Below are 115,342 nucleotides of genomic sequence, written 5' to 3'. Positions count from 1 at the left end.
AGTCCGTCGTAGCGGACTTTAGAGGAGATATCGTGTGGTGGGCCGTCAGGGGGTCGAACCCTGGACCTTGGGATTAAGAGTCCCCTGCTCTACCAACTGAGCTAACGACCCGATATCAACACGAAGCAAGAACTGGGGTGGGTAAAGGGACTCGAACCCTCGACCTACGGGACCACAACCCGTCGCTCTAGCCAACTGAGCTACACCCACCGTGTCCTGTGCGCTTCGCACTCGACTATTATTGCAAGGAACGCCACGCGATGCAAGCCCCAATTTTCAAGAATTTTGAAAAGAGTTTTTCGAGACCATTTCGAGCATTTCCCACCGGTTTCATAGGAGTAAACTTGCCCCACTGCAAATGCTCGAAAGGACCGGCATGAAAGAACTCTCCAACCGCACGGCAACGTTTACCGATTCCGTCATCCGTCGCATGACGCGCATCTCCAACAAGTATGGCGCCGTCAACCTGTCACAGGGCTTCCCCGACTTTGATCCCCCGGCGCAGCTGCTCGATAGCCTCAGCACCATCGCCACCGATCCCAAGCCGCTCTACCACCAGTACTCCATCACCTGGGGCTCTCAGGCCATGCGCGAGGCGCTTGCCGCCAAGCAGGAGCACTTTATGGGCATGCCGATCAACCCCAACGAGAATATTGTAGTCACCTGCGGCTCCACCGAGGCCATGATGGCCGCCATGATGACGGTCACGAACCCCGGCGACAAGGTCGTCATTTTCTCGCCGTTCTACGAGAACTACGGCGCTGACACCATTCTCTCGGGCGCCGAGCCCATCTATGTGCCGCTCAACCCGCCCACCTTTGACTTCGACCGTGAGGTCCTCGAGGCGGCCTTCCGCGACAACGATCCCAAGGCGATCGTCCTATGCAACCCGTCCAACCCCTGTGGCAAGGTCTTTACGCGCGAGGAGCTCACTTTTATTGCCGGCCTGTGCAAGAAGTACGACGCCTACTGCATCACCGACGAGGTGTACGAGCACATCGTCTACGCTCCCCACGAGCACGTCTATATGGCCACGCTGCCCGGCATGTTCGAGCGAACCATCAGCTGCAGCTCGCTGTCTAAGACGTACTCCATCACCGGCTGGCGCCTGGGCTACACCATTGCCCCAGCCCAGATCACCGAGCGTATCAAAAAGGTCCACGACTTCCTCACCGTCGGCGCCGCCGCGCCCCTGCAGGAAGCCGTCGTCACTGCCCTCAATTTCGACGACAGTTATTACCAGGAGGTCCTCGACCTCTACACCGCCAAGCGCGACCTATTCTGTCAGGGACTCGACAGCATCGGCCTCACGCACAACGTGCCGCAGGGCGCGTACTACGTGATGATGGACATCTCTGAGTTTGCCTATGACAGCGACCTCGACTTCTGCGAGGATCTGGCCTCCAAGGTGGGCGTGGGCTCCGTTCCGGGCTCCAGCTTCTTCCGCGAGCCCGTCAACCACCTCATCCGCTTCCACTTTGCCAAGCGAGACGAGACGCTCAACGCAGCACTGGAGAACCTCAAGTTCCTGCGTGATAAAATCAAACCGCGCGGGTAAGGACGGCCCGGCACTAAATGCACCCCGAGGCCGGCCACATCCTGGTCACGCGCGACCCGCGCGACACCATCGGCGAGCACAGCGGCTGCCCCTTCCACGACAACTGCCTCGAGGGCCTCATCGCCGGCCCCGGCGTTAAAAGGCGCTGGGATGGCAAGAGCGCCGGAGACATGGCCGATGACCCGGAGGCCATGGATCTGCTCGCCGGCTATCTGGCGCAGGCGCTCATGACCTTCATCCTGTGCTATGCGCCGCAGAAGATCGTCATCGGCGGCGGCGTGGTCGACCACACCCCCATCGTGCCGCTCGCGCGCAAGAAGTGCGCCGAGATGCTCAACGGCTATATCGTCACGCCCGAGGTCAACGACATCGATACCTACATCGTCAACAACAGCCTCGAGGGCAAGCAGGGCATCATGGGCTGCCTGGCCCTAGGCGCACAGGCGCTTCAGTAACAGACGCACCCACAGGGCGTGGCGCACCCGGCAAATCCGACCTATGGAACGACGCCGCCACACCTCATATAAGCCCTCCAATAAAAAAGGCCGCCTAGGACCAAACAATGCGTCCTTAGGCGGCCTTTTTGGCGCACATCAGCGACCGTAAGAGATATCGGAGCACAACGCCCGTTGCCGCTCCACAGCAGTCGATCATCACATCAGTGATCATGCCGGCGCGTCCCGGCACAAAGAGCTGAATCGTCTCGTCGATCGAGGGAATCAGCAGCAGGAACACTGCCGTGGGCAGCAGCACGTCAAAGGTGCGTCGGCCCTCAAAATCAAAGGCGTGCGTTGCCAGGATGCCGAGCACCAAATACTCGGTAAAATGCGCGCACTTACGAACAACAAAGTTGGTCACCCATTCATATGGAAGTCCCACGCCGTGCAGGAAACCGCGGATAGCTTCCATGACCGTTAGGCTCAGTGAGCCCGACCCCGAGCCGGGAACCAGCGAATTGCCCCAGATCAAGAGCGCCATCAGGCAGGTTACGACCGCCCATTTTCGATTGATCTTAACCATGCAGAAGTTATGCCTCCGCACGGAGCGGCGCGAAGCTGGCGGTACCGCCCTCGATAACGCTCAGATAAGCACGGCCCGTACGCTTGGCGGTAGAGGACTGAAGACGCTCGATCTCTTCCTCGAGGATCTGATTGACGCGCTCGTGACGACGATTTTCCATAATGCCGGCGGCAATAGCCTCGGCCCGCTCGATGCTCTCACGCGAGATACGGGCAGTATCCTCGGGGAACACAGCGCTGTGACGGCCGACATAGGCGGGGGCAGCAGGCTGAGGGGCAGCGACGGGAGCGGGGGCTGAAACAGGAGCAGGCTCGTCAATCTCATCCAGAATCGCGGTGGCGGCGGCCCACATACCCTCGTGGCCCGAGTAATCGGCCATGGGGACATCAACCTCGAGCGAGGCGTCCGGAAGGTCGCCGGTGTCGATGCGATCTTGGGCATCAATCGATGCGGTGATGGCTGCAGGCTCATCGAGGTCATCGAGATCGATGCCCGCGGCACCGGAGATGATAGGCATGCTGGCGAGGTTTGCATTGTACGGCGCAGCCTCAGCCGCCTGCTGCTGGGCAGGAGCGCCCCAAAGCGAGCTTTCGGCGGCACGGCGGGCGGCAACAGCCTCCTCGTCCGCGGTCATGGCTTCATCAACGTACGAATTATCGGCAGAAGCGTTCGCGTCCGCCGAGGTAGCGCTGTAGGCGTTATTGACCGCCGCATTGGCAACGAGTGCCACGAAAGCCGCCGTGCTGCCCGCAGGGGCGGCCTGGGAGCCCGACACGGCGCGTGCCGCGGCGGCGATATCATCGCGATTGAAGGAGCCGGTCTGCCCGCCGTTGGTGAGCTCGTCGATGGCGACTTGATAGACGTCGCGCGAGCGTGCAGGGTCGCAGCTCACCGGCGAATCGTCGTCGAGCATGCTGTCGATCATGGACCAAGCCTCGGCCTCGTCCATAGCATCTGCGGCTCGAGCGATGGTAGGGACACCATCATCGGCATGACGGCGCTGGAACGCACCAGTCAGGCCGGAAAGGAATGCCGAGGTAGACTGCTCCGACTGAGCCTGAGAAGCAGAAGCCGCAGCGTACGGAATCGCATCCTGCTGCTGAGCTGGAATCGAGGCGGTCTTGAACTCGCTTTGATGCTGATTGAGATTGGCGGCACCGCCCATGGCATCGGGCTGGAACAGACGCTCTTCACGCTGCGCACGATACTCGGAGATACCCAGCGAGGCGGCATAGATACCCACGCCCGCCACCGCGCCCACGGCGAAGGGAACTGCACCCGCCACGACCGTCTCGTTCACCGACGAAAACGGCAGCGTCGCGGCATACATAACCACGGGAGCGGCAAGGCCGATCCCGCACGAAAGTCCGGCAAGGACTGCTCGTTGTGTTGCATCAGAAGAAGCCATGAGCTCTCCCCATCTTCCAGCACCCAAATCGCATCATTCAGTTGGCTGCGCGAGAGAAGATGAAGCGGGGCTATGCCCCAAAGCAACGGTATATGGTTCGTTTCATCTGCGTTTTCCGTCGCGAAGCTTAAAAGTTATTATGCGAAACCGTCCTGTCGATTGCAAGTGACGATGTCGGATTGAAACGGGAAACCTGCTGCTCGTCGGTCTTACGGTCAAAAATAAGCGCGGAGCGGCGCTATAGAAAAGGGCCGAGGCTCAAAGCCCCGACCCTTTATCGCATTGATGACTATCGCTGCGCGTGGATGACAACCTAGAACGTCTGCTCGTAGTCGCTGTGTTTTTTGGCCGAACGCACCAGGAACTCCTGGTTGGTGTTGGTGCCCTTAAGACCCTTGATAAACGATGCGGCTGCGCGCTCGGTGTTGTTCATGCCGGCAAGAATGCGACGCAGACCAAAGACAAACGGACGCATCTGCTCGTCGACCAACAGGTCCTCGTTACGCGTACCGGAGGCAACGGGGTCGATAGCCGGGAAGATGCGGCGGTCGGCCAGGTCGCGGTCGAGCTTAAGCTCCATGTTGCCGGTGCCCTTGAACTCCTCAAAGATGACCTCGTCCATCTTGGAACCGGTGTCGATGAGGGCAGAGGCCAGGATGGTAAGCGAGCCACCGTTCTCGATATTGCGGGCTGCGCCCAGGAAGCGCTTGGGAGGATACAGTGCCGCCGAATCGACGCCGCCCGAAAGGATGCGGCCTGAGGCGGGCGCCGCCAAGTTGTAGGCGCGGGCAAGACGCGTGATGGAGTCGAGCACCACCACAACATCGCCGCCCAGCTCCACGATGCGCTTGGCGCGCTCGATAACGAGCTCTGCCACGCGAGTGTGGTTGTCGGCGGGCATATCGAAGGTCGACGCCACAACCTCGCCCTTGATGGAACGCTGCATATCGGTGACCTCTTCGGGGCGCTCGTCGACGAGCAGGCAGATGAGGTGCACCTCGGGGTTGTTAATCGAGATGGACTGGCAGATCTTCTTGAGGATCGTGGTCTTGCCGGCCTTGGGCGGGGACACGATCAGGCCACGCTGGCCCTTGCCGATCGGCGACACGATGTCGATGGCGCGACCGGTAATGGAGTCCTTGCCGTGCTCCATGCGCAGCGGCTCGTTGGGATAGACCGGGGTGAGGTCGCCGAACTTGGGGCGGTTGCGAATCTGCTCGGGGTCCAGACCGTTGACGGTCGTGATTTTGGCGAGGCCGGCGCGCTTGTCGCCGCCGCGCGAAGGACGCAGCGAGCCCTCGATGACGTCGCCCGTGCGCAGGCGCGCGGAGCGGATGAGGTAGGCGGGCACGAAGGCGTCGTCGTTGGACTTCATGTAGCCATGGGCGTGGATGATGCCGGAGCTATCCGGGCGAATCTGCAGAATGCCCTTGATGTCGCGGAAGCCCTCGGCCTTCGCGGCGGTGACGTAGATCTCCTCGACGAGCTCGGCTTTCTTCTTGCCGGTCGTCTCGATCTCGAACTCCTTGGCCTTCTCGCGCAGTTCGGCGACCTTCATGGCAGAGAGCTCCTCACGCGAAAGCGTGGGCTCGGTGGGGGCGGCGTTACGCTCCTTGTTGCGCTGTTTGCGATCGCGCTGGCGGTTGCGACGGTCGTTGTTGCGCTCGTCCTTGCGCTCGTTGCGCTCCTCGTTGCGCTTGTGCTGGCGACGGTTGGGGCGAGCGTTGTCATCGGCCTCAGCGGGCGCGGCGCCATCGGTTGCGGCGGCGTCGGCATTGGCCGCAGCGGCGTCATTGGCCTCGGCGCCGGAATCAATCTGCGCTTCGACATCAGCCTGCTGCTCGGCGGCCTTGGCCTTAGCGGACTTCTTACGACCGCGCTTGGGCTTCTCGGATGCAGGCTGTTCGACGTCCTGGGGCTCGGCGGCATCAGTCGATACATCGGCGGTCGCCTCGGTGGAATCCTCGGACGCGCCCTTCTTGGAGGCCTTAGCCTTGGACGTGCGCTTAGCAGCGGTGCGACGGCTGCGACCGGGACGGACGTCGGCGGGCTCGGCATCGGCGGGAGCGGCCTCGGAAGTCGTAGCATCCTGGACGGGTGCATCGGCAGCGGTTGCAGACTCGGCGGTCGCCGCAGCATCCCGAGCGGCGGCGGCTGCGGCTGCGGCCTTCTCTGCCTCGACGAAGGCCTTGGGCTTGCGACCGCGACGGTGCGGGCGCAAAGCCGGATCGACAACGGGAACTTCGCTGGCCTCGACAGGCACAGCGGGCTCAGCAGGCGATGCGCCCTCCCCTGCCGCGGAACGGACCGAAGCCTCAGTGAGCTCGGGGGCTACCTGTTCCGCAACCTGCTCGGCCTTAGCAGCCGTGCGGCGGCGTGTGCGCGGTGCCGGCTTCTCGGTCGGCAGGTCGGCGGCAGGGGTCTCGGGCACAGACGGAGCTGCAAGCTCGGTCAGAGCCGCGGCCTCGCGCTCGGCAGCACGACGGCGGGCGCGCACCACCTGAGCCTCGCTAATCTGCGCCAACGCACGTGCCTGCGCGACCTCATCGGAAATCGGCGCCGAGGAGTCAGCTGCAACGGTGCGCTTGGCGCGCGTCGTGCGCGTGGTACGGCGCTTGGGCTTGGTGACCTCCTCGCCGTCAGTGGCAGGCTTGGCCGTGTGGCGCGTGAGCTTGGGCTTTGCCGGAGCAGCCTCCTCACCAGTTGCAGGCACGGCCTTCTCAGCCGCCACAGGCATAGGCGTCGAAGCAGCCTTAGGCGTCTCAGGAGCCGAGGCTTGCGCAGGCGCCGCGACCTGGTCCGACGCAACCGGTGCAGCGGGAGCGGCCTGCGTCGTCGTTATTTCGTTTTCTTGCTGTTGATCAGACACAGTGTTTGCTCAACTTTCTTTTCAAGCCCTGTAATCACATGCTCCCTGCATAAACCTTCAGGGCGGCTAAACAGTCTAGTTCCGTTCAAAACGACGGATATCATTGATCTGTATCGAGATGATTGCGTCATATACGCAGCGTTAGTGTAACACAACCGCAACCACCTGCAACTTAGTCATTGGACGTTCTTAAACGCCCAGTCATCAGGGACACTCCTCCTCAAAAGCGCCTTGAAATGTCGCGCCAGAGGAGTGAAGCCGTGGCACCCGGAATAGCCGCGCCACGAATCGCGCCCATCTACTACGTTTGCACCCGAGCCCCTGACCATACCCTTGTTTTTTCATAAACAACGAGTCTGCTACCTGCGGTTTTAATATCGTACTTTTCGGCATGGTTCGGGATATGCGTCCAAACGTAGGAGATGAGCACGATTCGCGGCGGACGGTATCCCGCCACCCCTCCGCGAGACAAAAATGATCCATTTTCCTCCGTCCCCAAGGGACAATTTTCAAAACTACGCCGGATTACGGGGCCAGAATGCTGCAAGCAACCATACCCTGCATTTTCAAGAAACAATAAACCGTCTAGCTGCGGTTTTATTTTCACTGCTGTCGCTATGGTCGCCAGGCAGCGATTCAGCCCCGTAAACCGGTATAGTTGCGATTTGGTAGCATTTTCCAACACGCCTAAAAGCCCCGCCAAACGAAAAAAGCCCGACCTCCGCATGGAGATCGGGCTTATAGGGTTCAGCAAAGCCGAACCTACACGGTCAAATGACCCGCAGATTACATCTGCTCGGGCGCGGAAACGCCAACGAGGGTAAGCACCAGGGCGAGCGTCACGCGGACGGCGTCGCAGGCGGCCAGACGGGCGCGCGAGAGCTCGGGGTCGACGGGACGGCCCTCGCTCGGCAGAACCTGGCAGGCGGCGTAGAAGCTGTGGAAGTCGCCGGCGAGCTCCTCGGCAAAGTGCGTCAGGCGGAACGGGGCGCGATCGCGAGCGCAGCTGGCAATCAGGTCGGTGAGCTCGTTGAGCTTACGCGACAGGGCGAGCTCGGTCGGGTCGGTCAGCAGCGAGTAATCGACGTTCTCACCGATGGCCTTGGCGGCGACGGCCTTCATGCCCATCTCGGCGGCCTGCTCGGCGGTAACGTCGGCGGCACGGCGCAGGATGGAGCACACGCGGGCGTGAGCATACTGCACGTAATAGACCGGGTTGGAGTTGTCGCGCTTCTTAACGGCCTCAATGTCGAAGTCGACCATCTGGTTGGAGCTCTTGGAGATGAGCGTGTAGCGAGCGGCATCGGAGCCGACCTCGTCGACGAGCTCCTGCAGGGTCACCATGGTGCCCTTGCGCTTGGACATACGGACGGGCTTGCCGTTACGCAGCAGGTTGACGAGCTGGCCCAGTAGAACCTCGAACTTGCCGGGGTAACCCAGAGCGTCGCAGACGCAGCGGACGCGCTCGATGTAACCGTGGTGGTCGGCGCCCCAGATGTCGATGACGTGATCGACGCGCTGGAACTTATCCCAGTGATAGGCGACGTCGGAGGCGAAGTAGGTGTACTCGCCGTCGGACTTGATCAGGACGCGGTCCTTGTCGTCGCCCAGATCGGTGGAGCGGAACCACAGGGCGCCGTCCTTGGTGTAGAGGTAGCCCATCTTGTCGAGCTTCTCAAAAGCGCGGTCGACGGCGGAGGTGCCGGCGGTCTCGCCCTCGGTGTCCTTCACATACAGCGAGCGCTCGGAGTACCAACGATCGAAGTCGCAGTTGACGGCGTGGCAGAGGTCGCGCATGTTGTCGACCATCTTCACGTAGCCGCGCTCACGGAAGCTCTCCATACGCTCCTGCGGATCGGCGTCGACCCACTTGTCGCCGTCGGTGCGCCAGAACTCGGCGGCCTCGTCGATGATGTAGTCGCCGCCGTAAGAGTCCTTGCCCAAGGTCTCGGCAAAGTTGTCCTGATACGGATGGGTCTCGGGGTGCTCGTCGTTCTCGTCGGCAACAAAGGCGTCACGGTCGGCGATCAGCAGCTTGTGAGCCTCGTCGATATCAACGCCCTGCTTGGCGATGATGTCGGCAAGCTGCATATAGCGCGTGCTGATGGAGTTGCCGAAGGTGTTCATCTGAGAGCCGTGGTCATTGATGTAGAACTCACGCTGGATGTCGTAACCGGCGTGGTCCATGACGCGGCAAAGGGAGTCGCCCAGAGCGGCCCAGCGGCCGTGGCCGATGTGCATGGGGCCGACGGGGTTGGCGGAAACGAACTCAACCTGGGTCTTCAGGCCACCACCGACGTTGGACTTAGCGAAGTCCATGCCCTTCTCGCGAGCCTCGCCAAAGATGGCATTCTTGACGGCAACGGAGAGGTAGAAGTTGATGAAACCGGGGCCTGCGATCTCAACCTTCTCGATCGCGGGATCCTCGGGCATATGGGCAACGATGGCCTCGGCGATCTTGCGCGGGGCGCAGTGGGCCAGCTTGGCGGACTTCAGGGCCATGGTAGAGGTCCACTCGCCATGAGAAGTGTCAGCCGGTCGCTCGATAGCGCAATCGTCAAGTTCAAATGCGGAAAGGTCGCCGGCCTCCTGGGCCGCAGCAAGCGCAGCGCGTACCAGCTCTTCAATCTTCTCGGGCATAGATCCTCCTTGTGTTAAAGCCCCCGAGCTCTTGGTCACTCGTAGGGCAAAAGCCAGAGTTTGTAGCACTCTATCACAAGCGAGGGGCACTGTCGCAGGGTAAAGCCAATCGAAATTGCATATGCACAAAATTGACTACAGCTTGTATGGAGTCACTCAAAGATGCCGGTCTGCCTGCAGATTATGCACGCGTTGAAAATGCATAAAGGTGTGAATGAGCTGTGTCTTTTATCGAATACTCTTACCTATCAGAGTTGTGTGCTTTTCCTGCATAAAGCGAGGATTTGCGCACGTCAGCGTGTTATTCTAGACATACGTAAATTCGTATAAGTTGGAGGTAGCATGTTCTCAATCGGTCAACACGTCATTCATCCGGGTCAGGGAGTCTGCACCGTCGTCGGTTTTAGGGACGACACGCCGCAGCCCATGTTGTTGCTCGAGGCCAAGCAGGGGCATGCGCAGACGATCCTTATGTACCCCGTGGCGCAGGCCGACCGTCTGCATGCCGCCATCTCTCAGCAAGATGCCGAGCATCTGCTGAGCCACTATGACGAGCTGGAGTGCGACACCTTTACCGAGCGCAACAGCTCGCTTGAAGAGACACACTTTAAGCAGCAGCTCAAGCTGGGCGCGCCCGAGACGGTCCGCGTGGCAAAGACCATGATGCACCGCATTCGCCAGGCCGAGGAAGCCGATAAAAAGCCCAGCTCTTACTATATGCGTGTACTCAAGGAAGCCAAGCGCCGCTCCATCGAGGAGTTCGCCGTGGCATTGGGCGTCACCGAGGAGGCCGCCGAAGCCCGCCTAGCCCAAGCCGCCCTCAACTAACCTGCCAAAAAGGGACAGGTTTATTTTGGCAGGTTCTATCTGGCCAAACATCAACAAACAATCAGTAAATGGTCGGGTGCTCCGTTTTGTTTAAGAGCGCCCGACCATTTTTCTATCGCCGCAAAAATGCGTGAAGCCCATTTGCGATGACATCACGCGAGGGCCGTCCAGATCGACGTAACCAACGCCCGCATCCACAACAAGCGCGCCCGTCTTACTCAATTACCATTAAAAAGCATCAATTTGAAAACGCAATTATATTTCGGCAGGTAGCAGCTATAGTCGGTGAACTGAATCTCGACAACCGAAGCCCCCGAATGAGGTATCTTCAGCCCATCCAAGCTAAAGGAGGGGCCATGCCGAGAAAACCTCGTTCAAAGTCACCAACCGGTTATTTCCACATCACGTTGCGTGGAAACGGAGGGCAATTGCTGTTTGACGATGCCGAGGACCGAATCGCCATGCTTCAGATCCTCGATGCGATCCTCCCCAAACACAATATCGAGCTTATCGCTTGGTGCCTTATGGGAAACCACATTCATCTGCTCATCGACGATCCGGACGACCGCAAGAGCGACGCGATGCATGCGATAGCCGTATCGTATGCGGGCAGGTACAATGCGCGGACGGGGCATATCGGCCACGTGTTTCAGGAGCGGTTTTGGGATTCGCCCATTAAGTCAGAAGTATATTTACTCGAGGCAATTCGATACATTCATTTGAATCCACAAAAAGCGGGACTGGCAGCATACGACGAATATCCCTGGAGCAGCCATCGCGAGTATCTCATGAGTGCCAGGTCACGGCCGCATGTTACCGGCAGCGTTGTCGGTGTTATATTCCCAACACCTCGCTCATACCTTCGGCTCATGGAAAGTACGCCGTCGCTTCCCTATCGCCCCAGCGCAACAGCCAAGGTTCGCGAGGAAGATCTATGCGAATTTGGCACGGCAATCGTGCAGAGTGTCGCAGGATGTGCTCCGACGGAACTCAAATCCGCCTCCAAGCCACTTCGCAATGAGGCGATTCTCGCGCTTCGAAAACAAGGGCTAACGATTAAGCAGGTTCAGCTGCTGACCGGACTGGGAACATGGATTATCAAGAACGCGTCGTAGCGTCGCGTTTGCCGAGTTACGGATACGGCGAAGCGCAGCTGTCTGCCGCGAGGCGCCGCCATTCGCCAGCTTCACCATGTCAAACAGAAAACGCTTCCGCTGAATAACATCCAACGGAAGCGTTTTCCCAGATAAAACCTACCAAAATAAACCTGTCCCTTTTTGGCAGGTTAGGCCTGGAAGGTGTCGCGGTCGGGCGCGAAGGACTGCATGGCCGCGATGGTGCGGTCAAAGAGCTCGGGGAGCTCCCAGCCGAGCATCAGGGCGCCCTGCGAAATCACGTCGCGCGAGCAGCCGGCGGCAAAGCGCTTGTCCTTGAACTTCTTCTTGAGCGACTTGGTCGTAAAGTCCATAACGCTCTTGCTCGGGCGCATGATGACGGCGGCGCCGATCAGGCCGGTGAGCTCATCGCAGGCAAACAGGATCTTTTCCATCTGCAGCTCGGGTTTGGGCAGCGAGGTGTTGAAGTCCGACGTGTGCGTCTGGATGGCGCGAATGAGCTCGGGAGACGCACCTTCACCCTTAAGAATCTCGGCAGTATAGATGGTGTGGTTCATGGGGTCGTCCTCATGCTCCTCCCAATCCAAGTCGTGCAGCAGGCCGACGATGCCCCAAAACTCCTCGTTCTCGGGGTCGAACTCGCGCGCAAAGTAGCGCATGGTGCCCTCAACCGTCTCGCCATGGGTAATGTGAAACGGGTCCTTGTTGTGCTCGTTGAGCAGTTCGAATGCGCGGTCGCGGGTGATTCCGGCGGTGAGCGTCTGGGACATGGCAATACCTCCAGGTGAGTCGATGTTAGGACACGGTGTCACTATCGTATATCGCCGCGGCTCAAGCCGAAAGGCAAAAAAGTTATGCGGAGAAAAAAGCCGGGCGAACGTGTCGCCCGGCAAAACCGCAGATAAAACCTGCCAAAATAAACCTGTCCCTTTTTGGTAGGTTTAGGGGCGGACCTGGCCGGTGCCGCGGAGCTTGTATTTGTAGGTGGTGAGGGCCTCGGCGGCAAAGGGGCCGCGGGCGTGGAGCTTTTGGGTCGAGATGCCAATCTCGGCGCCCAGGCCAAACTCGCCGCCGTCGGTAAAGCGCGTGCTGGCGTTGGCATACACGGCCGAGGCATCGACCTCGTCCAGGAAGCGCTCGCAAGCATCCGTGTCCTCTGCAACGATGGCCTCGGAGTGCATCGTGCCGTAGCGGTTGATGTGCGCGATGGCCTCGTCCTCGTTCGCCACGACCTTCACGCTCATCTCGAGCGCCAGATACTCGCGACCCCAGTCCTCCTCAGTCGCGGCAACGTAGTCATCGCCCTCGGCAAGCCCGGTGTCGGCGCATGCGGCGCACGTGGCCTCGTCGCCGTGAATGAGCACGCCGTGGTCATGCAGCACGGCCACGACCGCAGGCAAAAACGCATCGGCCACGGCACGGTCGACCAGCAGCGACTCGGCGGCATTGCACACGCCCACGCGCTGCGTCTTAGCGTTGACGATAATATTGAGCGCTTTATCGAAGTCGGCGGATTCATGCACGTAGATGTGGCAGTTACCCGTGCCCGTCTCGATCACCGGAACGAGCGACTCGCGCACGCAGCGCTGGATCAGGCCTGCACCGCCGCGCGGAATGAGTACGTCGACAACACCGCGGAGCTTCATGAGCTCGCCAGTGGCCTCGCGGTCGGTGGACTCGATCATCGACACGGCCTCGCGCGGGAAGCCCTTGGCCTCGAGCGCATCGGCCAGCAGCTCAGAAATCATGGCACACGAGTGATAGGCCAGCGAGCCGCCGCGCAGAATGCAGGCGTTGCCGGTACGGATGCAGATGCCCGCGGCGTCGGCCGTCACGTTGGGACGCGCCTCGTAAACCATGGCGACCAGGCCCAGCGGCACACTCACACGGGTCAGGTCCACGCCGCTTGCAAGCACGCGGTGGTCGAGCACGCGGCCCACGGGATCGGGCAGCTCGGCGAGCTTTTCCAGGCCGGCGGCCATGCCCTCGACGCGCTCGGGCGTCAGCAGCAGACGATCGAGCAGTCCGGCCGAGGTACCCGCATCGCGCGCAGCGGACATATCGAGCTCGTTGGCGGCGACGATGGAGTCGACGCCGTCGCGCAGCGCCGCGGCCATGGCGCGCACGGCCTCCTGGCGCTGTTCATCGCTCGCCGTGGCAAGCGAGGCCGACGCTGCCTTGGCGGCAACGGCAAGATCGTGGACATACGTGGCTATATCGACCGACATGGGCGGCCCTTTCTCCTAGAAGTTTGCAACCATGGTAGCCGATTTGCGCATGGCCTCGCCCGCGGCGGTAGAATTGGTCAACCCGAAACACCGCAACGAACGGAAGACTCACATGGCCCTCATCACTTCGTACCACGTCCCCGGCCTGTATGTCGAGGACCACAGCATCGACGTCCCCCTCGACTGGCGCGGCCTGGAGCCGATGCTCCTGGCCGTCGGCAGCACCATGCGCCGCGGCGCTATACCGACACCCATCGCCGGTGCGCCCGAGAGCATCAAGCTCTTCTACCGCGTGGTTTGCGCACCCGACCGCATCAACGACGACCTGCCGCTCCTTCTCTTTTTGCAGGGTGGCCCCGGTGGCGAGAGCCCGCGTCCGCTGTCGCCCACAAGCGATGGCTGGATCGAAGAGGCCGTCAAGCATTTCCGCGTCGTGCTGCCCGACCAGCGCGGCACCGGACGCAGTAGCTGTGTAGACGGGCGCACGATTGCCGCACTGGGCGAGCGCGCCGAGGCGGCAGGCTCCGATGCGGCCCGCTCGCAGGCGGACTTCCTCAAGCGTCACCTCGCCAGCTCCATCGTGCGCGATTTTGAGTACCTGCGCCTGGTGGGCTTTGGCGGCAAGCCCTGGGTCACACTGGGGCAGAGCTACGGCGGCTTTTTGACGTTGAGCTATCTGTCGCTCTTCCCCGAGGGCGTGGCGGCAAGCTTTACCTGCGGCGGCATTCCGCACGTGCCGGCGAGCGCCAGCGAGGTCTACGCGCACACCTTCCCGCGCATGGCCGCCAAGACGCAGCAGTATTACGACCGTTACCCCGCCGATGTCGAGCGCGTGGCAGCCCTGGCCGATGCGCTCGAGGCTCAGAAGCCCGTGCTGCCCGACGGCTCGCCAATGACGGTCGAGCGCCTACAACTCATGGGCAGCGACTTTGGCATGAAGCCGAGCTTTGAGAGCATGCATTGGATTATCGATCACGCGTTTGTTACAGGCGACGGTACGCTGAGCTGCGGCTCCTCGGTATCCGACAGCTTTTTGATGCGCGCCTTCGAGCGCACCAACACGCGCACGAATCCGCTGTACTGGACGCTGCAGGAGTTCATATACGCCGACGGTGACACTATGCCCATTGGCTGGGCCGCAGCTGAAGAGAAGGCACACCACGCCGAGTTCGACACCCTCGCGCGCCCGCTCATGTTTACCGGCGAGGCCATGTTCCCGTGGATGTTCGAGCAGATGCCCGAGCTCAAGCCCTTCAAGCCCGCCATGGACCTGCTGATGGAAGACACCAGCTGGGACAAGATCTATGACCCGCAGCGCCTGGCGTGCAACGAGGTGCCCCTGCAGGCCGCGGTGTACTTCGATGACATGTACGTGGACTCGGGCATGCAGCTCGATACGCTCAGCCGCGTGGGCAACTCGCATGCCTGGGTGACCAACGAGTTCGAGCACGACGGCTTGCACGGCAGCGTGGTGTTCAAGCACCTCTTCGACGAAGCCCTCAACCGCGGAGACCTGCGCCAGATCTTCTAGCAAAGGAGTGTCCCAAAGTGCCGGCACATAAGGAACGTCCCCAAGTGCCGGAAAAGGAGAGGCAGCACTGCTGGCAAAACGAGCCGCAGCGCTGCCTCTCTTTATGCAAACACTATCAAGTTGTCCCTATGGATCGCGGGCTTCTCGGCCAGGTCTGCGAGCAGGCGGTTGCTGGCAATCTGGTCCTGGCGGCGGCCGGCGGCAAGCTCCAGCACGTCCGAATCGGCCTCGGCGATACCACGGGCGACAACCATGCCGCTCGGGTCGCACACGTCGAGCACATCGCCCTCGGCAAACTGGCCATCGACCTCGCGAATACCCACCGCGAGCAGCGACGATCCGCGGCTGACCAGCGCCTTCGCGGCGCCGTCATCGACCGTCACCGAGCCGTGCGCCTTGTCGCCCAGTGCAATCCACAACTTGCGCGGCGCAATGTCCAGGCGCTCCGCCGGCGGATCGAACAGCGTACCCACGCTCTCGCCGCGGGCCAGACGCACGAGCGCATCGGGCTCCTCGCCCGAGCAAATCACGCTTTGAATGCCCGCCGTCATGAGAATGCGGCTCGCGCGAATCTTGGTGATCATGCCGCCCGTACCCACCGATGTGGAAGAATCGCCCGCCGAGGCGATAATCTTGGCATCGATCTTATGCACGACCGGGATAAACTCGGCCGTCGGATCCTCATGCGGATTGGCGGTGTAGAGGCCATCGATGTCCGAGAGCGTCACGCACAGATCGGCAGAAACCAGGCAGCTCACAAGCGCCGCCAGCGTGTCGTTGTCGCCAAACTTGATCTCATCGACGGTGACGGTATCGTTCTCGTTGACGACCGGCACCACGCCGAGCTCCACCAGGCGAAGCAGGGCGTCGCGCGCGTGCAGGTAGGACGTGCGGCGCGCCGTGTCGTGACGCGTGAGCAACACGAGCGAGGTGAGCAGGTCGCGCGCATGGAACTCCTCGTCGTAGGCCGACGAGATGATGCACTGACCGGCCGAGGCGCAGGCCTGCAGGCTCGGCAGGTCGCCGACCGGCTTACGGTCGAAGCCCAGCACGGGATAGCCGCAGGCAATGGCGCCCGAGCTCACCACGATCAGGCGCCAGCCAAGCTCGCGCAGCGCTGCGGCCTGGTCGGCAAGCCCGCCGATAAAGGCGCGGTTGACCTTGCCGTCGGCGCCCACCACCGTGGACGAACCGATCTTTACCACCATCGTTTTATAAGAAGTCGTCATACGTCAAACCAATCAACTGTTCAGCGAACGGCCGAGCTGGCGGCCAAGGAAGCGTGACTCGCCCCTACCGCCCAAGGAATTAGTGAGCCCAGGGAAAGGCAGAAGCCGCGGCCATGTTCTTGCGCACAAGCTCGTCGCGCACCTGTGCCAAGCCCTGCTCCATGCCCACCACATAAGTCTGCGGGTACAGGAAGCGCTTGTAGACCGGATCCAGATGGTCCAGTGCCCAGGTGCAACGCTCGCGTGCGTCCTCAATGCTCTCGCGCGGGGCAACGGCGCTGCCATCGCGCACGATCGGCGCCAGCAGCTCGCGATACTCGAGCTCGGACACATCGGTCACCAGCGCAGCATCGTTCACGGCCACGAGGGTATTACCGCGCGCGGCGCCCTCCCCAGACAGATGATCCTCGTCATAGATCATGTCGCAGATCGGGCCGCCAAAGCCGTCGTAATAACGGCGCACGCGCTGCACACCCGGGATCGTGCGCTTGTAGGGCTGCTCGGAGAGCTTAACCACCGGCGTCCACGGATCCGTCTCGCTCGCACGGCGGGCGGAAAGCTTATACACACCGCCAAGCGCCGGCTGGTCGTAGCAGGTCGCGAGCTTGGTACCCACACCAAAGCTATCGATGGGCGCACCCTGATCGAGCAGCGACTGAATCGTGTACTCGTCCAGATCGTTGGAAACCGAGATCCCTACATAGGGCAGGCCCTCGGCATCAAAACGGCCACGCACATATTTGGAGAGCTTGGCGAGGTCGCCCGAGTCGATGCGAATAGCCGACAGGCGCTCGCCCACCGCCTCCATCTCCTTGGCAACCGTAATGGCATGCTCGCAGCCCTCGCGCACATCGTAGGTGTCGATGAGCAGCGTACAGTTCTTGGGGCTCGACTTGGCAAAGGCACGGAAGGCCTCGAGCTCGGAATCGAAGCTCATCACCCAGCTGTGCGCATGCGTGCCAAAGACGGGAATACCGTAGCGGCGGCCGGCGAGCACATTGGACGTAGAGGAACAGCCGGCAACGTAGCTCGCGCGCGCGACGGCCAGGCCGCCATCGGGACCCTGGGCGCGGCGCAGGCCAAACTCGGCCACGGGACGGCCGTCCGCCGCCAGCACCACGCGCGCCGTCTTGGTGGCGACAAGCGTCTGGAAGCCGACGATGTTGAGCAGCGCCGTCTCGAGCAGCTGGCACTCCAGCGCGGGGCCGGTAACGCGCACCATGGGCTCACGCGGAAAGACGAGCTCGCCCTCGGGGACGGCGTCGATGTTTACATGCGCACGAAAATCGCGCAGGTAGTCGAGGAATTCAGGCTTGAACATCGCGCCGCCGGCCGGGGCCTGGAGCGAGGCGAGGTAGTCGATGTCCTCGGGCGTAAAGCGCAGGTTCTCGACCAGCTCGGGCAGCTCGGCGGTACCGCACATGACGGCATAGGCGCTACCAAAGGGATGGTCGCGGTAAAACGCGGTAAAACAACCCTGCTCATTGGCCTTGCCGCTCTCCCACAGGCCCTGGGCCATAGTGAGCTCGTACAGATCGGTAAGCATTGCGATGTCGGTGGGATGAGAGATATCGGTCAAAGCCATGGGGCGACCTTTCGGATGCGTTGTGCAGAGGTTGAGGGTTGGACAAGGGCAGAGTGTTCGGACATGACGCCCGATGTAAATCGGTTAGAGCAGGCCCATGCTGGTCAGGATCGTGTAGCCCATAAAGATGACAAACGCGATGAGGGCAAGGACAATGATGATTTTTTGAGCCGGCGCCATGCCAGGGATCTCGTTCTCGCCCGTAGGCTCCTTGGAGGTAACCATGCGCTGGGCAAAGGTCATCTCGTCACGGCTCGGCTTGGGCTCGACGGACTTGGAACGAGCGGCCTTTTTAGGCTGAGGTTTGGGCGCGGCAGGTGCAGGCTTCGCGGCAGCGGGCTTGGGCGCGGGCGCCGGTGCGGGTGCGGCGTTCGCGGCGACCTCCTCGGCCTTCGCACGCTCGGCACGCAGGGCAGCCAGCTCCTCACGCTCGCGACGGGCCTCTTCCCGAGCCTCGCGGCGTGCCTTCTCAGCGCGGAGCTCTTCCAACTCAGCGCGCTCCTCGTCGGACAATGGTTGGGACTCAAGCTCGGCCATGGTACAGCCCTTTCTTTTAAAAAAAGCCGCCGACACAATGTCAGCGGCTTATCAAATCCAAGGGTGGAGACGAAGGGAGTCGAACCCTCGGCCTCTGCCATGCGACGGCAGCGCTCTCCCAACTGAGCTACGTCCCCAGGACAAGTCGATATTTTACCTACGGCTCGCCAACTGTCAACGCCCAATAACCAGTCTTTTTGGGGCGGGGCTATTTTAGCTACTTTCAGATGCCGGCTCGACCCCTGCCGAGAGTAGTCTTTTTGGGACGGGGCTTTTTAGCTGCCCCTGCCGTTAATCGGCCAAAACGTGTGCGCTCTCTGCTGGGGCTAAAAAAGCCCCGTCCCAAAAAGACTACTCAGCAGAGCTACTTTGCGCTGGTAAGAACACCGGTGGTGTCAAACGCCGGGGTAAAGCTCTCGTCTACCGCGCCGCCCTCTTGCCAAAACATCGTCGTAAAGCCCAGGTCGTCGGCATGGTCGAGCACCTGCTCGTACTCCTCGCGCGTTACGGCACGGGCCAACTCGCCGCCCTGCTCGCGCATGAGTGCATTGGGCGTGTACTGGTTCATAACCGAAATCGGCACGTCGCCCACCGTCTGCCACACCAGGTCCAGCACGCGGCACGAATCGTCCGCATGCCCCGGCAGCACCAGGTGGCGCACGATGATACCGCGCTTCATGAGCCCGTCCTCGTCCACCAGCTCTCCCCCGCGGCGCTCGATCTCGCACGCCATCTGTGCCAGGCCCGACACGGCCACGCGCGGGTAATCCTTAATATGAGAAAGCGACTGCGCAAGCCCGGCATCGGCATATTTAAAGTCGGTGAGCCACACATCGACCAGGTCACCCAGGGCAGCTACGGCACTCGCCCGCTCATAGCCGCTCGTGTTGTAAACGATCGGGATGTCCAGCCCGCGCTCCCTCGCTGCGGCAATCGCGGCCGGCAGCAGGTGAGCATAATGCGTCGCAGTCACCAGGTTGATGTTGTTGGCTCCCTGGTCCTGCAGTTCCAGCATAATCTCGACCAGACGCTCAGGCGAAATCTCAAGGCCATAATTGCCGGTCGAGATCTCGTGGTTCTGGCAGTAGATACATTTAAGCGAGCAGCCGCTAAAGAAGATCGTGCCCGAACCGGCCTCGCCCGAGATAGGCGGCTCCTCCCACATATGAAGCGCCGCGCGGGCCACCCTGAGCGTGTCGTTAGCACCGCATACGCCGCGCACGCCCTCATCGCGCGCCGCACCGCAACGGCGGGGACACAAATGGCAGGCGGGCGAAAAAAGTTCGGTCAACGACGTCGGCATAAAAACATGCTCCAAAACAACGATTCAGCAGCTCAAACGTAAAGGGCCAGGCCGCGTAGACGGCTCGAGCCCCAAGGCGCCGTAATCGTCCGACACGATTTTTGTAATGTCAAGACTGGAATCGATAAAGTGCCGCTTTATGATGTAGGTATTCCGCCCCCCGCGGAGCAACTGGGTGAACCGTCGCGTTTATTTAGGGAGCCCACACAGTCGTACCTAGTACAGGTATCCTTCGTTGTTAAGGACGCTGGAACAGTCGATGAGGGCACCCACCTGTTTTAGGTGGGTTCATTTTCGTAACGTGGGGGGTGGTTTTCTTTTGCCGAAAATCACCATCACGGTTCATATGGATCCCCGTCGGCATCCCGACAAGCCATCGACAACATCCCAATATCTGGTAAGCGCGTGATTATCGCTGCGTGCAATTACATGCACCCCCCTTGGTCGAGTATTATGGTTCGGCTATGCCCTTTGCGCATGGCGTTCTTCTGACCTTTTCCTTCGACGCTTGGCGGTTTTTAGATTCATGGCTTCATCCCCGAGCTACATACCGTACCTATGCGTGGCAGCGGCGGCCTTTATCACGACCTTCCTCGCGGTGCCCCTGGTCAAGCGCTTGGCAATTAAGCTCGATGCCGTCGACTATCCTTCTAAGCGCCGCATCAACACAAAGCCCATCCCGCGTTTGGGCGGAACGGCGGTGTTTTTGGGCCTGGTCGTTGCCTGCATTGTGCAAATCCTAGGCACCTGGCACCTAGGCTGGCCACCCGTCCTGGTGCCGCACCCGCGCCTTCACATTAGCTATCCCATGCTGGCGCTCTCCTTTACCGTCATCTTTGCGACCGGCGCTATCGATGACGTCTTCCAACTCAAGCCCAAGCAAAAGCTGGCCGGGCAGGTCCTCGCCGCGCTCATCGCCTGTATCGGCGGCCTGCGGATCGGCGTCATCGTCAACCCGTTTGCCCCCGGCGAAATCATGCTCGGGTGGCTCGCCTACCCCATCACCGTAATCTATCTGGTGGCATTCACCAACATCATTAACCTCATCGACGGCCTCGACGGCTTGGCCACGGGCATCTGCGGCATCGCCTCGTTCACCATGTTTTCGATGGCCGTTCTCTCGGGCCGCATCGACGCCGCCGCGCTCTCCATTGCGCTCTTTGGCGCCTGCCTGGCCTTTTTGCGCTACAACTTCAACCCCGCAAGCATCTTCTTGGGCGACTCGGGGTCGCTGCTTCTGGGCTTTGCACTGGGCTCCATCTCGCTGCTCAACGTGAGCCGCACCGCCGTGCTCACCTCGCTTATCATCCCGCTCATCGTTGCCGGCGTGCCCATCATCGACACGTTTAGCGCCATCGTGCGCCGCAGGCGCGCCCACATTAGCATTGGGCAGGCCGACAAGGGCCACATCCACCACCGCCTAATCCAAGAAGGCTACAACCAAAAACAGGCCGTGCTGCTCATCTATGCCTGGTGCATCATGCTTTCGGCCGGCGCCGCCGCGATTAACCAGGTCGAAGTGCCCATGCGTGTGCTCATCTTTACCGTGCTCGCCATTGGCTCGGCGGCCTTCGCCAAGCACCTGCACCTGTTTGAACCCGTGCTACGCCACCATTACAACAAGCGCACGCACGAGGACGAGCTCGTCACCCCCGACGACCCCGCCTTTAAGCAGGAGGAGCAGGCAGCCGAGGAGCGCAAAGAAGAGCGCCACCACAAGCTCTAGGGCAAGCTGCCGAGGATGTGCCAAGGCACCGTTGGCCAAGCGCGGCCGCGCCGCGCCCATCGCACAAGCCGCACCACGCGCGTCCCTCTCCCGCCCTCGCCTACTTACGCACCGCCCCTCCAATAAACGCGTTATCATCTTGACCCATGAACATACGTTAGGAGCAATCATGCCAAACGAGAACAGCTACGAAGTCGCGCTGCAAAAGAGCAACGCCATTCGCGAGGGCCTGACCAAAACGCCCGAGAAGTTCACCATGCTCACCGGCGACCGCCCCACCGGCCGTCTGCACCTGGGCCACTACTTCGGTACCCTCAAGGGCCGTGTTGAGCTGCAGAACATGGGCGCCAAGACCAACGTGCTCATCGCCGACTACCAGGTCATCACTGACCGCGACACGACCGAGCACATCCAGGACAACGTGTACAACATGGTCATGGACTACCTTGCCTGCGGCATCGATCCCGACAAGACCATGATCTACGCGCACTCCGCCGTGCCCGCCGCCAACCAGCTCATGCTGCCGTTCCTGTCGCTGGTCTCCGAGGCCGAGCTGGCGCGCAACCCCACCGTCAAGGCCGAGATGGAGGCCTCGGGCCACGAGCTCACCGGCCTTCTGCTCACCTACCCGGTGCATCAGGCCTGCGACATCCTGTTCTGCAAGGGCAACGTCGTGCCCGTCGGCCGCGACCAGCTGCCGCACATCGAGCTCACCCGCACCATCGCCCGCCGCTTTAACAACCGCTACGGCAAGGTGTTCCCCGAGGTCGACGCGCTGCTGTCCGAGACCCCGCTGCTGCCGGGCCTGGACGGTCGCAAGATGAGCAAGAGCTACGGCAACGCCATCAACATCTCGATGACCGCCGAGGAAACGGCCAAACGCATCAAGAAGAGCCAGACCGACTCCGAGCGCATGATCACGTTCGATCCCGAGAACCGCCCCGGCGTGTCTGGCCTGCTTTCAACAGCCGCCATCTGCACCGGCCGTTCCGAAGTCGAGATTGCCGAGGAGATTGGCATGGGCGGCTCCGGCCAGCTCAAGAAGTACGTGACCGAGGCCGTCAACGAGTACTTCGCACCTATCCGCGAGCGTCGCCAGCGCTACGAGAACGATCTGGACTATGTGAAGGACGTCCTGCATGAGGGCAACCGTCGCGCCAATGAGATCGCCGAGCAGACCCTGGCCGAGGTTCAGGACGCCATGGGCATGGTGTACTAGACCGATTTGCTGGCTTGAGCTTTCGATTGCTTTAGGGCGGGCGCTACGGCGTCCGCCTTTTTTGGAGCCGGACCGCTTCAGCTCCATCCATCACACTCTCCCGACAAACAGGAACAGGCCCGCCGGCAGTTAGCTGCCAGCGGGCCTGTTCCCGAAGTACACCGTTGAATCGCACAGAGGGGAGGGATGCGAATCAAACTCAACAGGGCAGGCTTTTTCATCGCCTATTGCCTGCTCCGTTGCTGAAACCAATATAGTTCACCGTGGCTTACTTTCTAGCGTCAAACTACCCCAACATACCTTCTCCATAAGTTAGCCCAGGTAAACCTGCAACGGAAAGCCACCACAAAGGGGACAGGCACCTTTGTGGTGGCTTTGACCACGGCAGAGCTGTTAGAGTCCAGCAGGCCAACGACAGGCGGCCAGATCAACATGCATGGGATCGGCAAACGTCACGCCCTCCCCCATTAAGAGCTCGCGCTGAGCATCGGGGCCGCCAAAGGCAAAGCCCTCACAGATACGGCCGTCGGCAAACACCACGCGATGACAGGGAATTTGGCCAGGGCGCGGATTACTATGAAGGGCATACCCCACGTACCGCGCACTTCGTGGACGACCGGCAAGCAGTGCCACCTGACCATACGTGGCGACCATCCCCTCGGGGATCTGCTCGACCACCCCGTACACCCGATCAAAAAAGCCCTCAGACGCCATTGCTCGCTCCCTTCCACCCGGAAAAGCATAAACCATCACAAAGGGGACAGGCACCTTTGTGATGGTTTATGGCAGGTCGGTTAGTTGGCGGGCTGGAAGAAGGCTACTGCCACGGCGCCGGGGCCAACGTGGGTTCCGATGGTGGCGCCGATGGTGTGAACGGGCAGTTCGCCCTCGGTGTGACCAGCCCACAGTGCCGCGCTGTCCTCGATATACTTCTTGAGCACCGCATCCGAAAGGCCCGTATAGCCGAGCGCCAGCGGCATGGAAAAGTCGATGCCGCCCGCCTTTTCGACCTTTTGGTTCAGCAGGTTGCGGCCGTTCTTGGAACCGCGCGCCTTGCCCAGCTGCACGATCAGACCGTCCTCGACAGCCACCACGGGCTTCACGTTGAGCAGCGTGCCCACGGCGCCGGCCGCAGCAGACAGACGACCGCCGCGCACCAGGTACTCCAGCGTCTCGAGCAGGCCGATAACCACCACACGGTCGCGCACGGCCTCGACAGCCGCCGCGATCTGAGATGCACTGCGGCCCTCGTCCACCAAGCGCAGCGCATACTCGACCAGGACGCGCTCGCCCAGGGTGACGTTGTTGCTGTCTACCACGAACACGTCGCCACCTGGCGCCTCGGCAAGTGCGGTACGGGCACTCTGATTGGTGCCTGATAGCTTAGCGCCCACGGTAATAATCACTGCCTCGTCGCCGGCCTCACGTGCTTCGGCAATCGCCTGCGAAAACGCGTACGGGTTGACCTGGCCGGTCTTGGGCAGCTCGTCGCGCTCCACAAGCATCTCGTAAAAGCGCTGGTGATCGATGTCGACGCCATCCATATACACATCGGTGCCAAAGGTGACGGACAGCGGCAGAACACGCAGAGCGGGGTGCTCCGCCGGCGACATATCGCTGGCGGAATCGGTAATAATGCGGACGGACATAGCGAATCCTTTCTTGCGCAGGTCTCGCGCAGGGAATTTTGACAGCAATGTCCCGGCACGGCGTACGCGCTCAAACGGGACGATGCAGTTCTTGGCTGAAAGCTAGCTCCAGCGCGGCTCTAGATCTCGCGCAAGGTGTTGAGAATCGTGCGCAGCGACGCATACATCTGCTCGCGCTGCTCCACACCCATAGCCTTACCGGTGGTATCGAGCACCTCGCGAATGATGCGGTCCGCCTCGCTCATGCTCTCGCCGCCTAGAGCGGTCAGGCGCACCGGAGCACGATACTTAACGGCGGCATCGCCCGAATCATCGACCTCAACGTAACCGCCCTCCTCCAGATGCGCGAGCGTGCGCGAAACGGCGGCACGGGTCACGCCTGCCATGCGAGCCAGGTCAGCACCAGTCAGGCCGTCCTTGCTGCGCTCAAGATAGTACAGGCACATAACGTCGGAGCCCTTGAGGCCCAGCCTTGCGCCCTCGGATGTCTTAATGCGCTGGATCTCCTTGTAGAGCCCGCTGATCAGTCCGACAAAGTCCTCGAAACGTGTCTCGTCGTTCTGCTGCATGGGAGACGACCGCCTTTCGCTTGCATAATGCTAACGGGTAAACATCTTAGCCGTATCCAGCGACCGCCGGCCCTGCGTGCCTCATTTGTTGACCCATCAACATAAAAATCACCACAAAGGACAGGCGCCTTTGTGGTGATTTTGGGCATCAATAGGTTCTAGGCGCCGCTACAGCTCCACACAGGGATTGTCGCGGGTCACAAGCGTCTTAACGACAACCGTCGCTCCCAGATAGCGCTCGAGCAAATCGGCAAGACGGTCGATGGCGGCCTGGCAGTCCTCCATTCGCTCGGGCTCCACGCACTCAATCGCCAGGAACGCGTCGGCCGAATCGTCGGACAGGGCCGTTCGAACGCCGTCGCGCCAGTTCCAGCAGCGGCACACGGCGCCCGCATCATCGATGTAGGCGAGCTCGCCGGGCAGCGTCGGGTCATCCGCTTCCTCGCCAAGAGGCAAGAACGCATCGCCACCGTCGGTCACCTTCAAGCGAAGGTCTCCCTCGATCGCATGCAGATCCTCGCCTCCCACGGGCAGCGCGTAGGTCAGCGACACCGTGTTGTAGATGTCCACCGCGGGCGTAATGTGGCCCACAGGCTTGTCCTTAAGCACGCGCTTGAGCAAGTTCTCGATCGAGCAGCGGGCGCCTTTCTTGGTCTTGAACAGACGATAGGCCTCGCGCCATGCCTTGACCGGTGCGTTCTCGCTGATAGTGTCGCTGGTCAGATGACGCTCCACATCGATATTGGCGCGGTCGAGCAACGCCGCAATCGCATCCACGTCCTCTTGAGGAATCTGAGCCGTGGGCTTCATGCCCTCCACGACCACAACACCGACCGCTGCCTGCGGAAACAGCTCCCAGAATGAATCCTCGGCAATAAAGCCTTTCATACGTGCTCCCTTCATCGTGCGCGCCCGAGTGAGGGCGCCTAAACAAAAAGCGCCCTTACAACGGCCACCTTCAAAGTCCTACGGTGCCGTCACAAGAACGCTTGCGCTGTCCCCATCCGGAGAAGGGGACGATATGTCAGGCGCATTGTAACCCGAGTCATCCACGCGAGCAAAACCACCACAAAGGTGCCTGTCCCCTTTGTGGTGGATATGGACTCACGGCGAAGCTAGTGGCGAAGTCCCAGCAGCCCGCGGCCGCGATGACGGGCGTCGGCGTGTACTTGAACGTGCGGGCCTGCGGCTTTGACGGACTCGGGCAGGTGCGAGTACTTCTTCTCGAAGTTCTCCTCGAACATCACCGCCAGGTTGCGCGCGGCCTCGTCGAAGCGCGCGGTGCTCTGCCAGTACTGGCGCGGCACCAGGATGCCGTCGGGCACACCGTGGCACGTAGTGGGAATGTCGACATTAAAGATGTCGTCGTGCACGAACTCGCTGTCCTCGATGGTGCCGTCGAGGGCGCGGGCCACCAGGGCGCGCGTGTAGGCAAGCTCGATGCGATGACCCACGCCGTAGCCGCCGCCGATCCAGCCGGTGTTGACCAGGTACACACGCGTGCGGCCGTCGGCAATGCGCTCGCCGAGCATCTTGGCGTAAACCATGGGGTCGAGTGGCATAAACGGCTCGCCGAACAGCGAAGAGAACGTGGGCGTAGGCTCGGTGACGCCGACCTCGGTGCCGGGGATCTTGGCCGTAAAGCCCGTCACAAAGTGATACATGGCGGCATCGGCCGTTAGACGCGAGATGGGCGGCAACACGCCAAAGGCATCGCAGGTCAAAAACAGTACGACGCTCGGAGTGGTGCCCATGCCCTTGGTCCACGCGTTGGGGATATGCTCGACGGGGTAGGCCACGCGCGTATTGTGCGTGATCGAGATGTCGTCGTAGCTGGGCTTGCGGTTCTCGTCGAGCACCACGTTTTCGCAGATCGCGCCAAAGCGGACAGCGTTGAAGATTTCGGGCTCGTGGAACGCGTCCAGGCCCTCGCATTTGGCGTAGCAGCCACCCTCGATGTTGAAGATGCCCATGTCGGACCAACCGTGCTCGTCGTCGCCGATCAGCAGGCGCGTGGGGTTGGCCGAAAGCGTGGTCTTGCCGGTGCCGGAGAGGCCAAAGAACACGGCGGTCTCATGCGTGACGGGGTCCATACTGGCCGAGCAATGCATGGGCAGCACGTCGTCCTCGACGGGCAGCAGGTAATTCATGACGCTGAAAATGGACTTTTTGATCTCGCCGGAGTAGCCGGTGCCGGCGACCAGAATCACGCGCTCCTGGAAGTTAATGACCATGGCGGCGCTGGAGTTGAGGCCCTTGATGGCGGGATCGCACTGGTAGCCCGGCGCGGCGAGCACGCAGAAGTCCGGCTCGCCGGTGCGTGCGATTTCACGGGCAAGCGGGCGGGCGAGCATCTGCTTAATAAAGAGCGCCTGGCTGGCACGCTCGCAGGCGACAAGCAGACGACGCGTATGGTTGCGGTCGGCACCGGCCATACCGCGAGTGACGAACACGTCGCGCTCGTTGAGATAGTCGACGATGCCGGCCTTGATGGCCTCGTAGCTCTCGACAGACAGCGGGCGGTTGACCGCGCCCCAGGCGATCTTGTCGTGCACGTCGGGCGTGTCGACGATAAAGCGGTCGTTGGGCGAGCGTCCGGTACGCTCCCCCGTCTCGATCACCAGTGCGCCGTTGGAGGCCATGCGGCCTTCGTTGCGGCGGATGGCGTGCTCGACGAGTTCTGCTGCCGGCAGGTCAACCAGCAGGCGGGGCTGGTTCTCGGCGGGATCTTCGACCAGCGTAATGCCAAAGTTGGACAGAACTTCTGCAGGGGTAACACCTGGCATGGGGCCTCCTTTAAAAACGCGACACGTGGACGCGGCGCGCACTTTACTCACGTAAAGCCCGTTGTACCCGATATGCAAAAACGTTTTTGCGGCAACGGCGAAGCGCCCGCCCAACGGTCAAAAATCGCACGCAAGCGGCCTAGTCATTGGGGACGTTTTTAAACGACTAATCGTTGGGGACACTCTTGAACAGGCAACAACCAAGGAGTGTCCCCGGATGCCGGCACTTAGGGACGTTCCCAAAGTGCCGGCACATAAGGAACGTCCCCAAATGCCGTCTACTGAATGGCGCCGCCGAAATTATCGAACAACCTGTTCAAAAACACGACCGAACACCGTCGCGTCTATACTAGAGTGCAGCAATAGAAAGGACTCCGCTTTGAGCATCACGCCCCTCGATAGCATTCGCCGCGCCATCGCCCGCCGCAATGGCGTCGCCGACCCCACCGTATCGGACGGGGCGCACGGGCAGGGCGGACGCATCGAGAACGGCCTGTTCCCCGCATCGCACACCGCCGAGGAGCTCGCACGAATCCAAGAGCTAAGCCAGCGCAACGCCGGCGGCCCCGACAGCAGCCAGGCCACACGCCGTCGCCGGCGCGAACGCGATCGGGAGCCCGGCCCCGTCCGCCGCATGGTCAACGCTTGGTGGAACCGCCTGCTCGGAGCCGTCTACGGCGGCGGCTTCTCCACACAAGAAGCCGAGTACGAAGATCACGCCACCCGTCGCGACTACCTTTGGAATACCCTGGGCACCGCCGTGTGGGGCATGGCGTTTCCGTTGCTCACCATCGTGTCCACACAGCTCGTGGGCGCCGAGGAGGCTGGCAAATTCTCCATCGCCTTTGTCACCGGCACGCTCATCATGATCGCGTGCAACTACGGCGTGCGCAATTTCCAGGTCTCGGATATCGACGAAAAAACCTCTTTCGCCTCCTACCAGCTCAACCGCTGGCTCTGCGGAGCGCTCGCGCTGGCATGCGGCCTGGTATACAGCAGCGCCCGCGGCTACGATGCGCAGATGGCCACGATCGGCCTGGGCGTCTACCTGTATAAGGTGATCGACGGCGTGGCGGACGTGTACGAGGGCCGCCTGCAGCAGGCCGACAAGCTCTATTTGGCCGGCATGAGCCAAATGCTGCGTTCCGCCGGCGTCATCGCGGTCTTTAGCATGGCGCTGTTCCTTACGCGCAGTATGCCCATCGCGGCCATGGCCATGGGCATCGCCGCGATTGCCTCGCTCGTGCTGGTCACCGCGCCGCTTGCCCTGCTCGAGACCGAAAAATCGCGCCGCGTGAGCCTGCGCGAGGTCGGCCACCTGTTTATCCAGTGCGCCCCGCTCTTTGGTGCGCTGTTCCTGTTCAACCTTATCGAGAGCATGCCCAAGTTCGTGATGGAAGGCACGCTGGCATACAAATATCAGCTGTACTTTAATGCCCTGTTCTTTCCGGCGCAGGCTATTTTGCTGAGCATTGGATTTATCTATAAACCGCAGCTCCTGCGCTTGTCGAGCATTTGGGCTAATCCTCGCAAGCGTCGTCGCTTTGACCTGATTATTGTTGCCGTTATGGCACTGATCGTGGTCATCACCAGCGTGTGCGCCGCATTTATGGCAGGTCCCGGTATTCCCCTCATGAGCTTCATGTACGGCCTCAATTTTGAGCGCTACCGCACGCTGGCACTGCTGATGGTTGTCGCCGGCGGCGTCACCGCGGCCATCGACTTTCTCTACGCCATCATCACGGTGCTGCGCCATGCCGGCGACGTCACCAAAATCTACCTGATCTGCTTCGCCGTAAGCGTAGTGCTGCCGGTGATCCTGATCAACCTGCTGGGTCTGATGGGCGCCGTGGTGAGCTACCTAGCCATCATGGCCCTACTCCTGGTGCTGCTGATTATCGAATACGCCCACATCCGCCAACGCATCGAGCGCGACCGCAACCCGTACGGCGTCTAATTCGAATCAATTTGAAGAAAAGAAACGTCGATGTTTTGGCACCGACAGCGAGCAGTCTCAAAGTGCCCCAGGTTGGCGCGAAAGAGGAGCGACGCGTACTTCCGTACGCGAACGACGGTTTGAGCGACAAGATGGGGTGCTTCGGGGCTGCGCAGCATCAACGTGGCCGCCGTTCGGTAGAACGGCGGAACAAAGTTATTCCCCGGGGCGAATATTCGCGTAGAACTCCGCCCCATCATCGAGCCGCAGGATGCCCACGCGACCGAACTCGGAGCCGGTGGCGGCAGCGCAGTCGATGTCGATGCGATCGGGCACACCGGCGGCATCCTCGCCGCCCAGGCGCACGATCTGCCCGCGGCCCGACTCCTCATCGAGCCCCGCAAGACCACCGACCTCGCAATAACGCCCGAGCGACACCGTTGGCGTGTGACCGCTCACCACGACCGGACCCTTGCCCTCGGCAGAAAGCAGCCCGGTCGGCGCATCCCAATAGCCGTGACGAATCCACAGCAGGTCATCGGCCGACTGCACCGCGAGCATCTGCTGCAGCAGCTCGCGATCGGCACCCACCGCTCCAACGCCATCGGCACAATCGACGCCATGCTCAAGCAAAAACGCGCGCGCCGCCTTCATCTCGATTCCAGCATGTACCAGCAGATACGGGCGCTCCTCGGTCTCGGCCACCGCGTAGAGCGGCAGCGCGGCCATCCATCGCACGAGCTCCTCGTATGCGTCAAATTCCATGTCGTTGAGCTGCTCGCGCGTCGTCCAGCCACCGTTGATATCCCAGGTCTCGGCATCGAGCGGATCCTGGCCAATGATGGCATCGAGCATGATCTGCTCGTGATTGCCCTTGAGCACGCGGGCGTTGGGCAGCGAGCGCACGAGCTTAATAACGCCGACCGGATCGGGCCCGCGATCGATCATGTCGCCCAGCACGTACAGCGTGTCGTCGGACGCCAGCGAAATCTTAGACAGGGCCTCGTCAAGCGCACGCACGTGCCCGTGAGCATCAGATGTCACATAGATCGCCATGGTACGCCTCTCCTTGCATTGCGGCCGAAGCCCGGCGCCGCAACTAAAACTTCAAGTTGAACTTAAACGTTACCCATTGTACTCCGTTGCAATAAAGCTGGAAAGGGTTTCCAAGCAGAGGCAAAGACGGCAGCCGTCTATGACGATATCGCGCACGCCCGCAATCCAACCCCATAAACCCACCATCTTTGGGTACAAATAACCGCAGACAACTGACCGTGCCACGCCAACCACCCAGGAGCGGACACCATCCATGAACCAGATCCTTCTCTTTATCGGCCTCGTTATTATTCTGTGCCTGACCATCAAGCCCGTCGGCAAAAAACTCCCCTTCCCCACCCTGCTCATCTTTATCGCGCTCGGCATGCTGTTGGGCGTCAACGGGCCGGCGCACATCGAATTTAGCGACTACGCGCTCACCGAAACCGTCTGCAGCACGGCGCTGCTGTTCATCATGTTCTACGGCGGCTTTAACACCAATATCGACCGTGCCAAACCCGTTGCCGTGCCCGCGGTATTGCTGAGCACGCTCGGCGTCGTCATCACTGCTGGCATCACCGGCGTGTTCGCCCACTTTGTGCTGGGCTTCGACTGGATCGGCGGCCTGCTGCTGGGATCGGTCGTGGCGTCCACCGACGCGGCCAGCGTCTTTAGCGTGCTGCGCGAGCACAGCCTTTCGCTGAGGGGCGGCACCGACTCGCTGCTCGAGGTCGAATCGGGCTCCAACGACCCCGTCGCCTACATGCTCACCGCCGTGCTCGCCACACTCGCAGCCGGCGGCGACATCAACATTCCCGCACTGCTGGCCAAGCAGATTATCCTGGGCGCGGGCCTGGGCCTTGCCATCGGCTGGGCGGCGGGCCGCCTGATTGAACGAGCGCACGCAACGGCCGAGGGCGCGCAGACCATCTTTTTGTTCGCCGTGGCGATCGTCGCCTACGCATTGCCGAGCTATCTGGGCGGCAACGGCTTTTTGGCCGTGTACCTGGCCGGCATTGTGCTGGGCGCGAGCGACATCACCGGCAAGGTCGAGATGGCGCACTTTTTTGACACCCTCACCGAGATGGCCGAGATGACCATCTTCTTTTTGCTGGGTCTGCTCGTCACGCCCGCGCGCCTGCCGCAGATGCTGCTGCCGGGCCTGGCGCTCATGGCGTTTATGCTCTTTGCGAGCCGCCCCATCGCCGTCGGTCTGCTGCTGGTGCCCTTTAAGACGAACCCTCGCCAGGTTGCACTCGTAAGCTGGGCGGGCTTGCGCGGCGCGGCTTCGGTCGTCTTTAGCCTCTTTGCCGTGGTAGCCGGCGTTCCCGGTGGTCACGACCTGTTTGACCTGGTGTTTGTGATTGCCGTATCGAGCATTGTGGTGCAGGGTTCGCTACTGCCGGCGGTGGCGAAGAAACTCGATATGATCGATGCGGCCGGCGACGTACGCCGCACCTTTAACGACTACCGCGACGAGGACGGCATGTCGTTTGTAAAGCTCAAGGTGAGTGCGGGCCATCCGTTTGTCGGTCGCTCGCTCGCCGATATTGGCAGCGCGACGGACATGCTCGTGGTCCTGGTGCTGCGCGACGGGGCGCATCCGGTACTGCCCAATGGCGACACCGTGATCCAGGAAGGCGATCTGCTGGTGATGGCAGCCCCAACGTTCGAAGAGCGTGCCGAGGTTACGCTGCGCGAGGTCACCGTGACGCCCCACGGTCGCCTGGCCGGTCAGCGCCTGCGCGACGTGCCGCAGGGCAAGCACCCGTTTATCGTGGTGATGCTCAAGCGCGAAGGCCAGACGATCATCCCCGACGGCGACACCCTCATATACGCCGGCGACGAAGCCGTCATCGCCACGCTGGCGTCGTAGTGGCTAGGGGTAGCCGTCCCGAATTGACCATATTTGAGCATAAATCGCCCCGGCTAGGATCTCGTTGCGGACAATTAGCGTCTCTCAAAACTAAGTGAGTAGACTTTTACCGAATCGCCGACCACGTCACCAAAGCACAAGTCTGTGACCTGCGAGTTTGTTAAAGCAAATTTGTCGTGTGCTCAGGATTTCCAATAAAGCCTACTCACTTAGCCAGCAGGCAGTCAAAATAGAACGGTCGCGAGCTCATTAGACTCCATTGCGACGGTTTATCGTTCATCTTCGCGCAGCCGCGGGTGCAGACGCCCCGTCTCAAATTAGCTACCCTAGTCATCGTCGACGGCAAAGTCGCGGAGGTCGAGACCCTCGCGTTCGGCTCGGGCTAGGAGCTCTTGGGGCGACTCGTCCTCGATATCCATCACGTCGAGCATGGCAGCGGGAAAGCCAACGCCTGCCGCACTCCCCGCACGATCGAGCTGACTCTCGCGCAGCTGATCTACATCAACGTCGATCTTCAAGATGAAACCTCCTACCAGACCAGGACCCTACTCACTAGCACCGAGCGCGTCCACGGCAGCAACAAAAGCCGCAACCTGCTTGTCGTCCATCTGCGTGGCCAGGCGCCCCACGGGTTCATCGTAGGCGAACTGCACCTTATCGATAAAGCAATCCCAAGCACGCTCATCTACGCGCACGGCGGCCTCGCAATACTGGCTGAGCTTTTTGAGTCCATACCAAAACGCATTCACATGGCGCGCGGGATCCTCGTCAAACACGCCATCGTAGCAACGTCCGTTAAACTCGCGCATGCGCGCCACGGCAACCTCGAGCGAGTCGCCGCCCTCAGTCGAAGCCTCATCTACCAGCTCGGGAATCGCAACCTCGCGCCGAACAGTATGCCTGGTTGCACCATCGTACTCGCCCACCAGCACGTCCTCATCAAGCCGAGAATCGTAGTCCAAATAGCTCGTGCCACAACAAATGCCGTGCGGGGAGCCCGTGCCAAACGCACAGAACAACCCGCCGTCGGCAACAACACGGCGGTAGGTCACAAACGACTTCTTAACCTGAGCGAGCAACTCGGAAAGCTCCCCGGTATCGCACGCCGTCTCGCACGCAACGCACGCAGACTCGGGCAACGATACCGGCTCCACCGTGCTCCTCGCAATGCGGGCGGCGCGCTCCGCCCGATATGCCTGTGCCGCCAAGCGCGCTCGCTGCGCAGCGCCGCGCACGTTGGTAAGTTCACGCTCCAACGCCACATCACCAGCAACATCACCGGCCACGTCGCCCACAAACCCGTCAGCGCTCTGCGGGCCAGTCGCGCTCAGCTCGGACTCAAACGTCGCTGCGATCATGCCCGCAAGGTCCGTCGCATCGGCGGCACAACGCAACTGCTCCAGCTGCGTACACAGCAGGTCGGCATCCAAAGGAACGGCATCCACAACGCGCACGTCATTCAGGCGCGCCACGGACTGCAGCACCATAGCTCCCGCAGCATCGTACGCTGCACGAACCCTGGCCGCCGTATTGGCCCGTAACTTTACCTCGATAAACGAGAGCGTCTGCTCCAGGCGCGCCAGCAACTCAGCCTTGTCCTCCATGCGCAAAAAGGCAGCATAGCGGCGCTCCATCTGCAGCGGACCCGCAACGCCCGCCTGCTTGCGAGCGCGTGCAAGCGCAGCGCCCTCAACACGGCGAACATACCCGTCAACAGCCCGCACGGCAGAGTCGCGCGCAGCGTGCTCGGCAGCCTCGACGCCCCTAAGTACGCCCAGCAGCTCGCGGGAGCGCGCCTTGCGCACCAACTCTCCGCGATCGTACTGCTCAAGCGACGCCTGGCGCTTGGCCACCGATTCAAAGCCAAACAGCTCGTCGAGCAGCTCACCAACAGAACGCTCGTCCGCCATGGAAAGGCCTCCTCACGCACTACGCACCAACTGTTCGCGGAACGCCCGAGCACCGGACGCCCCGCACGCTCGCACCCCTACAGATCCAGCGCCTTTTTCGCGGCATCGACCGGGTCGCCATCCATGTAGAACACCGGGCTCAGCCCCGAGATAATCTCGGACGAAACGCTCTGCAGACCCGCGATGGCACTCAGCGGCAAAATCACACGCTTGGCGCCGGCGTTTTTGGCCACGCGCATAATGTCCTCGAGCCCACGAATCTCGTCCATGGAGCCCGACATACGTAAGATTCCCGGAATCGCCAGCGCGGGCATCACCGGACGGTTGCACGCCGCAGAGCACAGGCCCACAAACTCGGCGAGCGAAACTTCTTCGGACAGGCCCTTGCTCTGCAGGTCGTTGTAGAACAGCAAATAATCCTTGGAGCCGATGTGCATGCCCGGCGCCACGCGGTTCGCCAGGTTCACAAAGTTGTCGCACGCGGCCTCCAGCGTATCGCGCACCGGCTTGTTAAAGGCCACGCCCTCGTGCTTAAACTTGCACTCGCCGGCAACGGCCTTGTTCTCCAACTTGTACACGGCAACCTCGCCGCCCTGCGACCTGCCCACGCCAAACACGTGACCGGACAGCAGCGGCCCGTCGGGAATCAGCGTATCCTCGGACTGCTCGGGCACGCGCACCACGTGCACGTCCTGCGGATTGTCGGCATCCATATAGCCCAGGTTGACGTCGATAAACTCGACGCCCGCCATAATCTTGAGCTGCTCCTTTACGCGGCGACGGCCCTCGATGGCGTAGTCCAGCAGCCAACGAACGTCGTCCTTGTCCATAGCCTCGTCGGGGAACAGCAGCTTGGCCAGGCCGCTAAAGGACTTGCGCACGGCGATCTCGTCACGCTTGTTAAAGTCGCTGTTAAAGCGGAAGTAGCGGTCGATATGATGCGTAAAGTCCTTGCGACGCATCTCCTTGCAAAACTCCGACAGGCAGTCGGTGATTAAGCCGTAATGCCCGGTCAGCAGGCTCGAGCGCATCTTGGGAATCTCCCAGCCCGGCAGGTAATAGTGGATACGGTCGAAGAAGGCCGAATCGTTGTTAAACTCCGGCGGGAACGGATCAAACAGGTGCGTGGTCTTAAGGACGTTTTGCACGGTGTCGTTGATGTTGCCCTCAAAGACCATGGAGGCGTCGGCGTTAATCTGATCGTGGCCGCGTGCGTAACTGCCACTCGCCATGTAGTCCTTCATGATCTGCACGGCGTTGGTGTCCTTAAACCGCATGCCGGCGACCTCGTCAAACGTCACACAGTCCCAGTGTCCCACCAGGCCCACGCGGTCGGCGCGCATAGAGTTCATACGGCCGAACAGGTTGGCCGTGGTGGTCTGGCCGCCCGAAAGCAAAATGGCGTAGGGCGAGACCTCTTTGTAGATATGGCTCTTACCGGTACCGCGGGGACCCAGCTCGCACAGGTTGTAGTTGCGCTCGATGAGCGGCACCATACGCTCGATAAAGTGCAGGCGCTCTTTCTCAGAAAGCTCGCTGGGCTCATAGCCAGCGGAGCGCAGCAGCATGTTGAGCCACTCGTCGCGCGAGAAATACTGGCGCTCTTCGACCATGGCATCCAGGTCCAGGTTGGGCATCTGAATGGGCGTGAGCGACGCCACGCTAAACGGAGAGTCCTCGGGCCCACGCTTTTTGCGCTTGGCCTTGGAGCGGCGCGGTGCATCATCGCCAAAGACCTCCATGCCAAACTCGTCTTCTTCATCCAAGGGGTGACGATACTCGATGCTCATGATGCACCAAATACCACCCTGCAGAATCTTGGAATAGTCGCGCACGTACTCGGCCGGCATCACAAACGGCTCAATGGTCAGGTTGGCAAACGAGGCCACGTAGATGTCTTTGTACTCGTCGAGCTTGGCCGTGACCTTGTCGATGATGGTAAAACGGCCCAGCTCACGGATCTTGGACTTAATGCGCTCGGACTCGTCGGGACGCACGTAGTTATCAGTGAGGATCCTGCGGATACGATCCAAGCCCTCTGCCACGGCTTCCTCGTCATCGGTCGAGCAGTACATGCCCAGCAGGTACTCCAGCACAAAGGTGGGCACGTTGGCGCCGCGCTTCATAAAGGCCGTCAGGTCCTTGCGCACGATCTTGCCGCCAAAGTGCTCGAGCAGCTTACCGTCCAGCCCGTCCATGTCGTAGCCCTCATCCTCGGGAGCCTCGGCCGCAGCCTGGTCATAGCCATCGGTCGAGGACTCGTCCTCAGCGGGCACAGCAGCCTCGGCGGGCGCCGTGGCCTCCGCCGGCTCCGGGACAGGCGTGGCAGTCTCAGCCTCAGGAAGAGCCACGGCCTCCGGGGCAGGCACGGCCTCCCCTACAGGCACCGCAGCCTGCACCGGCGCATTCACATCAATCGAGGGAACTTCCCACAGATCGTCGTCATGGCTATCAAACATAGGGCACACTCCTAAAAACCAAAGTCAGCAACAGGGGCAAACGAAACAGCGATGGTGTACGTCTCGCGCCAAACAATCTTGCCCGACTGGGCATCGCGGCAAACCAGATAGTACGGGCCCTTGGCTGAGAATCCATCCGCCGCATGCAACGCAAACTTGACATGCACCACGCGCTCCTGTGAGTTAACAGAAGTCCTGTTGGCATGCGCCTTGACCGTATCGCTCACCTCGTTGCCGCTTGCATCGGTAAACACCAGCTCGTACTCGCACGGCAAAACCTTGCCTTGGGCGGGTTCTTCCTGGATCAAGTTGACCGAGAAAAGCGAGTTGGTCACTCGGCGTCCCTCACTAAGTACGCGCAGCGTCGCCGCGCGCGTGTCGACAAAGTCCTTGGAACCCGAGCGTGCACGCCAAAATCCGATAATGGGCACGCAGAGCTCCTGCAGGCTCACGCCGCCGTGCACGTAGTTGTTAGTGCCGCCGGGACGCCTGAAGTGCACGTTCTCGCGCGGGGCAAACCCCTCAAAGCCGGCACCCAAACGTCCCATGTCAACATTAACAAACACCCCGCGTGCCTCGTCGGAAAGCTTGTCCACGGCCTCGTTGGGCACCACCAGATGCCGCTTGCCGTGCATGACGGGAGCATCCAGGACGGGAAGGTCAGGCTTGCCGAGCATCTGGCACTCGTTGAGCTCCAGACGCGTGTAGATAAAGCCATGGTCTGCCGTTATAACAACACGTGCGCCCGGGGCGTCGGTGCACACGCGACGCGCCAACGCAGCAAGTTCCTCCACGGTGTCCGCGCAGGCATCGAAGACGTCATCCTGCGTAGCGGCCTTCTCGCCCGTGGCATCGATCTTATTGTGGAAGAGGTAGACGAGTCTTGAGTCCTTGAGCAGCGCCTTGCGCTCGGTTCCCGCCATGTTGAGGTATGCGTTCGAGCGTAAAGCGCGGGCTGTGGGCTCAACGTGGGCAAGCACGGCCTCGCGCTGCGGAGTCGTCGCAGTGGGCATGCCGTCAGCCAACACAAACGAGCCATCCGCTGCAAGCTCAAGCGCTTGGTGCGGCAGCAGCGCGGGCATGCCCACCTCGGTAATGGAGGGAAAGACCGCCTGCATGCTAGAGACCTTGACGTTGCCGCCGCGCTCGCGCTCGAGCAGAGCCGCAACGTCGCAGGCCACCTCATAGCGCAGTGCGTCGCTCACGATAACGACCGTCGTCTTGGCAGAGCCCACAAAGGTGGGCAGCACATGCCAGTAGAACTCATCCTGCCGTGCAGGGCCATCGATGTAGCCGCAATCGGCCCACTCCCCTTGCGCAGCGGATGCCCAGCAGGCATTGGCATCGGTCAAAAACCAGTTGCTGTAGAGATTCTCCGCCCAGTCCACCACAGCTCGGGCAGGCTCCTCGAGCGCATCGCACTCGACGGAACGCGCCCGCAGATACGCGGTGCACATATGGCGATAGGCAGCGTCCATGGCATACCAGTCGGACGTGTAGGCATCCCACACCTGCTGGGGTTGCGCCAGATGGAACCCGCCCGCGTGCGTCTGCCTAAAAGAGCACATATCGGCCACGGCGGCAAGCAGGTCAAAGTAGCTCTCGACACGACGGTACCAGCTTAGGTCGCAACGGCGCGCCGCAAAGGCGCGTGCGTCCTCAACACGGTCCGCACCCTGGGCAAACGAGCAGAACAGCTGCGAGAGCACAGCCTCATTGACGCACGGGAACACGTCAAGCGAGGCCAGCACATCGATTGGCAGGGTCTCGAACCGTGCAAAGAGCCCACGGGCATCCTCGACCAAACGGCAAATCTCAAATAGGTCCTCGCTCGATGCTTGGGCATCGGCGGCCTGATCCCACGTACGCACCGCTTCAAGGCAATAGGGGCCGTAGGCGGGAGCCGCATAGTTTTTGAGTCCCTTGAGCGCTCCCTCGGGAAGCGCGGTAGATGCCGCCGTGATGAGCACATGGGACGCCAGCTCAAGCAGCGCATCACGCTCATACAGCGGCCCCTCAAACCCATAGCAGCGCAGCAAAAAGGCAGAGAGGACATCGCGCACGCAGTACTTGTCCACCAACTCGGCCAGCGCCTCGGGGCCCTCGTGCAGCAGCGTGGTCATGCAGCCGCGCAGTACAAACGCGGGTCGCGCGTCGCCAAGCTCTTTACCACCAAAAATCACCGTAAGGATACCGAGTTCGATATCGGATGCGCCCGAGGCATGCGGAACGCACGCGGCAAACTTAGCACAGCGGGTCTTGGCATCAAAGAACGCCTTGTGCTCGCGCAGACTCTCGCGCACGGCGTCGATATTCTCGATACCCAACTGATCGGCCAAAAGCGAAAGATAGTCAGCCTGGAACCGAGCGGCATACAGCTCAACATCGGCAAGCCAATCGCCCTCAATCCTGCCGCGCGGGCAACGGCGATACAGCAAGATATCGTTCGCAAGGTCATCGCGGTTGATGAGCTTCTTTGCGGCAAACATGCGGCCCTCGCAGGCCTCAACAAACCGCACCGGGCGCTCAAAGTCACCGTGAGCGGGCATAACGCCGCCATCGGCCCCCGCGCCGTCGAAACCCACGGCAGCCAATCGCTCAAACTCAGGGGCAAACTCGCCGTCCGCATCGTGCCAAACCACCACACGACGCGGCACGCATGAGGGCAACGGCTGCAAAAACCGCAGCTTGAGCTGTTCTTCTACATCGATCTTGGGCATGAATATCCTTACCGTATTTGCAGTTACTTAATCTTTGCCAGCACATCCTGAAACTTGGCGTAGTTGACCTTGACGCCGTCATCCAGGTCGATCTTGATCATCTGGTCTGCCAAGTGGTGCAGTTTCTCTTCATAGACAATGGTCTCTTTGAGCTGGTCGTTGAGCTTTTTGACGCGCTTATCCAAACGCACGCGCTCGCCGCGCTCGGCACTGGCAAGGGCATCGTTGGCATAGCCGATCTGGGCACGGTAGCGCTCCTGCTGCTCATGCACATAGTCGGTGCGGATGCGAGCCAACAGGTCGGGCTGATAGCGATGCATGTAAACAAGGCACTTGAAGCCATTCTTCTTGCCACTGTCGAACAGCCAGTAGATGGGGCGCTTCTTATAGGTCTGACAGTGGTCCTTAAAGAAATCCTTTAGGAAATAGGCACGAATCACCTCGCGCGAGGTACCCTTGCCGCCGAGTGCCTCGGCAATAAAGGCCAGGTTCTGCTCAAGCGTCTCCTCGCCGTACACGGTGCGCACAAAGTCGATAAAGTAGCGCACGATGTCATCGTCAAAGTACTCGTCATCGGTAATGGGCAGCGCGTTGTCGCTATCGGGCATAAAGGTCACGTGCGCGGGATCGGGCATCTTAGCCAGATAGTCGTCGACCGTGGCGCCCTGATCGGCCAGGACCAGCCCGTCCACATCCAGCGAATAGCGGCCAAACATGCAGCCCACGGCATAGCTTATGAGCGAGGTGATCTCGTCGCGCTTGGTGCGCACGTACTTGTTGCCCTTATAGCTCTCGGGAATCTCATCGGCGGTATCGAAGATGCGCGCCACCGAAATGTACTTATCCTCGATCTCGATGGGCGCTTCGCCTTCCATGTTGTAGATCTTGGCAAAGATTCGGTTGAGCTCTTCCTCGTTAGCGCGAAGCTGCTCAAAGCGAGCATTAACCTCGGCCTTACGAGCCTCGTATTTATCTTGAAGTAATGTGGCCATGGTGGGCCGTCCTTTCGATATTGTTGAGATGCCGGCAACGAAGAAATAAAGCGTGAATCAAATCAGGGCCATCACACAACCAAGCCCGCACTCCACGCCCAGCGCGATGAGCAAAACCGAATATCCCGTATGAAGATAACTTTGTGAATCACGGCCCCGAATGCGACACATAGTTATTAGTCGTCTTTCTATTGATTACGCGGCTTACAAGGACATTGCTCCATGCACGATTCAGGGAATATGAACTCGTAGCCGGGTTCGAAGAAAGCCGCCCTAAATTTCGTGCAGGCATCGTAAACGTCGTCCACAACTTTCTTCCCGTTTAAAGCAAGTTCTTTAAAGTCATTATCAAAATGCTCTTCATAGTGCTCAAGGGACAGCAAGTTATGCATTAGTTTGTTACGTAATTTGACCCACAACCTCACTTCAGCGAATAACTCAGCTGAAAAAGAGCTGCGAACACGAGACACATCTGCGTTATATAGTCTTTCAACACACTTGATCTTGGTCCCGATTGCCAATTGGTTGCTTCCCTTACGGCATTTGCCGCCATTAACGCAATATTTGCAGTTCCGCTTATATTTGTCTAACACTCGAAAGAAACGATTCTCGAGACACGAATAGATTAGCCAAGCGGCTTCGAAGTAGAGCCCTCCCTTAATCGATTCATCAATCTTATTTAGGAAAAAATCATGCATCGTTGCCATATCGCAGCGAACGTCAATAGACTCATTTTGCTTCATTTGGTCCATCCTCTACTAAGAGTTTGGAAAGAACGACGGGCATCAATCTCCTGGCGTAATCATCAGCTATCTTCTCAAAAGGAATATTCCTATACGATCTCGCAAATATCTCCTGGCTATTACGTGGGTCTTGTCCCGAAGCAATTGCATTGATCAACTTGTCCTTAGAGAACTCAAGAAGTGACTCGCGCTGTGCAACATGGCCTTGAAACTCCGTTGCGGAAGAGCTGACAAAATAGTCATGATGGCCTATCTCGTGTAGCGTTGAATACACACAATATAAGAAACAGTCAGGCAATAAAATGCCGTTGAACTTCCGCGCGGAGGTTTTCGCACTCATAAGAACCAACTCATATGCTGCCCGAGACGCTATCTGCGCTTTCTCCTTTTCTTCAATTTCAAGCAAAGAAACAGGAGCGATGATTACGACATCTTCATCCGAGTCGTATTCAAAGAAAGTGGCGTTGTTTAACGAGATACGAATTCTAACATCAGAATCTAAAACGCGTTTAATTTTATTGGCAAGCTGAAATGCCGTCTGGTTAAGATCGATACACATACAGGTCTCCTAAACAAGGGGATTGTGACCAAAATCCCATGAGGTTTCGAAGGAGTTGTAATCTGCTTCCGACGCATCAAAGCAACGATGCGCCAGATCTTCGACGATGGAATAGTCTGAAGCAGAGGGTCGAATAACAGGCATGTTATTCACAGTGCCTGCCCCAAAATTCAACGTAGGGTTCAAAAAGCTAAAGGCTGAAGCAGCTACAGAAGAGTTCAGCAGGGCAGAAAGGTAGGAAACTCCAAGCTCCTTAGTTGAGAAAAGGCCATTAGCGCCGGAATCAAAAATAAAACCCTGGCGATATAGACGGCAGTTAAATAGCCCCGAAGTTACGCCCGTCCAAGTAAGTCCAGGCTTAAAGTAAAAGCGCTCGTTGCTTATCTTCCATCCAAGATCATCGCCCAATTCTGGGTATACAGCCTTAGTGTTAGCCTTAATCTCTTCACCATTATTAAACCAGTTAACAACGTAGTCATTGTTTCCGTACCATCTGCGAAAATTGCCTCCTTTATTGTAAGGAACCCATCGAGCACCACTATTGATTTGCTCCTCAGCAGAGCAACATCCGATAACCATGTCGCTCAGACCGACTTCATGCCACAATCTCAAAAATCTTGCATTGTCGCCCGTACGCATGCCTATTCCAGCAAAAGCTTCATCGCGAATGGAATGTCCCCCAAACGCTTCGAGCATAGCGTCGCTGGCCCAGTAGGCTATGGGGGTGCTGGGGATCTGCTTGAAGGCGTCGGCGTTGCGGCGGTAGAACCAGCCGCAGGTGGGGTTTTGGATGGCCTCCTTCAAAGCCGCATCCTTCTCACCGATTTTTTGATTCAACTTAAAATAAGCACCCTTATAACCAGGAATATGATTCGACTGAATGACCCATCCGGTATTGGCGTCAAACACGTCAGGGTGGGCATTCGAGCCGCGAGTATCAATGAGGGCAATTAGGGTGTGTTTATCTACAAGGGTGTTGCGCATACGCTCGAAAGACGAGAGATACATACACGTATCAGAGGTAACCAGAGATACCGTACCCTTAGCGCTCGCAAAATCAATAATTCGCTCGATAAAGCACGTGCAGAGATCGCTCTTCGTGTCGGGGTAGTTCTTCTTGACCCACTTACTCATAAAGGGGTTGAAGCTGCTGCTACCCATGTACGGGGGATTTGCCACGGTGCAAGTGAAGCGACGTGATAGCTTCTCGCAGATTGCGACCGCGCTCTCAAGCTTGTCCTTGGTCGCGGCGGCAAAAAGGTCGCCCGCGCAGTCGGCCGCAGCCGCTTTGAGCTTCTCGATCTCGGCATCTGTCGGATTGAGCAGCGAACCGATCTCGCCCAAATGACTCAGCTCCTCGGCGAGCTTCTTGTTACCCGGCAGCTCGTCCTCCCCTAGCGGGATGCTCGAGAGCACGGTAACGTCGGCGCGAACGCCACGCCTAAAGAAGCGACGGTCGTGCTCGCGGGCGCACATGGCAAGCGCCAGCTCCGCGATCTGTGCCGCGCGGGAATCGATTTCCATACCTGCAAGGTTTTTAGTAAGAATGAGCTCGGGAATCTCGCGCTCACGATAGCCGCGCTCCTCGTACATGGCAAAGAGCAGCTCAAACGCATAAACCAGGATATGGCCCGAGCCGCACGCTGGGTCGCAGAGCGAAATCTCCTCGGGACTCGAGATGCGGATGAAGTCCTCGTGCTCAGCATCGGGCTCGATGTAATACTCCATGCGCTCGCGTAACGAACTCCCCGGATTGTTGAGCATCCACAGACGGCCGAGCGAGTTCTCGACCATATAGCGTACGATCCACTCGGGGGTGAAGAGCTGCGTGGCGGGCGCGATGTCCGCCGCCGCTGCCTTGCGCTTGGACTTGAAGAACTCGTCTTTAACGTCGGCATTGTAGTGCTGATACATCCAGCCCAGAACGGTCACGCCCTCGCGCCAGTCCTCGTCAGCGAGGACGGCATTGAGTTTGCCCACCACGCCGTCAGCCATCATGAGGCCCTGGGGCAACAGCAGCTCCATGGCTCCGCCCACGCGTTCAAAGACGCCCGGCAGGCAATCGGCAAGCTCCTCGCACTGAGCAACAAACAGGTAGCGCCACAACGGTTCATCCAAGCCCGCCATTTTGAGCTCGGCTATGCGATCGGTATCGGCCGTCGTTATCTCCACATCCAGTGCGTTCTCCACGGCCTCGCTGCCATGGCTGCCGTCCGCACGACTCAGCATGCGCATACGGCTGGGAAGCCATCCGCGTGCATCCATGAAGCGAATGGCCACGATGCGGTTGAACCAGGTGTAGGCCGCACGGTCTCGCAGCGCCTCGTGACCCACCTCTGCCTGCATACGCAGCAGTTCGTCGCGTTGCTCAATCTCAGCCGGACTTAGGGGCAGGCCGTTGACGGTCTCGGACCCAACGGGCGCGGGTGCAGGTTCGGTGATGCCGTAGCGCACCATCTGCGCCTCCACGCCTTTGATGAGCTCCGTACGGGCCCAGGTGCAGAAGCTCTTAAGAGCAGAATCGTTCATGGTTGATGAGCCTTTCTAAACGCCATAAGCCACCGGTGCGCGCTTTGGCACCGGTGGCTCCGCGGGTTAGTTGATACGGATCTCGTCGTTTGCAGCGAGCGCCTGCATAAGGCGGGAGCGTAAGTCGTCCACGTAGCGCTCCACGTCCTCTGCGGACAAGAGACGACTCGGCTTGGCCAGATCGGCGCGGCGCACAGCCTTGATCTTGCGCTGGGGCTTGGGCGCGGGCACGGGAGCAGACGATGCGGCACCCTTGTTGGAGACCTTCTTGACCACCTCACCCGTACTCATGACCTCGGTGGTGCGGCGCTCGTTGTCCATACGCACGCGGGCCTCATCCACAGCGTCGTACATCTCGTTGGCCGCCGCACTGAGCCAGTCGCCCCAGTTAGTTGCAACAACGCTCAGTTCGTTGAGACTTTGAGCGCTGTGGGCACGGTTTTTGAACGACTCGTATTTGGTGCCGGCGCTCGCTATGGCATCCTTGGCCTGGTTGACAAAGCCCTTTTGACTCTCGGCCTGCGCCCGCAGGTCTTGCAGGTCGCTCTCGATGCGACACAAAAACTCATTGCGGCGGATACCCAGCAGCTTTTTCATGTCGTCCTCGACGGGATCCATAAGCGGCTGCAGGTCTTTAATACGGCCGTAGGGCTTGGGATCTTTGAGGATCTCACGCACCTTTGCCACGTTCTCCACCGCGCTGGGAATGTCATCGGAGGCATACTCGATACCCTCGGTGCGGTTCAAGAAATCCCTGGCGTGGTCAAACGCTGTTCGTTGATTGGACTCGACGAACTCAACCACCTTGTCAAAGTCTTCCTTAGCATCGAGCAAGCGCTCCTCATGCTTGGTGAACGTGGTCAAGAACGCCTCGGCCTCGTTCTGGTCCTTAAGGACGTCGGCCACCTCCGAGCGCATCTTCTCGCACTCGTCCTCACCGGGATACGGGTAGGCCGGCTTGATGCCCGTGTAGTAGTCGCGTGCTATGGCGAGGCACGCCTCGCGCAAGCCCTCAAGGCGCTCTTTGAGCTCGGCCACGAGCTTATCCTCGTTGGAGGGCACGGTCTTGAGATCAAACAGGTCACACATGAGTTCGCCCGCGGCGCGTAGCAACCGGTCGCTCATGCGCATGCGCAAGCGCACCTGGGCCTTATCGGCATCCTTGCGCAGGAGCGCCACCATGCGGCTGTCGTTAGCTTGAACCGTCTGACCGCCAAACAGCACCTGCGCGCGCTGCTCCACCACAAGCTGCGCCACCACATTTGCGATGTCGACCTCGCGCCAGCCAAAGGGCCTTTGCTGGTACTGGCGCTGGATATCGCCCATAGCGGTATCCAGGTGGCGCTGGTGCTGCACTTTGAGGTAGTCCTCGACCTCCTTGAGCGCACGCGTGTTACCCGCGTCCATGCCAGCGAGCCCCACTTGAACGTTGCCCGCCAGAGTGGAGCGAATATCGGAATCGCTCGTGACCGGCGCACCGATATAGTCGGCCTTATCAAAGACCACATCGCACAGCTGCGCCAGCACTTGCTCAAAAACCTGAACGGGTTTGGCCGCGCGGACCTCAACCATGCGGCCGTTGACCGCGCAACGTGCATGGAGCACGGCCTCGCTCAAAAGGGTATCGGCCTCTTTCTCGTTATAGGCCGCCTCGCGCATCTTGGACTCGACGATCTGGCGCGTACTCGGCTGAAGCTCCTGGAGATTTCGCGTCTTAGCGTACTTGCGGATCTTGGCGGCGTTGACGAGTGGAGCCCAATAATCCACCTCGTCGCTCAAGGCCACGATGGCCTTATCCACGGATTTCAATGCCAACTCGGCATCGTCCGAACGGCCCAGATCGCTGGCCATGGTCACCACGGAAAGTGCCATGCCGCCCATGTTGGATCCATGAATCGAGCCATCCACGTAGCGGTCAAAGGGGAAGTCGTTGGCCCCGCGGTTGAGTTTGCGCGCAGTGTAGATGCTTTCGAACAGGCGCTTCTTGATGTATTCAATCACCTTCGCGTTGTCGATCGGGGTGCGTGCGATCTCCTGCGCTATCTCCTGCTCCTCGTCGGTGAGGAAGCTATAGGTATCGCCCTGGCGTGCCACGTAGTTCTCGCGCTCCAAACGGGCGAGAGATTCCTTGACGCGGTCCTTAAGGGCGCGCTTGTCCACGTCCAGGCTATCAATCATAAGGATGGAGATGTTCTCGACCGTGGCCTTGACGTAGCCGATGTAGCGGATCAAGTACAGGAGCTTAAGCACCCGGACATCGTAGCTCTCAAGACCCTCTGCGTTTTCAGCCGCGCGCTCCGCACAGACGACGACTTGAATGATGCCGTGCTCCAAATCCTTGGAGATTGTGTCGAAGAAGCGCCAGAACGGCACGAGTGCACCAGTCTGGTCATGCTGGATGGCCTGAGCGCTCTCCTGAAACGCGCTCAGCATGGAGCGCTCGCCCGTGGACATGTGCTTGGCCTTAACACCATGCTTGCGTACCTCGGTCATCACGTCGGGCAGGAGCTTAAACTGGTAGCCCACAAACGGGTAGCTGGCCACAAAATCCTTGGAGTTGGCGTAGCCGGCAAGGTCGGAGCGCGAGCCGCCCTCAAAGGTAAAGTTGTTTTTGAGGACGGCGGCGTCTTGCTCGTAGACCTGTGCAAGCATATCGGCCGCCGGCGCGGTCTTCTCGAGCACACGGCGTTGGATGACCTCGTCCACGCTGGAGCTGGAGAGCGAAAGGCGGGTATTGAAACGGCCCTGGATCTTTGAAAAGTCGTTGCCCACGGGCAGGCTCAGGTTGTCGATGGCCTCCTGGCTCGTAACCATTACCCACACGCGGCCACCGCAGGCGGCACCCAGCTCCTCGACGATGGTCTGAAGGCTCAGCATAAGGCTTGGGTCCTGGTCGTTTGTAATAAACTGACCCACCTCGTCGACCATAAAGAGCAAACGGAAGTTGCCACCGTGGGCCGCTGCCTGAGCGTCCACGTAATCCTTGACCTTTTTGGCAAAGACATCGGGGGCCAAAACCTCGTCCTCAGAACCCTCGAGCCAGTTCCATGCGGCCTTTTCGCTCATGCCGAGCACGCTCTGCAGCACCTCGACGACGTCGTCCTCAAAGTAGCTGTAGGTGTCGCGGGCCTGGAGCCAGGACTCGCCGTTGACGCGCTCAAAGGCCTCGCGGAACTCCTGGGTCTTGCCCAGGCAATCGATGTAGTCCTCGAGCTTTGCAAGCTTGAGGTCCTCGCCGTAGAAGCCGCGCGCCTCGTAGAACATGCGCTCAAAGCCGCGAAGCAGCGCCGTGGGAGCCGTATCGCCCTGCTTCCACTGACCCGCCTTGCTATCGATGTTAAAGAGGATGGCCTGCGTGGGCACCGAGCAGGCGCGCTCCATGGCAGCCGCGACCATGGGGTCGACGATCTTGCCGTCAAAGTAGCGGATGGCGCTCTTGCCGCCGATCTGGCGATTCTCGAGCAGGTAGCTCAGCATCTTGAGGAAGTGCGATTTACCGGAACCGAAGAAACCACTGATCCACACGCCGATCTTGTCGGTGCGCGCATCGATGGCATCGCCGTAGGCCTTGAAGAACGTGGCAAAGTGCCTCTGCAACTCGCGCGTCACCACGTACTCGTCAAGCTCCTGGCGGATGGACCCATCTTTTGAATCCTGGACCTTGACCACGCCGTTGATGGAGCGGTTGATGTCTTTTGCAAAGAGGTCGCGAATGATCGTGTTGTCCATGGGTGCTCCTTTGGGTTTGGGAATGTTATGGCAAAGGGTTGTTACCGGCGGCAGGGACTTGCCTGCGGGGAGCCGTGCTTACGAGATATCGATGGCGCGGTAGTAGTTGTCGGCCGGCAGACGGTTAAAGAGCTGGAAAGAAGAGCCGTTGAAACTGCCCGGATAGGCGGCGACCACAGGCACCTCATCAAAATCCGCAAGCATGCAATGGAGAAGCGTGTGCATGCGAAAGAATGGGAAGACCTCGCCCGCGCCGGTGAGGAGAACGACGTCTCCAGGCGCGTGCGGCTCGGTCTGCTCAAGGATGTACGCGGCGACTTTCTCGGGCGAGGCGAACTTGGCCACGTCCTTGAGCACGCGCTGGGTACCGCGGCGCTCCTCTTGGCGTGGGATGGCCTTAAGGACACGGCGCTTTTCGAGAATTGCCAGCACGGCGTCGTAGAGGTTCACGACCTTGAGCGTGCACGGAAGCTTGTCGGCCTCGGCATCGCGTGAAAGGGCGTCAAATAATGCACGCGCTTCAAACTCCAGCGCAGGGTCATAGCAAAAGGTGTGGAAGCCGATCTCATTGCCTATGCCCTTGTTGGCCAAAAAGTCCTCGCTGCACAGGCACTCGCGCAGAAGCTGCGCGCGTCGCTCAAATTCCTGATGGGCGTGCTCGGAGCGGACATGCGCCGCCACGACGCTCTTACGGGAATGGATGCCAATATTGGTGGTGAGATCGGTCGCCGGGGTGATAGCAGGTTCGGCGGCGTTGTTGACGGGGGCCACGCTACATCACCGCCCTGCCGGTAAGGGCCGCGATAAGCGACTGCTCGCCCAGCTGGACCAAGGCTCGCTCGACATCGGAATCGAGGAAGAGTGGTGACAGGCGCTCAGACTCCGGCCCCTGACCCTCGCCGATAAGGGCGGCATGGCGGAGCGTCTGGCGGAGCGAGCCCTTAATGCGCTTGACCGTGGCCTCGGTCCAGCGGGCCGCGTCCGGATACTCCGTGGTAAAGCGCGTCATAAAGGCGTTGAGGTCAACCGCCGTGAAGGCATAATCAAAGTTTTGCAGGCGCTCCCCTACCTCGACGAGCACGAGCTCGCGCACGATGTCGTAGCGGCAGATCATGCTGTAGAAGATGGCCTGGTCCGCCTGCGTGGGGGTGCCAGATGCCATGAGGCTGGTTAGGGATGACGCAGCCTCGACGGCGGTTTTGGGGTCGATGCCGCGCGCGGCGCATGCGGCGTCCGTGGGCACCATGGCGTCGAGGCGGCGAAGGCACACGGTTGCGCGGTTGGCGACCATGCGCTCCGTGGGATATTGAAAGAGGTTCTCGCTCTTTACGCGTACAATGACCTGCTCGTCGCTTGCGCCCTGCATACGAAGGGCAGCGACGATGCGCATCTCATGCGGGAGGAATTGCTCGCGGGTGAGCACCCCCCCCCCCCGAACGCTTTTTGTGGTTATATCCACAGTACACGCTCCAAGGGTGTCAAAGGCTGTCACAAGTGCGCCGCAACCCGGCAGGCAGGTGCGGCGCACATGACAATAATCATACCTGTTGGTAAAAAAGTTACCACGCCCAGAGTGTCAAATGTTGAGCAACAAAATTAAATCCGGTCAACGGTCATTTTCGCAGCTCAGAAGCTTTGACGAGATCGCCCCAAATCACACTTGCCAGACAACCGCGCTTACGAATGCAGGCACGCACACGCCCAACGCCATCCTCCGCTATATTCAATATAGAGTTATACATATGCTTCTATGTAAGGAGTTTCGTATGCCTGTCGTAAAGTCTATTTCTGATCAGACGCGCGCACTAACTACCATTCAGGAACGCGAAGATCACATTCAACGTGCCATCGCTCGTGGCTATGACGACCTCACCAACGGTCGAGTGCGCCCCTGGAAACAAGCGAAGGCCGAGGCGGATCGGATACGAGCCTCGAGATAATCCCTCCCCCATGTAACCATCCTGTAAATCATAGCGGCGCACTCGAGTTTTACCGTGATGCGGTCGCGCCCGGCGCTCCACTGTGCTAAAGTATCCCGAACGTTCAAACGACTCCGAGGGGGACCTAGAAGATGGCACGTGTGCACAACTTCTCAGCAGGCCCGGCCGCACTGCCCACCAGCGTGCTTGCCGAGATCGCCGACGAGATGATGGACTACCGCGGTTGCGGCATGTCCGTGCTCGAAATGAGTCATCGATCTAGTATGTACCAGCAGATTATCGACGACGCCGAGGCAACCCTGCGCCGCCTGCTGAGTATCCCCGACAACTACCGTGTCCTGTTTTTGCAGGGCGGCGCCACGCTGCAGTTTGCGGGCATCCCCATGAACCTCATGCGCCGCGGCCGCGCCGGCTACGTCGTCACCGGCAACTTTGCCAACAAGGCGTACAAGGAGGCCGCCAAATATGGCGAGGCCGTGCTGCTCGCGAGCTCCGAGGACACCAATTTCGACCGCATTCCCACCATGGCCGACGTCAACGCGCGCATTGCCGCCGAGGCCGCGGGCGACGGGCTCGACTACGTCTACATCTGCCAGAACAACACTATCTTTGGCACCATGTACCACGAGCTGCCCAACTGCGGCGATGTGCCGCTGGTCGCCGATGTCTCGAGCTGCTTCCTGTCGCAGCCGCTCGACGTTGAGCGCTACGGGCTCATTTACGCCGGCGCACAGAAAAACGCCGGCGCTGCGGGCGTGACCGTGGTCATCGTGCGCGACGACCTTATCGCAGATGGCCCCGCCTTTGCGCAGACGCCGCAGTACCTGGACCTTAAGACCCAGGCCGCCAAGGGCTCCATGCTCAACACGCCCAACACCTTTGGCATCTACGTATGCGGTAAGGTGTTCCACTGGGTCGAGGAGACCGGCGGACTTGCCGCCATGGCCGAGCGCAACTGGGCCAAGGCCAACCTGCTCTACGACCTGCTCGAGCACAGCGAGCTGTTCCACGGCACCGCTCAGGCCGACAGCCGTTCCATCGCCAACGTCACCTTCCGCACCGGTGACGTCGAGCTCGATGCGGCCTTTGTTGCAGGCGCCGCCGAGCACCAGATTCAAAACGTCAAGGGCCATCGCCTGGTAGGCGGCATGCGCGCCAGCGTCTACAACGCCGTGACAATGGAAGACGTACAGGCACTGGCCACGTACATGAAGGACTTCGAAGCACAGCATAGTTTGAGCCCGCGATCTAACTAGCCCGCAACGCGCGGGCCGACCAGCCACTTCAAACCACTTGTTTTAAACAAACCTGCTAAGGAGTTTTCCATGCGCAAGATCAAGACCATCGACGACATCACCAAAGACGGCAAAGTCGAGTTTGGCGAGGGCTACGAATTTGTGAGCACCGCCGAGGAGGCCGACGCCATCCTGATGCGCTCGACCGACCTGCACGGCTACGAGCTGCCCGAGGGCATTCGCGCCATCGCCCGCTGTGGCGCCGGCGTCAACAACATCCCCGTCGAGGAGTACGCCAAGAAGGGCGTCGTCGTCTTTAACTCGCCCGGCGCCAACAGCAACGCCGTCAAGGAGCTCGTCCTGGGCATGCTGGTGCTTTCGAGCCGTGGCGTGGTGCAGTCGATGAACTGGGTGCGCGACAACGCCGACGACCCCGCGATTCAGGTCGATGCCGAGAAGGCCAAGAAGGCCTTTGTGGGCCGCGAGCTCAAGGGCAAGCGCATCGGCGTCATCGGCCTGGGCAACGTGGGCTCCAAGGTCGCCAACGCCTGCGTCGATTTGGGCATGGACGCCTACGGCTACGATCCGTTCATTTCCGTTGAGCACGCGTGGGTGCTGAGCCGCGAGGTGCAGCGCGTGGGCACACTCGAGGATCTGTGCCGCGGCTGCGACTACCTCACCGTGCACGTGCCCAGCAAGGCAGACACCATCGGCATGATCAGCACCGAGCAGATTAACCTGCTGGCACCCAACGCCGTCCTCATCAACTACGCGCGCGAAACCATCATTGACGAGGACGCCGTCGACGCTGCCCTGCGCGAGGGCAAGCTGAGCTGGTTTAGCTGCGACTTTGCCACGCCCAAGACCGTCAAGATGCCCAACACGTTTGTCACCACGCACTCGGGCGCCGGCACTGGCGAGGCCGAGGCCAACTGCGCCGATATGGCCATTAGCGAGCTCAAGGATTACCTGGAGAACGGCAACATCGCGCACAGCGTCAACTACCCCGCCTGCAGCATGGGCAAGGCGCGCGCCGCAAGCCGCATCGCCTGCCTGCACGCCAACGTGCCCAACATGATTGGCCAGATCACGGCAATCCTTGCTAAGGACAACGCCAACGTGCAGCGCATGACCAACGAGTCCGCCGGCGAGAACGCCTACACCATGTTCGACACCGACGAGCACCTGGACAGCAGCACCATCGAGGCGCTCAAGCAGATTCCGTCGATGTATCGCGTGCGCGTGATTAAGTAGCGCCGGCGCCAAACCTGCCAGACAGACCACGAAGCCCATTCGCCCCCCGTTTTCACGAAACGGGGGGCGATTTTGTTGCTCCGGATGACTTTAAAATGATACCCAGAACAAGTTTTTTCAGATAATCGATAGTGAGGCTCCAGTCGCTAAGCACACCCGCTTTGATAAACAGCTTTATCAGGGACTTTAGTAGGTAAAAATCGGTCTCTATGTGCCGAATGTAAGTTGACTGTCCATTTTCCGAAACAACTTATTCTAGGTAGCATTTTTAAGGCCCGTCCAAGGCAAAATATAAGTATTTTGCGACCAAAACTCTAGTCCGCGCGACCATTTTCCGCCCGCGCGGCTACATTCCCGCCCAATCGATAAAAATCTCCTCACGAAGCCGCCGTTCGAGCTCCTGCTGCCGCGGCGTCTTGTCTTTCAGCGGCACATCGAGATAGGACATGATGAGCTCCATCACCACGCGGAAGGCATCGGAATCGGCCAGCTGACCATAGGTCATCAGAACGACGGGATATCCCATGGCTTGCAAAGCCGTCGTTCGATCGGAGTCCGAGATCTTGGATTCTATGGATCCGTGTATGGCTTTACCTTGGCATTCAACCAGGCACTCTCGGCTGCCGTCCTTATTTGCCAGCAGAATATCGGCATAGCGCCTATCAAGCCCCGAAATCAGGCGGGCACTGCGCGTCAAGCGAATCTCGACGTTATTGGTAAGGCGCAGCCCTTCGCCGCCGCGCAACCTCGTAAGGCCAAACAGCATCGAAGCCTGGACCTCGAGCGGCGATGCCGCCACCCCCGTAATGCATTTCGCGGCACGCGTGAACGATTTAGCGCCGCGGAGCCCCGGGATCTTATCGACGTACTCGGTAAGCTCAGAGAGCTCGATCAAGGGAGGTCGTTTCCACAAGTCCGTTGGATTCCCCGAGACATCCTTTACGTTTTCCCAGCCCGACCGTGCGTCACCCCACCGGCCCCCGTATGCCTGCTCAAGTGCCGACTTTACCTGAGGTGCAATCTTGCACACGGCAAAGGTGCCGCACATCTCATACATGCACATGATTAGACGCTCGTTTGAGACCGAGGAAGCCAGGGTCAGCAGGGTAAAGAGTGGGGACGCAACATCGAGGCCAAACTCCGTCTGCCGCACGGAATCAAACGGCCTCTCCCCGTTCCAAACATGCCTGACAATGCGATCGCCCTTACGTCCGCAGCTGCCCTGCGCCAACACGTGTAACGGGGTGCCCAGGAAATGCGTGACGAGCGGATGCTCACATAGGTGCTCCCTGCGCGGATCGTCCGCAGAATCGGGCAGGTCCGGCATTATTGCCAAGACCTGTGGAGGTATCCGGTGATACCGAAAGGCAGATATGTCGCACAGCATGTCGTCCATGAAGGGTACGTACCCGCTGCGTCGCTTGTGAACCCGCTCGGACGGCAAACGCGCTGGCTCGGCCTGCGAACGGTAAATACTGCCACGCCCACGTCGCGGATCTCTCAGGAGGCTTACAATCGGTTTGGAAAGCAAACTGATTGTGAGGTTGCATATGGTTGATGAGGACTTTGCCTGGCGGCTTACGCAAGGACTCGTGCGGATCGACAGCTCAGACCCGGGCGCGTATGAGGATGAAATTGAGCGCTTCATTAAGAGGCTCATTGAGCAGCAGCTGGCACAACTTGATAGTTCTGCGCTCGATGCCGTGCAGATTGAGGAGCTCGAAGTGCTGCCCGGGCGCCGCAACCTTAAAGTCACCGTGCCGGGCCAAAGCGACGAGCCGCGGCTGGTCTATATCTGCCACATGGATACCGTCACCTTGGGCGATGGCTGGGACGCAGACATCGCACCGCTTGGGGCGGTTGTGCGCGACGATAAACTCTATGGCCGCGGTGCCTGCGATATGAAGGGTGGCCTGGCCTGCGCCATTGCCGCACTGGTCCATACGCTCGAGCGCGTGGCGGCGGATGGCGCGCTGCCACGCCGCGGCTTTTCGCTCATCTGCTCGGTCGACGAGGAAGACTTTATGCGCGGCTCCGAGGCGGCCATCAATGCCGGCTGGGTCGGCTCGCGCGAATGGGTGCTGGACACCGAGCCCACCGACGGGCAGATCCAGGTGGCGCACAAGGGGCGTACGTGGTTCGAGATTGAAATGGCTGGCGTGACGGCGCATGCAAGCCAGCCTTGGAAGGGCGCCGACGCCGTCGCCGCCATAGCCGAGGTCGCGTGCTCGCTTCGTCGCACGTTTGCGACGCTACCTTTACATGAGGAGCTGGGGCCATCGACCATCACGTTTGGACAGATCGAGGGTGGCTACCGTCCCTATGTCGTGCCCGACCACGCTAAGGTCTGGGTCGATATGCGCCTGACCCCGCCGACTGATACGGCCGCCGCGACGCGCATGGTAGAGCAGGCCATCGCCGTCGCCGAAGCCGCCGTTCCCGGTTGCCATGGCAGCTACACCGTGACGGGCGACCGCCCCGCCATCGAGCGCGACCCGAACTCTCCCCTTCTAGCAGCGCTCAAGCGTGCCGCCGATGACGTGACGGACGCGGACACGACCGTCGGCTTCTTTACCGGCTACACCGACACCGCCGTCATTGCCGGCAAGACAGGCAACCGCAATTGTATGAGCTACGGCCCCGGCTCGTTGGCGCTCGCACACAAGCCCGACGAGTATGTGCCCCATGCCGATATCGTTCGCTGCCAAAACGTGCTCATCGTGCTTGCCGATAACACGCTCTGGGACGCAAGCGGCCAAGTTGGGGCATAATAAGCCGCGAACAAACCGACTCGCGCGTTAGGACCGCCCATGAAAGCACTTCCGTTTCCCTGCATCCGCCCGGCTCAGGACCGTGTGCTCGAGGCGCTGCCTGCGATGGGCGGTATCCTGAGCGGCAACGACGCCCTGCGCGGCGCCATTGCTGACGGCCTAATGCTCAAGGACCCGGGTGCGGCGTATTACGTGTACGAATGCTCGGGCGAGCCGGGACGTGCGACGGGCGTCGTGGCGATTTGCCCGGTTAACGTGCTGACGGGCGGCGACGAGACTGCCGCCGAGAGCATCGACGCACTCGCCACCGCGCGCGCGATCGCCGAGCTCAAGGTGCAACCGCGCCCCGTGTCGCTCGCCTACGAGGCGTCGCCCGTCATGGATATCATTTTGAGCGCTGCCAAAGAGGGCGCATCGCTCTACGCCGTCACCGATCCCGCGGGCGTCACACATCGCGTGTGGGAGGTCAAGCGCGAGGACGCCGTTGCCGCCATCCGTGCCATGCTCGATCAGGCGCCCGACCCGGTGTTCGCCGGTGACTCCGCCTATGTCGCCGCACTGGCTGGGGCATCGCAGATTCTGGCCGACGAGGCCCGCGCTGCCGGCGCCTACTCTGGCAAAGAGCCGTTCAACTTTGCTGTAGCCGTGCTGTTCCCCGCCGCGCAGGTCAGCGGCAGCGCGCCGCAGGTTCCGACGGGTCTGCTCACTCACCAGGTCTCACGGTTCTAGCGAACTCAAACGCTAAGCTGGAAAACCCAGCATCCAAACAAACAAGGGGCGGGGATGCAATGCCCGTGCATGCATCCCCGCCCCTTTCGCATCAAACAATTTCGCCGGCAAACCGCGCCGCAACGCCAGCGCTACCCGCGCTGCGGGCCTACTGCCGCTACAAGCGGTTCAAGCCCCAGCTCGCACGCGTAATCCTCCTGCGTAAAGACTTCGACCAACTCAAACGTGTCGGATTCGTCGCCAAACGCAAAGTGCAGCACCGAGCAGTTGCCCGGCACGCGATCGCGCTCGTCGGCCGCCGCACCCTTCACGTGATCCATAAACTCCTTGATAGCCGAGCCATGGCTTACCGCGAGCACACACGTATGGTCCGGACGCTGCATGAGTTCGGTCAGCGTCGTCACCATGCGCTCGCGCACCTGGATCTGGCCCTCGCCGCCAAATTGACGATAGAAATCGCGCCACGGGCGCTCGGGCATAAGCATCACGCGCTCGGCCTCAAAGTCGCCAAAGAACCACTCACGCAGGCCGTCCAGGCGCTCGTACGCCAAGCCCGGCCACAAGTTGGCGATAGTCTGCTCGGTGCGATGAAGCGTGGAGGTGTAGGCATGATCGGGCTCAATGCCGCGCGCACGTAAAAACATGCCGGCGCGCGCCGCCTGGTCGCAACCCAACTGCGTAAGCGGCGAGTCACTCCACCCCTGAATGATACGCTTAAGGTTGAATATCGTCTGTCCATGACGGACCAGATACAGATCTTTATTCATAGGGGTCCTTTCGTTCGTTACCAACCCAAGAGCGAAAACGCCCCGTCGCAATAGCCAAAATGAAGCACGGCACCGTTGTCGGGTAGCTCTCCCCCGCCAGTCACATACTCAAGAAACTCCTGGCAGGCTGAGCCGTGGGAAACCGCCAGCACGCAGTTGTGCTGCGGCCGGGCCATAATACGGGACAGCGCCGCGACCATGCGCGACTGAAGCTGCACTTCCGACTCGCCGCCAAAGGCCACCGGATAATCGCCCCAGGGCTGCGGCGGCATCTCGCGATTTGATGTGCCCTCCAGCGAGCCAAAATGCCACTCACGCAGGTCATCGACCAGCTCAATGGAACGGCCCTCGCCAACGATAAGCTCGGCCGTATGCCGCGCCCGGCCCAACGGCGAGGAATACACATGATCAAAGGCCACGCCACGCGCCGCAAACGCCGTACGCGCCGTCAGCGCCTGCTCGCGCCCGCGCGCCGTAAGCGGCGAATCGTGCCAGCCCTGCAAAATGCTCTGCACATTGAGCTCAGTCTGCCCATGCCGCACCAAATACAGATCTGCCACACGCTCTCCCCTCGTACCACCACAAAGGGGACAGGCACCTTTGTGGTGGTTTACCGTCTGATCACGCCGCGGTGACGCTCAGCTACACCAGCACGTCGGCGAGCGGGCGCTTGGGTACGTGGTGCACCTGCGCATCGTCACGCCAGTAATTAATTGAGCCGTCGGGGTTGGAATCGATCGCATCGATCATCTGCGTCTCGGCCGGCACGCCAAAAGCCATGATCAGCTTGAGCTCATACTTGTCGTTATCGAGCCCCATAGCATCGATCGCGTGGGGCGTAAAGGCCTTGAACATGCAGGCTGCCACCTCGGGCGTGGCGCTGCGAGCGGCGAGCATCATCGTCTGCGCGGCAATGCCCGTGTCGACCTCGGTGATGGGCGCGGCGGGCTTACCCGGAACAGCGCGCTCGGCAAGAATCGCGATGTAGCCGGTCGGACGCTCGCCCTCGGCAGGACCCGACCAATCCTTAAGCGCGCCGGCCCATGCAAGCTCATCAAATACACGCGCGCAATCCTCGGCACCGCTCACCACATGAAAACGCAGACGCTGAGCATTGGCGCCGCAGGGAGCCAGGTGCGCCAGTTCCGCCAGCTCGAGCAAAAACTCGCGCGGCACGCGCATGGACTCGTCAAAACGGCGGCACGTACGGGCGCGGCGGACCAGCGCGTCAAACGTGTCCAGGCCAAGCTTTTCGCAACCCTGCTTTGCCATCGACTCGGCGCTTACCGGCGCCGCGGGAACTGCTTCGTTCATAAGACCCCCAATAAAAGCCAATTGTTCTTAAGAAAATCTAACCTAAAACGTAGGCAATTACACACAGCGGCGCAATGTTCCACACCTGTTGAATATTCCGCATCCAAACGGGAACAAAGGTAACAATTCGGGAAGATGAGGCTCCCATTCGCCCTTCCCGCCCCACGCGACGGCGCCCTTGGGCGATACTGGTTGCAAGAGCTACGGCTTACGCCGCACGGAAAGGAGACATCATGGGCATCTTTAATAACGATGACAAGCAATCGAGCGCGTTTGGATTTGACGAGAAAAGCATGGCAGGCAAGGCCGTCAAGGCCGTGCGCTGGATTTACGCCATCACGGGCGTCTTGGCGCTCGTCGCCGGCATCGCACTGCTGTTTGCGCCCGCCAAATCCCTCGTCTTCCTGACGACCGTCTTGGGCATCTACTTTGTGATCACGGCCGCGATCAGGCTGTTTACCGCTGTTTTCGAGCCGCTGCTGCCCACCGGCTGGCGCGTTACGAGCATCATCTCCAACCTGCTCATCATTCTGGGCGGCGTCATAATCCTGCGCAACCAGGCCTTCTCGACCGCGACGCTCACCACGCTCGTGGTGGTCGTCGCCGGCTTTGGCTGGATCGTCGAGGGCGTCATGTCGATTCTGGAATCCGAGCTTTCCGCCAACCGCGCCCTCGCCATCCTGAGCGGTGCACTCTCCATCATCGCCGGCATGTTCGTGTTTATCTATCCGCTGTGGTCGGCCAAGATGCTTGTCATCTTTAGTGGCGCCGCGCTGCTGGTGTTTGGCGTAACGCTCATTGTTCGCGCCATTCAATTTGGCAAACTGGTGCACTAGATGCCGCGAACGCTCTTTATTGATGCCGACGCCTGCCCGGTCACGCGCGAGTCGATTGACTGCGCGCGGCGGGCGGGCGTCGCCGTTGTTATCGCCGGCAACAGCACGCAAAACCTGGAACGACACATTCGCCGCGACGACCCGCGCGATGCCGAGCACGCGCGACGCGGCTTTTGGGTCACGACGCTCGACGTGAGCGTGGGCGCCGACAGCGCCGACTTTGCCATTGTCGAACGCCTGCAGGCGGGCGACGTGGTCGTGACGCAGGACATTGGCTTGGCGAGCATGGTGCTCGGGCGCGATGCCGCCGCCATCGGTGTGCGCGGGCGCGTGTACGACAAGGCGACTATCGACATGCAGCTGTTTATTCGCCACGAGGAAAAGAAGGTACGCCGCGCCGGCGGACGCACTCGCGGTCCGGCAGCATTTACCAGCGAAGACCGCGCCCGCTTTAAACGCAACCTCACCGAGTTGCTGCACTAACCAAGGTAGATTTTTGAGACATGCCTAAAATCTACCTATTTGTTTTGGCGGCGGGGAATGCCCTGGTCACAGAGGTAGATCGTAAGACATGTCCCAATAATCTACTTAAAGGCCAACGGCGGAGAGGATGAGGCCCCAGCCAGCGCCGATGACGTACATCATGATCAGGAACACGGCATTTTCGCGGGCGCTGCGGTTGGTGCGGAACAGCACCAGATAACCCACGCCGGCGGAAATGAGCGTGCCGGCGAGCATCGGGGCCAGCTGCAGCGCGCCTTCCAGGTACAGTTGCGTGATGACGACGCTAGCCGAGCAGTTGGGGATCAGGCCGACGAGTGCCGAGCCCAGGACCGCAAGCGTCTCGTTGCCGCGCAGGAACCGCTCGATTGCGGACTCGCCGAACGTCTCGAGCACGGCAACCAGAATCAGCGTCACCAGGAAAATGAATACCGATACCTGCACGGTGTGGGAGATGGCGCTGCGGATAATCGACAGGACAGGCGTCCCTTCGTGGGAATGGGAGTGACCGTGACCATCATGGTGTTCATAGTCGCCCTCATGACCGTGATCGTGGCCATGTCCGTGTTCGTGCTCGTCCTCGTCTTCATCACAACCGCAATGGTCGCGCTCGCACAGCTCGTGGATGTGGTCGGCGCTCACGCCTGCCTCGGCCACCTCGTCGATGATGTCACCGCCGCTGTGGTCGTCGTGCGCGCAGTTCACGTGGGCCGGGTTGGCCGCGGTTCCCAGCACGGTACGGCGAATCGCCGCGTGCGCGCGGGCGTTACGGCGCAGGCCGCGAATGGCAGCGTCCACGATAAAACCCGTGACCAGTGCGATCAGCGCTTTCGAAGCCAAAAGCATCGCCATAGTCTGCACGGGAACCTGCTCGGCAAGCAACAGCGGCAGCATCTCATCGGAGGTCGAAAGGAACACCGCCACCAACGTGCCCAAGGTCACGACACGGCCGGCGTACAGCGTTGCTGCCATGGCCGAAAATCCGCACTGCGGCACCATGCCCAGCAGCGAGCCAACCACGGGACCCGCAGCGCCGGCGCGCTTGATAGCGCCGTTGACGCGGTCGCCCGCAACGTGCTCAAGTGTCTCGAGAGCAAGATACGTCACCAACAAAAACGGCAGCAGCGACAGCGTGTCCTTGCCGGCGTCGAGCAGAATATCAATCAGTAAATCCATGACGGATGGAACCTTTCGTGTCTTTCGGCAGCATTGTAAAAGTCCTAGCGGTCAACTAGGGTATTGTAGTTGTCCCGGGCGCGGTGCCAATAGTTGCCTATGGTAAACTATCATCTCGCCATAACTCAGTAACCTCGAGCCGCACAACGCGGCCCGTCCAAGGAGTAGCATATGAACGTATCGCAAGCACTCGAATACGAGCGCCAGCCGTTTATCCCCATGTTTATCTACGGCGACCACGGCGCCATGGAGTCCGAGCGCCAGAAGGGCGAGGAGGCCCTCAAGGTGCTCGAGACCGAGTACTTTACCGCCGAGGGCGACCCCGGCTTCGACTTTGCCACCGTGCGCGACCTGGCCGACCGCAACCGCGACCTGTGCGACCAGATTGGCGAGGCGCGTCTGCGCAACGTGACGCCCGCGACGCTCTCGCGCGGCCTGTCCGATGCCGACACCTGCGCCGCCATCGGCAAGATGCAAAAGCGCACCGCCGCGTCCGTTATGCGCGAAATCCGCGGCGACCGCGACGCGCTCGGCGTGGCCTACGCCCGCAAACCCATCCAGGGCACCGTGCTCGGTATCGACATCGAGACCACCGGCCGTGCACCCGAGCGCGGCTATATCATCAACGTGGGCTGGGAGATCATGGAGCTCACCAGCGACGCCGTCCCGCATGACGCCGAGGCACACTACTGCGGCCTGCCCGACATCTACCGCGGCGAAGATGTGCCGCTGTCGAATATCCACCACATTACCTGGGACGACATCGACGGCAAAACGCCCTTCCGCGAGAACAAGGAGCTGCAAAAGCAGCTGCTCAAGCTTATGAAGAAGTACCCGTACATGGCGCATAACGCCGCCTTTGAGGACAGCTGGTTCAAGATTCACCTGGACGGTTACGCCGAGGCACGCCGCGCGGGTAAGATCATCGTCATCGACTCGCGCCAGATCTGCCGCAGCCTGGACGCCGACGTGCGCTCGCTCCCCCGCGAGTCCGCCCCCGCCGCGCTCGAGAACTGGGCACGCCGTCGCGGCACCCTCGCGCCCGACGCCAACGAGCAGCATCTGGGTCTGGACGACACCGACCTCATGCTCCGCACGGTACAGGCCGAGTTCAACCTCAAGAACCTGTTTGCGAAATAACCGATCCATCTGCGGGAGCGCCTGCCAGGCACAGTGCAATCCGTCTGGACGCACCGGCACGCAGTAAACTAGGGCGCAGTCTTATGGCTGCACCCTAGTTTTAATCAAAACGAGCAAATACGCATGCTTCACATAGTCGGCAGGTTGGCCCACCTACTTTTTTCGAGTTGTTCGGCCAGCTGAACCACTAGTCGAGGCCCCTTGAACCGCAATCGAGCGCTATAGTCGCCCCAATTTCGCAACCAAGCCCTATAAATCTACCTGAATCAATTCGAATAGGACGTTGCGATCGCACCATTCGTATAGGATAAGGCCCAATAACTCAAATTATGTTGGTGAGGCATCTGAGCGGTCGGCAAAAACGCTTAGAAGCTACGAATCCGCAACTAAAGTTCACCAAAATGGGGCAGCCGACAGAAACCTCCCCAGCCGAAGCTGCCCCCCTCAATACGACAGCTCAAAAACCCACCGTTCGCAGAAGATAAGCCGCGCCCCAATACCGTTGCCCGAAGTTTCGAGCGTATATGGCGTCCGCTATGCCATCATGCGCGTATGGGAATCGTTCTGTCACATACCACGGCACGCGCTGTATACCAAACAGTCAGCTCGCTCGCAAGCCACGCGACCGATCCCATACCTATGGAAAAGATCAAGGTGTCTGCGCCGACCACGTCCAACCTGGAAGCGGCGCGAGCATGGCTCAACAGAAAGAATGTCGATTCTGAAAGCATCCATGTGCTGACGTTTTCCAATAATGCCAAAAGGCACCGCAAGGGCTGCATCTGCCACTGCACGCGCTATACGTTTGATGCAGAAAGCTACCTAGAACTCGAGCCGAACGTCTACATCGTCGATATCAAGCTGTGCGCGTTAGAAGCAGCAGCCGACCTCAACCTTTCGGAGCTCGTTGAGTATTGCTTTGAAATCTGCGGCTCCTACGCGCTTGGAACGTCCGACGAAACTCAATATCGCGAGCGCCCAGCCCTAACCAGCGTTGAAGAGCTCAGAGCCTTCTTTTCAGAGGCATCGGGGTATCGTGGATCTAATAAAGCACTTAAGGCACTTTCTTATGTACGCGAAGGCTGTCGCTCCCCACTCGAAACGGCGTTTGTCATGATGCTGACAATGCCCAAGTCAATGGGTGGCTTAGCCATACGCGCTATCAAAACGGACTATCCGATCCCAGTCCCCAAAAGATACGCCGCCCTAACGCGACGGACGGTTTTCTACCTCGACGCGCTGCTCGAAAATTCGATGACCGATATCGAATACAACGGCTTTTACCACGACGAGCCCGAACAGCAATCAATTGACGAGGAACGCCGAAACACGCTGCGAAACATGGGATATGCCGTTATCACAGTTAGTCGTCATTCGTTTTTCAAGCAGTCCGCTTTTAGGCGGGTCATGGAAGCGATTCGCATTCGCGAGAAGATATGGCCCGGTCGACTCCCGGATAACTTCGCCATCCTGCAAGAAACTCTTCGTCAATTTGTCTTGCGGCGCTACTTCGAATACGGTCGCCGCGTCCTGGAGACACTCAAAGAAGAAGAGGCCGCCAAGCGCGAAATTGCAAGCCAATATCCGCAAGCTGATGACCCGAGCATCAACGATGTGCCAGAACCCGACGACATGCAACACGTCGGGGCCCTTGCTGAGGAAATCAATGGGCCTTGGGAATGCGACATGTTCGCAAAAATCGATGAAAACCGCACGGAAGACGACACGATTATTGATCTAATTGAGAATTCGCTCTTCTAAAGGCGATCTCTGCGGATGTCCACCTACATTTTTCGACTTATTCGGCCACCGATGTGCCAGATTGGCTGCAGCAATGCTCAATATAACTTTAGATAAAACTGATTCTGCAGGAACTCCCGTAGAGGAAGAACTGATTCTCGCGGTATTTAACACGATAAAGTACAAATATGAACAGTTCTAATGCTTCTCAAGGTGGCTTTCTTAGCATGCTGGCCGAACATCTCGAAATATGTTGGCGAGCATTGCGTCGATGTCTCCCAACCCGCAGAAAATCGCAGAGGCGGCAAGCAGTCATCGAAATTAACGTAAATTGTATTGACATATGAACATGCGCTCATATAATCGGAAGTAAATTATATGAGCGCATGTTCATATGAAAGGATGTTGCAATGAGCAGCCACGCTGATGAAACAAAGACTGGCATCGAGGCCACCGAGCCGATCGTCCCCACCACCTGCTCGCCCGAGGACCTTCCCGACGAGGAGCTGTTGTACGACCTGGCCGACCTGTTCAAGGTCTTCAGCGACACCACACGCATCAAGATCCTCTATGCCCTCATGGGCCGCGAGCTCTGCGTGGCTGACATCGCCGAAGCGACCGCAACCTCGCAGTCGGCAGTATCGCACCAGCTGCGCACGCTTAAGCAGTCGCACCTGGTCAAGTTCCGCCGCGACGGCCGCAACATTCTCTACTCGCTCGCCGACGATCACGTCTACACCATGCTTAACCAGGGCATGAGCCATATCTGCGAATAGCAATCAACCACGGTATCAGCGCGGCCGGCACCCAGACCGCTAACACAGGGAAAGGAACCCACCATGAAAAAGCAGTTCAAGCTCGACGAGATCGATTGCGCCAACTGCGCGCGCGAGCTTCAGGACGAACTTGCCAAGCTCGAGGGCGTCAAATCCGTTTCGGTCAACTTTATGACCCAGAAGCTGACGCTCGAGGCCGACGACGCCAAGTTCGACGAGGTCCTGGACCGCGTCGTTGAGTTCACCGCCGACGCCGAGCCGGACTGCGAGATCATTCTCTAACCCGCGCATACGTTGACCTGCGAGGCCGCGCTTGCCGCGGCCTTTGCTCGCGAAATTATATGAGCAAGTGTTCATACACTCAAATGGGAGGTTTGAATCATGGCAGCCGCCGATCCCAAGAAGAAAAAGAAGAAGCGCAAGAAGAAAGAGTCCCTTGAGCATAAGCGCAACCGCATCCTGGTAGCACTGGGCATTTTTGCCGTTGTTTATGCCCTCGACGAGCTCGGCGCCCTCGCTATCGCATTTGGGGAGCCCGGCAACATCTACGCCAGCTTTGTGCTGTTCCTCGTGCCGTTTTTGATTGCCGGCTACGACGTACTGCAAAAGGCATTCAATAACATCCGCCGCGGCAAGGCCTTCGACGAGAGCTTCCTCATGGCCGTCGCGACCATCGGCGCGTTTGCCATGGTGCTCTTCCCCGACACCGACCCGCACATGGCCGAAGGCGCCGCTGTCATGCTGTTCTACCAGGTCGGCGAGTTGTTCCAGGCATACGCCGTGGGCAAGAGCCGCAAGTCGATCAGTGCCATGATGGACATCGCGCCCGACTACGCTAACGTCGAGCAAGCCGACGGCACACTCGAACAGGTCTTTCCCGATGACATCGCCGTCGGCACCGTGATCGTGGTCAAGCCCGGCGAGCGCGTGCCTATCGACGGCGTCATCGTCGAGGGCGAAACCCAGCTCGACACCGCCGCACTCACGGGCGAGTCGGTCCCCCGCCCGGCCAAGACCGGCGACGATATCATCAGCGGTTGCATCAACATGACGGGCCTCATCCACGTGCGCACCACCAAGCCCTTTGGCGAGTCCACCGTCGCGCGTGTTCTGGAGCTCGTGGAAAATGCCAGCGAAAAGAAGGCGCGCACCGAGAACTTCATCACGCGCTTTGCCCGCGTCTACACCCCCGCCGTCACTGGCGCTGCCGCGGTGCTCGCGCTTGGCGGCGGCCTGGTGACTGGCGCTTGGTCCGATTGGATCCTGCGCGGCCTGACCTTCCTGGTCGTCAGCTGCCCGTGCGCCCTCGTGATCAGCGTACCGTTGAGTTTCTTTGGCGGAATCGGCGGCGCGTCCAAGCTGGGCGTTCTCATCAAGGGCTCCAACTACCTCGAGACGCTCGCCGACGTGGACACCGTCGTCTTCGACAAAACGGGCACCCTCACCAACGGCACGTTCTCAGTCGTCGCGGTGCACCCCGAGGCTGGCTATACCGAGCAGTCGCTGCTCGAAGTCGCAGCCCTTGCTGAATCGTTCTCTGATCACCCCATCGCGCAGTCCGTGCGCGACGCCTACCAGGGCGAGGTCGACCCCAAGCGCGTGAGCGACTCCGCCAACGACGCGGGCCACGGCGTGACGGCAACCATCGACGGCAAGCACGTCGTCGTCGGCAACGCCAAGATGCTCGCCGCGGCCGGCGTTGAAGCACCGGACTGTGAGGTTGCCGGCACAATCCTCCACGTGCTCGTGAACGGCGTGTATGTCGGCCACATCGTGATTGCAGACACCGTTAAGGCCGATGCCGAGCAAACGATTCGCGACCTGCATGCCGCCGGTATCAACCGAACCGTCATGCTCACGGGCGACCGCGAGGAGGTTGCAGCGTCTGTGGCCAAGCAACTCGGTCTCGACGAGTTCCACGCGCAGCTCCTGCCGGGCGACAAGGTCGAGCGCGTTGAGGCGTTGCTCGCGGCCGAAAGTGGCAAGGGCAAGCTCGCCTTTGTCGGTGACGGCATCAACGACGCGCCTGTGCTTACGCGCGCCGATGTGGGCATTGCCATGGGCGCCATGGGCTCGGACGCCGCGATCGAGGCCGCCGACGTGGTGCTGATGGACGACAAGCCGTCCAACATTTCCCGCGCGATCCGCGTGGCGCGCAAGACCATGACGATTGTTTGGCAGAACATTATCTTTGCGCTGGGCATTAAGCTGCTGATCCTTGTGCTGGCAGCGCTGGGCATCGCCAATATGTGGCTTGCCGTCTTTGGCGACGTGGGCGTGGCGATCATCGCTATCCTGAACGCCATGCGCGCGATGGGTGTCAAGAACCTGTAGCGCCTGTGGTCCCTCCGGCCGGGACCGGGCTTGGTTTTGAAAACGTCCTCGACCAATGAAGCGCCCCCGTTCTGCTCCTTCGGAGCTACGAACGGGGGCGCTTCTGGTCTGCGGAGTGTTTTCAAAAACCAAGCCCGGTCCCGGCCTGCGGTAACGTTGCTGGCGGTTCTTGGGCATCGCTTGCTGGCGGGGTTCCTTGTCTGAGTTGGACTTGGTTGGCGGGGCTACTGGTCCCGGTCGCTGTCCCGTCCCAGCATCGCCCTCAGCTTCTCGAAGCTTTCCTCGCTCAGGCAGTGCTCCATGTGGCAGCCCTCTTGCGACGCGACCTCAGCCGAAACACCCGCATCCTCCAGCAGCCCCACGAAAAAGCAGTGACGCTCCCACATTTGGCGAGCGACCTCCAGACCACGCTCCGTCAGATGAACGTCGCGCTTGCCCATTTCGACATAGCCGTTGCTTTCCAACGTCGCCATGGCCTTGGAAACGCTCGCCTTGGTTACGCCGAGGTACTCCGCAACGTCGATCGAGCGCACGATGCCCTGACGTTCCGATAGAACGTAGATCGATTCGAGATAGTCTTCTCCGGATTCACGCAGGGCCATGGGCCGCCTTTCGCGATGGCTTCTAGTTAGCCTTTGGATACTTTCCTTGGCTTACTTTACCGCAAAAGTTGACCATGTCTTACTGCATTGACCAAAAAGTTAGCCGCGTTTCACAAAACGTGCGAGATGAAAACAAAATGGGAACGCCCCGCAAGGAGTGTCCCCAGCTGCCGGCAGATAAGGAGCGTCCCCAAGTGCCGGGTCGCAGCTACACGAGGCCAAAGTGCTTCGCGGCGTTGTAGATGCCGTCGTCATCCACGGCGGTCGTTACGTAGGTCGCCGCGGCCTTCACGGTATCCTGCGCGTTGCCCATGGCCACGCTCGTGCCCACGGCGGCAAACATCGACAGGTCGTTCTCGCCGTCGCCAAAGGCAATCGCCTCGCTCGCGTCGATACCAAGCCGCTCGAGCGTCGCCGCCACGCCCAGGTCCTTGCCGCCGTTAGCGGGAATAATGTCGCAGAACAGGTCGCACCAGCGTGTAGTGAGCGAATGCGACACCGCATCAGTCACGATATGCTCGTCGGCCGGGTCCACAAAGGCGCAGAACTGGTAGACTGGCGCGTCAAAGGCGTGCTCAAACGGCTTCTCGTGGTAGACAATCCCCGCGTTGCTCCCGGCCGTCACCACGCGCTCGGACAGGCGGTTCACAAACGAGTTCTCGCCCTGCATGCACAGCGAGTCGTAGCGCCCCTCGGCCACCTGGTCCACGATCACCGCGACGTCGTCCGGATCGATCGGGCAGCTGCGGTAAACCCCCTCGGCATCAAAGCAGTGCTGGCCCGAAAGCGTAATGTACGCATCCCAACCAAGATCGAACAGCCAATCGGGCATCTGATAGGTCGGGCGACCCGTGGCGATCACGCACGCAATCCCCTGCTCATGAAAGCTGTCGAGCACCTGCTGCGCCGACGCCGGAATCCGATGGGTCTTAAAGCTCAGCAACGTGCCGTCGATATCGAAAAACGCGGCCTTGATCATCCTCGCCTACTCCTCGCCCTCGAGCTTCTCGCTCGCCTCGAGCCACGCCATCTCCAACTCGTCCATGGCGGCGTGGGCCTCGTCGATCTTTGCCTGCTGCTCGCCCAGCGCCGTGTAATTGGTGGGGTCGACCTGCGCCATCGCAGCCTCGGCCTCCTCCACGCGAGCGCGCTGCGTCTCCATCTTGCGCTCGAGCGAGCTCACCTCGCGGCGGAGCTTCTGGCGCTCGGCGTTGGAAAGACCGTTGGGCTGCCCGCTCGACTTGGGCTTTTCGGCCGCAACCGCTGCGGCACCGGTGTCGAACGTGCCGGTCTTGGCACTCGGTGCGCCCACGGGCTCGCCCTCGGCCGTGGCGTTGCACAGGCGCAGGTACTGGTCCACGCCGCCGGGCATATGCGTCAGGTGACCGTCGAGCAGTGCCCACTGCTGGTCGGTCACGCGCTCCATCAAGAAGCGGTCGTGCGTCACCAGGATCAGCGTGCCCGGCCAGCCGTCCAGCAAGTCCTCGACAATCGCCAGCATGTCGGTATCCAGGTCGTTGCCGGGCTCGTCCAGGATGAGCACGTTGGGCTCGTCCAGGATTGTCAGTAGCAGCGACAGACGACGGCGCTGGCCGCCCGAAAGATCGCCGATGCGGCTCCAGAGCTGCTGCGTCGTAAAGCCCAGACGCTCGCAGAGCTTCTCGGGTGAAGTCTCCTTGCCGTCAATGACGTAGTACTTCTTATAGTGGCTGAGCACCTCGCGGATCGTGTCGCCCATGTAGGGTTCGAGCTCCTCGAGCTGCTGCGACAGCACGCCAAAGCGCACCGTCTGGCCGATCTTCACGCGGCCGCGCAGGGGCGCGATCTTGCCCTGGATCACGTCGAGCAGCGTCGACTTGCCGGCGCCGTTCTCGCCCAAAAGACCATAGCGGTCGCCCGCACCAATGAGCCAGGTCACGTCGTTGAGCACCTGCTTGGGCGCGCCATCGGTATCCGCATAGCCGGCGTCCACGTCGACCACATCGATAACTTGCTTGCCCAGGCGGCTCACGGCCAGGCGCTTGAGCTCCAGCTCGTCACGCACGGGCGGCACGTCGGCGATCAGCTCGCGAGCGGCATCCACGCGAAACTTGGGCTTGGTGGAGCGCGCCTGGGCACCGCGGCTCAGCCACGCGAGCTCCTTACGTGCCATGTTGCGACGGCGCTCCTCGGTAACCGCGGCCATGCGGTCGCGTTCCACGCGCTGCAGGATATATGCCGAATAGCCGCCCTCGAAGGGATCGACCTGGCCGTCGTGAACCTCCCACATGCTGGTGCAGACCTCGTCCAAGAACCAGCGATCGTGCGTGACCACGAGCATCGCGCCCTGACCGCGCTGCCAGCGGGCCTTTAAGTGACGCGCAAGCCAGTTGATGGTGCGCATGTCCAGATGGTTGGTGGGCTCATCGAGCATGAGCACGTCATAGTCGCCGATCAGCAGGCGCGCGAGGTCCACGCGGCGGCGCTGACCGCCCGAGAGCTCGCCTACCACGCCCTCCCAGGGCACATCGCTAATAAGACCGGCCAGAATCTGGCGCGTACGGGGGCTCGACGCCCACTCGTACTCGGGGGCGTCACCCACAACGGCATGATGCACGGTATCGGTATCGACAAGCTGGTCCTTTTGGCCGAGTAGACCGATCGTGATGCCGCGGCGGTGCGTCACGCGTCCGTCATCGGGCTCCAGCGTGCCGGCGAGCACGCTCAGCAGCGTCGACTTGCCGTCGCCGTTTTTACCGACAATACCAATGCGGTCGCCCTCGCCCACGCCGAGCGTCACGCTATCGAAAATATGCTTGGTGGGAAACTCTAGGCTGACGGAATCGCATCCCAAAAGAATCGCCATATGCCCTGCTCCTTCGTAGAAATTCAACGTTCTCCATGATAGCGAAAACCACCACAAAGGGGACGGGCGCCTTCGTGGTGGTTTTGGGCAAGCGCACCAGCACACGACACAAAAAGGCGGGCCATCTCCCGCAAGAGATGACCCGCCTCTCCAATCAGTCCCGCGGCAACCGTGGCCGCCGCGGGCCTCAAGCATGTCCCGGACTAGGAGAACATGCCGGTGAGGTAATCATTCAGCCGCTTATCCTTGGGCCGTTGGAAAATCTCGTCGGTCTCGTCGTACTCGACCATATCGCCCATGTAGAAAAACGCCGTGCGGTTGGACACGCGCGACGCCTGCTCCATGTTGTGCGTCACGATGACGATGGCGCGGTCGGCCACGATCGACGACATCAGGTCCTCGATCGCCAGCGTCGAGATGGGGTCGAGCGCCGAGCAGGGCTCGTCAAACAGGATCACATCGGGGTTGAGCGCCAGCGTGCGCGCAATGCACAGACGCTGCTGCTGACCGCCCGAAAGCGCGTAGGCGCTCTTGTCGAGCTTGTCTTTGACCTCGTCCCACAGCGCGGCACCGCGCAGACTTTCCTCGACCATGCGGTCGAGCTCGTCACGGTCGGTGATGCCGTGGCGCTTGGGCGCAAAGGTGATGTTGTCGCGAATGGACTTGCGGAAGGGGTTTGGCTGCTGGAACACCATGCCGATGGAGCGACGCAGCTCGTACGTGTTCTCGGTCTTGGTGTTCACGTTGCGCCCGCGGTAGTTGATCTCGCCCTCCACGCGACAGCGGCGAATCTCGCGATTCATCAGGTTGAGGCTACGCAAGAAGGTCGACTTGCCGCAGCCCGAAGGCCCGATGAGCGCCGTGATCTCACCCTTGTGGAAGTCGAGCGACGTATTGTGCAGCGCATGGTGGTCGCCATAGTACACGTTGACGTCCTTGGCGGAGAGCACGACCTCGTCGCTCACGGCCTTGCCGCTCACGCGCACGCGCCTCTCGCTCTCCCCCACGCTCGACAGAAAGTCCTGGGGGGTGTCGGACGTGGCCGCCTCGGTTGCGGGCGTTGCATTCATATCGCTCATTCGGCCGTCATCTTCCTTGCCAGTTGCTTGCCCACGATACGGGCGACTACGTTAAACAGCAGCACGCAAATCATCAGCAGTGCCGCGGTGCCCCAGACGATCTGCTGGGCCTCGGGGCTGCCCTCGCCATAGATCTTGTAGATGTGCACGGCCAGCGACTCGCCGGGACGGAACACGTTCCAGGCGCAGGTGGGGCTCGACAGGTTAAAGCTCAAGAAGTTGAGGCGGACCGGCGAGCTCATGCCCGAGGTAAAGAGCAGCGCCGCGGCCTCGCCAAACACGCGGCCGGCCGAAAGCACGATGCCGGTCACGATGGCGGGCATGGCCTCGGGAATCAGGATGTGCAGTGTGGCCTCCCAGCGAGTGAGGCCCATGGCCAGGCACGCATCGCGCTGGGCCTGCGGCACGTCCTCGAGCGCCTGCTGAATCACGCGCACCAGGATGGGGATGTTGAACATGGTGAGCGCGACGGCGCCGGAGATGATGGAGTACTTCCAGCCCAGCTGCACCGAGAACACCAGAAAGCCGAACATGCCGACGACGATGGAGGGCAGCGAAGACAACGTCTCGATGGCGGTCGAGGCGATGTCGCGAATGGGACCGTCGGGCGCGTATTCAACTAGGAAGACCGCGCCGCCCAGGCTGATGGGCACCGAGATGATCAGGGTAATCAGCAGCAGATAGAACGAGTCGAACAGCTGGTAGAGCACGCCGCCCTGCGTTCCGTTGGCGTGTGCGGGCTGCGTGAGAAAGCCCGGCTGGAACAGCGTCGAGATACCCTCGAACAGGATGTAGGCCACCATGGAGACGACGATGAGCATGACGATGGCGGCAATCGCCGTCAGCACGCCCGTGGCGATGCGGTCCTGCTTTTGGACGCGCCCGAGTCTCGTCTCGTCGATATGGATGCGCGTGCTAGCCACGAGCCTTCGCCCCCTTGCGGCCAATGAGATGGATGATCAGGATGAAGATGAGGCTCATGCCCATCAGCAGCAGACCGAGCGCCCACAGGACGTCGTCCTGGGCCGAACCCTCGGCATAGACCGCCATGGATGTGGTGAGCGTGGTGGTAATGGTCGAGGCCGGCGACAGCAGCGACGTCGGCATGGCCTCGATGCCGCCAATAACCATGCGCACGGCAAGCGTCTCGCCAAAGGCGCGGGTCATGCCAAGGATGACCGCGGTCATGAGCGACGGCATGGCGCTCTTGAGCACCACGTGCCAGATGGTCTGCCAGCGGGTGTAGCCTAGCGCGAGCGAGCCCTGACGGTAGCTATCGGGCACGGCACGCAGGCTATCGACCGAAAGCGTGGTCATCGTCGGCAGAATCATGACGGCCAGCACGATGGCGCCGGGCAAGATGCCCAGACCCGTGCTCACGTGGAAAACGCTCTTCATAAGACCGACGACCACGTGAAAGCCAATCAGGCCAAAGACGACCGAGGGAATGCCGGTCAAAAGCTCAATAAGCGGCTGAAAGACCTTGGAGCCAAACTTAGGGCTAATCTCGACCGCAAAGATGGCAGAGCCGATGGCGATGGGCAGTGCGATGAGCGTGGAGAGCACCATGACCGCAAACGAGGTGACGATCAGGGGCAGGGCGCCAGTGTAGGGCAGGCCGTTTTCGGCCGTGTTGGCCAGGTCCCACTTGGTACCGATAAAAAACTCGACGATCGAGACGCCGTCCTTGAAAAAAGCCGAGAGGCCCTTTTGGGCGACCATAAAGATGAGCGCGGCAACGACAAGCGTCACGAGCGCTACGCACGCACCCGTGACGCCCAGGCCCACGTTCTCAAGCTCGCGCTTTGGCAGCTGTTTTGCCATTGCAAACCTTTCCGGGGGCGATTACTTATTTAGCGGAGACCTTGCCACTGGCGTCCTTGACGACCTTCATGGCAGAAACGGGAATAAAGCCCTGCTCCTCGACGAGCTTGCCCTGGACGTCGTCGGAAAGCATGAACTCCAGGAAGGCCTTGGTGGCCTCGTCGGCGTCCTTAGCACAGTACATGTGCTCGGTCGCCCAGATCTTGAAGGAGTCGTCGGTGACGTTTGTGCTCTTGGGCTCGACGCCCTCGACCATGATGGCGTTGAACTTGGAGTCATCGAAGTGCGAGAAGTCAAGGTAGGAGATGGCGTTGTCGGTGCTGCCCATCTGAGTCTGGACATCGCCGGACTTGTCGAGCTCGGCGTCGCCCTTAAAGTCGACGGCCTCGTCGCCAAAGACGGCGGCCTCGAAGGTGGCGCGGGTGCCGGAGCCGGCCTTGCGGTTGAGAACGACGATCTTGGCGTCGTCGCCGCCGACCTCCTTCCAGTTGGTGATCTGGCCGGAGAAGATGCCCTTGAGCTGCTCGAGGGTCAGGTCGTCGACTGTCACGTTCTTGGAGACGACGGGGCCCATGCCCACGACGGCGACCTCGTGATCGACGAGGTTCTTGACCTGATCGGCCTCGAGCTTGGTCTCGGCGAAGACATCGGAATTACCGATGGTGACGGTGCCGGCGGCGACAGCGGTCAGGCCCTTGCCCGAACCGTTGCCCGAACCGGAGACGGAGACGTCGGGGTTGGCATCCATAAACTTCTCGGCAGCAGCCTCGACGAGAGCCTGGAACGAGGAGGCGCCGTCGTAGGTTACCTCGCCCGAGACGGACTCGGCAGCAGCGGCGCTACCCTTGTCGGCGGCGTCGGTTGCGCCTGCGCCGCCGCAACCAACGAGACCGAGACCGACGATGCTGGCAAGACCACCAGCGAGGCCGAGGAACTGACGACGAGAATAAGCCTGATCGAGCATGATCTTCCTTTCATACAAGCGACTCGCGGGCACCCTGCCCGCTTTGCTGTTTGGAAAGATACGGTCTCGATCGGGCAGCGCCCGCGTCAGCTGCGCTTTATTACGGGCATCTGATAGACCCTTACCGCAAGCGCGGCTCGGCTTTACAAACGAATAACAAACCCGCCACCAAGCATGACCCGCCTTTTACACCAATAAAAACAAAGTTGCGGTGAAATAGTTCCTGCTTGGCCATCAAATGGCCCATTCTAGGAACTATTCCACCGCAACTTAAAAAGCCCGGACGAAAGGGGTGCTAAGTTGTTAAAACGCCGCAGCCTTAAAGCTCAAGCTCGTTCAAACGTAAGATCGCCACGATATAAATCTTGAGCGCCTGCTTGAGCTGTTCCTCGTTGGCGCACTCGTTGGGACCGTGCATCTGGCCGCCCCACTCGGGCAGCTCCAGACCGGTCTCCTCGGGGCCAAACGAGACGGCGCGGGCAAAGTTGCGCGCGTACGTGCCGCCGCCCATGGCAAAGGGCTCAGCATGCTTGCCCGTAAACTCGTTATAGGTATCAATAAGTGCCTTCACGGCCGGATCGTCGGCAGAGACCGAGAACGGCACCTTCGCACGACCCACACGGCACGTCACGCCAAAACGGCCCACGAGCGGATCGAGCTGCTCGCGGATGGTATCGGCACTCGTGCTGTCGGGGAAGCGCACGTCGATGACCTGCTCAATATGGCCATCCGCCACGCGGATGACGCCAGCGTTGCAGGTAAGCGGGCCAAACGCCGGACTCGTCGCATCGATACCCAGGCCGCGACCATAGGCGTCCGCATGCACAAAGGCCAGGAACTTGACGAACTCGTGCTCGGCAGGCGTCAGCAGGCGCTCGTCGCGTGCACCAAACGCGTCCTCGGCCTCGCGCAGATACGCCACGATCAGCCCGACGGCGTTGATCGTTCCCTCTGGCATCGAGGCATGACCGCCAATGCCGTGGGCGAAAATCTGCGCATGCCCGTTATCAAGCGCCGTGATCTCCAGGCGGTCGGCGTTCTCAATGGGCGCCGGCAGCTCATCGGCGGCAATCGCGAGCTCGCAGATGGACTGCGACGGAATGGCATTGCTCGCCTCGGAGCCGCTCCACGACACGATGCGCCCGCCGTCGATCTTGGGACTCACGAACGTCGCCCCAAACTGGCCCTTCTCGGCATTGCAGACCGGAAACTCGGCATCGGGCGTAAACAGAAAGTCGGGGTTCGCGTGGTTCTCCAGATAATGGTGAACGTCGGACATGCCCACTTCCTCATCGCAGCCCAGCAGCGCGCGAAAGGTATAGCGCGGGGTGATGCCGTGCTTGAGCAGATAGGCGCCGGCGTAGAGCGACAGCACGGCAGGACCCTTGTCGTCGATCACGCCGCGACCGAGCAGCCAGCCCTCGCGGCGCTCCATCGCAAACGGATTGGTGTTCCAACCGGGACCGGCGGGAACCACGTCCACGTGGCAGATGGTCGCGAGTTGCTTGTCGCCGCGGCCCGGGATATCGGCAATGCCCACATAGCCCTCGTCGTCGCTCGTCTGGTAGCCGAGCTTTTGCGCAATGCCGAGCGCGCAATCGAGCGCGTCACGGACCGGGCGGCCAAACGGCGCGCCGGGCTCCGCATCGGCAGAAACTGCCACGGACGGATAACTCACCAGCTGCTCGATATCGGCGACGACATCTTCCCAGACCTCGTCGACATACTCAGCGACGCTCTGCTCCACCTGATTCATGGACGACCTCCTTACCAATGAGCGGCAGCGTGCCCGCCCCTCACATCACATACTTATATAGCGAAAAGTTTAGCAAGCTCGGCCACCGAGTGCACCACCGCATCGGCACCCGCGGCCTCGTGCTCCCCCGGCGCCGCCGCGCCCGAATAGATGCCGATACACGGCACACCCATCGCGTGCGCGCCCTCCACATCGTTAAAGCGGTCGCCGATCATCACGGCCTCGTCGGCCGTCGCACCGAGCGCCGCCAGCGCATCGCGGACCGAATCTGCCTTGGTCTCGCGCCCCTGCGGCGAATTCATGCCAACCACGGCTTCGAACTGGCAAAGCCCAAGCTCACGCACCATATCGATGCACTTTGCCTCCATGCGCGACGTCGCCACGGCCATACGCTTGCCCTGGGCGGCCAACCCATCCAGCAGCTCGGGAATCCCATCGAACACGGGGTACTCCCCCGGTCCCAGCTCATCAAAAAAGGCGCGGTACTCATCGGCCACCACAAGCGACTCCTCGCGGGAAAAGCCATAAAAGTCGTGGAAGCTCTTCCACAGGGGCGGCCCGATCATGCGGCGCAGGTCACCCATCTGCGCCTCCGAAAACCCGCGCGCAGCCAGCGTCTTGCGCGTCGAGGTCATCACCGCCCGACCCGTATCGGCCACCGTGCCGTCAAAATCGAACAGCACAATCGGCCGCCTGCATATCTCCAGTGCCTCCATCGGCATCCCTCTTCCCCAGTTGATGATTTCCACACCACCACTTCAAACTGTTGACTATTAAACAATTGAACCTAGCAATGTAGAGCAACTCCACTATACTTGTCGCACTTTGCTCTCAGAAGGCGGCGCGCAAACGCCCCAACGAAAGGTGCAATTATGTCTTTTGCCATCATAACCGACTCCACGTCGGACATCTCCCCCGCCCGCGCCCAAGAGCTCGGCATTTACGTGATTCCGCTGCATGTGATTATCGAGGGCGAGGACCTGCTCGACCAGGTGCAGATTACCGCCGAGGAGTACGTCGCCCGCATGGCCGGCTCCGAGCAGCTGCCGCACACCTCGCAGCCGAGCGCCGGCGAGTTCAAGGCGCTCTTTGACCGCGTGCTCGCCGACGGCCACGACAGCGCCATCTTTATCTCGCTGTGCAGCGAGTGGTCCGCCTGCTATGCCAACGCCAACCTGGTGGCCGAGACCCACGAGCTCGACGTGCGCTGCATCGATTCGCGCACCGGCTCGGGCGCCGAAGGCCTGCTGGTGGAGTATGCGCTCGCCATGCGCGAGGACGGTCGCAGCCTGGACGAAACCGAGGCGCAGATCCGCGCGACGCTGCCCGACGCCCACCTGCTGCTGATTCCCCGCACGCTCGAGAACCTGGTCAAGAACGGCCGCGCACCTAAACTCGCCGGCCAGCTCACCCAAATGCTCAACATTCGCCTGGCCGTTTCGCCGGAGTGGAAATCGGGCGAAATCAAGGCCATCAAAAAGGGCCGCGGCGCCAAGCGCATCGTCGCCAACACCATGGCTGACTGCCTCGAGTTTTTGACCGAGCACCCAGGCTCAAACGTTCGCGTGCTCACGACCGGCGCCGCCGAGGAGCAAGAGCTCGTCAACCAAGCGCTAGCAGGCCAAGACTACGTGGACGCCGGCACCGGCCCCATCGGCTGCACCATCGCCACCCACGTAGGCGTCGACGCCATCGCCATCAGTTACTGCCCCCGCTACCAACCTGCCAATTAGGGCCACCCATACCACTTGCGGTGAAATAGGGACTGTTTTTGGCTTATCAGCCGCAAATCAATCCCTATTCCACCGCAACTTAGAAATCGGCAATCAGCCCTGCGGGCCCTGGAATAGCTCCTCATGCGAGCCCATTCTGACCAGCCTGATCACAGGATTAGTCTTATGCGGCAAGTAGAGAACGACCACATCGACCAAGCCATCGGATAGATGGAAATCGATGTGGCCGTTGTAGTTGCCGCCCGGGTTTGAAAGCTCGTGGGCACCATATTCCGCGGGAAGCGAGCCGTGAGCCGCAAGCTCTGCGACTGCCGCCTTAAACTCGGTTTTTAGCTGCGGATGGATGCGCATCGTCCGTTTGTAATCCGCCTTAAACTGAGCCTCGACCTTAATCTCAAACATCGCTAGTCCTCATCGAGGAATGATATAAGCTCATCAGCGTTATTGAATGACGGGCTGTCGTCCGGCAGAATCCCCAACTCATGAGCTTCGGCGATCACCATGGCACGCCTCGTTGCCTCGTTGGGCACCTCCGCCCTTCCTACGATCTCAAAAGGAATCTTTCGTTGATTTACCAGCTGCCGAACAGCAAGGTTGAGATACGAATTGAGACTCAGACCAACCGTATCCAAGAACTCAGTCGCCTGTTCCTTGAGCCCCTCTTCGATGCGAACCGTCGTAGGCTTAACCGTTGCAGTAGACATACGCGACCTCCTCGCCTCGTCTTTTGCATCAGTATACCCCGTTTAGATGGCATACTGATGTTAAATAGCATCAGTATGCCGTTCACATTGCTATAACAACAGTCACAGCACCCTACATCAGCCCGCTCAGGGCAATGTCAACGGCCTCGTTGAGGTCGTCGGTGATGTGCACCAGCTCCGGATCGAGCGGGCTAATCATACCGGCGTCCATCACCGGGCCGTTGAGCCAGTCGAACAGGCCCTGCCAGTACTCGGTGCCCACCAAAACGAGCGGCATGCGCTTAACCTTGTGTGTCTGTACCAGCGTGAGCACCTCGAACATCTCGTCGAGAGTACCAAAGCCACCAGGAAACACGATGGCGCCCGAGCTGTATTTGACGAACATGGTCTTGCGCACAAAGAAGTAACGGAAGTCCATGCCAAGGTTCACGTATTTGTTGAGCCCGTGCTCGTGCGGAAGCTCGATACCCAAGCCGACCGACTTGCCGTTGACACTCGCCGCTCCCCTGTTAGCCGCCTCCATGACGCCGGGACCGCCGCCGGTGATAACCGCCACGCCGCGCTGGGCGATCTTGCGACCGACCGTGCGCGCGGCCTTGTAGAGCGGATCGGTCTTGGGCGTGCGGGCGCTGCCGAAGATGGTCACTGCAGGACCAAGCTCGGCAAGCGCGCCAAAACCATCGACAAACTCTGCCTGAATGCGCAGCACGCGCCACGGATCGGCATGCAGCCAGTCGGTCGACTCCTCGGGCGCCAGCAAGTTGGCATAGGTGTTGTCCTTAGGAATCATGGGGCCGCGCATGACCACGGGGCCGCGGCGGTACGTCTCGTCGTAGGCAGGCTCGCCCTCGACGTTTTCATTCTTAATCATGGGTACTCCTATCGAGAAAAAGAAAAACGGGCGAGGTCGACGCCATGCGCCAAACACCCGCCCGAACATCAACTATTCGGTATGGTACCCACGATGCATCAAGTGCTTGCAAGCTATCGGTCATCGGTCGCGCAGACGGTGTTAGCGAACGTGATGACCGGCCGGCGCTCGTCCCTTGCCGTTGCCCGCGCTTTGCAAGCGCCCGCGCCGCTCTTAGTAGTCCACCGCCGCAGGGCTGTTCATCCAGTCGCTCACAAACGCGCCGTAGCGGCCCTCGATAATGGCCTGACGGGCACGCTGCATAAGGTTGAGCAGGTAGTAGATGTTGTGCATCGACAGCAGAATACCGCCGAGCATCTCCTTCTGCGTGACCATGTGACGGATGAGCGCGCGGCTGTAGCCGCCCGTGCACACCGGGCAGGTGCAGGTGGGGTCGATGGGGCCGTCGTCGTGCGCAAAGCGCGCGTTGCGGAAGTTGAGGCGACCCTCGCTCGAAAACGCGGTACCCATGCGGCCAGTGCGCGTCGGCAGCACGCAGTCGAACATGTCGATGCCCACGCCAACGCCGCGCACGAGCGTGGTAGGGTTGCCGACGCCCATGAGGTAGCGCGGCTTGTGCTTAGGCATGTACTCGGAAACCAGCGGCGCCAGCGTCTCGAACATGGTCTCATGGTCCTCGCCCACCGAGTAGCCGCCGATGCCGTAGCCGGGGAAGTCGCCGCACTCCTCCAGGTGGCGCAGCGATCGCAGGCGCAGATCCAGATGCATGCCACCCTGAACGATGCCAAAAAGTGCCTGGTCATCACGGGTATGAGCCTTGTAGCAGCGCTCGGCCCACATACTCGACAGCTCCACGGCGCGCTCGACATAGGCACGCGTGGCAGGATAGCCGGGGCATTGGTCGAGCTGCATGCAGATGTCGGAGCCGAGCTTCATGGCGATTTCCATGTTGTCCTTGGGCGTCCAGAACACGTGGCGGCCGTCGTAATCGTTGACGATAAAGCGCACGCCCTCGTCGGTGAGCTTGACGGCGTCGTTGTGGCTGAAGACCTGGAAACCGCCCGAGTCGGTGAGGATGGGGCCGTGCCAGTTCATGAACTTGTGCAGTCCGCCCAGCTCGGCGATGGTGTCCTCGCCGGGACGCATGGACAGGTGATAGGTATTGGCAAGCACGATCTGGGCACCGAGCTGCTTGACGGTCTCGGTGGGAATACCCTTGACGTTTGCCTTGGTGCCCACGGGCATAAAGATCGGCGTCTCGATGTCGCCGTGCGGGGTATGCAGCACGCCGGCGCGCGCGTGCGTGGTCGGGTCCTCGGCGATAAGGTCGAATTTAAAGAGGCTCTGGTCCATAAACTGGAACTCCTTGGTTGCGGTTCATACGCAAACCATTATACGGGCAACCCGCAAGAAGCACCGACTCGACAGAAACTGGCGCGAGGAGGATACGGCAGGGACACGGCAAATGAGCGTGGATTTTTGGACGCTTACCGGATGAGCGTGGATAATCTCCCACTTTTGCCCAAAGCACAGCCCAAAAACGGGAGATTATCCACTTTCATTCTGCGGGCACTCATTTAAGTACGTCCCCGATGAGTGGAGCTATTTACCAGCCACGCCAACGCCGATGTTTTGGCAACGCCGATGTTTTGACAACGTCAGTGAGCGGTCACCAGGGCGAACAAATTGGCATGAAAAGAGGGCGGCATTGACCTTCTGGTCATGCCGCCCTCTTTGAATGACAAGTTGTCGCCCTGGTGACCGCGCAGCGTCGACCCGTTACGCGGTTTGGTAAAACCGCGTAACCCTACGGACGCTGGCCCATGCCGCCCTCGAGGGTGACAGTCTCGCCGTTCATATACTTAAAGTCGGGGCCGCAGAGCTGAACGACCACGCGGCCGATCTCCTTCTCGACGTCGCCGTAGTGGCCCGCCGGCGGCATGTGGACGTTGGCCTTGAACGCCTCGGGATAGGCATCCTGGAAGTTCTCAAGCGCAGCGGTCCAAGCAAGCGGGCAAACGATATTGACGTTGATGCCGTCCTTGCCCCACTCGTTGGCGGCGACGCGAGTCAGGCCGCGGATGCCCTCCTTGGCGGCAGCATAGCTGCACTGGCCGTAGTTGCCAAACAGGCCGGCGCCCGAAGCAAAGTTGACCACGGAGCCCTTGGTCTCTTTCAGGTGCGGATAGGCCTTCTGCATGTACAGGTAGGTAGCATACAGACCGGAGTAAATGGCCAGGTTAAACTGATCCATGGTGTGATCGGCAATGGTCACGCCCGAGGCGCTGGCCTGAGCGTTGTTGACGACGGCGTCGATGCGACCGAACTCCTCAATCGCCTTGTCGATAACGTTCTGCACGACGGCCTCGTTGTCCTGGCCGGCGGAGACATCGGCCTGAACAGGCAGAACCTTGACGCCGTACTCAGCCTCGAGAGACTCCTTGGCAGCCTCGAGCTTGGCGACGTTGCGGCCAGTGATGACGAGGTTCGCGCCCTCCTTGGCAAAAGCGATATCGATGCCGTAACCGATGGAGCCAGCGGAGCCGTCCTTGAGCGTGGCCTTGCCGCCGCCGGTGACGATCACGGTCTTACCAGTGAAAAGTCCCATACAAAGTCCTTTCAAATCGCGACGGGCCCGCCCGTCGACTGCGCGCATCCAACTTCACGCGCCAAAAGCTGACATGCAACTTTAGCGGGTTCAAGTGAAAAATAAAGCCCATGGCAGGCGAACGGTGCAACGTCTTTCGGCGAAGGGAATGTCAAGTAAAAATTGGATAGAGCGACCGAGTTTTTGTTAACGCAACGAGTCATCGAACACGTTTTGAAACTTTGCTGCGGGGCGCGGGATGTCGGCGCGAGACTTTATCATAGGGTGACGAACAACGATGAGGAGCACATGCCTATGACAGACGAGCTGGACCCCCAGACTCAACAGCATATTGATAATTCCGCAGACACCATTGACGACTGCGATACTTCCACCAGAAGCGATGGCGGCATTGATGCCGCTGTCGAGGAGGCTCCTGCCGCCGCAGACGAGGCCGCAGACGCAAATGTCGCCGCAGAGCAAGACAAAGAAGAGCAGCTAGAGCAGCCGGACCCGAGCGATACTGAGCCCAAGGCTGAGAACGCTCCGCAAGCAGCGGGCCCCATCGAGGTGTCTTCGGAAGAAGAGCTCGACGCCGTCATGGACTCCATGATGGATGCCGTCAAAGCGATGAAGGACGCTGTCGCCGATGCCGACGTTGACGCCGAAGAGGAAGAGGCTGCCGAGGCCGCCTCGACCTTTGTACCCGGCGAGACCCCCGTTGCCGATCAGGGCAGCACTATGCCCTCGTTTCTGCAGCTCGAGCATCCCACGATTGGCGCGGACGCCGTCGACCCGCATGCAGCGGGCTTTTCCGTGATCGAAGGCGGCACCGGCAATATCGCCGCGCCGCAGACTGCCGATACGAATGCCGCCGAGGCCGCGCACCCGACCACCTCGCATGCCCCCGCCACGAGCCGCGACCTGGGGAGCGCCGTCTCAAACACCGCTAACGCCGTGGGCACTTTTATCGCCCAGGGCGCGTCGGCCATGCGCGAGATGAACGCCGCAAAGAAGGCACTCGCCGATGCCCGCGCCCACCTGTCCGAGCTTGAGCAGCGCATCGCCGACCAGGCAGAGGAGCTCGAGACGCGCCAGGACATCGCAGGCCGCTACGATCAGATCATCGCCGACCAGCGCCAGGCAATCGCCACGGCACAAAAGACTGCAGCGGCCGCCGAGATTGACCGTGATGCCCACGCCTCCAAAGCGACAGAGCTCAAGGGTCAGCTCGAACAAATGAAGACAGAGGATGACGCGACTGAGCTCCGTCTGAAGGCCGCGCTCGATGCCGTGGAGGCCCGCGAGGCGAGCTCGCGCGAGACCGGCAACCGCCTCGTTCGACGTCTTGAGGATTCCAAGCGCATCCGCGACAAGGTGAAGGCAGAGCGAGACGCCGGCATTGCCGCCGCACAACAAACCGTCGACGCCACGCGCGCCCAGCTCGAGACGCTGCGTCATGAGTATGCCGAGCTGCAACGCAATCCCTCGGCAAATCCCGCCAACTATACGGTGCGCACCAGCGAGCTCTCGATGCAGATTTCCGACACGGCAGATGCCCTGCGTAAAGCCGAAGAAGATGTCCCGCGCATCACCGCCGACCTTGAGCACTCGCTTGCCGCAGCCGAGCAGGCCGTCGAGCAGGCTCAAGCCCCTATCGCCGACGCAAAACGCGCGCACCAAGCCGTGACGACCGAAGCCGATGCCGCGCGCGACGAGCTGCAGACGGCGAAGACAGCCGCCGCGACTCGTCAGCGCGAACTGCGCGAGAAGATCACTGCCGAGGACAAGGCACGCCGCGACCAGGAGCAGAGCATCGCCAACGCCCAAGCAGATGCCGCACATGCGCAGTCGATCATCGAACAGGCGACCGAAGTGCACGACCACCCAGAGATCACTGAGTCGCTTGCAGGATCCTTGGCCCGAGACAAAGCCGAACACACCGAGACCGAGCGAGAAGTCGCCCAGCTCGAGGCCACCGAGGACGCGGTGCGCGAACGTACCCGCGACTCACGCATCAAATTCACCGGCGCCATCGTCTGCATCGTCGCCGCAATCCTGGTAATCATCCTAGTCTGGCTGTTCGCAAGCAAGTAAACCAGCCGCCAAGCAAGTAGTCATTGGGGACGTTCTTAAACGACTAGTCAAACAAGAACGTCCCCAACGACTAGCCCAATGACGAGAGTGGATAATCTCCCACTTTGAGCCCCCAAGCAGGCCAAAAACGGGAGATTATCCACTCTCATTCTGCAGGCACTCATTTAAGTACGTCCCCAATGAGTACCTGCCGATGCTTTGGCAAAGTCAGCGAAAACGCCCCTAAGCGAGCAAGGTGACGTGAAAGAGGAGGGCATTGACCTTCTGGTCATGCCCGACGATTGAACATCAGATTGCCGCTTAGGGGCGTTTGCAGCGTCAACTGGTTACGCGGTTCGTAGAACCGCGTAACTAACAAATGAGCATCGCGTCGCCGAAGCTGAAGAAGCGGTAGCGCTCCTCGATGGCGGCGGCATAGGCATCCATGATCTGGTCGCGGGTGGCAAGCGCGCTTACGAGCATCATGAGCGTGGAGCGCGGCACGTGGAAGTTCGTGATCAGCGCGTCGACCACGTGATAGGTCGAGCCGGGCATGAGGTAAAGCTGCGTCGTGGCGTTCTCGCGCGCCACGATGTCGCCGCGGCCGAGCGTGTCGGCACCGTCCTCGCGGCCTTCAAAATAGCGCGCCGTCACAGCCGGATTGGACACCGGCGCGTCCGCGTCAAACGCACTCTCGAGCGAGCGCACCGCGGTGGTGCCGACGGCGATCACGCGGTGCCCCTCGGCCTTCGCCTTATGCACGGCGTCGACAACCTCCTGCGACACGTGGTAGCGCTCGGTGTGCATCACGTGCTGCGTGGGGTCGTCCTCCTCCACCAGACGGAAGGTATCGATACCCACCTCGAGCTCGACGGCGGCAAACTTCGCACCCTTGGCCTCGATAGCGGTCATAAGCTCGGGCGTAAAATGCAGACCCGCCGTAGGAGCGGCAGCCGAGTGCTCCTCCTTCATGGCGTAGACGGTCTGGTACTTCTCGGGATCGCCCTCGTAATCGGTAATGTAAGGCGGCAGCGGCACGTGGCCGGCAGCATGGATGGCCTCGTCGAGCGTGCGCGGGTCTCCGGCGGCATTGCAACCGGCCGGCTCAAAACGCACCAGACGACCGCCGCGGCTATCGGTGACAAAGTCGATGACCTCGGCCATCAGCACCACGGGAGCCCCCTCGGGCGCATGGGCGCCACCGGCGCGATACTCAATCTGAGCACCGGGCTTCAGGCGCTTGCCCGGCTTGACCAGGCACTCCCAAACGTGACCCAGCGGGTCAACATCCTCGCGGCGCTTGAGCAGCAGCGTCTCGACCACACCGCCCGAGCCAGCCTTGCGACCGATAAGACGGGCCGGCATCACGCGCGTCTGGTTGATGACGAGCACATCGCCCGGCTCGATATAGTCGATGATGTTGCGGAAGATGCGGTGCTCAACGGTACCGCCATGCTCTAGCGGCGTTCCTGTCTCGGAGCCTTTGCGATCAACCACCAGCAGGCGGCAGGAGTCGCGCGGCTCGGCAGGAGCCTGGGCAATCAGTTCCTCAGGAAGGTTGTAGTCAAAATCATCGGTACGCATAGACACGTCGGATACTCCTTATATAGCTAAAGTCCGCTCTACATCCTAGCAGGCTGACGTCCCAAACGAACTACTTTTTGGCGGCTTTGCGCTCGTCGCGGATGCGGGCGCGGTCCATGGCCGCCTCGACAGCAGAAAAGCGGCAACCACAGTAGTTCTGCCGATACATGCCCAGCTCGCGCGAACGGCGTGTCGCCTCGGGGTAATACGGGCGAAAATCGCGAATGACCGGAGTGAGACCGCGGGCGGCAGCCAAGCGCTCAAGCACATCATTGCAGGTATCGAACAGCTGATACGGCGAGACGGCGAGCGTCGTACCCACATATTCGAACCCGCGCTCCTGGGCCACACGGCATGCCTCGGCCAGACGCAGGGCATAGCACGCACGACAGCGACGGGGTCGATCGGCGCTCAACGGGGCCACACCGGCCTCCCAGCGCTCGCGGTCCTCGCCTGTCTCGATAAGCTCGATGTCGCCATCGGCACACCACCGGCGCAGTTCGTCCAGGCGGCGCTGCCATTCATCGCGCGGTTGAATATTGGGGTTGGTCCAGCAAATCGTGGGCTCAAACCCCTCCTCGCGCAGCAGGCGGACCGGCTCAAGCGAGCACGGCGCACAGCAGGCGTGCAGCAGCAACGGCTTCATCAGCATCTCCTCCTCTGCAATGATTTTTTAATCCCCGTCCCAGAAAAATCATCCCAAAAAGACTACCTTGCGAAAAATCGCACGCCAAAGGATGTGTCCTCGCAGGCGACAATGCGGCGGTCGCGCAGGATGGTCCGCACGTAATACCAATCGCCCACGCAGCCCGACAAGTGCAGACCAGCCGCCAGGTAGCACAGCAGCGGATAGCCCGAAAACGCAAACCCCAGGGCAAGCGTTGTCGTCACAACAACCGTCGGCGCCAGACAAACCGCCATGTACCGCCGGCGCGAATACACAACGCCCTCGGCGCAGGCATAGATCATCGCCGTCTCGCGATTCGCCCCAAAGGTCACCTGCGCGCCCGCAGGCGCCAGCAGCTTAAAAAACACCGCATGCACCAGCTCGTGCACGGCAAACGATGCCATTGAGACCGCAGCCAAGCCGACTATCCAGCCCACGACAGCCATCCAGCCGCCCGCCTCAGCCGCGTCCAAGTCCGCAGGCCCGCCCAACAGCATAAACACCGGCACCAGGCACACGGCAAACACCGCGATCACGGCCATCCCCCACACGAAGCAAGCGTGTAGAAAATCCTCGTCCTCAAACGCATGTATGTTGGAAATCTCATTCATAGCATCTTAGGATAGCGCCCCTGCCACGTACCCGTCCGCATGTGCGATAATGTCGAACGATATGCACGAATTGACCACCGCATCGCCAGGCCTTGCGCCCGGCCGCGCTCTTACCATATGCGAAGGAGTCCCATGGCATCCAAATACTCCATGAACGACCGTCCCAGCTGGCCTCGCCGCGCCATCGTTACCGCCGGCGAGCCCTACGGCAACAAGGGCCTTCACTTTGGCCACGTCGGTGGCGTCTTTGTCCCGGCCGACTTCTTCGCCCGCTTCCTGCGCGACCGCCTGGGCCGCGAGAACGTCATCTTCACCTCGGGCACCGACTGCTACGGCTCGCCCATCATGGAGAGCTACCGCAAGCTCAAGGAGAATGAAGGCTACGATAAGTCCATCGGCGAGTATGTCGAGTCCAATCACTCCCGCCAGGCCGCGACCCTCAACAACTACAACATCAGCTGTGACATCTACGGCGGCTCGGGCCTTGAGCCGGCTGCGCAGATTCACAACGAGGTGACCGCGGAGATTATCGAGCGTCTGCACGAGCAGGGCACCATCTCCAAGCGCTCCACGCTGCAGTTCTACGATGCCAAGGCCGGCACGTTCCTCAACGGCCGCCAGGTCATCGGCCGCTGCCCCATCCAGGGCTGCAAGTCCGAGAAGGCTTATGCCGACGAGTGCGATCTGGGCCACCAGTTTGAGCCCGAGGAGCTCATCGCGCCCAAGAGCCAGCTCACCGGCGAGGTGCCCGAGCTGCGCCCGGTCGACAATCTCTACTTTGATCTGCCGGCCTACCTCGACTTTATGAAGACCTATACCGCCAAGCTCGCCCAGAACCCGCAGGTTCGCTCCGTGGTCTCCAAGACCATGGAGGAGTGGCTGCTGCCGGCTCAGCTCTACATCCAGAACAAGTTCCGCGAGGCCTTCGATGCCGTCGAGGACCAGCTCCCCGAGCACACCGTGCTGGAGCCCGAGGGCAACAAGAGCAGCTTTACCGTCACCTTCCCCAGCTGGAAGGAGCGCGACGACGCCCACGCGGTGCTCGCCAACGGCGGCGTGCGCTTCCGCAGCGGCAAGGCGCTCGTGCCCTTCCGCATCACCGGCAACATCGACTGGGGCGTTCCGGTGCCCGAGGTTGACGGCGTAACCGACGTCACCTGCTGGTGCTGGCCCGAGAGCCTGTGGGCGCCCATCAGCTACACTCGCACCGTGCTCGCACGCGATGCCAAGGCCGCCGGCGTGACCGAGGGCGTCGCCGCCCAGGATGCCGCCCTCATGGGCGAGCCCGCCGCCGATTCCACGCAGGTCCCCGCGCCCACCTACCAGCACAGCTCGCTCGACTGGCGCGACTGGTGGTGCTCGGACGACGCGCAGATCTACCAGTTCATCGGTCAGGACAACATCTATTTCTACTGCATCGCGCAAACCGCCATGTGGGAGGCCCTGGGTTGGGACCTTACGCAGAGCACCGTCAGCGCCTGCTATCACCTGCTCTACATGGGCAAAAAGGCGAGCTCGTCCTCGCAGACCCCTCCCCCGCCGGCAGACGACCTGCTCAACCACTACACCTGCGAGCAGATGCGCGCGCACTGGCTGTCGCTCGGCCTATCCGAGAAGCCGGTGAGCTTTAGCCCCAAGGCATACGACACGCGTGTGACCGGCAAGGACAAGGACGGCAACGAGGTGCGTGCCTGCGACGACAAGCGCGTTATCGATCCGGCCCTTAAGGAGAGCGCCCTTTTGACCGGCGTCTTCAACCGCCTGGCCCGCAGCTGCTTCTACGGCGTCGCCGTCAAGGAGGGCGACGAGAGCCCCTACCGCAACGGCTGCATCCCCGCCGGTGCCGCTTCTGACACCGTGGTCGAAGCCGCCGAGCAGGCAGCTCTCGCCTTTGAGCAAGCCATGTACAAGTTCGAGACGCACCGCGCGCTCGCCGTGTGCGACGACTACCTGCGTGCCGCCAACAAGCGCTGGAGCGACGCCTCTAAGGCCGCCAACAAGCTCGAGGGCGAGCCGGCAAACGCCGCAATGACGCAGGCCCTCGTCGACGCCTTTACCGAGCTGCGCGTGGCGACCGTGCTCATGCACGGCATCGTCCCTGCCGGCTGCGAGCTCATCTGCGAGTACTTCGACGTTGACCCGGTCGCCTTCTTTAGCTGGGATAACATCTTCGCCTCCACGGATGAGTTTGTGGAGAGCCTGGGCGAGAAGCCCGGCGAGCACCGCGTGAAGCCGCTACCCCCGCGCTTCGACTTCTTCAGCAAGCACGAGAGCCAGTACTAAAACACTCGACATGTAATGGAATGGGAAGGAAAGACGGATGTCCAAGCCGCGTCGTCGTAAGCAGAAAAAGCAGGTCAAGGCCGAGCTCAAGCTCAGGCAGTTTGCCGCCACCGAGCTTTCCGACCAGCTTGCCGCCCAACCCTCCGCCGCCGATCTGCCGCGCTTTATGGTCGACACGGTCGCCGGCGCCTATGCGCCCGCCGATGCCGAGCTCATGATCAAGGGCTTCGGCGCCGCGGTCACACGCCCGGTCACGCTGCGCGCCAACACGCTCAAGGCGACCGCCGAGGACATCGCCGCCGCGCTCGACGCAGCCGGCATCGCCCACCAAACCGTCGCCTGGTACTCGGACGCTTTCATCCTGCCCGAGGCCCAGGTTTCCGACCTGTGGGACCTCGACATCTACCGCGACGGCAAGATCTACTTGCAAAGTCTGTCGTCCATGATGCCGCCGTTGGTCTTGGGCGCCCAGGCCGGCGAGGACATCCTGGACATGTGCGCGGCCCCCGGCGGCAAGACGACGCAGATCGCCGCCCTCACGCAGGGGCAGGCGCACCTTACCGCCTGCGAGATGAGCATTCCCCGCGCCGAGAAGCTCGAAGCCAACCTCCACCGCCAAGGCGCAAAAAACGTGCCCGTCATGCGCATCGACGCACGCGAGCTCGACGAGTTCTTCCGCTTTGACCGTATCCTGCTCGACGCTCCCTGCACCGGCACGGGCACCGTCGTCAGCGGCAACGAGAAGAGCCTGCGCGGCCTCACCGAGCAGTTGCTGAGCAAGTGCGCCCGCTCGCAGCGAGCACTTCTGGACCGCGCCATGGGAGCCCTCAAACCGGGCGGCACGCTCGTCTATTCGACTTGTTCGATCTTGCCGCAGGAAAACGAGGACGCCCTGCAAGAGGCCCTCGACAAGCATATGGACTGCGAGCTCATCCCCCTCGACGGCACGCCAAGCGAAAGTGAGGCACGCCGCGCCCAGGAAGCTGGCGAGAAGCCGCGCATCGAGTCCAACGCCCTGACCGAGGCCATTGCCGCGGGTCAGGTATCGGCCATCGCCAACGGCCTGCCCGGCACGCTCACCATTCCGCCCAGCCGCGACTTTGAGGGCTTCTACATTGCCCTGATCCGAAAACGCAGCTAGCGTACGGATCCAAAACTCAACAAGCTATCTCCGTGCGCGTTTGTCCTGCTGGTCGCGATGCTGTTTAAGCATCGCGCGCTCCTTGCGTTCGGCCCTTTTGCCCTTAATGGCCGTGACCACAAAGTAGATGACCGCGGCGGCAACGATTGCGCCCACGCATAGGCCAATCGAGCCCAACATTGCCGAAAATTCCATACCGCGTCACCTCTCTTTTAAACGGGACTTTCAAGATAGCACCTCGATCCCCGCCACCACAGCTCCTTCACGTTCGCCGCCCTTCGGTCTAACGGAGGACGCGGCGGGGAAAAATCAACTCGTCAAACGATTTAGCAAGCACAACGCTGCCGGCACCCTGCCGGCCGTCATCACATAGAATCGAGCCTCCATGGATACCCTCAACGATCTAAATGAGCGCGTCGACGCCTTCGTCGGCACCAGCTCCTTCGACACGCCTGCCGCGGCAAACGACCAAGCCCCCATCGATGTGCCCGCCGAGGTTCACGAGGACATTGTCGCCTCGGTCGATTTCTCCGAGGTCGAGCTCGCAGACGAGTTCACCGAACCCCAGGTAGCCGTGACCCCCAACGGACTGCTTCCCATGGAGCCGCTGCCCATCGACGGGCGCCTGCGCAAGGCGGCCCTTCGCATGCCTGACGAGATTGAGGAGGCCAGCGGCTTCACGCTCTTTGGCCGTCGTATCAAATCGCTCATCTACACCACCGACGTCGCGGTCATCCGCAACTCCAATGCCGATGCCGTCTTTGCCGTTTACCCCTTCACGCCGCAGCCGGCCATTACGCAGGCGCTGCTGACCGTCGCCGAGTGCCCGGTCTTCGTAGGCGTGGGCGGTGGCACCACCACCGGTAAGCGCTCCGTGCAGATGGCAGCCGTCTCCGAGATGCAGGGCGCGGCGGGATGCGTGGTCAACTCCCCCGCCACCGCCGAGATGGTCGAGCACATCACCAACATCGCCGACATCCCCGTCATCGCCACGGTCGTTCGTTGCGACGACGATGCTCACGCCAAAGTGCGCGCCGGCGCCAAGATCCTCAACATCGCCGCCGGCAAGAACACGCCGCAGGTCCTGCGTGAACTGCGCGAACACTATCCCAACCTGCCGCTCATCGCGCCGGGCGGCAAGACGCCCGAGAGCATCCGTGAAACCATCGCCGCCGGAGCCAACGCCATCATCTGGACGCCGCCTTCGGCACAGCAGCTACAGACCGACATGATGCAGCGTTATCGCAAGATGAAGGAAGACGCCACACCTGTCATCTCGCGCGACGATGTACCCATTATCGACCAGGTCGCCGCCGCCGAGGTCAGCCAGGTCGAGAACATGAATCCCGATGTGCCGATTCCCGACGAAGTCATCGAGCGCGTCGCTTCGATCCACGAGCGCGTCGAGGAGCATCGCGCCAACCGCGGCCTCAAGCCGTCACTGCACGGCTTCTTCTTCCGCGGAAAGAAACGCTAGCAAAACATCTTGGCCCGCCCCACAAACGTGAGGCGGGCCGTTTTCGTTTGAGCAATCATGCAGCGACGTGATGGGGCAAATTAATCCACGCGCTTGTCGCCCATAAAGAAGAGCGCCACCGTACCGGGTCCGGTATGCGAGCCAATCAGAGTACCGATGTTATTGATCTCAATCTTGCCTTTAAGCTGCGGAACCTGTTCCTCAATCAGCGCCGCAACCGCCTCGGCATCCTCGCGGCACGCCGAGTGCGACATGATGCACTTACCCGAATAATCCGCACCGTCCTGCACGTGTGCCATCATGGTCTTAGCCATCTCGGAAATCGCGCGCTTCTTAGTGCGAATCTTCTCACGTGGCGACAGCCCACCTTCGCAATCGACCGTCATAAGCGGGCAAATCTTAAGCGCCGTGCCGATGATCGCGCTCGCAGCCGAAATGCGACCGCCGCGCAGGTAGCTCGACAGATCGGTCGAAAAGAACCAGTGGTGCAGGTTGAGTTTGTGCTCCTCGATCCAGGCGGCCGTCTCGTCGAGCGAAGCGCCGCTATCGCGCACGTCGGCGGCGCATTCCGCCAGCAGGCCAAAGCCCGAAGACGCTGCCAGCGAATCGATGACGCGCACCTTGCCGCCCTGGGGATAGCGATCCGCGAGCATCTGCGCCGCAACGCAGGCCGATCCATACGTGCCCGAAATACCCGACGACAACGTCAGGTGCAGCACGTCTTTACCCTCGGCAACAAACGGCTCCCAAAACTCCTCGTACTCGCCCACGCTCACCTGAGACGTCTTGGGCATGGCGCCCGCGGCAATCTGGGCAAAAAACTCGTCCGGCATAATCGACTGATACAGATCGTCCGTATAGACAACATCGTCGATCTCGTAATGAAAACACACGACGGGGATATTGCGCGACGCAAAGAACTCACGGGTTCGGTCGGCGGCGGATTCACAGGTCAGGACAAAATCACTCATATGAGGCTCCTTACTCATTGCTGCGCAAATTATCGCACAGTGAGCCTACATACGGTACATATGTCCACTATTTACCAAATCGAACCAAAAATAGCGAACATCTTTACCACCATCGTCTCCACCGGCCCCACGCATAAATATCTGAGAAAACACCCTCTGTCGTCTCCACTCAACCGCCATATCTACCTCAACTAAATCGATTTACCAAACCGTTCAGCCGACAATTCAGCCGCTGGCGCAAAATCGAAACAAAAGCGGCGCATACTGATAAACGTTTGACGCTGTTTATCAGTTTTACCAGCTCCATCGGAAGGTGTTTCATGGTCGCATTCGATCGCAACCCGCAAGACTTTAAGTATCTGCGCCTGCTGTCGAGACAGTTCCCCACCGAGCAATCCGCGTTTACCGAGATCATCAATCTCTCAGCCATCCTCAACCTGCCCAAAGGCACCGAGCATTTTATGAGCGACGTGCATGGCGAGTACGAGGCCTTTATGCACATCCTCAACAACTGCTCGGGCGTCGTGCGCGAGCATGTCGACGAGATTTTTGGCGACACGCTCACCTTTGACGAAAAGGGCGAGCTGTGCACGCTCATCTACTACCCGCACGAGAAGATCGAGCTGGTCCGCAGCCAGCGCGAGGACTCGCCCACCTGGTACAAAACGATGCTTGACCAGCTCATCATGGTCGCTCGTTCGCTTTCAAGCCGCTACACCCGCTCCAAGGTTCGTAAGGCCATCCCACGCGATTACGCCTACATCATCGACGAGCTGCTACACACGCATCCGGACGAGAACAACTATCGTGTGCGCTATCACGAGCGCATCGTGGAGTCCATCCTGGAGACCGCAAGCGCCGACGACTTTATCGAGTCGCTCGCCTCGCTCATCAAGCGCCTGGCCGTCGACCACCTGCACCTGGTGGGCGACATCTTCGACCGCGGCGGCGGCGCGGCCAAGATTATGGACCGTCTGCTCACCTACCATTCGCTCGACATCCAGTGGGGCAACCACGACCTGCTGTGGATGGGCGCTGCAGCCGGTGAGCCCGCCTGCATCGCCACGGTGCTGCGCAACAACCTACGCTACGACAATTACGAGATCCTCGAGAATGACTACGGCATCTCGCTGCGCGAGCTTGTTGCCTTTGCCGATGCCACCTACACCGCCGGTGAGCCCATCACCCCGCTGATCAAGGCCATCAACGTGCTGCTCTTTAAGCTCGAGGGCCAGATTATCCAGCGCCACCCCGAGTTCGATATGACCGACCGCCTGCTGCTCGACAAGATCGATCACGACGCCGGCACGGTCACGCTCGCCGACGGCAGCGTGTGGCCGCTCACGACCAACGACTTCCCCACCGTCGACCCGACGGACCCCTATACGCTCACGTCTCAGGAGCAGCACATCATCGACAAGCTCGTGTCCGAGTTTGTCACCGCCGATCACCTGCATCGCCATATCGATTTCCTCTATTCCCACGGCTCGATGTACAAGGTCGCCAACGGCAACCTGCTGTTCCATGGCTGCGTGCCGCTCAACGAAGACGGCACCTTTAGCAGCATGAACTGCCTGGGCACCTGGCACGCTGGCCGCGATTATCTCGATTTTTGCGACCACATCGCCCGCCGCGCCTGGCGCGTGGGCGACCGCGACGCCCTCGACTGGATGTGGTACCTGTGGATTGGCTTTAACTCACCCGCCAGCGGACGCCTGGTGCGTACCTTTGAGCGCGCCTATATCGCCGATAAGAGCACCTGGGTCGAGCCGATGGACCCGTACTTTACGCTTACCAAGTCGCCCTCGGTCTGCGATGACATCATGCGCGAGTTTGGCGTCGTGCCCATGGCATGTTCACCGACCGGCCACATCATCAACGGCCACACGCCCGTTAAAACCACCAAGGGCGAGCAGCCCATCCGCGCCGAGGGCAAGCTGCTGGTCATCGATGGCGGCTTCTGCCGCGCTTACCATCCCAAGACGGGCATCGCCGGCTACACGCTTATCTCGAGCTCGCGCGGCTGCCGCCTCAAGTCGCACCGGGCCTTTACGACGGTTGCCGAGGCACTCACGCGCAACGTGGACATCGAAAGCGAGACCAACCGCTTTGACGAGACCGACCGCCGCCGCATGGTGAGCGACACCGATACCGGTGCCAAGATCCGCAGCCAGATCCAGGACCTACGCCAACTGCTCGATGCATATAGAAACGGTGCTATCGAGGAGCGCGCCTAGCTCCACCCGCGGGGATTGGCTAAACTTGCTGAGTTTGTCATCCCCGCGGCGCTTCGGCGCCAGCTTAAGGCAGGTACCATGCAAAAGCTCCTTGCGCAGATCATGAAATTTGGCGTCGTCGGTGTCATTGCCACGGTCATCGACTTTGGCATTATGAATCTGCTCCACTACGGTCTGGGCCTCAACATCCTGATCGCCAATACCAGCGGCTTTATCATCTCACTCATCTTTAACTACCTCGCCAGCATGAAGTACGTGTTTGCGCACAAGGAGGGCATGAGCCGCCGCCGCGAGTTCATTATCTTTGTCGTGTTGTCCGTGATCGGTTTGGGACTCAACGACGGCATCGTGCTGGCGCTCAACGCCGGCCTGGGGCTCGAGGCCAATATCGCCAAGATTTGCGCCACCGCGCTTGTCATGGTCTACAACTTTGTGACCCGAAAGATCTTCCTGGAAGGCGACGAGACCAAGTAACTCGCAACCTTACAGCTTTACAATGCCCACGGATGACGCGCGTCGAGCGCTGTGTTGTTCGTGGGCATTGCTCGTTTACGGGCAAATTTTCAACGTTTGCGGATTAGCTCTTGAAAATTTGGCGAGTTCGTATAGTTCTTGGCAAGGACCTTACGTTTCCCTTGCAAAAGCTCTAAAGTATCCTCTGCTCGATTCATCAACGCATTGGATGTGATTACGTGCGCAAGGCACTGGCACAACCTCATACCAAGCAGTTCCTCAAGTTCGCTGTCGTGGGTCTTATCTCCTTTGGCATCGACTGGGGTATGCTCATTGCGCTCGTCGAGCTGTTTCACCTCGATTTTTTGATGAGCACCACGGTCTCGTTTACCACCTCCGTTGTGGTCAACTACTGGCTCAGCATGAAGTACGTGTTCGACCACCGCGAGGGCATGAGCCGCAAGCGCGAGTTCACGATCTTCACCATCCTGTCGGTGATCGGCCTGGGCCTCAACGACCTATACATGTTTGTGGGCGTCACGTTTTTGAGCATCGGCTACCAGGCCATGAAGGCCATCGCCACGTTCCTCGTCACCTGGTACAACTACTTCAGCCGTCGCTTCTTTCTCGAGGGCGCACGGTCGTAGTCGATTCGCTATTTGCTTGAATGTATAACCGGTTGGAATTCTCGTTCCAGCCGGTTTTTTTGTTTGTGGAGCAGGCTGAGGAAGGCATGCGAAGCGGGCCACAAGACCGAAATGGGACACAGTTTCCGCGATGAGGCCTTACCGGAAAGTGTATCCCGGAATCAGTCACCAGAACAGGACGCAGTTTCCAGATGAACCCCCCATGCGGAAAGTCCATCCCGGAATGAGCCCTCAGAGCGGGACACGCTTTCCGAAACCCTCCCCATCGGGAAACGTTATCCCGGTCTGAGCGCGAATTCCGGGATGCAGTTTCCCGCGGACATCGAAACGGAAAACACATCCCGGAATCGACGTCCGGAACGGGATGCCGTTTCCCAATGGACGCCGATGCGGAAACCGCATCCCAGAATTCACCTTCAGAATGGGATGCAATTTCCGGTTGAGCCCTAGTTGGAAACCCCATCCCATTCGCATTAAAAACGGGCGGCTCGGATGTTTGTCCGAACCGCCCGCTTGGTGTGTTATGTCGAGGCGTTTAGCCCGTTACGTAATACCAGACGACACTGTCGCCGTTGGATAAGACATAGTTGCTGCAAGCCGTGTTGGGCGTTACGCCGTTAACGGAATACATCCAGCCGCTTGTACCACCGTGCTCCTTCTCGGCCAAACCACCGATAGCGGCGACATACGTGCCGTACGATGAGCCGTGCGCATTTACAGAGAGACCCAGGGCGCACAGGGCATCGTAGACCGTGGCACCCTCGTTAAAGGTGAAGGTACCGCCAGAAGACACAGGATTACCCACGGCACTCGATGTGACCGAAACCGTCACCGTGACGTAGCCAGGCTGCTGCGAGCCGCCCTGATTGCCAGCAGAGGCGCTGCCGCTGTTGGATGCAGACCCACCGCCGGACGCTGAGCCGCCACCCGAAGAAGAGCCGTCAGAAGAGCTCGATCCACCGGTGGATTCAGAGCCCTGTCCGGCAGACGCGTTGCTGGACTTCTTGCCGCCCTTGTCTTCGGACTTCTTCTCCTTCGAATCCTTTTTTGAGTCCTTCGACCCGTCCTTCGCATTGTCCGAAGATTTGGAGTCCTTGGACGCAACCTTACCCGAAGCGGTAGTCGAGCCGGAAACCGACGCATCCTTGGCAACGATGCTCTCCCCCGTCACGGTCTCGATAATCCAATCGATGGACCAGGCACCGCTGACGGAAGGGTAAACAAAGCCCAGCGAGACGACAATCAGCGCAATGCAGACGGCCGTCAGAGCGCCAAGCAGCGCCTTGCGCCGCGGGGCGGACGCCGCCGAAGCGGCGCCCTTTTGCTTTGCATCGTCGAGCTGAATGAACGACGAGTCGGGCTGTTTGGAGTCGGCGTCCTGAGATTTATTGGACACAGCCCTCACCTACCGACGCTTGGTGAGTGCGAACACGCCGATGACGGCGAGACCAATAACGCCAGCCGCCACGCCAACAATGGCGAGCGGGTTGAAGCCAGACTCCTGCGCAGAAACCTCAGAGGACTTTTTGGCAGCGGTCGAAGCGGACGAGCCCGTGTCGGACTTGTCGTTCTTCTTGTCGGACTTCCTGTCCTTCTTGTCGGAATCCTTCTTGGAATCCTTGCCGTCCTTGGTCTCGGTCGTGGTGGTCGTGGAGACCGGCGTCTGGCCCGGAGCAACGGCGCCGCCGCCCTGCTGGCCGCTCGTTCCGTTGCCGGAGTTGGCACCATTGCCAGAGCCGCCCGCATTACCATTGGAGTTGCCGTTGCCACCGTTATTGTCGGCGGGATACTTGACCCACTTGGCATACAGCGTCATATCCGCCGTCACCGCAGTCGCGAAATCGTACGCCTTAGTGCAGGCGGCATCGGAGAACCAGCCGGCGAAGGTGTAGCCCTCGCGCGTCGGGTCGGCAGGTTTGGCAACCGTCGAACCCGAGGCGGGAGTCTGGTCGTCAATCGACGATCCCCCCTGTGTATCGAACTTCACACGATGGGCCTGAGACTTCACGCAGAACAGATGGCAAGAGTCATTCGTGTAGTAAAGGTTACCGAACTTGTCGCAAACAACCGATGCCATGCAGTAGTTGGCATAACCGGAACCGGGGACAAACACTTCAGTCGCCTCGGCATCGCCCAGCTTGTACATATACACGCCGCCACCCGAAGTGTAGTTGGGCCAGTTTCCCTTGGCGCCGTTCAAAGTAAAGTACACATACGTCTCGCCGTCGCGCGTCGAAACGAGCGGCGTACTCTTAGACTCAAAGCCAAGCTCTGCGCCGTCAGCCTTCGTGATCTGCTTCACGCTCATATCGGACAGGTCGACAATCGAAAGCAGGCCTTTGCCCTTCCAGTCGTTCGTGGTCTTGCCGTTGACGAACGCATAGTTCCCGCTAAATACGGGTGTCGAAGTCGAATATGCGGCAAACTGCGCTTGAGCAACTTCAGCGAGGGAGCCGTCGGAGCCAATCGTCAGCCTATGCAGGGTACCGTTATCACGCGTGACAGCATACACAAACCCGTCGTGCTCAACAAGCGCAGAACGGATATTGCCCCCAGCGAGCTTAATCGAACCGACAAGCTTTGACAGATCGGCGGAATACACGCGCACCTGGCCATAGTCACCGCCAACGACATAATAGCCGTTGACCATCAGGCCGCCAGACCAATAGAAGCCGCCATCGGTAACGGAGGCACTGCCGGCAACTGCACCCGTATGAATATTGATGCGCTTGATAGTGCCGTTTTGCACGTCTTCACCAGACCAATAATCAAGAGTATTGATATAGACGTAATCACCGTCAACGGTCAGCGAAGACAGGTTCTGTTTCGTAAAGGCATCGGAATACCAAAGCGTCTCAAACGTTTTCGCCGAAACAGCCTGCAGGTAACCGCCGGAAAGCGGAATCAGAATGATGCCTTGCGCGACAACAGGACGGCACGTGCTATCCATAGATGAGCCAAGCTCAAGGGATCGCACGACGGAACCCGTCTCAGGGTCGATCTCGTTCAGAACGGCATTCCATGTCTTTCCGCCCCATACCGAAGCGCCCGTGACAAGGTACACCTTTCCGTTCGCGACAAGCGGATCGGAAGCAGAAGCGTTTGCGCCCGCCTTCTGCTGTTCTTCGGTCAAAAGGTTGAGCGCCCAGGAAGGCGTATCGGTCTTCGTAGTGGGCGTCAGAGCATCAGCCGCCGAGGCGGAGCTGCCGTTTGCAAAGCCATTCCACGAGACATCGACATCAGGATGCTCCGTCTCGGGATTGGTAGCAGGAGCCGTTGTGGGCTTCTGCGTGCCGTCACCCTTAACATAACGGAACTCGACGCAATCGCCGTTCTTAAGGAAATAGCTCGGGGCACCGACGCTCGCATACCCATTGTTTACAAAGAACGACCAGTAGCTATACGGCGCGGCGCTCGTTGTGCTCAGCACGCGGCCATCGGGCATCGTCGCACTCGTAAGACCCCATGCATTTGCTTCGAGGTTCGTACAACCGGCAGCCGTCATAAGCTGCTCGAGCACCGACTCGGCTGTCGTGTCTTCGTCGGCGGGAAGCGTAAGCTCGGTCAAGGGCACCACCGATTGCTCGGTGTAGTTGCCGCCGGCGTCACTTGCGGAAACACCCGTGACCTTGGCCGTCACCGTAATGGTCTTGCCCTCGTTCGGGTTGTCGAGCCCCGTCGTTCCCTTGACGTTTACCGTCGCAGAAACATCCAAGCCGGCAAGTACCGCGTAGTCCGAATTGTCGGGATAGCGCTCGGCATAACGGGCAAAACGCTCACTCTTCAGACGGCCGCTGATTGTAACCTTCGCGTTGTACTCAGGTTGCGTAAACAGAAGATTCTCGTGCGAGATTACGCTCGGCTTGCTCGACTTGAGCAAACGATAGGTATTCTCCGTACCACCAGGAAGTTCGCTAAACACAATGCCATAATGGCCAGCGGCCTCTTCGCTGGTATAGCACCAGTTAACCGCATATCCCTGACCGTACACCTTCAACGGCGCATGCAGGTTCCCCGTCACATTGGAGGCATCCTGACCGTCAAGAATACCCTGAGAGAATGTTGACTTTGCAAGGCTCAGATGGAACAGCTCAGCATCAAGCTCGTTCTGGTCCTGCGGGGCAATCGCAAAGTCGAGGGTCTTGCTTGCCGTGACCTCGGCGTTGGACTTATCGGTCACCGTGAGGGTGATCTTGGTCTTCGCTGCCTCGGTGCCAGGCAGCGGCTGATAGACCGTGCCCTTGTAGCCGTTGAACGTAATGTCATCGGTGCTGGCGGAGTACTTGACCTCGAAGTACTTGCCGTCGATATTGAGCGTGCTCGTGCGCGGCATCTGCAGGTCGGCGGTTAGGCCGTCTTTATCCGCAACCGTTTTGGTGCCGGAGTACTTGATGTTGTCGTAGGTAAAGGCCGCATCGACCTTCTCCTGGAGCGCCTTCTTGTCGGCGGCGACCTTCTCGGGATCACCCTTGACCGTCACGACAAAGTCGTGCGAGCCGGCAAGCTTGATGTCGCCGCTCGTAACCGTAACCTTGGCGGTCAGCGTCACGTCTCGATCGCTCGATGCGCGCGAAACCTTACCCGTCTTATCTTCCCAGCTATAACCAGAAACAAACAGGCGCTCGGTGTCGGAGCTTGTCCATTCAACAGAGAATTTCTTTGCGGAACCCGCCTTGTACGGAAGCGTGACATTTTGGGTCACGCTATCGGCGGACTCGCCCGCCGCGTAGCCAATCTGCAGGGATTCGGCGGCTCCGTCAAGAAGGTCTTGCAGTTTAGCCTCGTCCCAAGCAACCTGCACGGACTTGTTGGGCAGGTAATACTCGGTCTTCTCGCCGTCACGCGACAGCTCAAACACCACATCGGCACTACGCAGACCGTCGATGTTGTAACCAGTGTAATCGTTGGGGTCAATGAAGAAGAACGTCACATCGCCGTTGGTCTTATCCTGGGCGTCGGAGATACCGACCGTGGCCTTGTCATCCTCAGCCTTAAAGGCAACGCCGCCCTCGGAGACCCTAACGTCAACGTCGGTAAATCCCAGATCGGCAAGCTGCGCCTTCAGAACATCGTTGACGTTGCCGCCCTTGGCGCTGTAATCAACAACGATCTGCTTATTGGCATCGTTGAGCTTTTGGACTGCAGCCTCGAGCGAACCCGCGGCGATAACCTTGTTGGCGGAGACGAGCTCGACCGTCGAGCTACCGCTCGTGGCGACAGCCTTCAGATACTTGCCAGCAGCAGATGCCGAGACCGTCGCCTCGGCGCCCGACATATCGGGCAGCAGCGTCCAGTCGGCCGCCGGAGTCTTCGCGTCGTCGGCCGCATACCAGGCAACAGTCGCCTGGTCGGTGACATCGATACCGTTGGTGGCCGAACCGTCGGCGCGCTTGGCCTGCGCCGTCGCCTTGACGCTATCGCCCGAGACGAGATGGGTCGAATCGCTATTGATCTGCGGCGTAGTGGTCACGCGCAGCAGGTTATACTCCCCCGCCGCGGTAACGCTGTCCGACGAAACCCATTCAACCGTGTTGTCGAGAGCGCTCGCCGTAACCTTGATCTTCTTGCCGACAAGCGCATCCGTAAGAGTCAGGCTGCCATCGGTCGTATCGATGCCGTCGGTGAGCTCGGTCCAATCGGCATCGCCCTCGCCCTTGGCATACCACGCCATGGTGAGTTCGGCATCCTCGGGCACGTCCTTGGTCGAGCCCGACCAGCTACCCGGAACCTGCACGCTCGGTGTGATCTTTGAGCCCACGCTGAGCGTAACGTTCTTATCGGCAAGCTCAATGCCCGCCAGCTTGTACTGGCCCTTAAGCGTCACGGGGCCGAGCGGGGCAACGGACTGCGTGCCGCCGTAGGAGCTCTTCTTCTGCGTGCTGGAAACGGTGTTTTCGCTCGTCACCTTCACGCGCAGATACTTGCCGGCATAGGCGGCATCAACGGTATAGGTGGCCTTGGTAGCACCGGGGATATCGGTATAGGCGGAGTCGTAGCTCGAGCTGCTGTTTGCATACTGCCACTGGTAGGTCACGTTATCGGTGCGGTCGATATAGTGATAGTTGGAGCCGTCCTTTTTGCGCACCTTAGTCTTGAGCGTATCACCCACACGTACGCCGTTGGTGGCGGGAGAGCCCTCGAACTGCACGTCGTAAAGCTCAACTTGGCCAGCGACGGAGACAGGACCCGCCGCATAGTACGGCTTCTGCTCGCCATAGCCGCCGTTGGCCTTGGCCACGACGTACCAGCCCTTAAGGGCGGCGGTCACCGTCAGGGTGTTACCGGTCTCACCCTCGATAGGCGTGTTGCACGAGTTGGCGGTATTCGACTTGCCCTTGTACCACTGCCACGTGACATGCGAGTCGGAGGTAACGTCGGTGGAGCCCGCCTTGGCGGTCGCCGTAATCGTGGAACCAACCTCGACTTTGCCCGAAGTCGGGCTCATAGTCACGCTCGTGACATTAATTGAACCGGTAGCCGCAACGAGAGCGCCCGTCGAGTTGGTCAAGCTCGAAGAGCCGATCTTCGAGGACACCTTGCACTTGAGGTACTTGCCGCCCAAAGCGTCGGTTAGCTCGAGGGTCTCCCCCGTGGCACCCGCAATGTCGGTATACGTGCCACTCTTGGTGTCAGAGCACTGCCACTGATAGTTGAGCTTGCTTGCGTCGACGAACGCGCCGTACGCGCCGCCCTTCTCCTTGGCGCGAGCCTTAGCGGTATCCCCCACCGCAAAGACGCTCGTGTTGTCCTTGGTATTGATGATGGACACGGCCGAAATCTCGACCGCACCGGCCTGTTTGACCTTGCTGGAAGTGGTCTTGCTCACCGTGTTGACGCCGGCAGTGGCCTCAACCTTAATGTACTTGCCCTCGAGGTCGTCGCCCACCACGAGCGTAGCGCCCGTCTCGCCCTCGATCTTGGTAAAGCCCGAGGAGGAAGAGGTGGAAGCGGACCAGGTGTAGGTGACCTTGGCGTCAGACCCCGCGGGGCTCGACCAATCCTTGTACGGAGTCGCCGTCAGGGTATCGCCTATGCTCGGCACGTCGCTACTCAGCTTGACGCTGTAAAGCTCCATTTGGCCGGCGCCCAGCACGGGGCCGGGGATGTAGTTGGGGTTAATGCCCGAGCCGTACGAAACCGAGGGGCCGAAGTAATCCTTGCCATCAACCGTTACCTTGCAGATGAAGTATTTGCCTTCCATCGCGGCGCTGACGGTGAGCGACTGCTCGTGGCCTACGACCTCGGTGTAGTCGGCGACATTGCTGCTGGCCCTGGTCGTGCCGGCGAGCCAGGTGTAAGTCCAGGTGCCGGGATTGGCAACGGACTCAGTCGAAGTGCCGTACCAGTCGTCCTCGACCTCATCGTACATATTTGCCCAGAGCGTATCGCCCGCGCTGAGCGCGCCCGACTTCGTGGAATAGGAGTTGTCCTTATCCTTGGTGTCCTGGATGAAGACCTTGGCCTCGCTCGAAAGCGTTGTGGCGGACGCGGCGGCAACGGCGTTCTTCTGCTCCGAAGCAGCAGACGCCGCAGCGGAGTTCTCGGACTCAGTCGCGTTGTCTGCAGCGGTGCCATTGCCATTCGCGGCACTCGCAGTTGCGCCCTGATCTGCGCCGGCGTCATCGGCAGCAGCGCTCGCCGCCGCACTGTTCGCGCCGGTGCCGGCAGCAGCGTCATCGTCGGCCGCCGCGCCCTCGCCGCCCGTCGCAGCCTGGGCCACAGCCTCGGCAATGCCCTCGGCGCCCTCGGCCCAAAGTTGCGCCGGCGTGGTGCCAAAAGCCATGGCAAAAGCCAGGAACGCCACCAGACCGCGCTTGGCTACGCCACGGGCAATCGCTCCATGACGACGCCACGAGACGCGCTGGCGCTCGTCCACAAACATATCCATTTGCCTCCCATTGTCTGTACTTGGAGCGTTGCCTTGAGGTTGCCCCACGTCATCGCGCATGTTGCGCTCGAGTTCCCCCACCGGGGTCCCCCTTCCCTCCAGAGCCCTATGCACACCGGCGGCATACGCCGCAGCCGCATGCAAGATGGGAGGCGATCCGACTTAACCTTAACGACTCGGGCACGTCGTCCGATCTGCGACGCGAACATCCCGAGCCAAGAGGAATTACGGTTACTGGTACAGCCGGGGACTTGCATCCCAATTCTCCCAAACGCGCAGGTAAACCGCGTATTCATGCGTCTCCGCACCACCATCTAGGCCATCGATTGTTACCGTCAAAATGGTATCACGCAAAAGGGCCTCGCACGCAGGCGAAGCCCAAGGTAAAAGCTATTGTTTGCGATAGGAAAATGCGGTGACGGTCGCGGCCTCTAGTGCTTGCCGCCGTGACTGTTGAGCCAGATATTGCGGCCCAGCATAAGCGCCAGCACCAGTGCGCTGACGTAGCCCATAAAGCCAATGACCGGGATACCAAACACAACCGGCTCGATGCGCGCGTAGTACACCACCGACGAGCCGATAAACAGGCCGGCAATCACAATTGCCATCGACATGCGGTCGATAATTCCACCCAGCTGTCGCAGCGCCTTATCGCTGCTCATGATCTGCGTGTTCACCTTAAGCTGGCCGCGCGTGAGCATGCGCGATGCCAAGCCCAGATACTCGGCCGCCTCGAGCGAGCCTTTTGCTGCGCGATAGCTGCTCGCGGCAAGATCGCGCCCCATTTCGCGGACGCGCACATAGGTGCTCTTCTCGTTTTTGATGTGCGTCTGGATGATCTGGATCATGTTGACGTTGGGCATGTACTCGGTCAGCAGGCCCTCGAGCGTCACCATGCCGCGGGCGAACATCGTGACCACACTCGGCAGCTCAACGTCATTTTTGCGCGCCAGATTGAGCAGCGAGGTCAAAAACTCGCCGATATCAAGGTCCTTCAGGTCAAGGCCCGCAAAGTCAGCCACGATAAAGTCCAAATCGGACAAAAAGGCCGAATGATCGAGCTCGCCCGAATCGCCACGCGTCACGGCAAAGCGCATGAGCGAATCCTTGAGCTTGGGCACGTCGCCCTCGGCCACGGCGAAAATCATGTCCTTGACGATGCCACGATCGTGGCTCGACATGCGTCCGACCATGCCCAAGTCGATAAAGTAGACAATGCCGTCCTTGAGGATGATGTTTCCCGCATGCGGGTCGGCATGGAAAAAGCCGTCGTCGAGCACCTGCGTCGAGTAGTCCTCGACGATTGCAGCACCGATCTTTTCCAAGTCATAGCCCTCGGCCACCAAGCGTTCAGGATCGGCGATCGAAATGCCGTCGACGTAATCCATGACCACCACGTGCTCAGTGCACAGGTCCAGATAGGATTTAGGGCACCCCACGCCATGAACGCTCTTATGGAACTCGTAGAAGTCGTTGAGGTTTTTGGCCTCGGCCAAAAAGTTGGTCTCCTCGCGAAACGAGGTCCACAACTCCTCGACTACGCCGTGCAGGTCAACGAATTGATCGGTGTTGACGAACTTGGAAACGATACGCACAACCGAGCGGATGATATCGATGTCCTGTGCCATAACCTGCTGCGCACCGGGGCGCTGCACCTTAACGGCCACGTCCTCGCCCGTCACCAGGCGAGCGCGGTGCACCTGCGCGAGCGATGCGCTACCAAGCGGGTTGGGATCGATCGCGTCGAACATCTCCCCCAGGCGCAGGCCGTATTCTTCTTCCAGACAACTGAGTACGACCTCGTACGGCACCGGCTCCACGTCGGAGCGCAGACGACGCAGCTCGTCGCAAAAGCGTTGCGGCAGAATCTCGGACCGGTTAGCCAGAATCTGCCCCATCTTGACGAACATGGGGCCGAGTTCCTCGAGCAGGCGGCGCAAACGAACCGGCGTGAGGTTGTCCCACACGCGGTACTTTTTGACCAGGCGAACAATCTGCCCGATGCGCTCGCGGCGACCCGCCGGCGTGAGCTGGTATTCTTCATCCGGCGCCATCGCGTCGGGCTCCTCGGGGACCATATCGACAGCGCGCGGCTTCTTGCGAGCGCCCGAGACGGCGGCATCGACCTCATCGACAACCGCCGCCTCGTCACCCAAGGGATCTAGATTGTTGTAATCGGTGGTGGAATCTGCCATCTGCGCTGCTACTCGGCCTCTTCGGTATCCTTCGCATCGTCGGGCTCAACGGACTCGACGGGCACCGAGGTCACGTTGTCCTCGACTGAATCGACGATGTCGCGCACATGGGCCAGGAAGGCCGTGCGCTCGGGGGCGGTCATGACGCGGACGCGAGCCAGAATGAGCTCGTCAAGCACGCGCTGGGCCGCGGTCTCGCCCTGCATACCCAGACGCTCGGTCAGGTCGGAGATGGTGCCACCGGCCTGCTCGAACATGTCGGACACACTGCGGGCGATATCGGGAGCACCTGCGTCCTTGCGCACCTGCTCACCCTTGGTGTTGAGGTCGTCGAGGACCTTCTTGCTACCCTCGATGGCAACGGCGGCGGCGCCGAAGCCCACGTTGATGGCGCCGTTAACAAGCTGATCGAGTTTCATAACCATGGTTGTCTCCAATCACAAACAACTGCATTGGCGTTCTTGTACCCAAGATTGAGTGAAAGCGACAAAGCGTTTTAGCGCTATTCGATCGACGGGAGATCCCTACCTCACGTTGTCGTTCATCGCGAAAGAGTTCTTCATGGCGCAGCTCGTGGTATAGAGCACCTTGCCCAACAGGGCATCGGTTTCTACACGAACACGCTCGGCAAACTCCTCGTTGGCGCGGGCGAGCTCGGCAGGCACCTCGGCCTCGGGCAGGGTAGCTACGGCGGCGTCGACGTCATGAATCTGCTTGTGGCCCATGCCGCCGACCTTCTCCTGATAATCCTCGACTGCGCGGCCGCACTCATGGAAGCGGACGTCGGCCAGCGCGCCGATCAGGCGGTTGGCCCAGTAGAAGTTTTCGGACGTCACGCGAGCCTGCGTGTCGGCAAAGTGCTCGGGCATGGTCTCGACGTTGGCGTACAGCGGAACCAGCGCGTTAAACGAGTTGGAGCCAAAGGCCATCCACTGCACGGCGCGGTAGGCCGGATGCGCATAGGGGCGCAGCTGCAGCACAGCGAGCTGGCTGTTGCGGTTGATGCCGATGGGGCGATAGGCGCCACGCGTGGCGGGCGTGCCCTTGCTGCCGTAGCAGTCGTACTCCGTGCCCTGGTAGTGGCTCGAGAGTACGTACTTGATGTCCTCGATGGTCACCTTGCGCTCGGGCACGCGGCTCCAGGGAATATCGTCGCTCTCGGGCGTGTAGTCGGCCTCGGGACCGTCCCACACATCGCTGGGGTTAAGGCAGCGCTGCATATACCAGGCGCGCGGCGTGTTGTAGACGTGGTCGCTGTCGCTGTGCGAGCCAAAGGCCTCGCGCGGGTTGAAGACCGCGGCCGGACCGTCGCCCTCGACGCCCAGCGTCAGGTCCAGATGCCACTCGGCCATCCAAGCGCGCAGGTCGGCGGAGCACATGTGATCGGCCTGGGCGCCCTCGGCGTCATCCAGGTCAAAGCTGTCGATACCCAGCTGGTTGGGCATGGTCACATAGGCGTCGTCAGGCACGCGCTTGGCGATCCAGTGGTGACCGCCGATGGTCTCGAGCCACCAGATCTCGTCCACGTCGCTAAAGGCGATGCCGTTGTTCTCGTAGGTGCCATAACGCTCGAGCAGGTCACCCAGAATGCGTACGCCGTCGCGGGCGGATTTGGCATATGGCAGCACCAGGGTCACCATGTCCTCCTCGCCCAGACCGCCGGGCTGCGCCGGAACATAGCCGTCCTCGTCCTCGTTGCCCTTGGCGGGCACGTAGTCGACGAGCGGGTCGGCGCCGCGAACGCGCTCGTTGGTGGTGAGCGTCTCGGTTGCGGACATGCCCACATTGAGCTCGTTGAAACCGGCCTCGGCCCAGATGCCGTGGCCCGGGACAACATCGGGGACGCTCGTGTAGCGCATGGGGTTATCGGGCAGTTCAACGGTCAGGTGACTCAGGACGCTCGTGTAGACGCGCGGCTGTTCGTCGGGATGCACCACGCGCATACGCTTGGGCTCAAACACCCCGTTGGACGAGTCCTCGTTACGCGCGACCAGGGTCGACCCGTCGTAGCTCGCGTTCTTACCAACCAAAATCGTTGTGCACGGCATGCGCATCCTCCTTGAGCGAAGAAATCAAACGGCAACAGTGTATCGCTTCGGCACAAAAAGGGCGAAACCGCGACCTCGGCAACCTCTGTGGTCAAAAACGCCTATTTCGATGCGCGCTCCGCCGCCTCAATCACGTGCTTGGCGAGAATCGCGGTGGTCACAGCCCCCACGCCGCCCGGCACGGGAGTAATGGCACCAACAACCGGCTCTGCAGCATCAAAATCAACGTCCCCGACCAGCTTGCCAGCGGCCTCGTCCCAATTAATGCCAACATCGATAATCGTCTGGCCATCGCGAACCGCATCCGCGCCAATCGTGCGCGCGCGTCCAACGGCCGCAACCATAATATCAGCCGCACGGCACTCGGCAGTCAAGTCACGCGTATGCGTATGGCACGTCGTTACCGTGGCATTGCGAGCCGTAAGCATGGCGGCAACGGGACGGCCAATCACCAGCGATCGACCGACGACCGCGACCTTGGCCCCATCCAGCTCAACGTCGTAATGGTCCAGCAACGCCAACACAGCCTCGGCCGTGCAGGGAGCAAAGCCCTCGCCTCGCCCCGAAAGCGTGGTAAGCAGCGAGGCCGGCGTCATGGAGTCAACATCCTTGGCGGGATCGAGTGCCGCGGCAACCGCATCCTCGTCAAGCCCAGCGGGCAACGGACGAAACATCAGGCAGCCATGAACAGCGGGGTCGGCATTGATGTCCTCGATGGCGGCCAACAACTCGTCCTGCAAAACATCGGCGGGAAGCAAAATGCGGCGAGCCTCAATGCCAACCTTTTCGCAGCGCTTGAGGGCGCCGCGCTCGTAGGACAGGTCGTCCTCGCGCTCGCCCACACGCACGATGGCCAGCGTCGGAACAACGCCGCGCTCGCGCAGGGCTGCGCAGCGAGCAGCATGTTCCACGGTCAAAGCGCGAGCAACGGGAGCACCCTTCAGCAGTTCAGCCATGGCTATCCCCTCTTCCTTGCAGCGTCGGAGGCGCGGCGCGCCAGCGCATCGGCGCGCGGCAACCATGTGTCGAGCAACTCATCACACGCCGTCTCGAGCTCCTCAGCACGAGCGCGATCCTTCATAGACGTGGTGTTCGCAAAGAGCGTCAAACTCGCGCCCTGCATAGCGGCACGGCAGAACACGGCGCCGCACGCCACATCGGACAGCAGCTGACGCGAACCCTTATCGGCCATGTCCTCGAGCAGCGCCAGTGCGCGCCCGCAGGCATCCATAATGCGATACGGCGGCATGGCTGCCACATGCAGCGCATCCTGAATCGCGGTCGCTCGAGCCGGATCGTCACGCGGAATACCGTACGCCGCGGACACCCGCCTGTAGGCACGAACGTCCTCGGAAACCAACTCGACAAGCTCCTGGGCCAGCTCATCAGCCTGGGCAAACGCGCGCGTCAGGTCATCCGCACGATCAGCAAGCGCGGGATTGGTCGCACCGTAGCGGGCAACCATTCCACACAGCGAGGCGCCCAGCGCGCCCACAAAGGCGCTCGCGCTGCCACCGCCGGGAACCGGCTCGCGCGCGGCCAGCGCCTCGGCAAACCCGCGACAGGTCTTGTCCATCATCTCTTGGCTCATACGCATGCACCTTCAAGTCATATAGATCGGTCGGGCGGCAACCGCCGGCCAACCGCATCAAACACGTAATGATGCTAAGTCTAGCCCATAAGCACATAAGCGTCAGCACACCTGGCCATCGCGGATTTCTATGACGAACGATAGGCGTCGGCACCGGCCCTCCCCTCTTTTGCGCCCGCGCATATTGCCACTTAACGGCGCAAATCCGGCACCCAGAATGGGACACATGGCCCACCCTAGCGAGCCGTCCGCGCGTACAGTAAAGGCAGGTAATCCATGGGCGGTTACAGATCGAGGAGGACACGACCATGAAAAAGAAGGCCTTTGCGATTCTCACCCTCTGCATGAGTCTCTTTGCCGCAGTTGCCCTGGTGGGCTGTGGCGGAAGCGGTGGAGCTACCGGCAGCGGTGGCGGTGCGGAAAAGCCAGCCGTGGATATGAGGACCGACTTCATCTGGTTTAAGGTCGAGGTCCCCGAGGGCGTCGAGGTCACCGACGTCGCAGGCGATACCGCCGACAGGGCCCAGTTTAAGTTCACCGAGAGCGAGCACGCCAGCGATCGCTTCATCCCCGTCTTCGATCCTGACAAGAACGCCGACGAGCTGTTCGACTACGAGGCAAAGTGGAATGCCAGCTTTGAGTGGACCGAGAATGACCCCGTCAAGTACAACGGCAAGACTTGGCGCAACGCTTCCTATACACACTCGGGCGGCGTGACGACTGAGTACTTCACCGAAGCAGGCGGCGGCAGCGTCTACGTGCGCATCGACAACGTCGAGGAGCACAAGGATGCCGTCGAAACCATGATGAAGTCTCTGGAATTTGCCGATGATATCGCCAAGGCCAAGACCGAGGCCATGGATGTTAAGCTCGACGATATCGAGATTAAGCGCTAAGCGACTCGCGAGCGCAACGAAAAACACGAGCGCAGCGCCAACAAGCGGCGGTGCCCCAGCGTTTCGTACTAAGGGAGGATCGGCTCGCCGGCCCTCCCTTTCTTATGCCGATAGCCGGCGAACGCGAGGGTGCCGGACGGCAAAACCACCCCCAGCGCGGTAGCAACACAAATAGACAAGCGCCCCAACGCGTCCGCCCGCCGATTAATAGCACCGCGCAGACAATTAAGCCAACACGTTTAGACATCCGGGCAGTATAGTGTCCAAAACGAGCGTACAGCCGCACGCTGCGAATGGAGGAGTTATGACCGAACACCATGCCATCAGCCGCCGAGCATTTACGCTGGGCTTAGGTCTTGCGGCGCTGTCGCCGCTTGCAAGCCTGCCAGAAACCGCGGCACCGGGCATTCCCCTGCGAGCGGCATTTGCAGACGACACGCCCAAACCGGCGGAGCACCTCGGTAATTTCGTCATTCGCCTTCGCCCCGCGGGCTATTTTCGCACCGCGAGCGTCAACCAAGACGGCAACGTTCGCGGCAACGTCTGCCACCTGTTTAATGACGGTACGTCCAACAAGCTCATCCTTGAGAACGTAACGACCAAGAATGACGATACAAACTGGTATGCTATCCGCACCTTGCTCAATTTCGAAGAGCATAAAAAGACGGGCTACAGCATTTGGTCGGTCGACGACGACTCGGACAAAGATGGAAAGGTCATCCACGTATGGAGTGGCGAGTATGACGACAAGCCCAGCCGCGCTTTTGCGTTTAAACGCCAGTCAAACGGAACCTATATCATCCGAGACCGCACGGTCGAGAAAGAAACCGAGAAAAAAGACATTAAGTACCTGGCAATAGAATCGGACGGCAAAGACCAGGACAACAATAAGATCTGCCATAAGAGTAAGAGCATTCCGTGGGAGCTCGAACTTATCGGTTACGATATGAAAAAGAACGATGCCACGGTTAGCAGCCTCGACTGGATCACGTACAGCAGCTACGTCGACGGGCCCTGTTGGATGAAATACGTCGACAACAGCAAGTTCCTCGACGAACTGAGCATCCCGGGCACGCACGATTCGGGCACCTGCAGCGTGGACAATGACACCGAGCCCCAATCCTCCCAAGCAAAATGCCAGCAGGATTACATCCCCACGCAGTTGCTCGAAGGCATTCGCTACTTTGATATCCGACTTGGAAAGAACGACGAGAACGGCGACCCCGGCATCGACCACGGAGCTTGTTACCTGCTCAAAAAAGACGGGAACTTTATGCATCTCTCCGATGTCATCGGGTACTTCAATACGTTTTTGAGCGAAAACCCGACAGAAGCGCTCATCATGCTCGTGTCGCGGGGCAATGGCGAGGCTACCAACGAAAGCCTCACGACGGCCTTTGGCAAGGTTTTGGATGAGAACCCCGACCTGTTCTACACATCGAGTCGCATCCCCACGCTGGGCGAGGTGCGCGGAAAGATCGTCCTGCTGCGTCGGTTTGGGCTCGCCGGCAACAGCGTAAGCAGCCACACATGGGGCCTCGACCTCACCCAATGGGACGACAAAATCGCAGCACACACCGACAGCACCTCCATGTGTCTCGTTCGAGACGAGCGGGGCTTTGAAGCCGTGGGGAAAACGGGTGACGAAGAGCCCTATTGCACCAAGGTATACGCCCAGGACCATTACGAATGCACAGGAACCGACAAAATCGGCTGGGTCGATATGGCGCTGCAGGAGACAACCAAGCTCGCCCGCATCATGGTGGACGTCGAGGACAATGACGGGGCCAAGGTAAAGGTCCTGGAGCACAGCTGGTGTATCAACTACACCAGCTGCACGAACTACAAGCAAGGAAGCAATCCTTTTACCGCAGCACGAGTGGTCAACGAGCATCTATACAAGAGCCAGTATATAAACAGCACCGGAAATGAGAGCACAAAGGAGGACTGCCTCAAGCACATTGGCATCATTGCGTCCGACTTTGTTGATGCGGCACTGGCCCGAAGCATCTACCAGCGCAATTACGATGCGAAGCACAAGCAGACCGTTTCGTACTACCTCCCGACCCGTATGCGCATGACATACGGCGACTCGTTGAGCGATGCCTCACTCCGGGATGGAAAGACCGTTGGCGAGGGTCGTTTCCGCCTTGTCGACAGCAGTAACGTACTCAACGTGGCAGCTTCGGGCAACACGTTTGCTATCGAATACGTGGATGTCGACGCCCTGGGCAACGAGACCGTTACGGAACTGCAGGGTTCCGTGCCCATCGATATCGACCCGCGCGCATTGACGCCCCACTTTGAAGGGCTCGAGGGCCTTAAGGCCGGCGAGGACGTGCGCGCAAAGATCGCGGCGCCGCTCGACGGCAAGCTCGAAGGCGATGCCTGCACCGCCCAGCTCGAGTTTATGCACGATGCAAACGGCGCTCCGGGCACGGCAATGGCCGAGGATGAGGCATTTGCCGCGGGGACGTATTGGGTGCGTGCGAAAGGCCTGTTGGGCGACGCGGCGCAAAACTACACGCTCGCCACCGACGGAGCCGCAAGCTTTACTGTGACGACTTCGGGCAACGCGGACGGTGCAGGCAACACCGGCACCGGCACCAACGCGGGCAGCGCCAACAAGAACGGCAAGGGCAACAAGAGCAAGGAATCGGGCGAGAAGCTCGCCGGCACGGGCGACGGCTCTGGCATCGTCGCCGGGCTCGCCGCTGCCGCCGTGGCGACAACGGTCGCCGGCGCGGCAATGCTTGCCAACGATCGCGAAGACAGCGAAGGCGCTAGCGAATAGGCAAGCCGACCCTTTTGGACACATCGACCCGACGAGGGGCGCAGGACACCGTTCTGTGCCCCCAATTTTTACCTTGGCCCGAACGCCGCCATAGGCTACATCACCATATTCAGCACGTTAACAAACTCCTGGGCCTTCGCACGGCTGCTCAGGCTAAAGACGCAAGCAGTCAACAGCCTGTTACGCAGAAAAACATCGCGGCCTTTGATTCTATTGACGCCCGTGATGTCCTTAAGGTAGACAATCTCGGTGTGCTTGCCGCCGAAAGCGCCCTTCTTGAGCACCTCGATACGGTTAGGGTAGATCTTGACGTCTTTAAACCTACCCGAACCCTTGTCCTGAAACAGCAAGGTGTTGTTGTCCATGCGTGTCACTCCCATGGGGTTCGCTAAAACTGCCTCTATGGTCACATTTTAGTCACTTCGGGAATCCCGCACGAAGGCGCTAGGTGACATGGGAATTCGAGTCTTTGATTCGGACGGCGTCGTCGACGCTGTGCCATGTGGCTCGCTGGGCGGAGGTGGGACGTTCGGCTCCGACCTAAACGACGCCGTCGAAAGCGCCGCTGATTTTCTCGCATGTATGGTCGACGATCACCTTATGGGTGGCGTCGACCTGCCTGCGCCGGACTTTGGCCACGAGCCGCAGCACGGTGGCAAAATTATCGCCGTGGCCGTCAGTTGCGAACTCAACGATACCCCCGCCGTCACCGCAGCGGATGCCGCGCGCATGCTTGGCGTTAGCTCGGCAAGAGTATCGCAACTGATAAATGCTGAACTGTTGGATTCATGGAAGGATGGCACCAAGCGAATGGTGTCCAAAGCTTCCATCGAGGCACGACTCGCCGACGCACCAAAGGCGGGACGCCCCAAAGAGGTCCCTATTGCTGTATAAGGCGAGGCTACTGCGCACTTTTATTCCACACGATGTTTTCAGCCTGGTATAAACAAGTTCAATACCAGAATGCAAATCCAACCATCGTGTCTAACTACGAAAGGATTTTCGCCTTTTCTGCAGCAAACTCTTCCTCGGTAAGTACTCCACTATCACGCAGCGCTGCAAGTCTCTCGGGCCTTGCAACTACATCACCACTATCCACCAGCGTCTCAATAGTCTGTGAAACCTGCGGATACTGCTCGAGCTCCTTCGATAGGGCATCGACTATCTCGGCAATATTCTTTGCATTTTTGCCCCCGTTTAGTACGTTTGTCCTGACCTTAGATGACGAGTTGACAGTAACGCCAGATCCACCTTCAACTGGAACAACCGAAATACTGACATTTTCACCCCAGGACCAAAGGCTCATACCAATCTCGGCTGCAACTGTTCTTGTTGTGGGCGATGCGCTATCAACTTTTACTTTAGGTAGCTTTTCCATAGCTGCCTTCAAGGCATTAAACGTGTCGTCAGGAGAATACGGTATCTGAATCTGAAGCTGCTGATCGGCAAAACCCATAATCCGACCTCCGCTTTTGCAAGATTAAGGCTATCGGCAATGTTAGCACGTTCCCAGCACTTTTAAATTCATCTAATGACCTTGTGATGCAGCCCGACACCCCGGCACTACTCCCTACTTCCCAAATAGCGCACCCAGAAGACCACGGCGCTTGGGCTTCTCTTCTCGGTAGGAACCCTCGACGGCGGCTGTAACCTGGCGCGGTTGCTCGCCGCCTCCACGGCGCACGATCTGATATAGGAAGGGTGATTTAACGTATTTGACCTCGATGGGCGTGGCATGCACAGTGCTTTCACCGGACAGATGCAGGCTCGGGTTGAGTGGCGCCACCACATGCGTCTCGCGCTTGTCGCTAAACACCACCGCGGCCGCGCGGCCCGTCTGGCCGTTTACGGCAATGCGCACCTGCTCGCCATCGCGGCTGTCTGTCGCCGGACGATCGACAAAGTAGACCGGCACCATCAGCAAACCATCCTTGTGCTTGCGGGCCTTGCGCGCCCGGGCGCGGATGCTCTTTTTAGGCTCTTCGGTGGTTTCTGTGGGAGAGATTCCGGCATAGGC

93 protein-coding genes and 3 tRNA genes are annotated in these 115,342 nt (G+C 60.3%); 32 read left to right on the top strand and 64 right to left on the bottom strand.

Annotated elements, in window-relative coordinates:
- Positions 1-35: 35 nt before the first annotated feature.
- Together DW037_RS01730 and DW037_RS01725 are read right to left on the bottom strand one after the other, a co-directional pair.
- Positions 36-111, bottom strand: a tRNA-Lys gene (locus DW037_RS01730).
- Positions 112-133: 22 nt separating this feature from the next.
- Positions 134-210, bottom strand: a tRNA-His gene (locus tag DW037_RS01725).
- Positions 211-376: 166 nt separating this feature from the next.
- Between DW037_RS01725 and DW037_RS01720 the strand changes: the two genes are divergently transcribed.
- On the top strand, positions 377-1,558 hold the full coding sequence (locus tag DW037_RS01720) for a pyridoxal phosphate-dependent aminotransferase (RefSeq protein WP_118372675.1): 1,182 nt from the start codon (positions 377-379) through the stop codon (positions 1,556-1,558).
- Positions 1,559-1,575: 17 nt separating this feature from the next.
- The gene (locus tag DW037_RS01715; RefSeq protein ID WP_233542213.1) at positions 1,576-2,013 is read left to right on the top strand and encodes an ROK family protein; all 438 of its coding nucleotides are present in this window, start codon (positions 1,576-1,578) and stop codon (positions 2,011-2,013) included.
- Between the two features lie 115 nt (positions 2,014-2,128).
- Here the strand turns inward: DW037_RS01715 and DW037_RS01710 are convergent, their stop codons facing one another.
- From DW037_RS01710 to argS, 4 genes are all read right to left on the bottom strand, one after another.
- Positions 2,129-2,578 (bottom strand): VanZ family protein, encoded by a 450-nt coding sequence (locus tag DW037_RS01710; protein ID WP_117583742.1) that lies wholly within the window; start codon positions 2,576-2,578, stop codon positions 2,129-2,131.
- 7 nt (positions 2,579-2,585) lie between these two features.
- Positions 2,586-3,986, bottom strand: a complete 1,401-nt coding sequence (locus DW037_RS01705) for a hypothetical protein (RefSeq protein WP_117583743.1) — start codon at positions 3,984-3,986, stop codon at positions 2,586-2,588.
- Positions 3,987-4,299: 313 nt separating this feature from the next.
- Positions 4,300-6,855, bottom strand: coding sequence for a transcription termination factor Rho (gene rho / locus DW037_RS01700; RefSeq protein ID WP_370448154.1), 2,556 nt, complete (start codon positions 6,853-6,855; stop codon positions 4,300-4,302).
- Positions 6,856-7,641: 786 nt separating this feature from the next.
- Complete coding sequence (argS, locus tag DW037_RS01695) at positions 7,642-9,495, bottom strand: arginine--tRNA ligase (RefSeq protein ID WP_117716824.1); 1,854 nt, start codon at positions 9,493-9,495, stop codon at positions 7,642-7,644.
- Positions 9,496-9,837: 342 nt separating this feature from the next.
- On the opposite strand from argS, the gene DW037_RS01690 reads away from it, so the two are divergent.
- Together DW037_RS01690 and DW037_RS01685 are read left to right on the top strand one after the other, a co-directional pair.
- Positions 9,838-10,323 (top strand): CarD family transcriptional regulator, encoded by a 486-nt coding sequence (locus tag DW037_RS01690; RefSeq protein WP_089572030.1) that lies wholly within the window; start codon positions 9,838-9,840, stop codon positions 10,321-10,323.
- A 356-nt stretch (positions 10,324-10,679) separates the two neighbouring features.
- A complete protein-coding gene (locus tag DW037_RS01685) occupies positions 10,680-11,438 on the top strand; it encodes a transposase (RefSeq protein WP_158552035.1) in 759 nt (252 codons plus the stop codon).
- Between the two features lie 170 nt (positions 11,439-11,608).
- Here DW037_RS01685 and DW037_RS01680 read toward each other — a convergent pair whose 3' ends face one another.
- Positions 11,609-12,208 (bottom strand): HD domain-containing protein, encoded by a 600-nt coding sequence (locus tag DW037_RS01680; RefSeq protein WP_117583747.1) that lies wholly within the window; start codon positions 12,206-12,208, stop codon positions 11,609-11,611.
- Between the two features lie 171 nt (positions 12,209-12,379).
- On the bottom strand, positions 12,380-13,666 hold the full coding sequence (locus DW037_RS01675; RefSeq protein WP_117655690.1) for a glutamate-5-semialdehyde dehydrogenase: 1,287 nt from the start codon (positions 13,664-13,666) through the stop codon (positions 12,380-12,382).
- A 112-nt stretch (positions 13,667-13,778) separates the two neighbouring features.
- On the opposite strand from DW037_RS01675, the gene DW037_RS01670 reads away from it, so the two are divergent.
- Positions 13,779-15,197, top strand: coding sequence for an alpha/beta fold hydrolase (locus DW037_RS01670; RefSeq protein WP_117716823.1), 1,419 nt, complete (start codon positions 13,779-13,781; stop codon positions 15,195-15,197).
- A gap of 101 nt (positions 15,198-15,298) precedes the next feature.
- Here the strand turns inward: DW037_RS01670 and proB are convergent, their stop codons facing one another.
- The 5 genes from proB to DW037_RS01645 all read right to left on the bottom strand — a co-directional run bounded on the left by proB (position 15,299) and on the right by DW037_RS01645 (position 19,851).
- Entirely contained in the window at positions 15,299-16,426 is a 1,128-nt protein-coding gene (proB, locus tag DW037_RS01665) for a glutamate 5-kinase (RefSeq protein WP_089572036.1), read from the bottom strand.
- 79 nt (positions 16,427-16,505) lie between these two features.
- Positions 16,506-18,011, bottom strand: a complete 1,506-nt coding sequence (locus tag DW037_RS01660) for a nicotinate phosphoribosyltransferase (protein ID WP_117655692.1) — start codon at positions 18,009-18,011, stop codon at positions 16,506-16,508.
- 84 nt (positions 18,012-18,095) lie between these two features.
- Positions 18,096-18,548 (bottom strand): hypothetical protein, encoded by a 453-nt coding sequence (locus DW037_RS01655; protein ID WP_117716822.1) that lies wholly within the window; start codon positions 18,546-18,548, stop codon positions 18,096-18,098.
- 64 nt (positions 18,549-18,612) lie between these two features.
- Positions 18,613-18,685 (bottom strand) — tRNA-Ala (locus DW037_RS01650).
- 227 nt (positions 18,686-18,912) lie between these two features.
- Positions 18,913-19,851: a radical SAM protein gene (locus tag DW037_RS01645; RefSeq protein WP_118372673.1), complete on the bottom strand. Its 939-nt coding sequence runs from the start codon at positions 19,849-19,851 to the stop codon at positions 18,913-18,915.
- A gap of 526 nt (positions 19,852-20,377) precedes the next feature.
- On the opposite strand from DW037_RS01645, the gene DW037_RS01640 reads away from it, so the two are divergent.
- Together DW037_RS01640 and trpS are read left to right on the top strand one after the other, a co-directional pair.
- Positions 20,378-21,577 (top strand): MraY family glycosyltransferase, encoded by a 1,200-nt coding sequence (locus DW037_RS01640; RefSeq protein WP_118372672.1) that lies wholly within the window; start codon positions 20,378-20,380, stop codon positions 21,575-21,577.
- Positions 21,578-21,746: 169 nt separating this feature from the next.
- Entirely contained in the window at positions 21,747-22,796 is a 1,050-nt protein-coding gene (gene trpS / locus DW037_RS01635; RefSeq protein ID WP_117716819.1) for a tryptophan--tRNA ligase, read from the top strand.
- A gap of 393 nt (positions 22,797-23,189) precedes the next feature.
- Here trpS and DW037_RS01630 read toward each other — a convergent pair whose 3' ends face one another.
- The 5 genes from DW037_RS01630 to pckA all read right to left on the bottom strand — a co-directional run bounded on the left by DW037_RS01630 (position 23,190) and on the right by pckA (position 27,800).
- Positions 23,190-23,510, bottom strand: coding sequence for an MGMT family protein (locus tag DW037_RS01630; RefSeq protein ID WP_117716818.1), 321 nt, complete (start codon positions 23,508-23,510; stop codon positions 23,190-23,192).
- 80 nt (positions 23,511-23,590) lie between these two features.
- The gene (locus DW037_RS01625) at positions 23,591-24,445 is read right to left on the bottom strand and encodes a DegV family protein (RefSeq protein WP_117716817.1); all 855 of its coding nucleotides are present in this window, start codon (positions 24,443-24,445) and stop codon (positions 23,591-23,593) included.
- A gap of 119 nt (positions 24,446-24,564) precedes the next feature.
- A complete protein-coding gene (locus DW037_RS01620) occupies positions 24,565-25,014 on the bottom strand; it encodes a MarR family winged helix-turn-helix transcriptional regulator (protein ID WP_022093866.1) in 450 nt (149 codons plus the stop codon).
- Between the two features lie 168 nt (positions 25,015-25,182).
- Entirely contained in the window at positions 25,183-25,902 is a 720-nt protein-coding gene (locus tag DW037_RS01615; RefSeq protein WP_117716816.1) for a B3/4 domain-containing protein, read from the bottom strand.
- Between the two features lie 227 nt (positions 25,903-26,129).
- Positions 26,130-27,800, bottom strand: a complete 1,671-nt coding sequence (pckA, locus tag DW037_RS01610) for a phosphoenolpyruvate carboxykinase (ATP) (RefSeq protein WP_118372671.1) — start codon at positions 27,798-27,800, stop codon at positions 26,130-26,132.
- Positions 27,801-28,179: 379 nt separating this feature from the next.
- Here pckA and DW037_RS01605 point away from each other — a divergent pair, with 379 nt between their 5' ends.
- Positions 28,180-29,757 carry a lipopolysaccharide biosynthesis protein gene (locus DW037_RS01605; RefSeq protein WP_369831443.1) on the top strand — a complete coding sequence of 526 codons (1,578 nt, stop codon included), beginning with the start codon at positions 28,180-28,182 and terminating at the stop codon, positions 29,755-29,757.
- A gap of 195 nt (positions 29,758-29,952) precedes the next feature.
- Here the strand turns inward: DW037_RS01605 and DW037_RS01600 are convergent, their stop codons facing one another.
- Positions 29,953-30,792, bottom strand: a complete 840-nt coding sequence (locus DW037_RS01600) for a metallophosphoesterase (RefSeq protein ID WP_117629084.1) — start codon at positions 30,790-30,792, stop codon at positions 29,953-29,955.
- 253 nt (positions 30,793-31,045) lie between these two features.
- Here DW037_RS01600 and DW037_RS01590 point away from each other — a divergent pair, with 253 nt between their 5' ends.
- The gene (locus DW037_RS01590; protein WP_117629082.1) at positions 31,046-32,647 is read left to right on the top strand and encodes a potassium/proton antiporter; all 1,602 of its coding nucleotides are present in this window, start codon (positions 31,046-31,048) and stop codon (positions 32,645-32,647) included.
- Between the two features lie 326 nt (positions 32,648-32,973).
- On the opposite strand, the gene DW037_RS01585 is transcribed toward DW037_RS01590, so the two are convergent.
- The 11 genes from DW037_RS01585 to DW037_RS01535 all read right to left on the bottom strand — a co-directional run bounded on the left by DW037_RS01585 (position 32,974) and on the right by DW037_RS01535 (position 49,711).
- Positions 32,974-33,165, bottom strand: a complete 192-nt coding sequence (locus DW037_RS01585) for a hypothetical protein (protein WP_117583757.1) — start codon at positions 33,163-33,165, stop codon at positions 32,974-32,976.
- A 27-nt stretch (positions 33,166-33,192) separates the two neighbouring features.
- Positions 33,193-34,557 (bottom strand): hypothetical protein, encoded by a 1,365-nt coding sequence (locus DW037_RS01580; RefSeq protein ID WP_117583758.1) that lies wholly within the window; start codon positions 34,555-34,557, stop codon positions 33,193-33,195.
- Between the two features lie 77 nt (positions 34,558-34,634).
- Positions 34,635-37,016, bottom strand: a complete 2,382-nt coding sequence (gene brxL / locus DW037_RS01575; protein WP_199408839.1) for a protease Lon-related BREX system protein BrxL — start codon at positions 37,014-37,016, stop codon at positions 34,635-34,637.
- A gap of 11 nt (positions 37,017-37,027) precedes the next feature.
- Entirely contained in the window at positions 37,028-39,736 is a 2,709-nt protein-coding gene (gene pglZ, locus DW037_RS01570) for a BREX-1 system phosphatase PglZ type A (RefSeq protein ID WP_118372670.1), read from the bottom strand.
- A 23-nt stretch (positions 39,737-39,759) separates the two neighbouring features.
- Complete coding sequence (locus tag DW037_RS01565; RefSeq protein ID WP_117629079.1) at positions 39,760-40,728, bottom strand: hypothetical protein; 969 nt, start codon at positions 40,726-40,728, stop codon at positions 39,760-39,762.
- Between the two features lie 188 nt (positions 40,729-40,916).
- The gene (locus tag DW037_RS01560) at positions 40,917-41,471 is read right to left on the bottom strand and encodes a hypothetical protein (protein WP_117583761.1); all 555 of its coding nucleotides are present in this window, start codon (positions 41,469-41,471) and stop codon (positions 40,917-40,919) included.
- On the bottom strand, positions 41,458-42,030 hold the full coding sequence (locus DW037_RS01555) for a hypothetical protein (RefSeq protein WP_117583762.1): 573 nt from the start codon (positions 42,028-42,030) through the stop codon (positions 41,458-41,460). The genes DW037_RS01560 and DW037_RS01555 overlap by 14 nt, the downstream gene beginning before the upstream one ends.
- Before the next feature lie 9 nt (positions 42,031-42,039).
- Positions 42,040-44,559 (bottom strand): BREX-1 system adenine-specific DNA-methyltransferase PglX, encoded by a 2,520-nt coding sequence (gene pglX / locus DW037_RS01550; protein WP_117629078.1) that lies wholly within the window; start codon positions 44,557-44,559, stop codon positions 42,040-42,042.
- A gap of 66 nt (positions 44,560-44,625) precedes the next feature.
- Entirely contained in the window at positions 44,626-48,288 is a 3,663-nt protein-coding gene (brxC, locus tag DW037_RS01545) for a BREX system P-loop protein BrxC (RefSeq protein WP_117629077.1), read from the bottom strand.
- Positions 48,289-48,366: 78 nt separating this feature from the next.
- Positions 48,367-49,059 carry a DUF1788 domain-containing protein gene (locus DW037_RS01540; RefSeq protein WP_117629076.1) on the bottom strand — a complete coding sequence of 231 codons (693 nt, stop codon included), beginning with the start codon at positions 49,057-49,059 and terminating at the stop codon, positions 48,367-48,369.
- Between the two features lies 1 nt (position 49,060).
- Positions 49,061-49,711: a BrxA family protein gene (locus DW037_RS01535; protein WP_117629075.1), complete on the bottom strand. Its 651-nt coding sequence runs from the start codon at positions 49,709-49,711 to the stop codon at positions 49,061-49,063.
- A gap of 343 nt (positions 49,712-50,054) precedes the next feature.
- Between DW037_RS01535 and DW037_RS10560 the strand changes: the two genes are divergently transcribed.
- The 3 genes from DW037_RS10560 (at position 50,055) to DW037_RS01525 (ending at position 52,717) form a co-directional block, all read left to right on the top strand.
- On the top strand, positions 50,055-50,228 hold the full coding sequence (locus tag DW037_RS10560; protein ID WP_158551585.1) for a hypothetical protein: 174 nt from the start codon (positions 50,055-50,057) through the stop codon (positions 50,226-50,228).
- A 131-nt stretch (positions 50,229-50,359) separates the two neighbouring features.
- Positions 50,360-51,484 carry a 3-phosphoserine/phosphohydroxythreonine transaminase gene (serC, locus tag DW037_RS01530; RefSeq protein WP_117629074.1) on the top strand — a complete coding sequence of 375 codons (1,125 nt, stop codon included), beginning with the start codon at positions 50,360-50,362 and terminating at the stop codon, positions 51,482-51,484.
- 69 nt (positions 51,485-51,553) lie between these two features.
- Positions 51,554-52,717 carry a phosphoglycerate dehydrogenase gene (locus DW037_RS01525; protein ID WP_117629073.1) on the top strand — a complete coding sequence of 388 codons (1,164 nt, stop codon included), beginning with the start codon at positions 51,554-51,556 and terminating at the stop codon, positions 52,715-52,717.
- Between the two features lie 346 nt (positions 52,718-53,063).
- On the opposite strand, the gene DW037_RS01520 is transcribed toward DW037_RS01525, so the two are convergent.
- Positions 53,064-54,044, bottom strand: coding sequence for a hypothetical protein (locus tag DW037_RS01520; protein WP_158551582.1), 981 nt, complete (start codon positions 54,042-54,044; stop codon positions 53,064-53,066).
- 223 nt (positions 54,045-54,267) lie between these two features.
- On the opposite strand from DW037_RS01520, the gene DW037_RS01515 reads away from it, so the two are divergent.
- Both DW037_RS01515 and DW037_RS01510 read left to right on the top strand, forming a co-directional pair.
- A complete protein-coding gene (locus DW037_RS01515; RefSeq protein ID WP_117629072.1) occupies positions 54,268-55,488 on the top strand; it encodes a M20 family metallopeptidase in 1,221 nt (406 codons plus the stop codon).
- Positions 55,489-55,527: 39 nt separating this feature from the next.
- Positions 55,528-56,217 carry a DUF1015 family protein gene (locus DW037_RS01510; protein ID WP_117583771.1) on the top strand — a complete coding sequence of 230 codons (690 nt, stop codon included), beginning with the start codon at positions 55,528-55,530 and terminating at the stop codon, positions 56,215-56,217.
- Positions 56,218-56,348: 131 nt separating this feature from the next.
- Here DW037_RS01510 and DW037_RS01505 read toward each other — a convergent pair whose 3' ends face one another.
- From DW037_RS01505 to DW037_RS01495, 3 genes are all read right to left on the bottom strand, one after another.
- Positions 56,349-56,984, bottom strand: a complete 636-nt coding sequence (locus DW037_RS01505) for a histidine phosphatase family protein (protein ID WP_117583772.1) — start codon at positions 56,982-56,984, stop codon at positions 56,349-56,351.
- A gap of 17 nt (positions 56,985-57,001) precedes the next feature.
- The gene (locus DW037_RS01500) at positions 57,002-57,544 is read right to left on the bottom strand and encodes a histidine phosphatase family protein (RefSeq protein ID WP_117583773.1); all 543 of its coding nucleotides are present in this window, start codon (positions 57,542-57,544) and stop codon (positions 57,002-57,004) included.
- Between the two features lie 82 nt (positions 57,545-57,626).
- Positions 57,627-58,298 carry a nitroreductase family protein gene (locus DW037_RS01495; RefSeq protein WP_117563980.1) on the bottom strand — a complete coding sequence of 224 codons (672 nt, stop codon included), beginning with the start codon at positions 58,296-58,298 and terminating at the stop codon, positions 57,627-57,629.
- A gap of 233 nt (positions 58,299-58,531) precedes the next feature.
- Between DW037_RS01495 and DW037_RS01490 the strand changes: the two genes are divergently transcribed.
- Positions 58,532-59,134 (top strand): HdeD family acid-resistance protein, encoded by a 603-nt coding sequence (locus DW037_RS01490; RefSeq protein ID WP_118372669.1) that lies wholly within the window; start codon positions 58,532-58,534, stop codon positions 59,132-59,134.
- Positions 59,135-59,617: a DUF188 domain-containing protein gene (locus DW037_RS01485; protein ID WP_055252057.1), complete on the top strand. Its 483-nt coding sequence runs from the start codon at positions 59,135-59,137 to the stop codon at positions 59,615-59,617.
- Positions 59,618-59,722: 105 nt separating this feature from the next.
- Here the strand turns inward: DW037_RS01485 and DW037_RS01480 are convergent, their stop codons facing one another.
- Entirely contained in the window at positions 59,723-60,811 is a 1,089-nt protein-coding gene (locus DW037_RS01480) for a putative manganese transporter (RefSeq protein ID WP_118372668.1), read from the bottom strand.
- A gap of 171 nt (positions 60,812-60,982) precedes the next feature.
- Here DW037_RS01480 and DW037_RS01475 point away from each other — a divergent pair, with 171 nt between their 5' ends.
- The 5 genes from DW037_RS01475 to DW037_RS01455 all read left to right on the top strand — a co-directional run bounded on the left by DW037_RS01475 (position 60,983) and on the right by DW037_RS01455 (position 66,801).
- Complete coding sequence (locus tag DW037_RS01475; RefSeq protein WP_117766893.1) at positions 60,983-61,951, top strand: 3'-5' exonuclease; 969 nt, start codon at positions 60,983-60,985, stop codon at positions 61,949-61,951.
- Positions 61,952-62,590: 639 nt separating this feature from the next.
- Positions 62,591-63,712 carry a hypothetical protein gene (locus tag DW037_RS01470; RefSeq protein ID WP_118372667.1) on the top strand — a complete coding sequence of 374 codons (1,122 nt, stop codon included), beginning with the start codon at positions 62,591-62,593 and terminating at the stop codon, positions 63,710-63,712.
- Positions 63,713-64,101: 389 nt separating this feature from the next.
- Positions 64,102-64,467 (top strand): helix-turn-helix transcriptional regulator, encoded by a 366-nt coding sequence (locus DW037_RS01465; protein ID WP_055252065.1) that lies wholly within the window; start codon positions 64,102-64,104, stop codon positions 64,465-64,467.
- Positions 64,468-64,530: 63 nt separating this feature from the next.
- The gene (locus DW037_RS01460; protein ID WP_089572082.1) at positions 64,531-64,749 is read left to right on the top strand and encodes a cation transporter; all 219 of its coding nucleotides are present in this window, start codon (positions 64,531-64,533) and stop codon (positions 64,747-64,749) included.
- Between the two features lie 99 nt (positions 64,750-64,848).
- Positions 64,849-66,801, top strand: coding sequence for a heavy metal translocating P-type ATPase (locus tag DW037_RS01455; protein WP_199570296.1), 1,953 nt, complete (start codon positions 64,849-64,851; stop codon positions 66,799-66,801).
- 224 nt (positions 66,802-67,025) lie between these two features.
- On the opposite strand, the gene DW037_RS01450 is transcribed toward DW037_RS01455, so the two are convergent.
- The 9 genes from DW037_RS01450 to DW037_RS01410 all read right to left on the bottom strand — a co-directional run bounded on the left by DW037_RS01450 (position 67,026) and on the right by DW037_RS01410 (position 76,587).
- Positions 67,026-67,403: a metal-dependent transcriptional regulator gene (locus DW037_RS01450; RefSeq protein ID WP_117735915.1), complete on the bottom strand. Its 378-nt coding sequence runs from the start codon at positions 67,401-67,403 to the stop codon at positions 67,026-67,028.
- A 208-nt stretch (positions 67,404-67,611) separates the two neighbouring features.
- Positions 67,612-68,382: a Cof-type HAD-IIB family hydrolase gene (locus tag DW037_RS01445; RefSeq protein WP_118372666.1), complete on the bottom strand. Its 771-nt coding sequence runs from the start codon at positions 68,380-68,382 to the stop codon at positions 67,612-67,614.
- Between the two features lie 6 nt (positions 68,383-68,388).
- Positions 68,389-70,248, bottom strand: a complete 1,860-nt coding sequence (locus DW037_RS01440; RefSeq protein ID WP_117800471.1) for an ABC-F family ATP-binding cassette domain-containing protein — start codon at positions 70,246-70,248, stop codon at positions 68,389-68,391.
- A 203-nt stretch (positions 70,249-70,451) separates the two neighbouring features.
- The gene (pstB, locus tag DW037_RS01435) at positions 70,452-71,327 is read right to left on the bottom strand and encodes a phosphate ABC transporter ATP-binding protein PstB (protein ID WP_117564461.1); all 876 of its coding nucleotides are present in this window, start codon (positions 71,325-71,327) and stop codon (positions 70,452-70,454) included.
- The gene (gene pstA, locus DW037_RS01430) at positions 71,324-72,250 is read right to left on the bottom strand and encodes a phosphate ABC transporter permease PstA (RefSeq protein ID WP_117800470.1); all 927 of its coding nucleotides are present in this window, start codon (positions 72,248-72,250) and stop codon (positions 71,324-71,326) included. The genes pstB and pstA overlap by 4 nt, the downstream gene beginning before the upstream one ends.
- On the bottom strand, positions 72,243-73,151 hold the full coding sequence (gene pstC, locus DW037_RS01425) for a phosphate ABC transporter permease subunit PstC (protein ID WP_117800469.1): 909 nt from the start codon (positions 73,149-73,151) through the stop codon (positions 72,243-72,245). Before pstC ends, pstA begins: the two co-directional genes overlap by 8 nt.
- Before the next feature lie 25 nt (positions 73,152-73,176).
- Positions 73,177-74,115, bottom strand: a complete 939-nt coding sequence (locus DW037_RS01420; protein ID WP_117629065.1) for a phosphate ABC transporter substrate-binding protein — start codon at positions 74,113-74,115, stop codon at positions 73,177-73,179.
- A 319-nt stretch (positions 74,116-74,434) separates the two neighbouring features.
- Complete coding sequence (locus tag DW037_RS01415; RefSeq protein WP_118372665.1) at positions 74,435-75,871, bottom strand: M20 family metallopeptidase; 1,437 nt, start codon at positions 75,869-75,871, stop codon at positions 74,435-74,437.
- Positions 75,872-75,924: 53 nt separating this feature from the next.
- The gene (locus DW037_RS01410) at positions 75,925-76,587 is read right to left on the bottom strand and encodes an HAD hydrolase-like protein (RefSeq protein WP_233542211.1); all 663 of its coding nucleotides are present in this window, start codon (positions 76,585-76,587) and stop codon (positions 75,925-75,927) included.
- Between the two features lie 156 nt (positions 76,588-76,743).
- Between DW037_RS01410 and DW037_RS01405 the strand changes: the two genes are divergently transcribed.
- Positions 76,744-77,604, top strand: coding sequence for a DegV family protein (locus DW037_RS01405; RefSeq protein WP_118372663.1), 861 nt, complete (start codon positions 76,744-76,746; stop codon positions 77,602-77,604).
- A gap of 93 nt (positions 77,605-77,697) precedes the next feature.
- Here the strand turns inward: DW037_RS01405 and DW037_RS01400 are convergent, their stop codons facing one another.
- The 5 genes from DW037_RS01400 to DW037_RS01380 all read right to left on the bottom strand — a co-directional run bounded on the left by DW037_RS01400 (position 77,698) and on the right by DW037_RS01380 (position 81,787).
- A complete protein-coding gene (locus DW037_RS01400; protein WP_117583790.1) occupies positions 77,698-78,006 on the bottom strand; it encodes a type II toxin-antitoxin system YafQ family toxin in 309 nt (102 codons plus the stop codon).
- A 2-nt stretch (positions 78,007-78,008) separates the two neighbouring features.
- Entirely contained in the window at positions 78,009-78,308 is a 300-nt protein-coding gene (locus DW037_RS01395; RefSeq protein WP_117583791.1) for a type II toxin-antitoxin system RelB/DinJ family antitoxin, read from the bottom strand.
- A 112-nt stretch (positions 78,309-78,420) separates the two neighbouring features.
- The gene (locus DW037_RS01390) at positions 78,421-79,179 is read right to left on the bottom strand and encodes a TIGR00730 family Rossman fold protein (protein ID WP_118372662.1); all 759 of its coding nucleotides are present in this window, start codon (positions 79,177-79,179) and stop codon (positions 78,421-78,423) included.
- Positions 79,180-79,392: 213 nt separating this feature from the next.
- Positions 79,393-80,532, bottom strand: coding sequence for a tRNA guanosine(34) transglycosylase Tgt (tgt, locus tag DW037_RS01385; protein WP_118372661.1), 1,140 nt, complete (start codon positions 80,530-80,532; stop codon positions 79,393-79,395).
- Between the two features lie 454 nt (positions 80,533-80,986).
- On the bottom strand, positions 80,987-81,787 hold the full coding sequence (locus tag DW037_RS01380) for an SDR family NAD(P)-dependent oxidoreductase (RefSeq protein WP_006235414.1): 801 nt from the start codon (positions 81,785-81,787) through the stop codon (positions 80,987-80,989).
- 294 nt (positions 81,788-82,081) lie between these two features.
- Between DW037_RS01380 and DW037_RS01375 the strand changes: the two genes are divergently transcribed.
- Positions 82,082-83,863, top strand: a complete 1,782-nt coding sequence (locus tag DW037_RS01375) for a hypothetical protein (protein ID WP_118372660.1) — start codon at positions 82,082-82,084, stop codon at positions 83,861-83,863.
- Positions 83,864-84,214: 351 nt separating this feature from the next.
- Here the strand turns inward: DW037_RS01375 and queA are convergent, their stop codons facing one another.
- The 3 genes from queA to DW037_RS01360 all read right to left on the bottom strand — a co-directional run bounded on the left by queA (position 84,215) and on the right by DW037_RS01360 (position 86,704).
- Entirely contained in the window at positions 84,215-85,426 is a 1,212-nt protein-coding gene (gene queA, locus DW037_RS01370) for a tRNA preQ1(34) S-adenosylmethionine ribosyltransferase-isomerase QueA (RefSeq protein WP_118372659.1), read from the bottom strand.
- A gap of 70 nt (positions 85,427-85,496) precedes the next feature.
- Positions 85,497-86,072 (bottom strand): epoxyqueuosine reductase QueH, encoded by a 576-nt coding sequence (locus DW037_RS01365; RefSeq protein ID WP_117839729.1) that lies wholly within the window; start codon positions 86,070-86,072, stop codon positions 85,497-85,499.
- Positions 86,073-86,134: 62 nt separating this feature from the next.
- Positions 86,135-86,704 carry a DUF3267 domain-containing protein gene (locus tag DW037_RS01360; protein ID WP_117800466.1) on the bottom strand — a complete coding sequence of 190 codons (570 nt, stop codon included), beginning with the start codon at positions 86,702-86,704 and terminating at the stop codon, positions 86,135-86,137.
- A 132-nt stretch (positions 86,705-86,836) separates the two neighbouring features.
- On the opposite strand from DW037_RS01360, the gene DW037_RS01355 reads away from it, so the two are divergent.
- Positions 86,837-88,987, top strand: a complete 2,151-nt coding sequence (locus DW037_RS01355) for a methionine--tRNA ligase (RefSeq protein ID WP_089572112.1) — start codon at positions 86,837-86,839, stop codon at positions 88,985-88,987.
- A gap of 37 nt (positions 88,988-89,024) precedes the next feature.
- Positions 89,025-90,128 (top strand): RsmB/NOP family class I SAM-dependent RNA methyltransferase, encoded by a 1,104-nt coding sequence (locus DW037_RS01350; protein ID WP_118372658.1) that lies wholly within the window; start codon positions 89,025-89,027, stop codon positions 90,126-90,128.
- A 24-nt stretch (positions 90,129-90,152) separates the two neighbouring features.
- Here DW037_RS01350 and DW037_RS10555 read toward each other — a convergent pair whose 3' ends face one another.
- Positions 90,153-90,323, bottom strand: coding sequence for a hypothetical protein (locus DW037_RS10555; RefSeq protein ID WP_158550943.1), 171 nt, complete (start codon positions 90,321-90,323; stop codon positions 90,153-90,155).
- A gap of 190 nt (positions 90,324-90,513) precedes the next feature.
- On the opposite strand from DW037_RS10555, the gene DW037_RS01345 reads away from it, so the two are divergent.
- Positions 90,514-91,605, top strand: coding sequence for a hypothetical protein (locus tag DW037_RS01345; RefSeq protein WP_089572116.1), 1,092 nt, complete (start codon positions 90,514-90,516; stop codon positions 91,603-91,605).
- An 80-nt stretch (positions 91,606-91,685) separates the two neighbouring features.
- On the opposite strand, the gene DW037_RS01340 is transcribed toward DW037_RS01345, so the two are convergent.
- On the bottom strand, positions 91,686-92,576 hold the full coding sequence (locus DW037_RS01340) for a DegV family protein (RefSeq protein WP_117800463.1): 891 nt from the start codon (positions 92,574-92,576) through the stop codon (positions 91,686-91,688).
- A 320-nt stretch (positions 92,577-92,896) separates the two neighbouring features.
- Here DW037_RS01340 and DW037_RS01335 point away from each other — a divergent pair, with 320 nt between their 5' ends.
- The 3 genes from DW037_RS01335 (at position 92,897) to DW037_RS01325 (ending at position 95,913) form a co-directional block, all read left to right on the top strand.
- Positions 92,897-94,813: a fructose-1,6-bisphosphatase gene (locus DW037_RS01335; protein WP_118372657.1), complete on the top strand. Its 1,917-nt coding sequence runs from the start codon at positions 92,897-92,899 to the stop codon at positions 94,811-94,813.
- Positions 94,814-94,891: 78 nt separating this feature from the next.
- On the top strand, positions 94,892-95,287 hold the full coding sequence (locus DW037_RS01330) for a GtrA family protein (RefSeq protein WP_117564479.1): 396 nt from the start codon (positions 94,892-94,894) through the stop codon (positions 95,285-95,287).
- Positions 95,288-95,505: 218 nt separating this feature from the next.
- Entirely contained in the window at positions 95,506-95,913 is a 408-nt protein-coding gene (locus DW037_RS01325; RefSeq protein ID WP_055250894.1) for a GtrA family protein, read from the top strand.
- Positions 95,914-96,448: 535 nt separating this feature from the next.
- Here DW037_RS01325 and DW037_RS01320 read toward each other — a convergent pair.
- The 7 genes from DW037_RS01320 to DW037_RS01290 form a co-directional block, all read right to left on the bottom strand.
- Positions 96,449-97,309, bottom strand: a complete 861-nt coding sequence (locus tag DW037_RS01320; protein WP_233542210.1) for a DUF4430 domain-containing protein — start codon at positions 97,307-97,309, stop codon at positions 96,449-96,451.
- 9 nt (positions 97,310-97,318) lie between these two features.
- Entirely contained in the window at positions 97,319-103,801 is a 6,483-nt protein-coding gene (locus DW037_RS01315; protein WP_158571895.1) for an InlB B-repeat-containing protein, read from the bottom strand.
- A gap of 431 nt (positions 103,802-104,232) precedes the next feature.
- On the bottom strand, positions 104,233-105,996 hold the full coding sequence (locus DW037_RS01310) for an AarF/ABC1/UbiB kinase family protein (RefSeq protein WP_118372655.1): 1,764 nt from the start codon (positions 105,994-105,996) through the stop codon (positions 104,233-104,235).
- 8 nt (positions 105,997-106,004) lie between these two features.
- Positions 106,005-106,421, bottom strand: a complete 417-nt coding sequence (locus tag DW037_RS01305; RefSeq protein ID WP_118372654.1) for a hypothetical protein — start codon at positions 106,419-106,421, stop codon at positions 106,005-106,007.
- A 99-nt stretch (positions 106,422-106,520) separates the two neighbouring features.
- Positions 106,521-108,044 (bottom strand): C69 family dipeptidase, encoded by a 1,524-nt coding sequence (locus tag DW037_RS01300; protein ID WP_118372653.1) that lies wholly within the window; start codon positions 108,042-108,044, stop codon positions 106,521-106,523.
- A gap of 101 nt (positions 108,045-108,145) precedes the next feature.
- On the bottom strand, positions 108,146-109,000 hold the full coding sequence (locus DW037_RS01295; protein ID WP_117583984.1) for a bifunctional 5,10-methylenetetrahydrofolate dehydrogenase/5,10-methenyltetrahydrofolate cyclohydrolase: 855 nt from the start codon (positions 108,998-109,000) through the stop codon (positions 108,146-108,148).
- Positions 109,001-109,002: 2 nt separating this feature from the next.
- A complete protein-coding gene (locus DW037_RS01290; protein WP_158551663.1) occupies positions 109,003-109,635 on the bottom strand; it encodes a cyclodeaminase/cyclohydrolase family protein in 633 nt (210 codons plus the stop codon).
- Between the two features lie 308 nt (positions 109,636-109,943).
- On the opposite strand from DW037_RS01290, the gene DW037_RS01285 reads away from it, so the two are divergent.
- Together DW037_RS01285 and DW037_RS01280 are read left to right on the top strand one after the other, a co-directional pair.
- Positions 109,944-110,531 carry a hypothetical protein gene (locus tag DW037_RS01285; RefSeq protein ID WP_117583982.1) on the top strand — a complete coding sequence of 196 codons (588 nt, stop codon included), beginning with the start codon at positions 109,944-109,946 and terminating at the stop codon, positions 110,529-110,531.
- A gap of 304 nt (positions 110,532-110,835) precedes the next feature.
- Positions 110,836-113,325, top strand: coding sequence for a phosphatidylinositol-specific phospholipase C (locus DW037_RS01280; protein WP_118372652.1), 2,490 nt, complete (start codon positions 110,836-110,838; stop codon positions 113,323-113,325).
- Positions 113,326-113,420: 95 nt separating this feature from the next.
- On the opposite strand, the gene DW037_RS01275 is transcribed toward DW037_RS01280, so the two are convergent.
- Positions 113,421-113,690 (bottom strand): hypothetical protein, encoded by a 270-nt coding sequence (locus DW037_RS01275; RefSeq protein ID WP_117583980.1) that lies wholly within the window; start codon positions 113,688-113,690, stop codon positions 113,421-113,423.
- Between the two features lie 88 nt (positions 113,691-113,778).
- Here DW037_RS01275 and DW037_RS01270 point away from each other — a divergent pair, with 88 nt between their 5' ends.
- Positions 113,779-114,219 (top strand): helix-turn-helix domain-containing protein, encoded by a 441-nt coding sequence (locus DW037_RS01270; RefSeq protein WP_117583979.1) that lies wholly within the window; start codon positions 113,779-113,781, stop codon positions 114,217-114,219.
- A 94-nt stretch (positions 114,220-114,313) separates the two neighbouring features.
- Here DW037_RS01270 and DW037_RS10660 read toward each other — a convergent pair whose 3' ends face one another.
- Together DW037_RS10660 and DW037_RS10545 are read right to left on the bottom strand one after the other, a co-directional pair.
- Positions 114,314-114,781 carry an SHOCT domain-containing protein gene (locus DW037_RS10660; RefSeq protein WP_117583978.1) on the bottom strand — a complete coding sequence of 156 codons (468 nt, stop codon included), beginning with the start codon at positions 114,779-114,781 and terminating at the stop codon, positions 114,314-114,316.
- Positions 114,782-114,895: 114 nt separating this feature from the next.
- Positions 114,896-115,342: hypothetical protein (locus DW037_RS10545; RefSeq protein ID WP_199578290.1), on the bottom strand; the 447-nt coding region annotated here is incomplete at its 5' end.

The sequence above is a fragment of the Collinsella sp. AF39-11AT genome, from assembly GCF_003474585.1.
Lineage (GTDB): Bacteria > Actinomycetota > Coriobacteriia > Coriobacteriales > Coriobacteriaceae > Collinsella.
Note: the sequence above shows the minus strand (reverse complement) of the source record. Positions and strands in the feature narration are given on the sequence as shown.

What these genes read in the sequence shown, in the direction of transcription:
- pglZ (WP_118372670.1), bottom strand. Translation starts at nt 39,736, where the DNA reads ATGCCCAAGATCGATGTAGAAGAACAGCTCAAGCTGCGGTTTTTGCAG.
- pstB (WP_117564461.1), bottom strand. Translation starts at nt 71,327, where the DNA reads ATGAGCGATATGAATGCAACGCCCGCAACCGAGGCGGCCACGTCCGAC.
- DW037_RS01525 (WP_117629073.1), top strand. Translation starts at nt 51,554, where the DNA reads ATGCGCAAGATCAAGACCATCGACGACATCACCAAAGACGGCAAAGTC.
- DW037_RS01645 (WP_118372673.1), bottom strand. Translation starts at nt 19,851, where the DNA reads ATGCCGACGTCGTTGACCGAACTTTTTTCGCCCGCCTGCCATTTGTGT.
- DW037_RS01690 (WP_089572030.1), top strand. Translation starts at nt 9,838, where the DNA reads ATGTTCTCAATCGGTCAACACGTCATTCATCCGGGTCAGGGAGTCTGC.
- DW037_RS01720 (WP_118372675.1), top strand. Translation starts at nt 377, where the DNA reads ATGAAAGAACTCTCCAACCGCACGGCAACGTTTACCGATTCCGTCATC.
- DW037_RS01660 (WP_117655692.1), bottom strand. Translation starts at nt 18,011, where the DNA reads ATGGCTTTGACCGATATCTCTCATCCCACCGACATCGCAATGCTTACC.
- DW037_RS01305 (WP_118372654.1), bottom strand. Translation starts at nt 106,421, where the DNA reads ATGGTTATGAAACTCGATCAGCTTGTTAACGGCGCCATCAACGTGGGC.
- DW037_RS01410 (WP_233542211.1), bottom strand. Translation starts at nt 76,587, where the DNA reads ATGGAGGCACTGGAGATATGCAGGCGGCCGATTGTGCTGTTCGATTTT.
- DW037_RS01480 (WP_118372668.1), bottom strand. Translation starts at nt 60,811, where the DNA reads ATGGATTTACTGATTGATATTCTGCTCGACGCCGGCAAGGACACGCTG.
- queA (WP_118372659.1), bottom strand. Translation starts at nt 85,426, where the DNA reads ATGCGTACCGATGATTTTGACTACAACCTTCCTGAGGAACTGATTGCC.
- DW037_RS01620 (WP_022093866.1), bottom strand. Translation starts at nt 25,014, where the DNA reads ATGCAGCAGAACGACGAGACACGTTTCGAGGACTTTGTCGGACTGATC.
- DW037_RS01555 (WP_117583762.1), bottom strand. Translation starts at nt 42,030, where the DNA reads ATGTGTATCGATCTTAACCAGACGGCATTTCAGCTTGCCAATAAAATT.
- DW037_RS01615 (WP_117716816.1), bottom strand. Translation starts at nt 25,902, where the DNA reads ATGAAAGGCTTTATTGCCGAGGATTCATTCTGGGAGCTGTTTCCGCAG.
- DW037_RS01470 (WP_118372667.1), top strand. Translation starts at nt 62,591, where the DNA reads ATGGAAAAGATCAAGGTGTCTGCGCCGACCACGTCCAACCTGGAAGCG.
- argS (WP_117716824.1), bottom strand. Translation starts at nt 9,495, where the DNA reads ATGCCCGAGAAGATTGAAGAGCTGGTACGCGCTGCGCTTGCTGCGGCC.
- proB (WP_089572036.1), bottom strand. Translation starts at nt 16,426, where the DNA reads ATGACGACTTCTTATAAAACGATGGTGGTAAAGATCGGTTCGTCCACG.
- DW037_RS01365 (WP_117839729.1), bottom strand. Translation starts at nt 86,072, where the DNA reads ATGAAGCCGTTGCTGCTGCACGCCTGCTGTGCGCCGTGCTCGCTTGAG.
- serC (WP_117629074.1), top strand. Translation starts at nt 50,360, where the DNA reads ATGGCACGTGTGCACAACTTCTCAGCAGGCCCGGCCGCACTGCCCACC.
- DW037_RS01335 (WP_118372657.1), top strand. Translation starts at nt 92,897, where the DNA reads ATGGTCGCATTCGATCGCAACCCGCAAGACTTTAAGTATCTGCGCCTG.
- DW037_RS01310 (WP_118372655.1), bottom strand. Translation starts at nt 105,996, where the DNA reads ATGGCAGATTCCACCACCGATTACAACAATCTAGATCCCTTGGGTGAC.
- DW037_RS01590 (WP_117629082.1), top strand. Translation starts at nt 31,046, where the DNA reads ATGAACCAGATCCTTCTCTTTATCGGCCTCGTTATTATTCTGTGCCTG.
- DW037_RS01580 (WP_117583758.1), bottom strand. Translation starts at nt 34,557, where the DNA reads ATGGCGGACGAGCGTTCTGTTGGTGAGCTGCTCGACGAGCTGTTTGGC.
- DW037_RS01275 (WP_117583980.1), bottom strand. Translation starts at nt 113,690, where the DNA reads ATGGACAACAACACCTTGCTGTTTCAGGACAAGGGTTCGGGTAGGTTT.
- DW037_RS10555 (WP_158550943.1), bottom strand. Translation starts at nt 90,323, where the DNA reads ATGGAATTTTCGGCAATGTTGGGCTCGATTGGCCTATGCGTGGGCGCA.
- DW037_RS01710 (WP_117583742.1), bottom strand. Translation starts at nt 2,578, where the DNA reads ATGGTTAAGATCAATCGAAAATGGGCGGTCGTAACCTGCCTGATGGCG.
- DW037_RS01355 (WP_089572112.1), top strand. Translation starts at nt 86,837, where the DNA reads ATGGCATCCAAATACTCCATGAACGACCGTCCCAGCTGGCCTCGCCGC.
- DW037_RS01505 (WP_117583772.1), bottom strand. Translation starts at nt 56,984, where the DNA reads ATGAATAAAGATCTGTATCTGGTCCGTCATGGACAGACGATATTCAAC.
- DW037_RS01330 (WP_117564479.1), top strand. Translation starts at nt 94,892, where the DNA reads ATGCAAAAGCTCCTTGCGCAGATCATGAAATTTGGCGTCGTCGGTGTC.
- DW037_RS01440 (WP_117800471.1), bottom strand. Translation starts at nt 70,248, where the DNA reads ATGGCGATTCTTTTGGGATGCGATTCCGTCAGCCTAGAGTTTCCCACC.
- DW037_RS01295 (WP_117583984.1), bottom strand. Translation starts at nt 109,000, where the DNA reads ATGGCTGAACTGCTGAAGGGTGCTCCCGTTGCTCGCGCTTTGACCGTG.
- brxC (WP_117629077.1), bottom strand. Translation starts at nt 48,288, where the DNA reads ATGGACAACACGATCATTCGCGACCTCTTTGCAAAAGACATCAACCGC.
- DW037_RS01340 (WP_117800463.1), bottom strand. Translation starts at nt 92,576, where the DNA reads ATGAGTGATTTTGTCCTGACCTGTGAATCCGCCGCCGACCGAACCCGT.
- DW037_RS01465 (WP_055252065.1), top strand. Translation starts at nt 64,102, where the DNA reads ATGAGCAGCCACGCTGATGAAACAAAGACTGGCATCGAGGCCACCGAG.
- DW037_RS01705 (WP_117583743.1), bottom strand. Translation starts at nt 3,986, where the DNA reads ATGGCTTCTTCTGATGCAACACAACGAGCAGTCCTTGCCGGACTTTCG.
- tgt (WP_118372661.1), bottom strand. Translation starts at nt 80,532, where the DNA reads ATGGACCAGAGCCTCTTTAAATTCGACCTTATCGCCGAGGACCCGACC.
- DW037_RS01405 (WP_118372663.1), top strand. Translation starts at nt 76,744, where the DNA reads ATGTCTTTTGCCATCATAACCGACTCCACGTCGGACATCTCCCCCGCC.
- DW037_RS01390 (WP_118372662.1), bottom strand. Translation starts at nt 79,179, where the DNA reads ATGATTAAGAATGAAAACGTCGAGGGCGAGCCTGCCTACGACGAGACG.
- DW037_RS01520 (WP_158551582.1), bottom strand. Translation starts at nt 54,044, where the DNA reads ATGCCGGACCTGCCCGATTCTGCGGACGATCCGCGCAGGGAGCACCTA.
- DW037_RS01565 (WP_117629079.1), bottom strand. Translation starts at nt 40,728, where the DNA reads ATGGCCACATTACTTCAAGATAAATACGAGGCTCGTAAGGCCGAGGTT.
- DW037_RS01315 (WP_158571895.1), bottom strand. Translation starts at nt 103,801, where the DNA reads ATGGATATGTTTGTGGACGAGCGCCAGCGCGTCTCGTGGCGTCGTCAT.
- DW037_RS01460 (WP_089572082.1), top strand. Translation starts at nt 64,531, where the DNA reads ATGAAAAAGCAGTTCAAGCTCGACGAGATCGATTGCGCCAACTGCGCG.
- DW037_RS01670 (WP_117716823.1), top strand. Translation starts at nt 13,779, where the DNA reads ATGGCCCTCATCACTTCGTACCACGTCCCCGGCCTGTATGTCGAGGAC.
- DW037_RS01515 (WP_117629072.1), top strand. Translation starts at nt 54,268, where the DNA reads ATGGTTGATGAGGACTTTGCCTGGCGGCTTACGCAAGGACTCGTGCGG.
- DW037_RS01600 (WP_117629084.1), bottom strand. Translation starts at nt 30,792, where the DNA reads ATGGCGATCTATGTGACATCTGATGCTCACGGGCACGTGCGTGCGCTT.
- DW037_RS01285 (WP_117583982.1), top strand. Translation starts at nt 109,944, where the DNA reads ATGAAAAAGAAGGCCTTTGCGATTCTCACCCTCTGCATGAGTCTCTTT.
- DW037_RS01380 (WP_006235414.1), bottom strand. Translation starts at nt 81,787, where the DNA reads ATGGGACTTTTCACTGGTAAGACCGTGATCGTCACCGGCGGCGGCAAG.
- DW037_RS01675 (WP_117655690.1), bottom strand. Translation starts at nt 13,666, where the DNA reads ATGTCGGTCGATATAGCCACGTATGTCCACGATCTTGCCGTTGCCGCC.
- DW037_RS01640 (WP_118372672.1), top strand. Translation starts at nt 20,378, where the DNA reads ATGGCTTCATCCCCGAGCTACATACCGTACCTATGCGTGGCAGCGGCG.
- DW037_RS01415 (WP_118372665.1), bottom strand. Translation starts at nt 75,871, where the DNA reads ATGAATCAGGTGGAGCAGAGCGTCGCTGAGTATGTCGACGAGGTCTGG.
- DW037_RS01685 (WP_158552035.1), top strand. Translation starts at nt 10,680, where the DNA reads ATGCCGAGAAAACCTCGTTCAAAGTCACCAACCGGTTATTTCCACATC.
- DW037_RS01400 (WP_117583790.1), bottom strand. Translation starts at nt 78,006, where the DNA reads ATGTTTGAGATTAAGGTCGAGGCTCAGTTTAAGGCGGATTACAAACGG.
- pckA (WP_118372671.1), bottom strand. Translation starts at nt 27,800, where the DNA reads ATGCCAGGTGTTACCCCTGCAGAAGTTCTGTCCAACTTTGGCATTACG.
- DW037_RS01490 (WP_118372669.1), top strand. Translation starts at nt 58,532, where the DNA reads ATGGGCATCTTTAATAACGATGACAAGCAATCGAGCGCGTTTGGATTT.
- DW037_RS01630 (WP_117716818.1), bottom strand. Translation starts at nt 23,510, where the DNA reads ATGGCGTCTGAGGGCTTTTTTGATCGGGTGTACGGGGTGGTCGAGCAG.
- DW037_RS01270 (WP_117583979.1), top strand. Translation starts at nt 113,779, where the DNA reads ATGGGAATTCGAGTCTTTGATTCGGACGGCGTCGTCGACGCTGTGCCA.
- DW037_RS01345 (WP_089572116.1), top strand. Translation starts at nt 90,514, where the DNA reads ATGGATACCCTCAACGATCTAAATGAGCGCGTCGACGCCTTCGTCGGC.
- DW037_RS01560 (WP_117583761.1), bottom strand. Translation starts at nt 41,471, where the DNA reads ATGAAGCAAAATGAGTCTATTGACGTTCGCTGCGATATGGCAACGATG.
- DW037_RS01280 (WP_118372652.1), top strand. Translation starts at nt 110,836, where the DNA reads ATGACCGAACACCATGCCATCAGCCGCCGAGCATTTACGCTGGGCTTA.
- DW037_RS01495 (WP_117563980.1), bottom strand. Translation starts at nt 58,298, where the DNA reads ATGAACGAAGCAGTTCCCGCGGCGCCGGTAAGCGCCGAGTCGATGGCA.
- DW037_RS01290 (WP_158551663.1), bottom strand. Translation starts at nt 109,635, where the DNA reads ATGAGCCAAGAGATGATGGACAAGACCTGTCGCGGGTTTGCCGAGGCG.
- DW037_RS01625 (WP_117716817.1), bottom strand. Translation starts at nt 24,445, where the DNA reads ATGTCCGTCCGCATTATTACCGATTCCGCCAGCGATATGTCGCCGGCG.
- pglX (WP_117629078.1), bottom strand. Translation starts at nt 44,559, where the DNA reads ATGAACGATTCTGCTCTTAAGAGCTTCTGCACCTGGGCCCGTACGGAG.
- DW037_RS01395 (WP_117583791.1), bottom strand. Translation starts at nt 78,308, where the DNA reads ATGTCTACTGCAACGGTTAAGCCTACGACGGTTCGCATCGAAGAGGGG.
- DW037_RS01475 (WP_117766893.1), top strand. Translation starts at nt 60,983, where the DNA reads ATGAACGTATCGCAAGCACTCGAATACGAGCGCCAGCCGTTTATCCCC.
- DW037_RS01450 (WP_117735915.1), bottom strand. Translation starts at nt 67,403, where the DNA reads ATGGCCCTGCGTGAATCCGGAGAAGACTATCTCGAATCGATCTACGTT.
- DW037_RS01510 (WP_117583771.1), top strand. Translation starts at nt 55,528, where the DNA reads ATGAAAGCACTTCCGTTTCCCTGCATCCGCCCGGCTCAGGACCGTGTG.
- DW037_RS10560 (WP_158551585.1), top strand. Translation starts at nt 50,055, where the DNA reads ATGCCTGTCGTAAAGTCTATTTCTGATCAGACGCGCGCACTAACTACC.
- DW037_RS01485 (WP_055252057.1), top strand. Translation starts at nt 59,135, where the DNA reads ATGCCGCGAACGCTCTTTATTGATGCCGACGCCTGCCCGGTCACGCGC.
- DW037_RS01445 (WP_118372666.1), bottom strand. Translation starts at nt 68,382, where the DNA reads ATGATCAAGGCCGCGTTTTTCGATATCGACGGCACGTTGCTGAGCTTT.
- DW037_RS01655 (WP_117716822.1), bottom strand. Translation starts at nt 18,548, where the DNA reads ATGGCCGAGCTTGAGTCCCAACCATTGTCCGACGAGGAGCGCGCTGAG.
- DW037_RS01420 (WP_117629065.1), bottom strand. Translation starts at nt 74,115, where the DNA reads ATGCTCGATCAGGCTTATTCTCGTCGTCAGTTCCTCGGCCTCGCTGGT.
- trpS (WP_117716819.1), top strand. Translation starts at nt 21,747, where the DNA reads ATGCCAAACGAGAACAGCTACGAAGTCGCGCTGCAAAAGAGCAACGCC.
- DW037_RS01455 (WP_199570296.1), top strand. Translation starts at nt 64,849, where the DNA reads ATGGCAGCCGCCGATCCCAAGAAGAAAAAGAAGAAGCGCAAGAAGAAA.
- DW037_RS01300 (WP_118372653.1), bottom strand. Translation starts at nt 108,044, where the DNA reads ATGCCGTGCACAACGATTTTGGTTGGTAAGAACGCGAGCTACGACGGG.
- DW037_RS10660 (WP_117583978.1), bottom strand. Translation starts at nt 114,781, where the DNA reads ATGGGTTTTGCCGATCAGCAGCTTCAGATTCAGATACCGTATTCTCCT.
- DW037_RS01360 (WP_117800466.1), bottom strand. Translation starts at nt 86,704, where the DNA reads ATGAATGAGATTTCCAACATACATGCGTTTGAGGACGAGGATTTTCTA.
- DW037_RS01350 (WP_118372658.1), top strand. Translation starts at nt 89,025, where the DNA reads ATGTCCAAGCCGCGTCGTCGTAAGCAGAAAAAGCAGGTCAAGGCCGAG.
- DW037_RS01375 (WP_118372660.1), top strand. Translation starts at nt 82,082, where the DNA reads ATGACAGACGAGCTGGACCCCCAGACTCAACAGCATATTGATAATTCC.
- pstC (WP_117800469.1), bottom strand. Translation starts at nt 73,151, where the DNA reads ATGGCAAAACAGCTGCCAAAGCGCGAGCTTGAGAACGTGGGCCTGGGC.
- brxL (WP_199408839.1), bottom strand. Translation starts at nt 37,016, where the DNA reads ATGTTTGATAGCCATGACGACGATCTGTGGGAAGTTCCCTCGATTGAT.
- DW037_RS01680 (WP_117583747.1), bottom strand. Translation starts at nt 12,208, where the DNA reads ATGTCCCAGACGCTCACCGCCGGAATCACCCGCGACCGCGCATTCGAA.
- DW037_RS01715 (WP_233542213.1), top strand. Translation starts at nt 1,576, where the DNA reads ATGCACCCCGAGGCCGGCCACATCCTGGTCACGCGCGACCCGCGCGAC.